General features: G+C 57.1%; 89 protein-coding genes and 4 tRNA genes (2 of these 93 only partly in view). 31 read left to right on the top strand and 62 right to left on the bottom strand.

What is annotated here, in order from left to right; genetic code table 11:
* From mazG to rlmD, 3 genes are all read right to left on the bottom strand, one after another.
* Positions 1-539: the 5' portion of a nucleoside triphosphate pyrophosphohydrolase gene (gene mazG / locus M2422_RS18885; protein ID WP_259141903.1), read on the bottom strand. Its footprint begins 253 nt before the window's first position; 539 of the gene's 792 nt are visible here — the first part of the coding sequence; the start codon lies at positions 537-539; its stop codon lies beyond the left edge, outside the window.
* Between the two features lie 69 nt (positions 540-608).
* The gene (relA, locus tag M2422_RS18880) at positions 609-2,840 is read right to left on the bottom strand and encodes a GTP diphosphokinase (RefSeq protein ID WP_029741552.1); all 2,232 of its coding nucleotides are present in this window, start codon (positions 2,838-2,840) and stop codon (positions 609-611) included.
* A 51-nt stretch (positions 2,841-2,891) separates the two neighbouring features.
* Positions 2,892-4,190, bottom strand: a complete 1,299-nt coding sequence (gene rlmD, locus M2422_RS18875) for a 23S rRNA (uracil(1939)-C(5))-methyltransferase RlmD (RefSeq protein WP_064673512.1) — start codon at positions 4,188-4,190, stop codon at positions 2,892-2,894.
* A gap of 57 nt (positions 4,191-4,247) precedes the next feature.
* Here rlmD and barA point away from each other — a divergent pair, with 57 nt between their 5' ends.
* Entirely contained in the window at positions 4,248-7,007 is a 2,760-nt protein-coding gene (barA, locus tag M2422_RS18870; RefSeq protein ID WP_064673511.1) for a two-component sensor histidine kinase BarA, read from the top strand.
* Between the two features lie 83 nt (positions 7,008-7,090).
* On the opposite strand, the gene M2422_RS18865 is transcribed toward barA, so the two are convergent.
* The 8 genes from M2422_RS18865 to syd all read right to left on the bottom strand — a co-directional run bounded on the left by M2422_RS18865 (position 7,091) and on the right by syd (position 15,444).
* Entirely contained in the window at positions 7,091-8,230 is a 1,140-nt protein-coding gene (locus M2422_RS18865; protein ID WP_064673510.1) for a glycerate kinase, read from the bottom strand.
* Between the two features lie 77 nt (positions 8,231-8,307).
* Positions 8,308-9,645, bottom strand: a complete 1,338-nt coding sequence (gudD, locus tag M2422_RS18860; protein ID WP_064673509.1) for a glucarate dehydratase — start codon at positions 9,643-9,645, stop codon at positions 8,308-8,310.
* A gap of 15 nt (positions 9,646-9,660) precedes the next feature.
* On the bottom strand, positions 9,661-11,001 hold the full coding sequence (locus M2422_RS18855; protein WP_259141897.1) for a glucarate dehydratase family protein: 1,341 nt from the start codon (positions 10,999-11,001) through the stop codon (positions 9,661-9,663).
* Positions 11,001-12,356, bottom strand: coding sequence for a galactarate/glucarate/glycerate transporter GudP (gene gudP / locus M2422_RS18850; protein WP_023309021.1), 1,356 nt, complete (start codon positions 12,354-12,356; stop codon positions 11,001-11,003). The genes M2422_RS18855 and gudP overlap by 1 nt, the downstream gene beginning before the upstream one ends.
* Before the next feature lie 335 nt (positions 12,357-12,691).
* A complete protein-coding gene (locus M2422_RS18845; RefSeq protein WP_023294459.1) occupies positions 12,692-13,141 on the bottom strand; it encodes a flavodoxin in 450 nt (149 codons plus the stop codon).
* A 24-nt stretch (positions 13,142-13,165) separates the two neighbouring features.
* On the bottom strand, positions 13,166-13,942 hold the full coding sequence (gene truC, locus M2422_RS18840) for a tRNA pseudouridine(65) synthase TruC (RefSeq protein ID WP_033146427.1): 777 nt from the start codon (positions 13,940-13,942) through the stop codon (positions 13,166-13,168).
* Positions 13,939-14,268 carry a YqcC family protein gene (locus M2422_RS18835; RefSeq protein ID WP_033146428.1) on the bottom strand — a complete coding sequence of 110 codons (330 nt, stop codon included), beginning with the start codon at positions 14,266-14,268 and terminating at the stop codon, positions 13,939-13,941. Before M2422_RS18835 ends, truC begins: the two co-directional genes overlap by 4 nt.
* A gap of 630 nt (positions 14,269-14,898) precedes the next feature.
* Positions 14,899-15,444 carry a SecY-interacting protein gene (syd, locus tag M2422_RS18830; protein ID WP_064673507.1) on the bottom strand — a complete coding sequence of 182 codons (546 nt, stop codon included), beginning with the start codon at positions 15,442-15,444 and terminating at the stop codon, positions 14,899-14,901.
* A 69-nt stretch (positions 15,445-15,513) separates the two neighbouring features.
* Here syd and queF point away from each other — a divergent pair, with 69 nt between their 5' ends.
* From queF to xni, 5 genes are all read left to right on the top strand, one after another.
* Positions 15,514-16,356, top strand: coding sequence for an NADPH-dependent 7-cyano-7-deazaguanine reductase QueF (gene queF, locus M2422_RS18825; RefSeq protein WP_039263341.1), 843 nt, complete (start codon positions 15,514-15,516; stop codon positions 16,354-16,356).
* Between the two features lie 116 nt (positions 16,357-16,472).
* Positions 16,473-17,837, top strand: coding sequence for a nucleotide 5'-monophosphate nucleosidase PpnN (gene ppnN / locus M2422_RS18820; RefSeq protein WP_047060004.1), 1,365 nt, complete (start codon positions 16,473-16,475; stop codon positions 17,835-17,837).
* A gap of 514 nt (positions 17,838-18,351) precedes the next feature.
* Positions 18,352-19,647 (top strand): HAAAP family serine/threonine permease, encoded by a 1,296-nt coding sequence (locus M2422_RS18815; RefSeq protein WP_029741560.1) that lies wholly within the window; start codon positions 18,352-18,354, stop codon positions 19,645-19,647.
* Positions 19,648-19,712: 65 nt separating this feature from the next.
* Positions 19,713-21,080, top strand: a complete 1,368-nt coding sequence (locus M2422_RS18810) for an L-serine ammonia-lyase (protein WP_064673506.1) — start codon at positions 19,713-19,715, stop codon at positions 21,078-21,080.
* 112 nt (positions 21,081-21,192) lie between these two features.
* Positions 21,193-21,948, top strand: a complete 756-nt coding sequence (xni, locus tag M2422_RS18805; protein ID WP_048979245.1) for a flap endonuclease Xni — start codon at positions 21,193-21,195, stop codon at positions 21,946-21,948.
* A gap of 54 nt (positions 21,949-22,002) precedes the next feature.
* On the opposite strand, the gene rlmM is transcribed toward xni, so the two are convergent.
* The 4 genes from rlmM to M2422_RS18785 form a co-directional block, all read right to left on the bottom strand.
* Positions 22,003-23,103 carry a 23S rRNA (cytidine(2498)-2'-O)-methyltransferase RlmM gene (gene rlmM, locus M2422_RS18800; protein ID WP_023309030.1) on the bottom strand — a complete coding sequence of 367 codons (1,101 nt, stop codon included), beginning with the start codon at positions 23,101-23,103 and terminating at the stop codon, positions 22,003-22,005.
* A complete protein-coding gene (locus tag M2422_RS18795) occupies positions 23,096-23,491 on the bottom strand; it encodes a DUF423 domain-containing protein (RefSeq protein WP_023309031.1) in 396 nt (131 codons plus the stop codon). Before M2422_RS18795 ends, rlmM begins: the two co-directional genes overlap by 8 nt.
* 39 nt (positions 23,492-23,530) lie before the next feature.
* Positions 23,531-24,448, bottom strand: coding sequence for a glycine cleavage system transcriptional regulator GcvA (gene gcvA, locus M2422_RS18790; RefSeq protein ID WP_023309032.1), 918 nt, complete (start codon positions 24,446-24,448; stop codon positions 23,531-23,533).
* Positions 24,449-24,797: 349 nt separating this feature from the next.
* A complete protein-coding gene (locus M2422_RS18785; RefSeq protein WP_008499648.1) occupies positions 24,798-25,025 on the bottom strand; it encodes a YgdI/YgdR family lipoprotein in 228 nt (75 codons plus the stop codon).
* Positions 25,026-25,217: 192 nt separating this feature from the next.
* Between M2422_RS18785 and csdA the strand changes: the two genes are divergently transcribed.
* Together csdA and csdE are read left to right on the top strand one after the other, a co-directional pair.
* Complete coding sequence (gene csdA, locus M2422_RS18780; RefSeq protein ID WP_064673505.1) at positions 25,218-26,423, top strand: cysteine desulfurase CsdA; 1,206 nt, start codon at positions 25,218-25,220, stop codon at positions 26,421-26,423.
* Positions 26,423-26,869: a cysteine desulfurase sulfur acceptor subunit CsdE gene (gene csdE / locus M2422_RS18775; protein WP_023333259.1), complete on the top strand. Its 447-nt coding sequence runs from the start codon at positions 26,423-26,425 to the stop codon at positions 26,867-26,869. The genes csdA and csdE overlap by 1 nt, the downstream gene beginning before the upstream one ends.
* On the opposite strand, the gene tcdA is transcribed toward csdE, so the two are convergent.
* Together tcdA and mltA are read right to left on the bottom strand one after the other, a co-directional pair.
* A complete protein-coding gene (gene tcdA, locus M2422_RS18770) occupies positions 26,860-27,666 on the bottom strand; it encodes a tRNA cyclic N6-threonylcarbamoyladenosine(37) synthase TcdA (RefSeq protein WP_048979243.1) in 807 nt (268 codons plus the stop codon). The two genes, csdE and tcdA, sit on opposite strands and share 10 nt — an antisense overlap.
* A gap of 75 nt (positions 27,667-27,741) precedes the next feature.
* Complete coding sequence (gene mltA / locus M2422_RS18765) at positions 27,742-28,839, bottom strand: murein transglycosylase A (RefSeq protein ID WP_033146436.1); 1,098 nt, start codon at positions 28,837-28,839, stop codon at positions 27,742-27,744.
* A gap of 208 nt (positions 28,840-29,047) precedes the next feature.
* On the opposite strand from mltA, the gene M2422_RS18760 reads away from it, so the two are divergent.
* The 3 genes from M2422_RS18760 (at position 29,048) to M2422_RS18750 (ending at position 29,366) form a co-directional block, all read left to right on the top strand.
* Positions 29,048-29,124: transfer RNA gene (locus tag M2422_RS18760), tRNA-Met, on the top strand.
* A gap of 44 nt (positions 29,125-29,168) precedes the next feature.
* Positions 29,169-29,245, top strand: a tRNA-Met gene (locus M2422_RS18755).
* 44 nt (positions 29,246-29,289) lie between these two features.
* Positions 29,290-29,366, top strand: a tRNA-Met gene (locus M2422_RS18750).
* Positions 29,367-29,454: 88 nt separating this feature from the next.
* Here M2422_RS18750 and amiC read toward each other — a convergent pair.
* Entirely contained in the window at positions 29,455-30,708 is a 1,254-nt protein-coding gene (gene amiC, locus M2422_RS18745; protein WP_029740496.1) for an N-acetylmuramoyl-L-alanine amidase AmiC, read from the bottom strand.
* Positions 30,709-30,935: 227 nt separating this feature from the next.
* Between amiC and argA the strand changes: the two genes are divergently transcribed.
* Complete coding sequence (gene argA, locus M2422_RS18740) at positions 30,936-32,267, top strand: amino-acid N-acetyltransferase (RefSeq protein WP_039263334.1); 1,332 nt, start codon at positions 30,936-30,938, stop codon at positions 32,265-32,267.
* A 54-nt stretch (positions 32,268-32,321) separates the two neighbouring features.
* Here the strand turns inward: argA and recD are convergent, their stop codons facing one another.
* From recD to rppH, 12 genes are all read right to left on the bottom strand, one after another.
* A complete protein-coding gene (gene recD / locus M2422_RS18735) occupies positions 32,322-34,142 on the bottom strand; it encodes an exodeoxyribonuclease V subunit alpha (protein WP_064673504.1) in 1,821 nt (606 codons plus the stop codon).
* Complete coding sequence (recB, locus tag M2422_RS18730) at positions 34,139-37,681, bottom strand: exodeoxyribonuclease V subunit beta (protein ID WP_064673503.1); 3,543 nt, start codon at positions 37,679-37,681, stop codon at positions 34,139-34,141. Before recB ends, recD begins: the two co-directional genes overlap by 4 nt.
* Positions 37,678-40,545 (bottom strand): pitrilysin, encoded by a 2,868-nt coding sequence (ptrA, locus tag M2422_RS18725; protein WP_064673502.1) that lies wholly within the window; start codon positions 40,543-40,545, stop codon positions 37,678-37,680. The genes recB and ptrA overlap by 4 nt, the downstream gene beginning before the upstream one ends.
* Positions 40,546-40,685: 140 nt before the next feature.
* On the bottom strand, positions 40,686-44,060 hold the full coding sequence (gene recC, locus M2422_RS18720; protein WP_248202783.1) for an exodeoxyribonuclease V subunit gamma: 3,375 nt from the start codon (positions 44,058-44,060) through the stop codon (positions 40,686-40,688).
* Positions 44,061-44,072: 12 nt separating this feature from the next.
* Positions 44,073-44,396 (bottom strand): prepilin-type N-terminal cleavage/methylation domain-containing protein, encoded by a 324-nt coding sequence (locus tag M2422_RS18715; protein ID WP_023309042.1) that lies wholly within the window; start codon positions 44,394-44,396, stop codon positions 44,073-44,075.
* Entirely contained in the window at positions 44,381-44,782 is a 402-nt protein-coding gene (locus M2422_RS18710; protein ID WP_039263328.1) for a DUF2509 family protein, read from the bottom strand. The genes M2422_RS18715 and M2422_RS18710 overlap by 16 nt, the downstream gene beginning before the upstream one ends.
* A complete protein-coding gene (locus M2422_RS18705; protein WP_048979865.1) occupies positions 44,779-45,339 on the bottom strand; it encodes a prepilin peptidase-dependent protein in 561 nt (186 codons plus the stop codon). Before M2422_RS18705 ends, M2422_RS18710 begins: the two co-directional genes overlap by 4 nt.
* Positions 45,330-45,794: a prepilin peptidase-dependent protein gene (locus M2422_RS18700; RefSeq protein WP_048979875.1), complete on the bottom strand. Its 465-nt coding sequence runs from the start codon at positions 45,792-45,794 to the stop codon at positions 45,330-45,332. The genes M2422_RS18705 and M2422_RS18700 overlap by 10 nt, the downstream gene beginning before the upstream one ends.
* Before the next feature lie 184 nt (positions 45,795-45,978).
* On the bottom strand, positions 45,979-46,773 hold the full coding sequence (gene thyA, locus M2422_RS18695) for a thymidylate synthase (RefSeq protein WP_014885081.1): 795 nt from the start codon (positions 46,771-46,773) through the stop codon (positions 45,979-45,981).
* A 6-nt stretch (positions 46,774-46,779) separates the two neighbouring features.
* Complete coding sequence (gene lgt, locus M2422_RS18690; protein ID WP_023309046.1) at positions 46,780-47,655, bottom strand: prolipoprotein diacylglyceryl transferase; 876 nt, start codon at positions 47,653-47,655, stop codon at positions 46,780-46,782.
* A 193-nt stretch (positions 47,656-47,848) separates the two neighbouring features.
* On the bottom strand, positions 47,849-50,095 hold the full coding sequence (ptsP, locus tag M2422_RS18685) for a phosphoenolpyruvate--protein phosphotransferase (protein ID WP_023309047.1): 2,247 nt from the start codon (positions 50,093-50,095) through the stop codon (positions 47,849-47,851).
* 12 nt (positions 50,096-50,107) lie between these two features.
* A complete protein-coding gene (rppH, locus tag M2422_RS18680) occupies positions 50,108-50,638 on the bottom strand; it encodes an RNA pyrophosphohydrolase (protein ID WP_013098553.1) in 531 nt (176 codons plus the stop codon).
* 683 nt (positions 50,639-51,321) lie between these two features.
* Between rppH and mutH the strand changes: the two genes are divergently transcribed.
* The 3 genes from mutH to M2422_RS18665 all read left to right on the top strand — a co-directional run bounded on the left by mutH (position 51,322) and on the right by M2422_RS18665 (position 53,533).
* A complete protein-coding gene (gene mutH / locus M2422_RS18675; protein ID WP_033146444.1) occupies positions 51,322-52,014 on the top strand; it encodes a DNA mismatch repair endonuclease MutH in 693 nt (230 codons plus the stop codon).
* A gap of 128 nt (positions 52,015-52,142) precedes the next feature.
* A complete protein-coding gene (locus M2422_RS18670) occupies positions 52,143-52,361 on the top strand; it encodes a YgdI/YgdR family lipoprotein (RefSeq protein ID WP_008499668.1) in 219 nt (72 codons plus the stop codon).
* Positions 52,362-52,492: 131 nt separating this feature from the next.
* The gene (locus M2422_RS18665; RefSeq protein WP_023309049.1) at positions 52,493-53,533 is read left to right on the top strand and encodes an NADP(H)-dependent aldo-keto reductase; all 1,041 of its coding nucleotides are present in this window, start codon (positions 52,493-52,495) and stop codon (positions 53,531-53,533) included.
* A gap of 93 nt (positions 53,534-53,626) precedes the next feature.
* Here the strand turns inward: M2422_RS18665 and lplT are convergent, their stop codons facing one another.
* On the bottom strand, positions 53,627-54,820 hold the full coding sequence (gene lplT / locus M2422_RS18660; protein WP_259141868.1) for a lysophospholipid transporter LplT: 1,194 nt from the start codon (positions 54,818-54,820) through the stop codon (positions 53,627-53,629).
* Positions 54,813-56,972, bottom strand: a complete 2,160-nt coding sequence (gene aas / locus M2422_RS18655) for a bifunctional acyl-ACP--phospholipid O-acyltransferase/long-chain-fatty-acid--ACP ligase (protein WP_048979860.1) — start codon at positions 56,970-56,972, stop codon at positions 54,813-54,815. Before aas ends, lplT begins: the two co-directional genes overlap by 8 nt.
* Positions 56,973-57,595: 623 nt before the next feature.
* Between aas and galR the strand changes: the two genes are divergently transcribed.
* Positions 57,596-58,612 (top strand): HTH-type transcriptional regulator GalR, encoded by a 1,017-nt coding sequence (galR, locus tag M2422_RS18650; protein ID WP_023309052.1) that lies wholly within the window; start codon positions 57,596-57,598, stop codon positions 58,610-58,612.
* Here the strand turns inward: galR and M2422_RS18645 are convergent.
* A complete protein-coding gene (locus tag M2422_RS18645) occupies positions 58,573-59,049 on the bottom strand; it encodes a GNAT family N-acetyltransferase (RefSeq protein ID WP_064673566.1) in 477 nt (158 codons plus the stop codon). The genes galR and M2422_RS18645 overlap by 40 nt on opposite strands.
* A 229-nt stretch (positions 59,050-59,278) precedes the next feature.
* On the opposite strand from M2422_RS18645, the gene M2422_RS18640 reads away from it, so the two are divergent.
* Positions 59,279-60,316 (top strand): LacI family DNA-binding transcriptional regulator, encoded by a 1,038-nt coding sequence (locus M2422_RS18640; protein WP_033146449.1) that lies wholly within the window; start codon positions 59,279-59,281, stop codon positions 60,314-60,316.
* Here the strand turns inward: M2422_RS18640 and lysA are convergent.
* On the bottom strand, positions 60,286-61,548 hold the full coding sequence (lysA, locus tag M2422_RS18635) for a diaminopimelate decarboxylase (RefSeq protein ID WP_063144689.1): 1,263 nt from the start codon (positions 61,546-61,548) through the stop codon (positions 60,286-60,288). The genes M2422_RS18640 and lysA overlap by 31 nt on opposite strands.
* A 121-nt stretch (positions 61,549-61,669) precedes the next feature.
* Between lysA and M2422_RS18630 the strand changes: the two genes are divergently transcribed.
* Positions 61,670-62,596 carry a LysR family transcriptional regulator gene (locus M2422_RS18630; protein ID WP_064673500.1) on the top strand — a complete coding sequence of 309 codons (927 nt, stop codon included), beginning with the start codon at positions 61,670-61,672 and terminating at the stop codon, positions 62,594-62,596.
* Here the strand turns inward: M2422_RS18630 and M2422_RS18625 are convergent.
* The 6 genes from M2422_RS18625 to M2422_RS18600 all read right to left on the bottom strand — a co-directional run bounded on the left by M2422_RS18625 (position 62,591) and on the right by M2422_RS18600 (position 69,178).
* The gene (locus M2422_RS18625) at positions 62,591-63,283 is read right to left on the bottom strand and encodes an aspartate/glutamate racemase (RefSeq protein WP_064673499.1); all 693 of its coding nucleotides are present in this window, start codon (positions 63,281-63,283) and stop codon (positions 62,591-62,593) included. The genes M2422_RS18630 and M2422_RS18625 overlap by 6 nt on opposite strands.
* Before the next feature lie 131 nt (positions 63,284-63,414).
* Positions 63,415-64,830: a sugar porter family MFS transporter gene (locus tag M2422_RS18620; protein ID WP_259141861.1), complete on the bottom strand. Its 1,416-nt coding sequence runs from the start codon at positions 64,828-64,830 to the stop codon at positions 63,415-63,417.
* A 312-nt stretch (positions 64,831-65,142) separates the two neighbouring features.
* Positions 65,143-65,904 (bottom strand): 2-dehydro-3-deoxy-D-gluconate 5-dehydrogenase KduD, encoded by a 762-nt coding sequence (gene kduD, locus M2422_RS18615; protein ID WP_064673498.1) that lies wholly within the window; start codon positions 65,902-65,904, stop codon positions 65,143-65,145.
* Positions 65,905-65,967: 63 nt separating this feature from the next.
* The gene (kduI, locus tag M2422_RS18610) at positions 65,968-66,804 is read right to left on the bottom strand and encodes a 5-dehydro-4-deoxy-D-glucuronate isomerase (RefSeq protein WP_064673497.1); all 837 of its coding nucleotides are present in this window, start codon (positions 66,802-66,804) and stop codon (positions 65,968-65,970) included.
* Positions 66,805-67,039: 235 nt separating this feature from the next.
* Entirely contained in the window at positions 67,040-68,218 is a 1,179-nt protein-coding gene (locus tag M2422_RS18605) for an acetyl-CoA C-acetyltransferase (RefSeq protein WP_038417283.1), read from the bottom strand.
* Between the two features lie 93 nt (positions 68,219-68,311).
* Entirely contained in the window at positions 68,312-69,178 is an 867-nt protein-coding gene (locus tag M2422_RS18600; protein ID WP_047650217.1) for a LysR family transcriptional regulator, read from the bottom strand.
* 105 nt (positions 69,179-69,283) lie between these two features.
* Here M2422_RS18600 and M2422_RS18595 point away from each other — a divergent pair, with 105 nt between their 5' ends.
* Positions 69,284-69,745 carry a multidrug/biocide efflux PACE transporter gene (locus M2422_RS18595; RefSeq protein WP_032660189.1) on the top strand — a complete coding sequence of 154 codons (462 nt, stop codon included), beginning with the start codon at positions 69,284-69,286 and terminating at the stop codon, positions 69,743-69,745.
* 119 nt (positions 69,746-69,864) lie between these two features.
* On the top strand, positions 69,865-71,094 hold the full coding sequence (locus tag M2422_RS18590) for an amino acid permease (RefSeq protein ID WP_064673496.1): 1,230 nt from the start codon (positions 69,865-69,867) through the stop codon (positions 71,092-71,094).
* 37 nt (positions 71,095-71,131) lie between these two features.
* On the opposite strand, the gene M2422_RS18585 is transcribed toward M2422_RS18590, so the two are convergent.
* On the bottom strand, positions 71,132-71,602 hold the full coding sequence (locus tag M2422_RS18585) for an Lrp/AsnC family transcriptional regulator (protein WP_064673495.1): 471 nt from the start codon (positions 71,600-71,602) through the stop codon (positions 71,132-71,134).
* Between the two features lie 115 nt (positions 71,603-71,717).
* On the opposite strand from M2422_RS18585, the gene M2422_RS18580 reads away from it, so the two are divergent.
* Entirely contained in the window at positions 71,718-72,329 is a 612-nt protein-coding gene (locus M2422_RS18580; protein ID WP_064673494.1) for a LysE family translocator, read from the top strand.
* A gap of 27 nt (positions 72,330-72,356) precedes the next feature.
* On the opposite strand, the gene M2422_RS18575 is transcribed toward M2422_RS18580, so the two are convergent.
* Both M2422_RS18575 and yjdI read right to left on the bottom strand, forming a co-directional pair.
* Positions 72,357-72,629, bottom strand: coding sequence for a GNAT family N-acetyltransferase (locus M2422_RS18575; RefSeq protein ID WP_008499687.1), 273 nt, complete (start codon positions 72,627-72,629; stop codon positions 72,357-72,359).
* Positions 72,630-72,639: 10 nt separating this feature from the next.
* Complete coding sequence (gene yjdI / locus M2422_RS18570; RefSeq protein ID WP_008499689.1) at positions 72,640-72,870, bottom strand: 4Fe-4S mono-cluster protein YjdI; 231 nt, start codon at positions 72,868-72,870, stop codon at positions 72,640-72,642.
* Positions 72,871-73,046: 176 nt separating this feature from the next.
* Between yjdI and M2422_RS18565 the strand changes: the two genes are divergently transcribed.
* The 5 genes from M2422_RS18565 to M2422_RS18545 all read left to right on the top strand — a co-directional run bounded on the left by M2422_RS18565 (position 73,047) and on the right by M2422_RS18545 (position 79,536).
* The gene (locus M2422_RS18565; RefSeq protein WP_064673493.1) at positions 73,047-74,687 is read left to right on the top strand and encodes a sensor histidine kinase; all 1,641 of its coding nucleotides are present in this window, start codon (positions 73,047-73,049) and stop codon (positions 74,685-74,687) included.
* Complete coding sequence (locus tag M2422_RS18560) at positions 74,671-75,366, top strand: response regulator (RefSeq protein ID WP_075202213.1); 696 nt, start codon at positions 74,671-74,673, stop codon at positions 75,364-75,366. The genes M2422_RS18565 and M2422_RS18560 overlap by 17 nt, the downstream gene beginning before the upstream one ends.
* Before the next feature lie 168 nt (positions 75,367-75,534).
* Entirely contained in the window at positions 75,535-76,623 is a 1,089-nt protein-coding gene (locus M2422_RS18555; protein WP_023309072.1) for an ABC transporter substrate-binding protein, read from the top strand.
* 80 nt (positions 76,624-76,703) lie between these two features.
* Complete coding sequence (locus M2422_RS18550; protein ID WP_064673492.1) at positions 76,704-78,473, top strand: iron ABC transporter permease; 1,770 nt, start codon at positions 76,704-76,706, stop codon at positions 78,471-78,473.
* Positions 78,466-79,536 (top strand): ABC transporter ATP-binding protein, encoded by a 1,071-nt coding sequence (locus M2422_RS18545; RefSeq protein WP_023333294.1) that lies wholly within the window; start codon positions 78,466-78,468, stop codon positions 79,534-79,536. The genes M2422_RS18550 and M2422_RS18545 overlap by 8 nt, the downstream gene beginning before the upstream one ends.
* A 209-nt stretch (positions 79,537-79,745) precedes the next feature.
* Here M2422_RS18545 and M2422_RS18540 read toward each other — a convergent pair whose 3' ends face one another.
* The 5 genes from M2422_RS18540 to actS form a co-directional block, all read right to left on the bottom strand.
* Positions 79,746-80,198: a hypothetical protein gene (locus M2422_RS18540; protein ID WP_033146464.1), complete on the bottom strand. Its 453-nt coding sequence runs from the start codon at positions 80,196-80,198 to the stop codon at positions 79,746-79,748.
* Positions 80,198-93,595: a hemagglutinin repeat-containing protein gene (locus M2422_RS18535; protein ID WP_310590836.1), complete on the bottom strand. Its 13,398-nt coding sequence runs from the start codon at positions 93,593-93,595 to the stop codon at positions 80,198-80,200. Before M2422_RS18535 ends, M2422_RS18540 begins: the two co-directional genes overlap by 1 nt.
* A 14-nt stretch (positions 93,596-93,609) precedes the next feature.
* Positions 93,610-95,274, bottom strand: coding sequence for a ShlB/FhaC/HecB family hemolysin secretion/activation protein (locus tag M2422_RS18530; RefSeq protein WP_259141843.1), 1,665 nt, complete (start codon positions 95,272-95,274; stop codon positions 93,610-93,612).
* A gap of 423 nt (positions 95,275-95,697) precedes the next feature.
* Positions 95,698-95,771: transfer RNA gene (locus M2422_RS18525), tRNA-Gly, on the bottom strand.
* A gap of 80 nt (positions 95,772-95,851) precedes the next feature.
* Positions 95,852-96,595: an amidase activator ActS gene (gene actS, locus M2422_RS18520; RefSeq protein ID WP_064673270.1), complete on the bottom strand. Its 744-nt coding sequence runs from the start codon at positions 96,593-96,595 to the stop codon at positions 95,852-95,854.
* A gap of 163 nt (positions 96,596-96,758) precedes the next feature.
* Here actS and idi point away from each other — a divergent pair, with 163 nt between their 5' ends.
* The gene (idi, locus tag M2422_RS18515) at positions 96,759-97,301 is read left to right on the top strand and encodes an isopentenyl-diphosphate Delta-isomerase (protein ID WP_033146588.1); all 543 of its coding nucleotides are present in this window, start codon (positions 96,759-96,761) and stop codon (positions 97,299-97,301) included.
* A gap of 38 nt (positions 97,302-97,339) precedes the next feature.
* Here idi and lysS read toward each other — a convergent pair whose 3' ends face one another.
* The 5 genes from lysS to xerD form a co-directional block, all read right to left on the bottom strand.
* On the bottom strand, positions 97,340-98,857 hold the full coding sequence (lysS, locus tag M2422_RS18510) for a lysine--tRNA ligase (RefSeq protein WP_013098608.1): 1,518 nt from the start codon (positions 98,855-98,857) through the stop codon (positions 97,340-97,342).
* Between the two features lie 9 nt (positions 98,858-98,866).
* Positions 98,867-99,965 (bottom strand): peptide chain release factor 2 gene (gene prfB / locus M2422_RS18505; protein WP_096151315.1). Its coding sequence is split into 2 segments (ribosomal slippage): positions 98,867-99,889 and positions 99,891-99,965, totalling 1,098 coding nucleotides; the frame shifts between segments, so codons are not numbered across the junction.
* Between the two features lie 90 nt (positions 99,966-100,055).
* A complete protein-coding gene (gene recJ / locus M2422_RS18500; RefSeq protein WP_064673271.1) occupies positions 100,056-101,789 on the bottom strand; it encodes a single-stranded-DNA-specific exonuclease RecJ in 1,734 nt (577 codons plus the stop codon).
* Between the two features lie 5 nt (positions 101,790-101,794).
* Positions 101,795-102,508: a bifunctional protein-disulfide isomerase/oxidoreductase DsbC gene (gene dsbC / locus M2422_RS18495; protein ID WP_058840910.1), complete on the bottom strand. Its 714-nt coding sequence runs from the start codon at positions 102,506-102,508 to the stop codon at positions 101,795-101,797.
* Between the two features lie 28 nt (positions 102,509-102,536).
* Positions 102,537-103,433 carry a site-specific tyrosine recombinase XerD gene (gene xerD, locus M2422_RS18490; RefSeq protein WP_023309098.1) on the bottom strand — a complete coding sequence of 299 codons (897 nt, stop codon included), beginning with the start codon at positions 103,431-103,433 and terminating at the stop codon, positions 102,537-102,539.
* Between the two features lie 101 nt (positions 103,434-103,534).
* On the opposite strand from xerD, the gene fldB reads away from it, so the two are divergent.
* Positions 103,535-104,056: a flavodoxin FldB gene (fldB, locus tag M2422_RS18485; RefSeq protein WP_064673272.1), complete on the top strand. Its 522-nt coding sequence runs from the start codon at positions 103,535-103,537 to the stop codon at positions 104,054-104,056.
* Between the two features lie 6 nt (positions 104,057-104,062).
* Here fldB and M2422_RS18480 read toward each other — a convergent pair whose 3' ends face one another.
* Together M2422_RS18480 and sdhE are read right to left on the bottom strand one after the other, a co-directional pair.
* The gene (locus M2422_RS18480; RefSeq protein WP_021242050.1) at positions 104,063-104,473 is read right to left on the bottom strand and encodes a protein YgfX; all 411 of its coding nucleotides are present in this window, start codon (positions 104,471-104,473) and stop codon (positions 104,063-104,065) included.
* The gene (gene sdhE, locus M2422_RS18475; protein ID WP_010435322.1) at positions 104,454-104,720 is read right to left on the bottom strand and encodes an FAD assembly factor SdhE; all 267 of its coding nucleotides are present in this window, start codon (positions 104,718-104,720) and stop codon (positions 104,454-104,456) included. The genes M2422_RS18480 and sdhE overlap by 20 nt, the downstream gene beginning before the upstream one ends.
* 294 nt (positions 104,721-105,014) lie before the next feature.
* Between sdhE and ygfZ the strand changes: the two genes are divergently transcribed.
* Positions 105,015-105,995 (top strand): tRNA-modifying protein YgfZ, encoded by a 981-nt coding sequence (gene ygfZ / locus M2422_RS18470; protein WP_029739202.1) that lies wholly within the window; start codon positions 105,015-105,017, stop codon positions 105,993-105,995.
* Between the two features lie 74 nt (positions 105,996-106,069).
* Here ygfZ and M2422_RS18465 read toward each other — a convergent pair whose 3' ends face one another.
* A complete protein-coding gene (locus M2422_RS18465) occupies positions 106,070-106,729 on the bottom strand; it encodes a hemolysin III family protein (protein ID WP_023309101.1) in 660 nt (219 codons plus the stop codon).
* Positions 106,730-106,894: 165 nt separating this feature from the next.
* Positions 106,895-107,206 carry a N(4)-acetylcytidine aminohydrolase gene (gene yqfB / locus M2422_RS18460; RefSeq protein WP_047060448.1) on the bottom strand — a complete coding sequence of 104 codons (312 nt, stop codon included), beginning with the start codon at positions 107,204-107,206 and terminating at the stop codon, positions 106,895-106,897.
* 51 nt (positions 107,207-107,257) lie between these two features.
* Between yqfB and M2422_RS18455 the strand changes: the two genes are divergently transcribed.
* Positions 107,258-107,989, top strand: coding sequence for a MurR/RpiR family transcriptional regulator (locus tag M2422_RS18455; protein WP_032660101.1), 732 nt, complete (start codon positions 107,258-107,260; stop codon positions 107,987-107,989).
* Positions 107,990-108,105: 116 nt separating this feature from the next.
* Positions 108,106-109,539 carry a 6-phospho-beta-glucosidase BglA gene (gene bglA / locus M2422_RS18450; protein WP_033146593.1) on the top strand — a complete coding sequence of 478 codons (1,434 nt, stop codon included), beginning with the start codon at positions 108,106-108,108 and terminating at the stop codon, positions 109,537-109,539.
* A gap of 67 nt (positions 109,540-109,606) precedes the next feature.
* Here bglA and M2422_RS18445 read toward each other — a convergent pair whose 3' ends face one another.
* The 5 genes from M2422_RS18445 to ubiI all read right to left on the bottom strand — a co-directional run.
* Entirely contained in the window at positions 109,607-110,350 is a 744-nt protein-coding gene (locus M2422_RS18445; protein WP_032660097.1) for an SDR family oxidoreductase, read from the bottom strand.
* A 70-nt stretch (positions 110,351-110,420) separates the two neighbouring features.
* Positions 110,421-113,294, bottom strand: coding sequence for an aminomethyl-transferring glycine dehydrogenase (gene gcvP, locus M2422_RS18440; RefSeq protein ID WP_064673273.1), 2,874 nt, complete (start codon positions 113,292-113,294; stop codon positions 110,421-110,423).
* Between the two features lie 124 nt (positions 113,295-113,418).
* Entirely contained in the window at positions 113,419-113,808 is a 390-nt protein-coding gene (gene gcvH, locus M2422_RS18435; RefSeq protein ID WP_008499718.1) for a glycine cleavage system protein GcvH, read from the bottom strand.
* Positions 113,809-113,831: 23 nt separating this feature from the next.
* A complete protein-coding gene (gene gcvT, locus M2422_RS18430) occupies positions 113,832-114,926 on the bottom strand; it encodes a glycine cleavage system aminomethyltransferase GcvT (protein WP_029739208.1) in 1,095 nt (364 codons plus the stop codon).
* Positions 114,927-115,323: 397 nt separating this feature from the next.
* Positions 115,324-115,343 carry the end of an FAD-dependent 2-octaprenylphenol hydroxylase gene (gene ubiI / locus M2422_RS18425; RefSeq protein ID WP_064673274.1) on the bottom strand. The gene runs 1,183 nt beyond the window's last position, so the window shows 20 of its 1,203 coding nt (coding positions 1,184-1,203); its start codon lies off the right edge, out of view; its stop codon occupies positions 115,324-115,326.

Raw genomic sequence — 115,343 nt, 5'->3', positions numbered from 1 at the left:
GCTTCGCGCATGACTTCGTCAATCTCTTCGTGCACTTTATCCAGCACCGGGCCGAGGGAGGTCCAGTCAAAACCGACGGCGGAGCAGCGTTTCTGGATTTTATGCGCGCGCATCAGCGCGGGCAGGCTCAGCGGAATATCATCCAGCGCCGAGTGCTGGGATTTTTCCGCTCGCTCGGCGCTTTTGATCTGCTCCCAGCGGGCCAGCACCTCAGCGCTATTCTCTGCGGTGGCATCGCCGAAGATATGGGGATGACGGCGCTCAAGCTTGTCGCTGATGGCAGCGCAGATATCGTCAAAGTTAAAGCGCCCTTCTTCCTGCGCCATTTGCGCATAGAACACCACCTGGAACAGCAGGTCGCCCAGCTCGCCGCGCAGGTCGTCAAAATCTTCGCGGGAAATGGCGTCCAGCACCTCGTAGGTTTCTTCGAGGGTATAAGGTGCAATGGTGGCGAAAGTCTGCTCTTTGTCCCACGGGCAGCCGTTTTCCGGGTCGCGCAGGCGTTTCATGATGCCAAGCAGGCGGTCGATTTGAGTCATGGTTATGTCCTGATAAAAAAATGCCGGGTGGCGGCTTACGCCTTACCCGGCCTACAAAAGAGGGAAATCTTATCCGCCGTGCAGACGACGCGCGTCAATCACATCCGGCACCTGGTTCAGTTTGCCGAGCACGCGGCCCAGCACCTGCAGGTTGTAGATTTCGATGGTCATATCGATGGTGGCAAGCTGCTCGCGGGTATCGCTGCGGCTGGCGACGCCCAGAACGTTGACCTTCTCGTTGGCGAGAATGGTCGTGATGTCGCGCAGCAGCCCGCTGCGGTCGTTGGCAGTGACGCGCACCACCAGCGAGTAGCCGGCGGAATAGCTCTCACCCCAAACCGCTTCCACGATGCGCTCCGGCGCATGCGACTGCAGCTCGGCAAGCTGGTCACAGTCAGAACGGTGAATCGAAATCCCGCGTCCCTGGGTGATAAAGCCGACGATATCGTCGCCCGGAATAGGCTGGCAGCAGCGGGCAATGTGGTGCATCAGGTTACCTACGCCTTCAACCACCACGCGACCATTGTCTTTGCTGCGCTGCTGCGGGGCGTAGGTTTTCTGCTGCAGCTGCTTCAGCGCCGCCGCGTCCTGCTCTGCCGCGCTTGGCTTATTGAACTGCGCCTGCAGGAAGTTCACCATCTGATTCAGACGGATATCACCGCCGCCAATGGCCGCTAGCAGCTCATCAAGCTCGTTGAAGTTGTAGCGCGGCAGCAGGAATTTCTCCGCCTCTTTCAGGCTTATCCCGATATGCTCCAGCTCGTCGTCAAGGATCTGGCGACCGGCAAGGATGTTCTTGTCACGATCCTGTTTACGGAACCAGGCGTGAATTTTCGAGCGCCCGCGGCTGGTGGTGACGTAGCCCAGGTTCGGGTTAAGCCAGTCACGGCTCGGGTTGGGCTGCTTCTGGGTAATGATTTCAATCTGGTCACCCATCTGCAGTTGATAGGTGAACGGTACGATACGTCCGCCAATTTTCGCCCCAATGCAGCGGTGCCCCACATCGCTGTGGATGTGGTAGGCAAAATCGAGCGGCGTAGAGCCCGCCGGCAGGTCGACAACGTCCCCTTTTGGGGTAAAGACGTACACGCGATCGTCAAAGACCTGGCTGCGCACTTCGTCGAGCATCTCGCCGGAGTCGGCCATCTCTTCCTGCCACGCAATCAGCTTACGCAGCCAGGCAATGCGGTCTTCGTGGCCAGAACGCGCTCCGCCGGACGTGCCTTCTTTGTATTTCCAGTGCGCGGCCACGCCCAGCTCGGCGTCCTCGTGCATCTGTTTGGTGCGAATCTGAATCTCGACCGTTTTGCCGCCAGGGCCAAGCACAACGGTATGGATAGACTGATAGCCGTTCGGTTTGGGGTTGGCGACATAGTCATCGAACTCATCGGGAAGATGACGGAAGTGAGTGTGTACTATCCCCAGCGCGGCGTAGCAGTCCTGCAGACGCTCCGCCACGATACGCACGGCGCGCACGTCAAACAGCTCGTCAAAGGCGAGGTGTTTCTTCTGCATTTTGCGCCAGATGCTGTAGATATGCTTAGGCCGACCGTAGACTTCGGCGCGCACGTTCTCTTCTTTCATCGCCTGGCGCAGCCCGCCGACAAATTCCTCGATATAGTGCTCGCGGTCGATACGGCGCTCGTGCAGGAGTTTGGCAATACGTTTATATTCCGCCGGGTGCAGATAGCGGAAGCAGTAATCTTCCAGCTCCCATTTCAGCTGACCAATCCCTAAGCGGTTCGCCAGCGGCGCATAGATATTTGTACACTCTTTGGCCGCCAGCACGCGCTCGTCTTCCGGCGCATCCTTCACCTCACGCAGATGAGCAATACGCTCGGCAAGCTTGATAACCACGCAGCGGAAATCATCCACCATGGCCAGCAGCATCCGGCGTACGTTATCGACCTGCTCAGAGGAGACGGAATCGGTGTGCGCGGCTTTGAGCTGGCGAATGGCCGCCATATCGCGCACGCCGTGGATCAGCTCGACGACGGATTTCCCGACGCTGTCGCGCAGCACGTCTTCGCTGACCACGTCCGCATCCGCGAGGGGGAAGAGAAGCGCGGCCTGCAGCGTTTCAATATCCATGTTCAGCATGGATAAGATTTCCACCATCTCCACGCCGCGCCACAGGAGAAGATCGGCGTCGGGATGCCCCTGCGTGGTGCGCAGACAATAGGCCCAGGTTTCGGTTAAGCGTTCACACGACTGCTGGCTGGAAATTCCCAGACTTGCGATCCATTTTTGTGGGTCAAATTCCCCAGCTTTATTGAGATGTGCACTTCTTACCGCAACCATTGTCCTCTCCTTTAGGGACCTGGGCCTGTCGAAGTCGACAAGCCAAACAAATTAGATGTGCTCGAACAACACCATCGATTCCAGATGTCCAGTGTGCGGGAACATGTCCAGCATTGCCAGACGCTGAATCTGGTAACCCGCGCTGATTAATGCCTCGCTGTCCCGGGCAAGCGTTGCCGGGTTACAGGAAACATAGACCACACGCTTCGGCGCGAGTTTAATAATATGTGCCATCACACCCGGGGCACCGGCCCGCGCCGGGTCGAGCAAAATTTTATCAAAGCCCTGTTTTGCCCACGGCTGTTGGGTGACATCTTCTTCAAGATTGTGATGAAAGAATGTCACATTTTGCAAGCCGTTCTGCTGCGCGTTCTCCTGCCCTTTAGCCACCAGCGCCTCGACGCCTTCCACGCCGACGACGCTGGCCGCTTTTCGCGCCAGCGGCAGCGTGAAGTTGCCCATTCCGCAGAACAGATCGAGCACCCGATCGCTTTTCTGAACATCCAGCCACGTCAGCGCTTTCTCAACCATCAGTTGGTTAACGCCGTCATTCACCTGAATGAAATCCCGCGGGCTGAACGTTAAGCGTAGCCCGTTTGACGCATACCAGGGCGCCTCACCGGTAACCTGCTCAAGTATCTCGCTTTGTGGGGCAAGGAAAAGCGCCAGGTCGTGGGAATGCGAAAAGCGTTCCAGTTTTTCGCGATCTTTTTTCGACAGCGGCGCGGTATGGCGCAGGACCATCAGCGGTCCATTGTTGGCCATGACCAGTTCGACATGTCCGAGGTGGCGAACGCCGTCCAGTTCAGAGAGACAGGTGCGCACCTCCGGAAGCAATGCTTCAAGATGGTGCACCAAAATAGGGCACTGCTGCACATCGACAATGTCACTGGAACCGGCCTTGCGAAACCCCATCTCAAGACGAGCCGTTTTTGGCTGATAGCTGAGGCTCAGGCGCGCGCGTCGCCGATAGCCCCAGGGCGCATCGGCGAGAATTTCGTTAACGTCATGTTTAAGCTGACGCGCCAGCGCGCGGCTTTTGCTTTTTTGCTGTAATTCTGTGCTCGCATGCTGTTGCTGGCAGCCTCCGCAAACGCCAAAATGTGGGCAGCGGGGCTTCACGCGCTCCGGGCTATCGTTGAGGCGACGCTTAACCTGTCCGCGCGCGAACTGGCGTTTATCTTCCGTCAGCGTAATTTCTGCTCGTTCTGTCGGCAGTAAACCTGTTATAAACAGAGCCTTACCGTTGTGACGTGCCACTCCCTGACCAAACGGATCGAGGTCCGAGGCTTCAACAGTAATGATTTGACGCGTCGTCACGCGTCGCTTTGCAGAGTAGAATTGCGCCATCGCCGAGATTTATCTCACATAAACATAATTATCTTAATTGTCCCATAACGGAACGCCATGACCAACTACAGCCTGCGCGCGCGCATGATGATTTTGATCCTCGCCCCCACCGTTCTCATCGGTTTGCTGCTGAGTATCTTCTTTGTGGTGCACCGCTATAACGATTTGCAGCGGCAGCTTGAAGATGCAGGTGCCAGCATTATCGAACCGCTTGCCGTTTCCAGCGAGTACGGCATGAACCTGCAAAACCGCGAATCCATTGGCCAGTTAATCAGCGTGCTCCACCGCCGTCACTCGGACATCGTACGCGCCATTTCCGTTTACGACGAACATAACCGCCTGTTTGTCACCTCGAATTTTCATCTCGATCCGGCGGCCCTGAAGATCCCGGACGGTACGCCATTCCCGCGCCACCTCACCGTCTTGCGGCGCGGCGATATCATGATCCTGCGCACGCCGATCGTGTCGGAAAGCTATTCACCCGATGAGTCTGCGCAATCCGATGCCAAATCCAGCAACAATATGCTGGGATATGTGGCGCTGGAGCTGGATCTCAAGTCGGTCCGGCTACAGCAGTACAAAGAAATTTTTATCTCTGGCGTGATGATGCTGTTCTGCATTGGCATTGCGCTGATCTTCGGCTGGCGCCTGATGCGCGACGTGACGGGCCCCATCCGCAACATGGTTAATACGGTTGACCGCATCCGCCGGGGACAGCTCGACAGCCGGGTGGAAGGGTTTATGCTGGGCGAGCTGGACATGCTGAAGAACGGCATCAACTCGATGGCCATGTCGCTGGCGGCGTATCACGAAGAGATGCAGCACAACGTTGACCAGGCCACGTCCGACCTGCGCGAAACGCTGGAGCAGATGGAGATCCAGAACGTTGAGCTGGATCTGGCGAAAAAACGCGCCCAGGAAGCGGCACGTATTAAGTCGGAATTCCTGGCCAATATGTCGCACGAGCTGCGTACGCCGCTCAATGGCGTGATCGGCTTTACCCGCCTGACGCTGAAAAGCGAGCTCAACCCGACTCAGCGCGATCACCTGCACACCATTGAACGCTCGGCCAACAACCTGCTGGCGATCATCAACGACGTGCTGGACTTCTCCAAGCTGGAAGCGGGCAAGCTGATCCTGGAAAGCATTCCGTTCCCGCTGCGCAGTACGCTCGATGAGGTGGTGACGCTGCTCGCGCACTCGTCGCACGACAAGGGCCTTGAGCTGACGCTCAACATTAAAAACGACGTGCCGGATAACGTCATTGGCGATCCGCTGCGCCTGCAGCAGGTCATTACCAACCTTGTCGGGAATGCGATTAAATTCACCGAAAGCGGTAACATTGACATTCTGGTAGAAAAACGCTCTATCAGCAGCAATAAGGTGCAGATTGAAGTCCAGATCCGCGATACCGGCATCGGTATTCCTGAGCGGGATCAGTCGCGTCTGTTCCAGGCGTTCCGTCAGGCGGACGCCAGTATCTCCCGCCGTCATGGCGGTACCGGCCTGGGGCTGGTGATCACGCAGCGCCTGGTGAACGAGATGGGCGGCGATATCTCTTTCCACAGCCAGCCGAACCGCGGTTCAACCTTCTGGTTCCACATTAATCTGGACCTCAATCCGAACGTTTTGACCGATGGCCCGGTGACGGACTGCCTGAAAGGCAAGCGCCTGGCCTACGTCGAACCTAACGCGGCGGCAGCGCAGTGTGCGCTCGATATTTTAAGCACCACGCCGCTGGAGGTAGTTTACAGCCCAACCTTCTCAGCGCTTGCCGTTGAGCATTACGATATTCTGCTGATGGGGATCCCGGTCACCTTCACCGGCGAACTGACCATGCAGCAGGAGCGGCTGGCGAAAGCCGCCTCAATGACCGACTATCTGCTGCTGGCGCTACCCTGCCATGCCCAGATTAATGCAGAGGAGTTGAAAAACGACGGAGCCGCCGCGTGTCTGCTTAAGCCGCTCACCTCAACCCGCCTCCTGCCCGCGCTCACGGAGTATTGCCGTCTTAGCCAGCATGCTCTCCCTCTGATTAACGACGAGCAAAAATTGCCGATGAGCGTGATGGCGGTGGATGATAATCAGGCCAACCTGAAGCTGATTGGCGCATTGCTTGAGGACCAGGTTCAGCACGTTGAGCTCTGCACCAGCGGCGCGCAGGCGGTTGAACAGGCGAAGCAGATGCAGTTCGATTTAATCCTGATGGATATTCAGATGCCGGGCATGGATGGCATTCGGGCCTGCGAGCTGATCCACCAACTGCCGCACCAGCAGCAAACCCCGGTCATTGCGGTCACCGCGCACGCGATGGCCGGTCAGAAAGAGAAGCTGCTGAGCGCCGGAATGAATGACTATCTGGCGAAGCCCATCGATGAAGAGAAACTTCATAACCTGCTGTTACGCTATAAGCCGGGTCACATTAGCGGGACGTACACGGTTTCCAGCGAGCCGGTTGAAATCAGCGTCAACCAGAACGCGACCTTTGACTGGCAGCTCGCGCTGCGCCAGGCGGCAGGTAAACCCGATTTAGCCCGCGAAATGCTGCAAATGCTGGTCGCCTTTCTGCCGGAAATTCGCAATAAGGTAGAAGAGCAGCTGGTGGGTGAAAATCCGGAAGCGCTGCTGGAGGCGATCCACAAGCTGCACGGCAGCTGTGGGTACAGCGGCGTACCGCGGCTGAAAAACCTTTGCCAGCTGCTGGAGCAGCAGCTGCGTGCCGGCACGCCGGAATCGGAGCTTGAACCGGAGTTCCTGGAGCTGCTGGATGAGATGGATAACGTAACGCGCGAAGCGATGAAGTTGCTGGGAAGCTGAGATAAAAGCCCGGTGGCGCTACGCTTACCGGGCCTACAATTGCGGGTGCGGCCTGATGCCCTCACCCACAGGGAGAGGGAGAACTACATTCCCTGCCCCACCTTCAGCACCGCCGCGATATTCCTTGCGGCCATCCTGACGTTCTCGCTGGCATTTTCCAGCGCATCCTCCAGCGAGCAGATGGTGTAGATCACGCTAAACACCGCATCAATGCCGTGATCGTGTACCACGCCAACGTCCGCCGTCAGGCTGCCTGCAATGCCGATGACGGGTTTGTTAAAGCGTTTCGCCACTTTCGCCACGCCCACCGGGACTTTGCCGTGGATCGTCTGGCTGTCGATGCGGCCTTCTCCCGTGATCACCAGATCCGCATCGGCCACCTGGTCGGCCAGGTGTAGCGCATCGGTCACGATCTCAATGCCCTGGCGCAGCTCCGCGCCGCAAAAGGCGTACAGCGCGGCCCCCATGCCACCAGCCGCGCCGCCGCCAGCAAGGTTTAGCACGTCGATATCCAGATCCCGGGCAATGACTCTCGCATACTGCGCCAGCGCGTTGTCCAGGGTGACGATCATCTCGGATGTGGCCCCCTTTTGCGGGCCAAATACGGCTGACGCGCCATCCTTTCCGGTGAGCGGATTCGTCACATCACAGGCGACCTCTATCCGGCACTCCGCCAGACGTCTGTCCAGCCCGCTCAGGTCGATACGCGCGAGTTTTCCCAGCTCGCCCCCGCCCTGCCCAAGGGGCTGCCCGCTGTCGCCCAGCAGCTTTGCCCCCAGCGCCTGCACCATCCCTGCTCCGCCGTCATTGGTGGCGCTGCCGCCAATGCCGATGATGATATGCTTAACGCCCGCATCCAGCGCGTGACGAATAAGTTCGCCCGTGCCCCATGAGGTGGTTTTCAGGGGATTACGCTGCGAAGGGACGACCAGCTCCAGGCCGCTTGCCGCCGCCATTTCAATAAAGGCACTTTGCTCGTCACCGGATAAGCCATAAAACCCTTCCACGCGCTCACCCAGCGGGCCGGTCACCGGAACATGCACAATGCGTCCCTGCGTTGCCGCGATCATCGCCTCAACCGTCCCTTCGCCACCGTCCGCAACCGGCAGTTTGACGTAAACCGCCTCGGGAAAGATCTCGCGAAAACCACGTTCTATCGCTGTCGCAACCTCAAGCGCACTCAAACTTTCCTTATACGAGTCCGGTGCGATAACAATTTTCATAAGCCATCCTTACGCATAGTCGTTACGTTAAGCATACACCACGTAAAAGACCGCTTGTGGGAGCGGTCCCAATGCGTTTATCGTACCATGCACGGGCGTTTATTGTCGAATGTCCAGTCAGGGATCAGATACTGCATCGCCATGGCGTCGTCACGCGCGCCCAGACCGTGTTTTTGATACAGCTCATGGGCTTTCATGACCTGGTTCATATCCAGCTCAACCCCCAGACCCGGCGTGGAAGGCACCTGCACCATGCCACCTTTGATCTCAAACGGCTGCTTAGTCAGACGCTGGTTACCCTCCTGCCAGATCCAGTGCGTGTCGATAGCGGTAATCGTGCCCGGCGCGGCGGCGGCAACGTGCGTGAACATCGCCAGCGACACGTCGAAGTGGTTGTTAGAGTGCGAGCCCCAGGTCAGGCCAAACTCGTGGCACATTTGCGCCACGCGCACCGACCCCTGCATCGTCCAGAAGTGCGGGTCCGCCAGCGGAATGTCGACAGACTGCAAGGACAGGGTGTGTCCCATCTGACGCCAGTCGGTGGCAATCATATTGGTCGCGGTCGGCAGCCCCGTTGCGCGGCGAAATTCCGCCATGACTTCACGTCCTGAGAAGCCTTGCTCAGCCCCACACGGATCTTCCGCATACGCCAGAACGCCTTTCAGCTGTTTACCGATCGCAATGGCCTCATTTAGCGACCACGCGCCGTTCGGATCCAGCGTCACGCGCGCCTGCGGGAAACGTTTTGCCAGCGCGGTAACGGCTTCCGCCTCTTCCTCACCGGCAAGCACGCCGCCCTTCAGTTTGAAATCATTAAAGCCATATTTTTCGTACGCGGCTTCCGCCAGGCGCACCACCGCATCCGGGGTCATCGCCTCGTCGTGGCGAAGTCGGTACCAGTCGCATTGTTCACCCGGCTGGCTCTGATAAGGCAATGGCGTCAGCCTGCGGTCGCCGACAAAGAACAGATAGCCCAGCATTTCCACTTCGCTGCGCTGCTGCCCCTCGCCCAACAGCGACGCAACGTTAACGCCCAGATGCTGACCCAGCAGATCCAGCATCGCGGATTCAATCCCGGTCACCACGTGAATGGTGGTGCGCAGGTCGAAAGTCTGCAGGCCACGCCCTCCGGCATCGCGATCGGCAAAGGTATTGCGCACGGTGTTGAGGACATTTTTATACTCACCCAGCGTTTTGCCCACCACCAGCGGAATGGCATCTTCAAGCGTCTGGCGGATCTTCTCCCCGCCCGGAATTTCGCCCACGCCCGTATGCCCGGAATTGTCTTTGATAATGACAATATTGCGGGTGAAGAATGGCGCATGCGCGCCGCTCAGGTTCATCAGCATGCTGTCATGGCCCGCAACCGGAATGATTTGCATGGAAGTGACGACAGGGGTCGTAAAAGTACTCATCGTGTAATCCTTTTATCAGTGACGTCCAAAAACAGGGCGCTTACGGTCAAATGTCCAGCCGGGGATAAGGTACTGCATCGGGCCCGCGTCGTTACGCGCGCCGCCCGGTAGCTTTTTATACGCCTCATGGGCTTTATGGATCTGATCCCAGTCAATCTCCACGCCCAGGCCCGGCGCATCCGGTACGGCAATCTTGCCGTTGATGATTTCCAGCGGATTTTTCGTCAGGCGGGCTTCCCCTTCCTGCCAAATCCAGTGGGTATCGATGGCGGTCGGGTTACCCGGCGCCGCCGCGCCAACGTGGGTAAACATCGCCAGCGAAATATCAAAGTGGTTGTTAGAGTGACAGCCCCAGGTCAGCCCCCAGTCATCGCACAGCTGCGCCACGCGCACTGCACCTGAAAGCGTCCAGAAGTGAGGGTCCGCCAGCGGAATGTCGACGGCGTTCAGCATCACCGCATGACCCATTTCACGCCAGTTGGTGGCGATCATATTGGTCGCGACAGGCAGCCCGGTGGCGCGACGAAACTCGGCCATGACTTCACGGCCCGAGAAGCCTTGCTCCGCACCGCAGGGGTCTTCCGCATAGGTCAGGACATCCTCCAGCCCTTTGCACAGGCTAATCGCTTCCTCCAGCAGCCAGGCGCCGTTGGGATCGACGGTGATCCGCGCATCAGCAAAGCGTTTTTTCAGCGCCCGGGCCGTATCAATCTCCTGCTCGCCGGGCAGCACGCCGCCCTTCAGTTTGAAATCCTTAAAGCCGTAGCGATCCTGCGCCGCCTCGGCCAGATGCACGACCGCGTCGCTGGAGAGCGCTTCCTGGTGGCGCAGGTGATACCAGTCGTGATCGCCCGTGGATCGAGCCAGATAAGGGAGGTCGGTCTTATAGCGATCGCCAACGTAGAACAGATAGCCCAGCACGGTGACCGCATCACGCTGTTTGCCGGGCCCCAGCAGCTCGCAAACCGGAACATTGAGCGCCTTACCCAGTAAATCGAGCAGGGCGGCCTCCAGCGCGGCGACCGCGTTGACGCGCAGTTCAAACGTCCAGGCACCTTTACCGAACGTATCAAAGTCTGCCGACTGATTGCCCTTATGCACCCGCTGAACCACCTTGTTCAGACGGGCGACCTCCTGGCCCACCACCTGCGGAATGGCATCGACCAGCGTCTGGTAAATCACCTCTCCGCCCGGGGCTTCGCCCACGCCGGTATGCCCTGCGCTGTCTTTCAGCACGACGATATTACGGGTAAACCAGGCGCTATGCGCCCCGCCGATATTGAGCAGCATGCTGTCCTGCCCGGCCACCGGGATGACCTTCATCTCCGTAACGGTTGGGCTCGATTGCGTTGTCATTATCCACGCTCCGCAACAGGTTTAAGTTCGACGCGTTTGATATCCCCCACCAGCACCAGGTAACTCAGCACCGCCACCAGCGCATGCACACCTACGTAGATTAGCGCACCGTTGAAAGAGCCGGTGGTACCGACGATGTAGCCGATAGCGATGGGCGTAACAATCCCGGAGATGTTGCCGAACATGTTGAACAGGCCGCCGCTCAGGCCGCTGATCTCTTTCGGCGCCGTATCCGCCATCACCGCCCAGCCCAGCGCGCCAATGCCTTTGCCGAAGAAGGCCATCGCCATAAAGCCGATAATCATCCATTCAGCGTTGACGTAGTTACAGAACACCATGGTCATGGAGAGCAGCATGCCGAGCACAATCGGGGTTTTACGCGCAATGTTCAGCGAGCCGGTACGGCGCATCAGCCAGTCGGAAATCACTCCGCCGAGCACGCCGCCGACGAAGCCGCAGATTGCCGGGACCGACGCGACAAATCCCGCTTTCAGAATCGACATGCCGCGTGCCTGCACCAGGTATACCGGGAACCAGGTGATGAAGAAGTAGGTTAAGGCGTTAATACAGTACTGGCCCAGATAGATGCCGATCATCATGCGCGAGCCGACGAGCTGCTTGATCTGCGCCCATTTCTGGCTGAACGGGACTTTTGCTTTTGCGGATTTCTGATCCATATTGATCAGCGCGCCGCCTTCCGCGATGTACTCCAGCTCTTTTTTGTTCACGCCAGGATGCTGATTGGGTTCGTGGATCACTTTCAGCCAGACGAAGCTGATGACGATCCCAAGCCCGCCCATGAAGAAGAAGACGTGCGACCAGCCCACCTCATGCGTCAGCCAGCCCATGATTGGCGCGAAGATCACCGTCGCGAAGTACTGTGCGGAGTTGAAAATCGCCACCGCCGTTCCCCTCTCCTGCGCCGGGAACCAGGCAGCGACAATACGGCTGTTCCCCGGGAAGGAAGGTGCTTCCGCTAAGCCTACCAGGAAGCGCAGCGTGAAGAGCGCCACGATAATGCCGAAGCCGCTGAAGATATCGACGAAACCCTGCAACAGGGTAAACATCGACCAGATAAAGATGGACCAGAAATAGACGCGTTTAGATCCAAAACGGTCCAGCAGCCAGCCGCCAGGAATTTGCCCGATGACGTAGGCCCATGAGAATGCGGAGAAAACGTAACCCATGCCCACCGGATCAAGGCCGATATCTTTTGCCATTTCCGAACCAGCAATCGACAGCGTGGCGCGGTCACCATAGTTAAAGGATGTGACGATAAACAGCATCACCACTATCCAGTAGCGGGCATTAGTGCGCTTTTCAGCGCTGCTCGCTGCGTGGCTTAATGTACTCATTGTTGCACTCCTGAAACATAGCTTTCGCCTGGTTCATTCTGTACAGCACCGGTAGGGTAATCAGAATGAGATTGGTGTTTTGTCGTTTTGGTACGGCCTGACGCCGTTTTATAGTGACCGGGAAAGTATATGAAGGAGTGGTACGTTCTCTCACCGTGCAAAAACACAGTATTGAAGGGTGCATGAGAGGTTGTTTATGGCATAAGCCCAGGGGAATGGAAGGTGGTTCACGGATTTGGCGTTTGGAGCGGGGTGTATCGCCGGGTGGCGGCTATGCCTTACCCGGCCTGAAAAACCCGCAGGCCCGCGCAAGCGAAGCGCCGCCGGGCAGAGTGTTATTTGAGAAGGGAGGCCCAGTTCTCCACCCACGGGTTCGATTCGCTTTCGGGTTCAGGATGCTCACCGGCATCAATCAGCAGCATCTCGCCGACGCGCTGGGCGCTCTGCTCCTGAAGGAGCGCATCGAACTGCTTGCCGCCGCCGCAGAAGTTGGCGTAAGAGCTGTCGCCCAGGGCAATGATGCCGTAGTGTACGTCCGGCTGATAGCCAAGCTGGTCTTTAATGCCCTGAAACAGCGGCACGATGCTGTCCGGCAGATCGCCCTGCCCGGTGGTGGAGGTCACCACCAGAATGTATTTATCTTTATACTTTTCCCAGTCTGCCAGTTCCGGATCTTCATAGACCGTGGCTTTATGGCCCTGGCTGGCGAGTATTGCCTCAGCCTCTTCCGCTACCAGCAGCGAGTTGCCGTACATTGTGCCGACAAAAATGCCTACTTCAGCCATGATATTTTCCCATAATGAATGCGTTTACCGTTCATCCTGAACGTTGCCCGATACAAACTCAACCCTTTCATTTTCGGGGAGTTGTCCCAGCCAGCCAAACTGTGACAGCGCCTGCATCCAGACGTCGTCCAGCCCCGCACGGATGGTCAGCGGTTCGCCGGTAAACGGGTGCGTCAGGCTCAGCTCGCTGGCGTGCAGCATCAGACGATGGCAGCCAAAGTGTTCGGCCGCACTGCGGTTCTGGCGCAAATCACCGTGTTTGCTGTCACCAATAATCGGGTGGCGCAGGTGCGCAAGATGGCGTCGCAGCTGGTGCTTACGCCCGGTTTTAGGCAAAAGCTCAACCAGGCTGTAGCGTGTGGTCGGGAATTTGCTGGTTGCAACCGGCATTTCGGTCGTCGCCATGCCGCGATAATCCGTTACTGCGGGCTGCGAACCTTTGTCATCGCGGGCAAATTTATCGGCGATTTTGTCCAGTTCCTCCACCAGCGGATAGTCCAGCGTGGCGGCTTCCGTCAGCCAGCCGCGCACGATCGCGTGGTAGCGCTTTTGCATCTGATGCTGTTCAAACTGCTGTGACAGCAGACGCCCCGCCTCGCTGGAAAGCCCCATCAGCAGCACGCCGGAGGTCGGCCTGTCGAGACGATGGGCGGTAAAAACATGCTGACCAATCTGGTCGCGAACGGTCTGCATCACCACCACTTTCTCATCGCGATCGAGCCAGCTACGGTGTACCAGCCAGCCTGACGGTTTATTCACCGCCACCAGCCACTCGTCCTGATAGAGGATCTCAAGCGTCATGCATCTTCACCGGCAAACAGGGCATCCAGTTTTTCCAGTTCGACCAGCATCACGTCGCGCGCAGGGTGGGTCGTCTCGAGCGCCATTTCATAATAGGGAGAGACAGCAAACGCCTGCGGAAGCGGGTGACCGCCCTCAAGCAGGGCGTGCATGCGCGGAATTAACACCCACTGCAGCCATTCAAACGGGGCCAGCGTATCCAGGCAGAAGGGCTGAGTGCTCGCGAACGCTTCTGGCTGCGGCGCGGTCTCCTGCCACAGCTGATGTTGGCGCAAAAGGGCTTCGATGGCGTGCAACTGAGCACGAACGCTATCGTGTTGCGTCATAGTAACCTCAACTGAAAAAGTGAACGGCGCGCAGCATAGCATTGCGGAAGGCAGAAATAAAAAAAGGGAGCACTGTAAAAACAGTGCTCCCGGTTCGTTTCGCAGCATTCCAGCTACAATTCGTGCTCCCTGCTCATCCGTGACAACTTTTCCTGACGCCCGAAGGCCTGGTCATCCGTAAGCCGATGCATCCTGCACACATCTTCCTGACGTGTTTGTCTCATCCTGAAACGTCCCGGCCTTCCTGACCCACCGACCATCCTGACCGGCTCTCGTTCTCCTTCCTGGAGGTGTCCCTTACGCATCCTGCGTTATCCACTTCGCTTCATCCTGAAGCCTTCCTGAAGCGCCATCCTGACGAGTCCTGTGTGAGAAACGCCATCATCCTGATGTTCGTTTCTCGTGTCGGCGTCCTGTCGACAGAAATAGAATCCGCTATTCCGCTTCGTCTTACAACCCACCCTTTCTGGGTTGTAAGCCGTAAGAAATCCCTAAAAACAATACGATGAACAGGTAATTCATTGAAAAACAGAGCGATATTAATCTGAATTAAATGAGGTAATACTGAATCTTCAGCGATCTCTCACAAACGTTGTAAGAGATCTCTCACACGCGCTATAGCATCATGGATTACAGAAGTGGCTCAAGTCGGGTAAGGAAATCCGCAAGAGAGGGGGCGAGAGTCTCGCGATTGCGGGTGCCGATAGTCTCTTTAACCACTTCACCTGACAGGTTACAGACGGATAACACATCCAGTTCGCTGTCCAGCGTGGCAATAAAGAGCGTCGGAGATAGCTTCAGGCGTTTTTGCGTGACCAGGTGACCAATCAGGTTTTCCTGAACACGCTGCAGATCGTCTTCGCTCCAGGTCTGCAACAGCGTCAGCGTGATATCAGCAAAGCGCGCAGGCATATCCCCTGCGAACTGCGTGGTATAAAATGCATGAACCGCTGGTTGTACCACAATGTCCATTGCCCGCTCAACCGCATTTACATTTTGCTCGCCGTCGAAAGGTTTTGGTTGCCAGATAACGTAATCGTCGACTGAAGAGATAATGCACGGCGAAGGTACGCCATACAAATCAGCACTTTGCGGCCATGTCTGGTCCTTTTCATGCCATGCGTCGCAATAGCGGGTCGTGAAGCTAGTGAGGGCATTTGCAGTTTCGATGTCCACCGATTTCTCTCTTCTTGTCAGACAGGATAAACTCAGGCCATAAGTGTACCTGTAAAGTGGCTATGAAACATGTCTTACGAAAATCATCAGGCGTTAACCGGCTTAACGCTGGGTAAATCGACCGATTACCGCGATACCTACGATGCAAGCCTGCTGCAGGGCGTGCCGCGCAGCCTGAACCGCGATCCTCTGGGCCTGCATGCAGACGCATTGCCGTTTGTCGGCGGTGACATCTGGACGCTGTACGAACTCTCGTGGCTTAACGCGCGCGGTCTGCCGCAGGTGGCGGTGGGCCACGTTGAGCTGGATTACGCCAGCGTTAATCTCGTGGAATCCAAAAGCTTTAAGCTCTATCTCAACAGTTTTAACCAGACAAAATTCAGCAGCTGGGACGACGTTCAGCACACCCTGGAACGTGATTTAAGCGCCTGCGCGCAGGGAAAGGTGAGCGTTTCACTGTATCGCCTGCACGAACTGGAAGGGCAACCGGTCGCCCACTTCAACGGGACCTGCATCGACGATCAGGATATCGAGGTGGAGAATTATGAATTCAGCGCCGATTACCTCGAAAACGCGGCGAGCGGAAAGGTGGTCGAAGAGACGCTGGTCAGCCACCTGCTGAAATCCAACTGCCTGATCACCCACCAGCCGGACTGGGGTTCGGTGCAGATCCAGTACCGCGGCCCGAAAATTGACCGGGAAAAGTTGCTGCGCTACCTGGTGTCGTTCCGCCATCACAACGAATTTCACGAGCAGTGCGTGGAGCGTATCTTTAGCGATATTCAGCGTTTTTGCCAGCCAGAAAAACTAAGCGTTTACGCGCGCTACACCCGCCGTGGCGGTCTGGACATCAACCCGTGGCGCACCAACACCGATTTTGTGCCAGCAACGGGGCGGCTGGTGCGTCAGTAATATAAATATTTTCACAATATGCGCGGTATCTTCCGCGCTTTAGGTTGTGAAACGTCACGCGCCAGGGCTATTGTAATCAACAGGGAAAGACGATAATCGTCCCGTAAGGAGCTCACTTGATTACACATATTAGCCCGCTTGGCTCAATGGATATGTTGTCGCAGCTGGAAGTGGACATGCTTAAGCGCACGGCCAGCAGCGATCTTTATCAACTGTTTCGTAACTGTTCACTTGCCGTACTGAACTCCGGAAGCCTGACAGATAACAGTAAAGAACTGCTGTCCCGCTTCGAAAGCTTTGATATCAACGTGCTGCGCCGCGAGCGTGGCGTGAAGCTTGAAGTCATCAACCCGCCGGAAGAGGCCTTTGTCGACGGCCGTATCATTCGTTCACTTCAGGCTAACCTGTTTGCCGTGCTGCGTGACATCCTGTTTGTTAACGGGCAGATCCACAACGCAGGCCGTTTCCAGCATCTCGACCTGGAAAGCTCGGTCCATATCACCAACCTGGTGTTCTCCATTTTGCGTAACGCCCGTGCCCTGCACGTTGGCGAAGCGCCGAACATGGTCGTCTGCTGGGGCGGTCACTCCATTAACGAAACCGAATACCTTTATGCGCGTCGGGTGGGCACACAGCTTGGCCTGCGCGAGCTGAATATCTGTACCGGCTGCGGTCCGGGTGCGATGGAAGCGCCAATGAAAGGTGCCGCAGTGGGACACGCGCAACAGCGTTACAAAGAGGGACGGTTTATCGGCATGACCGAGCCGTCGATCATTGCCGCTGAGCCGCCTAACCCGCTGGTTAACGAGCTGATTATCATGCCGGATATCGAGAAACGTCTTGAAGCGTTTGTCCGTATCGCCCACGGCATTATCATCTTCCCGGGCGGCGTGGGGACAGCGGAAGAGCTGCTCTATCTGCTGGGTATTCTGATGAACCCGGCCAACAAAGATCAGGTTCTGCCGCTGATCCTGACCGGTCCAAAAGAGAGCGCCGACTACTTCCGCGTGCTGGACGAGTTTATCGTGCACACGCTGGGCGAATCCGCGCGTCGTCACTATCGCATCATCATTGACGATGCCGCAGAAGTGGCGCGCCAGATGAAAAAAGCGATGCCGCTGGTAAAAGAAAACCGTCGCGATACCGGCGATGCGTACAGCTTTAACTGGTCAATCCGTATCGCGCCGGATCTGCAGATCCCGTTCGAGCCAACGCACGAAAATATGGCGAACCTGAAACTCTATCCGGACCAGCCGGTGGAAGTCCTGGCTGCCGATCTGCGTCGTGCCTTCTCCGGGATTGTGGCGGGCAACGTCAAAGAGATGGGCATCCGCGCTATTGAACAGTACGGTCCGTACAAGATCCACGGCGACCCGGAGATGATGCGTCGCATGGACGACATGCTGCAGGGCTTTGTCGCTCAGCACCGCATGAAGCTGCCGGGCTCAGCCTATATTCCTTGCTACGAAATCTGCACATAACGCTCAACAGCATCTCATCAAAGCCGGGTCGCCCTGTTGCGCGTCCCGGCTTTTTTTATTACGAGGTAATTCATACGCATCACTTATGTCTTTTACAAACTATGCGCAAACGCAAACGATTACCTTGTTTTTTCAACCGTAAATTATCAGCCTTAATCCAAATTACCTGCCAGAAAATACTAAAAACCCATTTCTTTACAGCTAAAGACACCTATATCACGGGCCAGTCTTTCAGCTCACATGTCGTTGGTGGTAGCCTTCGCGCCCGTAAATTCTCTTTGACGTTTTTTTAACAGATAAATGGTCTAAAGATGCCCACATCATAAGTGGATTATTGCATTTGGGATCAGGATCACTGATAGATTCATAACTAGAATGTATCTTTCCGCCCGCCAATAGTTACGGGCGAAAATTATTAAAAAACCGTCACTGAACGAATTTCATATTACCGTCAGGCACTTTTTCATCGGATTTGACTAAAAACCTGACAATTTGCTTCCTCCAGGAGATACAGATGGAAACCACTCAAACCAGCACCGTTGCTTCGATTGAATCCCGAAGTGGTTGGCGCAAAACGGATACCATGTGGATGCTTGGCCTTTACGGCACAGCAATCGGCGCTGGTGTACTGTTCCTTCCTATCAACGCAGGCGTCGGCGGTCTGATCCCGCTGATCATCATGGCTATCATTGCTTTCCCGATGACCTTCTTCGCACACCGCGGTCTGACCCGCTTCGTGCTGTCCGGTAAAAATCCGGGCGAAGACATCACTGAAGTTGTTGAAGAGCATTTCGGCGTTGGCGCAGGTAAACTGATTACCCTGCTCTACTTCTTCGCGATTTACCCTATTCTGCTGGTCTACAGCGTGGCGATCACCAACACCGTTGAAAGCTTCATGATGCACCAGCTGCACATGACGCCGCCGCCGCGTGCGATTCTGTCGCTGATCCTGATCGTGGGCATGATGACCATCGTTCGCTTCGGTGAGCAGATGATTGTGAAAGCAATGAGCGTACTGGTCTTCCCGTTCGTTATTGCTCTGATGGTACTGGCTTGCTACCTGATCCCACAGTGGAACGGTGCAGCGCTGGAAACCCTGTCCCTGAGCAGCGCATCGGCAACCGGTAACGGCCTGCTGATGACCCTCTGGCTGGCAATTCCGGTGATGGTGTTCTCCTTCAACCACTCTCCAATCATCTCTTCTTTCGCCGTGGCGAAACGTGAAGAGTACGGTAATGGCGCAGAGAAGAAGTGCTCCAGCATCCTGGCGCGCGCTCACATCATGATGGTACTGACCGTAATGTTCTTCGTCTTCAGCTGCGTACTGAGCCTTTCCCCGGTGGATCTGGCGGCAGCGAAAGAGCAGAACATCTCTATTCTGTCTTACCTGGCGAACCACTTTAACGCACCGGTCATTGCGTGGATGGCACCAATCATCGCGATTATCGCCATCACCAAATCCTTCCTGGGCCACTACCTCGGCGCGCGTGAAGGCTTCAACGGTATGGTGATTAAATCTCTGCGCGGTAAAGGCAAGAGCATTGAAATCAACAAGCTGAACAAAATCACTGCGCTGTTCATGCTGCTCACCACCTGGGCGGTAGCGACCCTGAACCCAAGCATCCTGGGCATGATTGAAACCCTGGGCGGCCCGGTCATCGCGATGATTCTGTTCCTGATGCCGATGTACGCGATTCAGAAAGTCCCTGCTATGCGCAAGTACAGCGGTCATGTGAGCAACGTGTTTGTGGTTATCATGGGTCTTATCGCAATCTCTGCGATCTTCTACTCCCTGTACACCATGTTCTGATTATCACCCGCGCCGTCTTCGGACGGCGCACTCCTCCCTCTCTGACTGAAAGCAATGGACGCATCATGATTAGCGTATTCGATATCTTCAAAATCGGTATTGGTCCTTCCAGCTCTCACACCGTCGGACCAATGAAAGCCGGTAAGCAGTTCACGGATGACTTGATTGCACGCGGCATCTTGCATGACATTACCCGCGTGGTTGTCGATGTATACGGCTCGCTTTCCCTGACCGGGAAAGGCCACCATACCGATATCGCCATTATCATGGGCCTGGCGGGAAACCTGCCGGACACCGTTGATATTGATGCGATCCCTGGCTTCATCCAGGATGTGAACACCCACGGTCGCCTGCTGCTGGCGAACGGTGAGCATGAGGTTGAATTCCCGGTTGACCACTGCATGAATTTCCATGCGGACAACCTGTCGCTGCACGAAAACGGCATGCGCATTACCGCGCTGGCCGGCGACAAAGCGGTATACAGCCAGACGTATTACTCTATCGGCGGCGGTTTTATCGTCGACGAAGACCACTTTGGTCAAACCAATACCTCTTCTGTCGAAGTGCCGTATCCGTACAAAACGGCGGCGGATCTTCAGCGTCACTGCCAGGAGACGGGCCTTTCCCTCTCCGGCCTGATGATGAAAAACGAGCTGGCACTTCACAGCAAAGAGGAGCTCGTACAGCACTTCACTAACGTCTGGGAAGTGATGCGCGGCGGTATCGAGCGAGGGATCACCACCGAGGGCGTTCTGCCGGGCAAGCTTCGCGTGCCGCGTCGTGCTGCTGCGCTGCGCCGTATGCTGGTGAGCACCGACAAAACGACGACAGACCCGATGGCCGTCGTAGACTGGATCAACATGTTCGCGCTAGCGGTGAACGAAGAGAACGCTGCCGGGGGCCGTGTGGTCACCGCGCCGACTAACGGCGCCTGCGGTATCGTTCCGGCGGTGCTGGCGTACTACGACAAGTTTATCCGTGAAGTGAACGCGAATTCGCTGGCGCGCTACCTGCTGGTCGCCAGTGCGATTGGTTCGCTGTATAAGATGAACGCGTCTATTTCCGGTGCGGAAGTGGGCTGTCAGGGTGAAGTCGGCGTGGCGTGCTCCATGGCGGCGGCGGGTCTGGCCGAACTGCTGGGTGCAAGCCCGACACAGGTGTGCATTGCTGCGGAAATCGGCATGGAACATAACCTTGGGCTGACCTGTGACCCGGTTGCCGGACAGGTACAGGTACCGTGCATCGAACGTAACGCGATTGCCTCCGTGAAGGCGGTGAACGCGGCACGTATGGCGCTGCGCCGCACCAGCGAGCCGCGCGTCTGTCTCGATAAGGTTATCGAAACCATGTACGAAACCGGTAAAGATATGAACGCCAAATACCGCGAAACCTCTCGTGGCGGCCTGGCGATGAAGATTGTGACCTGCGATTAAGCCTCTCAGGAAGCCTCGTTTTGCGAGGCTTCTTCCTGTTTTCCCCACCATTCATAGTTTCACGCTGCTGACAGTGTTACCCTTTACGCATGAGATAGAAGGGAGATTATCTGTGGCCGTTCATTTACTTATCGTCGATGCTCTTAACCTGATCCGCCGTATCCATGCGGTACAGGGGACGCCTTGTAAAGACACCTGTCTGCACGCGCTGGAACAGCTTATTCGCCACAGTGAACCCACCCACGCGGTCGCGGTATTTGATGACGAAGCCCGCAACACGGGCTGGCGACACCAGCGTCTGCCCGACTACAAAGCCGGACGCGCCCCGATGCCGGACGATCTTCACGCTGAATTGCCCATGCTGCGCGCTGCATTTGAACAGCGGGGCGTTCCCTGCTGGGGTGCACAGGGAAATGAAGCCGACGATCTCGCGGCCACCCTGGCCGTAAAGGTGGCAAGCGCCGGACATCAGGCCACTATCGTTTCAACTGACAAAGGCTACTGCCAGCTGCTCTCGCCGACTATCCGCATTCGCGACTATTTTCAAAAACGCTGGCTGGACGCGCCGTTTATTGCCAGCGAGTTCGGCGTCTCGCCTGAGCAACTGCCGGATTACTGGGGGCTGGCAGGCATCAGCAGCTCTAAGGTTCCGGGTGTCGCCGGTATTGGGCCGAAGAGCGCCGCGCAGCTGCTGAAGGATTTTCAGAGTCTGGAAGGGATTTACGCCCGTCTGGATGAAGTGCCGGAAAAGTGGCGCAAGAAGCTGGAGGCGCATAAAGAGATGGCGTTTATCTGCCGGGAAATCGCAACGCTACAGACGGATTTACAGCTGGACGGGAATTTACAGCAGTTGAGATTAGAGCGTTAACGCTTTTCTGTAGGCCCGGTAAGCGTAGCGCCACCGGGCAAAACAAAGCACGTACTATCGCTCGTCGCGACGTCCGCCAACCGCAGCCCACCAGCGACGAATATGCACCGTCACCTCTTCACGGTCGTGATACAGCTGACGCGCCTGGATCTCCACGTTAATACCGTGCTCGTCCATCTGCTCCTGAATGTAGGCCAGGTTCTGCGATACTTCCTCATAGCGCTTTTTCATCGGCAGCTTGAGGTTGAAAATGGTCTCACGACACCAGCCGTTCACCAGCCAGGAGGCCATCAGCGCGGCGACTTTTGCCGGCTTCTCAACCATATCGCACACCATCCACGAGATGTTGTTACGGTTCGGGCGATAGCGGAAACCGTCTTCACGCAGCCAGGTGACCTGCCCGGTGTCCATCAGGCTTTGCGCCATTGGACCGTTATCAACGGACGATACCCACATATTGCGTTTCACCAGCTGATAGGTCCAGCCGCCCGGGCACGCGCCAAGGTCGACGGCGTACATGCCGTTTGCCAGACGTTCATCCCACTCATCCGCCGGGATAAAGACGTGGAACGCCTCTTCCAGCTTGAGCGTGGAACGGCTTGGCGCATCGGACGGGAAGCGCAAACGCGGAATGCCCATAAAGAAGGGAGAGTTGTTGGTGGTGTACGAATAGCCTGTATAGCAGCAGCCCGGTGCGATAAAGAAGATATGCACCACCGGACGCTTCGGCGTTTCGTAGTTCGTCAGCACGCCCGCATCACGCAGCGCCGCACGCAGTGGCACGGTGAACTTACGGCAGAACTTCATCAGCTCTTTACTTTCGTTGGTATCCGCCACTTCAACGCGCAGATCGCCGCCCTTCTCCACCACGCCCTGCAGCATGCCGACAATTGGCGTGATGCGGTCTTCCGGCGGAAGATCCTTCAGCAGCTCACCCGCGACAAACATCTGGCGAGCAAAGATCAGCGAGCTGAACGGCAGCTCGCGCGCCAGCTTGTCTGCGTCTTCAGGCTGATAGCACTCGAATACCACATAGCCCGCGTTTTCTTTTACGCGGGCAAAGCCGAAGACTTCGCGCTTCGCCGCTTTATCGGTAATTTCCGCGGCGCACTCTTTCTCAAACCCCGGGCGACAATATAAAACAACCTTATTCATGAACAACGCCCTTGCGTTTCAGACGGATAGCTCCGATAAACATTAATACCCAACCCGCCAGGAAGCTGAAGCCGCCGACAGGTGTAACGAACGCCCACAGGCGCAAATGTGAGAGCGCAAGGCAGTACAAGCTACCGCTGAACAACACGGTACCCAGCGCCATAAACACGCTGCTCCAGTAAAACCAGATACTGATACGACGCTGCATCGCCACCGCCAGCCCAAAAATAGCCAGCGTGTGGAACGCCTGATATTCAAGGCCGGTCTGGATCCAGCCCATCTCTACTGCGCCTAAAGACTTGCTTAATACATGTGCGCCAAAGGCGCCCAGTGCAACAAAAATAAAGCCACTCACCGCGGCAAAAATCAGCATGAATCGGCTGGTCATGTTTAAGTCCTGAGTTGATGCGTGCCCGGCACACAAACGTTATTGCTCATACCTGAAGCGGAATTTTTCTTGCTCGGTTGCCGCTTTCGCCAGTATCCACTGCCGGAAGGCGGCTATTTTACCCAGTTCTGCCTGACTGTCATGACAAACCAGATAAAACGCATTCTTGCTGACCAGTACATCATTAAAAGGGCAAACCAGGCGGCCTGCCTCAATTTCGGACTGCGCCATGACGTTGTTCGCCAACGCCACGCCCTGCCCGTGAATGGCAGCCTGTAACACCATCGCACTGTGGCTAAAAATGGGTCCCTGCTGCACGTTAATATGTGTAAGACCTAATTGACGGGTATAAGTTTGCCAGTCGCGGCGAGAGGCATCATGCAAAAGCGTATGCTGAGCCAGGTCAGCGGGTGACTTCAGCGCCTTCTCACCTGTTAACAGCAGGGGAGAACAGACCGGCAGGAGATATTCTGCGTATAATTTTTCAACGCGCAAGCCCGGCCAGTTACCGCGACCATAAAAAATGGCGACATCCACGTCATCGGCCAGCTTGTCCTCCTGACGATCTACCGCCTGGATTCGAACGTCGATCCCCGGATAAGCTGAGTTAAAGCTTGAGAGTCTCGGCACCAGCCAATGAATGGCAAAACTGGGCAATAAACTGACGGTCAGAGCACCTTTTGCACTGCGAGCCTGCAGCTTACGCGTGGCTTCCGTAAGCTGGGAAAAAATCTCTTTAATATCCTGAAAATAGCTCTGCCCCTCTTCGGTCAACAGCAACGAACGGTTGCGTCGACGAAACAGCTTAAGGCCCAGAAAATCCTCAAGAGACTTGATTTGGTGACTTACTGCGGCCTGTGTCACAAAAAGCTCATCTGCCGCGCGGGTGAAGCTCAGGTGACGTGCTGCTGCATCAAAAACACGTAATGCATTAAGGGGTGGCAATCGCTTTGACATGGTTATCTGGCTTAGATGTTAACGGATTTTAACAAACAGGAAACAACGTTTAACCTATTAGTTTTTTTTATCTGAGCCATTATAATTTGTCCGTTGAGGAACTACCAGCAAATACCTATAGTGGCGGCACTTCCTGAGCCGGAACGAAGAGCTTTTTTCGGAATGCGTGTTCTGAAGGGCTTTTGGCTTACGGTTGTGATGTTGTGTTGTTGTGTTTGCAATTGGTCTGCGATTCAGACCACGGTAGCAACGCTACCAATTTTTCACTTCCTGTACATTTACCCTGTCTGTCCATAGTGATTAATGTAGCACCGCCAATTTGCGGTGCTTTTTTTTCGCCTGCGATCTGTTAATGCTCGATCTCTTTCATCTCTTTAACGTCCGTGCGGTTGATCTGCTGCTTGTTCCCGTTAGCATCTTTGTACGAAATCATCCCGGTATCATTATCGGTAGTCGGTTTCCCTTCCGAAACGATAGAACGACCATCGTTGGTGTGCATCACGTAGTTGTTACCAGAACAGGCGCTCAGGGCAAAAGTAAACGCACAGGCAGAAATGATTGCAGCTGTCTTATTCATGATTATTCTCCTTTAGCAATTAATGCTATTCAAACCTCGATTTATAACAGGCTAAAACATCCGCCTAACACTATTTAGCATAACCTGCTTTTTTGAGGTCGTAAGGATAAGCAGACAATTCTGATAGATATCAACCTCCTTGCCCTGCTGCTGAAATTGCGCGACGATCGCTATATTGAAATGAGGAATCCCATGAACGCTTTCAGTCCTGCGCAGTTCCGCGCACAGTTTCCGGCCCTGGCCGATGCCGGTATTTACCTGGATAGCGCCGCCACCGCCCTTAAGCCACAGGCGGTGATTGAGGCCACGCTGCAGTTCTACAGCCTGAGCGCCGGGAACGTGCATCGCAGCCAGTTTGCCGAAGCGCAGCGATTAACCGCGCGCTACGAAGCCGCACGCGATCAGGTCGCGCGCCTGATCAATGCCGAAAGCGGGAAAAACATCGTCTGGACGCGCGGCACGACCGAAGCCATCAATATGGTGGCTCAGTGCTACGCGCGCCCGCTGCTTCAGCCGGGCGACGAGATCGTCGTCAGCGAGGCGGAACATCACGCCAACCTGGTGCCATGGCTGATGGTGGCCGAGCAAACGGGTGCACGCGTGGTGAAGCTTCCACTGGGTGCAGACCTTCTGCCCGACGTAGCCCGTCTCCCCGAGCTGATTACATCCCGTAGCCGCATTATGGCGCTCGGACAGATGTCGAACGTCACGGGAGGTTGCCCGGACCTGGCTCAGGCTATTCGCATAGCCCATGCCAGCGGGATGGTGGTGATGGTCGACGGCGCTCAGGGCGTGGTGCACTATCCCGCTGATGTGCAGGCGCTTGATATCGACTTCTATGCCTTCTCGGGACATAAGCTCTACGGTCCAACCGGTATCGGGGCGCTGTACGGCAAGCCAGAACTGCTGGCAAAAATGACGCCGTGGCTCGGTGGCGGCAAAATGATCGCCGAAGTGTCGTTCGATGGCTTCAAAACGCAGGATGTTCCCTATCGTCTGGAAGCCGGTACGCCGAACGTGGCGGGGGTGATTGGCTTAAGCGCGGCGCTGGAGTGGTTGGCTGAAATCGACATTGTCCAGGCTGAAAGCTGGAGCCGGGGGCTGGCGACGCTGGCAGAGGAAGAGCTCAAAAAGCGCCCGGGATTCCGCTCGTTCCGCGTTCAGGACTCCAGCCTGCTCGCCTTTGATTTTGCGGGCGTTCACCATAGCGACATGGTGACGCTGCTGGCCGGGTACGGCATTGCCCTGCGTGCCGGACAGCACTGCGCCCAGCCGCTGCTGGCGGCGCTCGGCGTTAACGGTACGCTGCGCGCCTCGTTTGCGCCGTATAATACCCAAAGCGACGTCGACGCGCTGGTTGCCGCCGTTGACCGCGCCCTTGAAATACTGGTGGATTAATGACAAGCGCTGCTTTAGCCGGACATCCGTTTGGCACGGTCATCACAGAAGAGACCTTAAAACAGACCTTCGCCCCGCTCCAGCAGTGGGAAGATAAATATCGACAGCTGATCCTGCTGGGTAAACAGCTCCCTGCGCTTTCAGACGATCTCAAGGCGCAGGCGAAAGAGATTGCCGGCTGTGAAAACCGCGTCTGGCTGGGCGTGAGCGTCTCCGGCGAAAAGCTGCACTTCTTTGGCGACAGCGAAGGCCGCATCGTCCGGGGCCTGCTGGCCGTATTGCTGACCGCTGTGGAAGGGAAAAGCGCGGCGGAACTGCTGGCACATTCGCCGCTGGCGTTATTTGATGAGCTGGGGCTGCGCGCGCAGCTCAGCGCCTCGCGCGGTCAGGGGCTGATCGCGCTGAGCGACGCGGTACTGGATGCCGCACGTCAGGCTCAGGCCTGACGTTCCGCCTTCGCCAGCATTTTCTTGAGGGCGTGAGACACAGCCACAAAGCCGAAGGAGGCGGTCACCATGGTGGCCGCACCAAAACCTGAGGCGCAATCCATTCTCTTTGGCCCTTCCGCCGTGCTTTTCATCGCGCAGACTGAGCCATCCGCCTGCGGGTAGACCAGCGCTTCGGTCGAGAACACGCAGTCGACGCCGAGTTTGCCTTTGCTGTTCTTCACCACGTTAAAATCGCTCTTCAGGCGCTCACGCAGCTTGGCCGCCAGCGGATCCTGGATCGTTTTCGCCAGATCGGCCACCTGGATCTGCGTCGGATCGATTTGCCCGCCCGCACCGCCCGTCGTGACCAGCGGCACCTTGTACCGACGGCAGTAAGCGATCAACGCCGCTTTTGGCCGCACGCTGTCGATGGCGTCAATCACATAGCTGTAGCCTTTGCTCATGTACTCCGCGACGTTATCTGCCGTCACAAAGTCGTCGATCACCGTGACCCGACATTCCGGGTTGATCAAACGGATACGCTCCGCCATGACCTCAGACTTCGCCAGTCCGACGTTATCGCGCAGGGCGTGGATTTGACGGTTGGTGTTGGTGACGCAAACGTCATCCATGTCAATCAGCGTGATTGCGCCAATACCGGTTCTCGCCAGCGCTTCTGCCGCCCACGACCCCACACCACCAATGCCCACGACGCAGACGTGCGCATCCGCAAACAGCTGCAGGGCTTTTTCACCATATAAACGTGCCGTCCCGCCAAAACGCTGGCGCCAGGCGTCGCTGATTACCACAGACATAAAACCTCAAATGTAAAAAGGGTGAGGTTTTCCTCACCCTGAACAGTAATCCGTATTGTGCTCAGAATACCACAATCAGCCGCTGAATACGTTTCCAGCTCCCGGAGCTGCCTTCAGTACCCACACGCGTCCGTAGTGGTTATACCAGCCCGCGCGATGGCCTGCGTCAGGGCCAATGCCCTGATAGATGTCAAAGTGCTGGCCTTTAATCGCCCCGCCAACGTCCAGCGCCACCATCAGACGCAGCTCATACTGGCCGTTGAACTTACCGTTATTGTCCAGAAGAGGGACTTCAGCCAGCAGCGTGGTGCCTGCAGGAATAATCGAACGATCCGATGCTACCGACGCGCGGCCAATCAGGGGAACTGCACTCGCTCCTTTCACCGGCGCGAAGTTTTGCGGTTTGAAGAAGACGAACGACGGGTTCTGCTCCAGCAGCTCGCGCACCTCGGCTTCGCTGTGTTTCTCGCCCCACTCGCGGATCGCCTGCATCGACATATCTTCTTTCTTCACTTCGCCGCGGTCGATCAGCACTTTACCGATGCTGCGATAGGCGTGGCCGTTTTTACCGGAATAACTGAAGAAGTTAAGCGGCGACCCGTCGCCAAAATCAATGTAGCCGCTGCCCTGAACGTCCATGATGAAGTTATCCATCAGGGAGTTGCTGTAGGCCAGAACGTAGTTTTCGCTCAGCGCACCGGCGTAGATCTCAGCGCGAGACGGCAGACGACCGCGTTTTGGCGGCATACGATAGATAGGATACTGGAACTCGCCCTGACGCGAGTGTCGTGCCTGGATAACCGGGGTGTAGTAACCGGTAAACTGGACGTTGCCGTAGTTATCGGCCCCTTCCATCTGCCAGGCGTCGATACCAAACTGGCGCATGTTGCGCGTATCGCCGCCTGCTTTAAGCCAGTCCTGGACCGCGTTATACACGCTACTCTGGGCGCCATACAGACGCGGCGACGCGTTGCGGATCTGGTAGACCTGCTCGGAGAAATCACCGGCATTAATCGGTGCGCCGACGGCATCAGGCTGATTAACTAAAGAGAAAGGCTGGGATAACTTCCCGTCTTTATACTGTTGACCGCGATCGGTCGGTTTGGAAGAACAGGCCGCAAGAATCGCTACCATTGCGCCCGCCATCAGATACTTCGCCCAACGTCCTTTCATTATATCTCGTCTTTAAGTTGCCCATTTCCGCGTGATGAAGATAACAAACCGCCAGGGCTAATGAAATGCGATCGCATGCCCTTTGGCAAATTTTGCGCAAAAAATAGTCCGAACAGAGCCATGTCGTTCAATTTGCATACAAAATCATGATTTATGTGAAAAAGGGGTTGCATCACAAACCTATCCGAGTATAGTGCGCATCCACGGACGCGGGGTGGAGCAGCCTGGTAGCTCGTCGGGCTCATAACCCGAAGGTCGTCGGTTCAAATCCGGCCCCCGCAACCAATTAAAATTTGATGAAGTATCTTCTACGACTGTAGAAAGACGGACGCGGGGTGGAGCAGCCTGGTAGCTCGTCGGGCTCATAACCCGAAGGTCGTCGGTTCAAATCCGGCCCCCGCAACCAATCAAATTTGAAGAAGTAAGTTTCTACACGAGTAGAAAGACGGACGCGGGGTGGAGCAGCCTGGTAGCTCGTCGGGCTCATAACCCGAAGGTCGTCGGTTCAAATCCGGCCCCCGCAACCAACACTTCTGAAAACAATAAACACCCTCAAGGGTGTTTTTTTGTATCTGTCGTTTGTGCATTTGCCGGGCGTTTACCCGGCTGAAAGCATTATCCGCGTCGCGCCAGCGTCGCCCCGTCAGAGAAATACGCCCGTATCCCCGCCAGAATCGACTCCGCAACCTCCTGCTGGAATTTTGCCGTCTTGAGCTTACGCTCCTCTTCGACGTTACTGATAAAGGCGGTTTCAACCAGAATGGACGGGATATCCGGTGCCTTGAGTACCGCAAACCCGGCCTGTTCAACGCTGTTTTTATGCAGCTTATTGATGTTCCCCAGCTTGCCCAGCACCGCTTTACCAAACTTCAGGCTGTCGTTAATGGTCAGCGACTGCACCATATCGAACATGGTGTGGTCAACGTAGCGGTCGCCGCTTTTGCTCACGCCACCAATCAGGTCAGAGGCGTTCTGGCTGTCAGCCAGGAATCTTGCTGCGGTACTGGTCGCGCCTTTGGTTGAGAGCGCGAACACCGACGAGCCGCTTGGCTGGCGGCTGGTAAAGGCATCCGCATGGATCGACACGAACAAATCGGCGCGCTGCTTCTGCGCTTTCGCCACCCGGACCTTCAGCGGAATAAAGATATCTTCATTGCGCGTCATATAGGCGCGCATATTGCCTTCTTTATCAATCAACGCCTTCAGGCGGCGGGCAATTTGCAGCACCACGTCTTTTTCACGCGTGCGGTATTTCCCCACCGCGCCGGAGTCTTCGCCGCCGTGGCCGGGATCGAGCATGATCACAATCGGACGATCGCGCCCTGCTTTTCCGGGCTGCGGACCGCTTTGCGCAGGCGGCACCTGACGCTGAAGATCGCCCTTGTTGTAGTCTTCCAGCAGAGCGAGAAGCGGATCCTGGATATCCGTTGCGTTGGCCGGGTAGAGATCCATCACCAGACGCTCTTTAAACGTCGCAACGGGCGCCAGGGCGAACAGCTGCGGCTTAACGTTCTGTTTAAGCTCAAACACCATGCGCACGGTTTGCGGATCAAACTGCCCGACGCGCGCCGATTTAATAAACGGATCGTCGCCGCGGATCTGCGCCGCCATCCCTTTCAGCACGGAGTTGAGGTTAACGCCTTCGAGATCCACCACCACGCGTTCCGGGTTGCTGAGGGCAAATTGCTTATATTTCAGCACGCGATTGGATTCGACCGTCACGCGCGTATAGGTCGACGACGGCCAGACGCGCACCGCCACCACCTGACTCGTGGCGGCAAGACCGACCTGACTGACGCTAAGCAACCACATTGCCCCGGCCCCTTTTAACAAACGGCGGCGGCTTATTGCTGAATTGGATCCCGACATGCTTCTCCCGAGCAAGAACACTGACTGATATACAAAATGTCCAAATTGACCGAAAACTTTAACGAATGACGCATAAACTGTCATCTATAAAAGGGTAAACAATCATACGCTAACGCACGGATTACTTACCAATTTCTGTGGGTCGCGGAAAATTTGCGCTTGCACACGCGGCCACAATCGAATAAAAATACAGAAATTACGAATAAACATTCATTAAGGGTTGTGCCATGGTGAAGGAACGTAGAACCGAACTGGTCCAGGGATTCCGCCATTCTGTTCCCTATATCAACGCCCATCGGGGAAAAACGTTTGTCATCATGCTTGGCGGCGAAGCCATTGAGCATGAAAATTTTTCCAGCATCGTCAATGACATTGGCCTGCTGCACAGCCTCGGGATCCGCCTGGTGGTGGTGTATGGCGCGCGTCCGCAGATCGACGCCAACCTGGCCGCTCACCACCACGAGCCGATTTACCATAAACATACCCGCGTCACCGATGCCAAAACCCTGGAGCTGGTGAAACAGGCGGCGGGTCTGCTGCAGCTGGATATTACCGCGCGTCTCTCCATGAGCCTGAACAATACGCCGCTGCAGGGCGCGCATATCAACGTCGTGAGCGGCAACTTTATCATTGCCCAGCCGCTCGGCGTGGACGATGGCGTGGATTACTGCCACAGCGGCCGTATTCGTCGTATTGATGAAGAAGCTATTCACCGCCAGCTGGACAGCGGTGCCATCGTGCTGATGGGCCCGGTCGCCGTTTCCGTGACCGGCGAAAGCTTTAACCTGACGTCCGAAGAGATCGCCACGCAGCTGGCGATCAAGCTGAAGGCGGAAAAAATGATTGGGTTCTGCTCCTCCCAGGGCGTCGTGGACGGTGAAGGAACAATCGTACCGGAACTCTTCCCGAATGAAGCCCAGGCCCGCGTGGAAGCGCTGGAAGCCGAAGGCGATTACCACTCCGGCACCGTCCGCTTCCTGCGTGGCGCCGTGAAGGCCTGCCGCAGCGGCGTGCGCCGCAGCCACCTGATCAGCTATCAGGAAGACGGGGCCCTGCTGCAGGAGCTGTTCTCCCGCGACGGTATTGGTACGCAGATTGTGATGGAGAGTGCGGAGCAGATCCGCCGCGCCACCATCAATGACATCGGCGGCATTCTGGAGCTGATCCGCCCGCTGGAACAGCAGGGCATTCTGGTACGTCGCTCACGCGAACAGCTGGAGATGGAGATCGATAAATTCACCATTATTCAGCGCGATAACCTGACCATTGCCTGCGCCGCGCTCTATCCGTTCCCGGAAGAGAAGATCGGTGAAATGGCCTGCGTGGCGGTGCATCCTGATTACCGTAGCTCTTCACGCGGCGAAATGCTGCTTGAACGCGTGGCGGCACAGGCGCGCCAGATGGGGCTGAGCAAGCTGTTCGTCCTGACGACGCGCAGCATTCACTGGTTCCAGGAGCGCGGATTCACGCCGGTGGATATCGATTCTCTGCCGGAAACGAAGAAAGAGATGTACAACTATCAGCGTCGTTCAAAGGTGCTGATGGCTGACCTGGGATAATACAACGCTTGCCGGGTCGCGCTGCGCGTACCCGGCCTGCATGTCTGGCGTTGTTCAGAGTGACTCAAATATCGCGCCCAGTCCGCTTCGGCGTTCCGTTCGGGTGGCGATCGCCTGCACCAGCACCCGTTCATCGGCATACAGCGACAGACGCTGACGCGCGCGCGTAATGGCGGTATAGATCAGCTCGCGGGTAACGACGGGTGAAAGCTGCGTGGGCAGGATCAGCGCCGCATGGTTAAACTCGGAGCCCTGGGATTTGTGCACCGTCATCGCCCAGGCGGTTTCATGCTCGGGCAAACGGCTGGGCTGGAAGGACTTCACACTCCCGTCCGGCATCTGGAACCAGACGCGCAGGCCCTGACCGCAGTCGAGCGCAATCCCGATATCCCCATTAAACAATCCCAGCGCGCTGTCGTTGCGGGAGATCATCACCGGTCGCCCTTCATACCAGCGCGAGTGCAGGGTGCGGTTAATTTTGCGTTTTTGCGCCAGCAGTTGTTCCAGCCTGTCGTTCAAACCCCTGACGCCAAAGGGGCTTTCCCTCAGCGCACAGAGCAGCTGGTATTCGCCAAACGCGGCAATGACCTGCTCCGGCGTACTTTGCTGTTGTACGCCCGTCAGAAAGTGCTGGTACCCCTGCAGGGCATCGTCCAGCATCGCCTGATACTCTTCCCCGCTTTGCAGCGATTTTTTCTCAATATCCGTAAAGGTACCGTCAAATACCGCTGTGGTGGTGCGCCGGTCGCCCCGGTTCACCGCCGCCGCAAGCTGGCCGATGCCGGAGTCGCTGCCGAAACGGTAGCTTTTTTGCAGCAGACACAGGCTGTCGCGCAGCGCCCCTGCGAGCGAATGGTTTTCAGACGTGAGCGAACATCCGGTGAGACGGGCCAGCTCCTGCGCGCGTTCCGCGGTATATCCCAGGCTGGCATAGGTACAGATATCCCCCAATACGGCCCCGGCCTCAACGGAGGCAAGCTGGTCGCGATCGCCGAGGAAAATGACGCGCGCGTGAGGCGGGAGCGCATCGATCAAACGCGACATCATCGTCAGGTCAATCATCGACGCTTCATCCACGACCAGCACGTCAAGGTGCAGTGGGTTACCGGCATGATAGCGCAGACGCTGGCTACCCGGCTGTGCGCCAAGCAAACGGTGCAGCGTGCTCGCTTCATTGGGGAAAAGCGCAAGCTGCTCCCCGGTTAGCGGCAGTTTTTGCAGCGCGCCGCCTAACGACTCCGTCAGACGTGCCGCCGCTTTACCGGTGGGGGCGGCCAGGCGAATACGGCACTTTTTCTCACCCGATAGCTGGATCAGCGCGGCAAGCAGTTTTACCACAGTGGTCGTTTTCCCGGTGCCCGGGCCGCCAGAAATCACCGAGATCCGTCGCGTTAAGGCCACGGCTGCCGCCACTTTCTGCCAGTTTGTCTCGTCGTCAGAGGTAAACAGCGTATCCAGCGTTTGCCGGAGCTGCGCTTCATCGCAGGGAAGCGGGGCGTTGGTCTCGCTGAAGAAGCGCGCTACCGTCAGTTCGTTACGCCACAGCCGGTTAAGATACAAACGCTCGCCGACAAGGATCATCGGCGTCCCGGTATCGGCTCCGCTCACGGCAGGCGAGCCGAGTAATATCCCCTGCCAGTCCACTTCGTCACCCAGCAGCGCGAAACACGCCTGTAAAGCCGGAGGCATTTTCTCATCCACCGCCAGACGCGACAGCGGCAGACATACGTGCCCTTCCCCCGCGTCTTTACTCAGAATGGCCGCGGCCAGCATGACGGCAGGCTCCTCGCCTGCCACCATCATGGCGAACTGCACATCCAGGTGACGCAGTAATCGTTGTTCAACCGCGTCCAGCAGTAGCGCCTGCATCGTCATGCTACCTCCTCCGTGCTTGCAGCAAACAGGTTATCCATTTTTTCAATCAGTTCCGCAGCCGGACGCGTGCTAAAGACGCCGGAACGCGGGTCGTTACCATCCACTCCGCGCAGGAACAGGTAAATGACGCCGCCAAAATGCGTTTCGTAGCGGTAATCGGCCATGCGATGACGCAGGTAACGGTGCAGCGCAAGGGTGTAAAGCTGGTACTGCAGATCGTAGCGATGCATTTGCATGGCAGAGGCCATCGCGTCCTGGGTGTAGGCTTCGCTGCTTTCACCCAGCCAGTTCGATTTGTAGTCCAGCAGGTAGTAGCGCCCTTCGTGGCGGAAAACCAGGTCGATAAAGCCTTTGAGCATCCCCTGCACCTGGCGGAAGTTCAGCGGCGGGCATCCGGCGGATAACGGATCGTACTCGCGGATCAGGGCATCAAGCGCCTCGGCCCTGAGCGGGCTGGCGATGGGGAGATAAAACTCCATCTCCACCTGCTTATCTTTGGCAGTCAACTGGTTCAGCGAGATCCCCTGCGTCGTGAGCGGCGCGTGCAGTACCGCGCGGATCCAGTCGGTGAGAACCGGCTGCCACTGCGCGTCGTAGCCGCCACTCTGTAACATTTTCAGCACCCACTCTTCGGAAACCGGCTGGGTAAAATCCAGCTCTTCAAACAGGCTGTGCAAAAACGTGCCCGGCGAGGCGCCGCGCGGGAACTGGTGCGGCGTGAGCACCGGCTCAGCGGGTACGCTACCGGCTCCTGCGGCATCCACGTCCAGTTTTGGCATCAGATCCTGCGCAATACTCTGCCCGTGCTGCTGCAAACCGGAGTAGCTGGTGACGCGCCAGTCGTCGGCAATGGTACGCACAACCTGGCGGGCATGGAGATCTGACTCACGCAGATCCGGCATCTGCCAGCGGCTGTTGTCGGGCTGCGACGGAATATGCAGGGCAACATGCTCCGTGCAAAGCGATTCGATGCACTGGCGCAGGCCCACCGCATCTTTGGGTTCGCCGTGCTGAATAAGCCGCCCCAGCGCGCTCAGATGAAAATCACTCTCCCCGCTCTTTTCGCCACGGCGACGGAACAGCGGCGCAACGCCCAGGCTGCAGTGCCAGACCGAACGGGTCAGCGCCACGTAAAGCAGGCGCAGGTCTTCCGCCAGACGCTCGGCTTCGGCCAGCTCAACGCTGGACTCCGCGTTGCTGAGATCGAGCACCGCCTCAAAAGACTCGCGATCGTGGTAAAAGGCCTGATCCTGCACGCGATAATTGGCGATAAACGGCAGCCAGACCAGCGGATATTCCAGGCCTTTCGACTTGTGAATGGTGACGATCTGCACCAGATGTTTATCACTCTCAAGGCGCATCTGCTGGCTGGACGAATTACTGTTCGGATCGGCAATTTGCTGCGCCAGCCAGCGTACCAGGGCGTGTTCGCTCTCCAGCTGCGTACCGGCTTCCTGCAGCAGTTCGCTGATATGTAAAATATCGGTCAAACGGCGCTCGCCGCCTGCTGTCGCCAGCATATTCTCCGCAATGTGGCGCTGCGCCATGAGCTCACGCACCATCGCCATGACTCCACGCTTCTGCCATTTTTCGCGGTAGCGAACAAACTCTTCTACCACGGCATCCCACGCGGCTTCGTCATTGTTGAGCGCATCAATATCCCGCGCGTTCAGCCCGAGCATCGCGCTCGCTAATGCGCTACGCAGCGTGCTTTCCCGCTCCGGAGCCAGCACGGCCTGCAGCAGCCATAGCATCTCCTGCGCTTCCAGCGTTTCAAAGACGCTGTCGCGGTTTGAGAGATAGACGGAGGGGATATTCAGTAACGTCAGAGCGTCGCGGATGAGCGCGGCCTCCTGACGGCTGCGCACCAGCACCGTGATATCGGATGCCTTTACCGGGGTTGGTTTATCCCCCTTCCACAGCAGCGCTTTACCGTGCGCGCCCGCACTGAGCCAGTCGCGGATTTGTGCGGCACTGTGCTGGGCCATGGCATTTTGATAGTCGGCAACGCCGCAGCCTTCCCCGTCCAGCAGCCAGAAGTTCATGGCAGGCTGCGTCTCGCCGTTGAACTCGAAGCGCAACGAGGCATTTTTCTCGGCGAACTTTACCGGCTGAAACGGGATCTCCCGGAACATAAACGCCGTATCCATGCGGCTGAAGAGCGCGTTGACGCTTTCCACCATGCCGGGAGAGGAGCGCCAGTTAGTATCAAGCGTGTAGTGCGCATCAACTTCGCTACGGGCTTTCATGTAGGTGAAAATATCCGCACCGCGGAAGGCATAAATGGCCTGTTTCGGATCGCCGATTAACAACAGCGCGGTACCGGGCTGCTGGCGCCAGATACGGCGGAAAATGCGGTATTGCTGAGGGTCGGTATCCTGAAATTCGTCAATCATCGCCACCGGGAAGCGGGTGCGGATCGCGGCGGCAAGCGCTTCGCCATTTTCACTGCACAGCGCCGCATCGAGGCGGCTCAGCATATCGTCAAACCCCAGTTCACCCCGGCGGCGTTTCTCACGCGCGACGGCGTCGCGAATTTCCGTCATGGCGCGGGTAATCATCAGATCGTTGAGCGTTAAGGGCTCAGCCAGCAGGGTTTCAATCGCCACAAACAGAGGATGCTCAGGCACAATGCCGTCGGCTTTGGTCCGCTCAGCCAGGAAACGTTGGGAGAATTTCTCCAGCGCATCCGGGAGCTGGTAGCCTCGCGTCTCCTCCTGCGCCCAGGCGCTGATCTTGTCGATCCATTTCCCCTGATTGCCACGGTTAAACTTGCGTCGATCAATCCCGGAATTTTCGATGATGGCGTCAATCTCGCCAACGGACTCAATCCATTTTTGCTTGATATCGGCAATTCTCGCGATGATTTTTTCATGGCGTGAGGCCAGGGTTTCATCTGCAGGCGGCGGGGATTTGATGACCGGTGCTTCACCCTGCAGATAACGATCGATAGCGCGCAGCAGCGCCTCCGGGCCCTTCCACAGCGCATGTACCGCTTCGGCGATATCGCGCTGTAACGGGTAGCAGTGGCGACGCCAGAAATCCGCGCAGGCCTGATAGCGAAGCACGGATTCATCTTCAATAAGCTGCTGTTCAAACAGCATGCCGGATTCAAACGCATTCAGGCTCAGCATACGCTGGCAAAAACCGTGAATGGTGAAGACGGACGCTTCATCCATCTGCCGTTCAGCGAGCAATAGCCACTGGGCTGCCTGTTGCTTATCGGCAATTTCTTCCAGAAGGCTCGCGTAGAGAGGGTTATCCGTGCTCTGACGCAGACAGGCGATGCGCAGCTCGTGGATATTGCTGCGAATACGGCCCCGCAGCTCAGCGGTGGCAGCCTCGGTGAAGGTCACCACCAGCAGTTCCTCCACGCTCAAAGGACGTGGAAAAGCGGCGTTGCCGCCAAGCCCCAGCAGCAGACGCAGGTACAGAGCGGCAATGGTGAAGGTTTTTCCCGTTCCCGCTGAGGCTTCAATCAATCGTTCACCCTGCAGAGGTAAACGTAAGGGATCAAGGGACTCAGCGGTATCGGTCATTCTTTCTTACTCCAGGGCATAGATTGCTGCAGCGCGCTGACGCTCTTCCAGACTTTCCAGCCTTTCGGGTTCACGTACTCCGTTTTCCCGTTCTGGCTACCGGAAACCTGAGACAGGATGGTGATTCCCTGCGGCTTAATGACCGCCTGATGGAAGAAGTCGGCAACCTTCTGCGGCGTCAGCTGTTTTATCTCGGCCACTACTTTATCACGCGAATCAAATTTCAGATTACCGCGATCGAAATCTTTGCTCAGCTGCGAAGCTTCTTCACCCAGCGTCTGCGGCGGCTGCATCACCTGTGCGATGACGGCCTGCTGGATCTGCGCAAACTCTTCCGGCTTCATTGCGCGCAGTTTCGCTTCCACCTGCGGGAAGAAGGCCTGGTAACGCTTCCAGAGATACGCCGGCTGTTTATCGCTGCTTTGCAGCAGGAAACCCAGCCCCCACTGTCGGCCTACGTTCATGGAGAAGGCAAACACCGCGTAGCCAAGCTGCTCCTCTGTGCGTAACTGGTTATAGAACCACGGCTGAATAATTTGCCCCAGTACGGCACTCTGCGCCGAGCTGGCGAATTCATCATAGCCCGTGGGCACAAATACCGCGGCCAGCGCGGAATCCGTGCTGTTACCCGCCTTTTCAAAAATCACATTCTGTTTTTTCTCAACCAGCACGTCCTGGTTGCGGCACCACTCGTCGCCTTTCGAACCGAGCTGAGTGCGCACATTCTCCGCCAGGGTTTTGGCCTGATCCTCACTCATGTTGCCGACGATCAGGAACTCCGGACGCGTGTTGGTTTTCAGCGCGTCACGGTAAGCCAGTACGTCTTTTAAGGTGATCGAAGGCAACAGCGCGCGGCGGTCCTCTCGCTGGAAATAAGGAACTTGCGACAGCATTTGCGCCGGCATAAGCGCCAGATCGTAAGCTTTGCCCTTCTCCGCAGAATCCATCATCTGCGCATACCACGATTTTGCCTGTTCAAGCTGCTCTTCCGTCGGCGTGTAGCTGAAATACCCTTCCAGCAGTGCCTGGAACAGCTGAGGCAAACGCTGGGTATAGCCGTTTGCATTGAGCATCAAACCGTTGTTGGCGTTGGTGGAGAAACTGATGCCGCCCACGGCCGCCTGGTTGCTAAGCTGATCGAGCGCAATCCCGGCGAGATAGTCATTGAGCGCGAACATCACCTGATTTTTAGCGCTGTTCATCGCTTTCGGGTTACGCAGCACCACGCTGACATCGGCCTTTGGCTCGCTTGCGAAGTAGCGGCTGGGGGTGTACACCACGCGCAGCGTCGGTTCATCAACGATGAGCGCCGGGTGCGGGTAATCTTTAGTCGTTTTGGTCAGCGAGAAGTCATCCGGAATATAGGGGTTCAGCTCCGGCAGCTTCAACGCAATCTCCCCGGCCTTCTTCTGCCAGTCGGCGAAGGTCTGCGCGCTGATTTTGTCCACCTGATAAGGAGCATCGACAAAATACGCCGTCTTGTTATGCGGTTCGTTCGGGCTGATGTACCAGATGCGGGCATTCTCCGGCGTCATCATCGCCAGGCGGGCTTTTACCGCATCGGCATCATAGCGGTCGGCAATATTGACCGCATCGAGGGTGTGTTCCACCGGCACGCGGATCATGGTATCCGCCAGCCACTCAACGTAATCCATATCGCGGGTAATGGACGGGTAACGGAAATCGAGATCCAGCACGTGGGCAAGCTCATCAAAGTAGCGCTTATCGACGCCTTTCTCACGCAGTAAAGAGAGGTAGCTGAAGATCGCCGCCACCACTTCGTCACGGTTTGCCAGGCCCTTGTCGGTCAGGGTGGCGGAGATCGCCAGCACGCCGCTATTGCCGTTCACAACCGGATCGGAGTCGGCGCGAATACCTTCCACCAGCCCCTGTTTTTGCAGCCAGTCAGAAAGCGTACCCAGGCTACGGTTACCTATCAGATAGGTCACCAGCTCATCGGTTTTACTGCGAAACTGTGCGGTGTTGTTATCGATGCGGAATTCCACGCGCAGCACTTTGCGCGGCAGCGCAGGCACGTAGTGGATCACGATGCCCTTTTGCGCATCCGTGACCACCGGTACGTCTATCTGCGGCAGGTCGATATTTTTATTCGGCACCCGGCCAAACGTTTTAGCCGCCATGCCTGCCAGTTCTGGCAACGGTTTATTGCTGTAGATGACCGCTTTCATCAGGTTGGCGGAGTAGTATTTATCGCGAAACGCGTGCAGGGCATCAAGCACCGGGCTGTTCGGTTTGTCGCTTAACGTCTCAAGGTTACCGCCGGAGAAGCGCGAACCCGGGTGCGCAGGGTTGATGGTTTCGGCGCTGACCTGGGCCATGCGCATACCGTCTCGCGTGCGGGCAAGGGTCAACTCAGCATTGACGGCATTGCGTTCACGGTCGGCATATTTTTTATCCAGCAGGGGGGCGGCGATGGAATCAGCAAGGCGATCGACCGCGCCTTCCAGCGCATCATTTTCGACTTCAAGATAAAAGGCCGTGCGGTACGGTGCCGTACTGGCATTGTGGCTGCCGCCATGCATTTTCAAAAATTCGGACAGGCTATCCGGCTGCGGGTATTTTTTTGACCCCATCAGCGTCATATGTTCCAGATAGTGTGCAAGCCCAGGATGCGCGTCAGGATCTTCCAGCGATCCAACCGGCACCACTAATGCCGAGAGGGACTTCACCGCCTGCGGATCGGAAACCAGCAGCACGGTCATGCCGTTATCAAGACGAATAGCCTGATATTGACGGGTATCTTTTTCGCTTTTACGAATAGTTTCCTGAACGGGTTGCCAACCGGAGTCTGCCTGAGTGACAGGTACCCAGAGGGCGAAAAACAAAACAAACGCTTTAAACAAGGTGCTACCTCTTTATCACGGCTACATCATTAATACATTGCGTGCTGGACACGCCAACATCTCTTTATTGGGTACATCAGTCCGTGATAAGAAGTGCATCATAATTGAACACCCCACACTGCGCAATTTTTATACAGCGCTCAGGACTGATTAAATTTAAACAACGGCAGCAGGTAGCGCTGCGCCTCTTCCGTGATGGCCTCAAAGTACTCTGGCTCAAGCGTTCGCCATAAGCGCTGATACCAGACATCTTCACCTTCGCCCCGTACCATCATGTTACCTTCGTAGGCCTGCATAAATTTACTGCGCGCTTTCTGCAGTGACGCCTCATCCGTTAACATCGCATCATTCTGTGCGTCATAACAGGCTTTTATCCAGGCCCCGCCACTTTCCGGCAGTACCAGGAGCGGTTTGTTCATTCCCTGACGGTAGCCCTCAATGTACAAAGACAGATACCGTAACGCCTGCTCAGACTCCATCGGCGGGAAGCGCCATTCGCCCTCTTTGCGCACGAAAATCCGACTTTCACCTTTATGACCATCCGCACTGTAGACAAGATGTTCCAGCCAGAGTTGCAAACCCTGTGAAACGCTCAGCATAGAAGGCCGCCAGCGCAGCAGCCCGTCCGGCTGAACCTGGGTTAACCAGCCCGTAAGCTGTACGCCATTGCAGTTGAGATCGATTTCAATGCTTTTCCCTGGCTGTCGGCACGCTCTTACGCGCTCTGCCAGGGCGGTCATCTCCTGACACTGCGCCTCCCAGACAATTTCCCCGAATGCCCCATAGGGCAGCTGTCCTGCAGCACGGTAGCGGCGGTAAAGTTTGTCCGCATCTTCCTCTTCAACCAGCGCATTCAACAGCTGCAGGTTTAACTGGTAGCGCTCCAGCCCTTCCAGCGTAAAGGGCTCTGAATCAGGAATTTCACTCTCTTCAGAACGGAAGTTGACCTGCAATCGCTGCTGGAAGAAGGCGCGCACCGGATGCGCCCAAAACCGCTGAAGCTGTTCGAAGGTCAGGGTGTCGACAGGGCGCGGGTCAAGCTCCTGAATGAAATCGGTATGCGCACTCCCCTCCTTTTTCGCCGCCGGTAGCCACTCCTGCGCATAGCTCTGGCGCTCGCTGGGCGTGTAGTTCACCGGGTCAAACGGCATGCGGCTGTGGAAACAGGTGATATGGGCTTTCACCCTCATCTCGCTTTCATCGCAGTTGCGCTCTTCATCCCCCGTCAGATAGTGACTCTGGCCGATATAGTCCACCAGCTCCTGCACCAGAACGGAGGGAAAACGCTCGCTGTTGTCCTGAATGGAACGGCCGATATAGCTGATATAGAGCTTACTCTGGGCGGAAATGAGCGCCTCAAGGAAGAGGTAGCGGTCATCATCGCGGCGGCTACGGTCGCCCCGCTTTGGATCTGCGCTCATCAAATCGAACCCCAGCGGCGCCAGCGCGCGCGGATAAACGCCGTCGTTCATGCCAAGCAGACAGACCACTTTAAACGGGATAGAACGCATTGGCATCAGGGTGCAGATATTGATGGGGCCTGCCAGGAAACGCTGGCTGATTCGCTCCTGGTCAAGCCGCTGCGTTAGCTCATCCCTCAACAGCGACAGTGGGATTGCATCCTGATAATGGGAATTCACGCCTTCATCGACGATCGCCTGCCACTGCGTTTCAATCAGTGCCATTGCCGCTTCGGTGTCACTGTCTGGCAGGAAGAAATCATTAAGCAATGCCCTGCAAACCGGGAGCCACGCTTCAAGCGGACGCGGCTGCATCAGTTCGTGTCGCCAGCGGTTAAGCTGCATCAGGAGTGACGCTAAATGCCCCACCAGTTCAGCAATTAACCCGCTGGACTCATCGTAAGGCAGCACCTCATTCCACTCGCCCTGGCTGCTCTCCATGGCGTAGCCCAGCAGCATACGCGTCAGGCCAAATCGCCACGTGTGCTGCCCGGTTGGAGGAAGTTCGAACTCCTGAACGTTATCGTCATCGATCCCCCAGCGTACGCCAGATTCATTCACCCACTGGCGAAGGTAGCGCAGCCCCTCTTCATTGATGTTGAAGCGTGCAGCCAGCACGGGAACATCCAGTAACGCCAGGACATCTTCGGAGATAAAGCGGCTATCCGGCAGTGAAAGCAGAGTGATAAAGGCCTGCAATGCCGGATGCGACTGACGGGCACGACGGTCAGAGATAGCGTAAGGCAGATATCGCTCGCCCGTCGCACTGCCAAAAACGGCCTGAATGAAGGGACTGTAGCTGTCGATATCCGCCACCATCACCACGATATCGCGCGGGGTGAGTTCGGGATCGTCCTGCAGCATCGCCAGCAGCTGGTCGTGAAGCACTTCGACCTCACGCTGAGGGCTATGGCAAACATGGATCGTGATGCTGCGATCGTCAGCATCCAGCTTGCGCTTGCTGTCGCTGCGTTCGAATTCTTTCGCCGTCACGCCCATCACGGCACGGTTTTCCAGATCGAGGATATCCAGCTGAATATGATGCAGCAGGCTATCCGGGGCAATATCGACAAAGGCATCTACGTCGCCTTCACCTGATGAGGTGATGTCTGAAAGCATGTGAATGTAGTCACGCCCCAGCTTCCCCCACGAGGCAAGCAGTGGATTGGGCAGGTTCTGGATACCGTCTTCATCAAAAAGCTGCCCGGCAGTCGAGCCGTCTTTAAACAGCGGGACGGAACGTTCTTCAAAAAGGCGCTTTCGTTGGCGAGTCACCAGCCGCGCAAGCCAACGTTCGTCGAGGATATCCCCCCAATACTGTCGGCAAGGGTTGGTGAACAAAATATGAATATCAATATGTTTACCCAGCGCGTTCAACGCCTTCAGATAAACAGGCGGTAATGCGGATATCCCGCAGATAAAAACGCGTGACGGCAGTCGGGCCGGGCGCTCCGACGCATTCTCGAGTATGGAGATAAACCGATCGTACAGGTTGGCACGGTGCCACTGAGGCTGCCCAAGTTTCTCCGTATGCTCTACCAGTGCTTTCCACAGCGGTGCCTGCCATATTTGCGCCTCCGGTAGCCCTTCAACCAACTCGCCCGCTTCCCAACGAATTAACCAGTCAGAACGGTAAACAAGGTATTGGTCGTAGAGATCGGCGGTGCGCGACGCCAGCTGGAACAGCTTGCGCTTATCGGTATCGTCATTGAGGTAGTGGCGCAGCATGGCGAATTCATCGTGCTGCAGCATTTCCGGCAGCAGCGCCATGAGCTTCCAGCTCATGCCTTGCTTGTTGAAGGCGCTCTGCTCCGGGATGTCCGGCAACACGCGCACAAACATCTCCCAGATAAAGCTCGCGGGCAGCGGGAAATCAATATTTGCGGCTATGCCAAATTTACGGGAAAGCGACATTTGCAGCCACTGTGCCATACCGGTGCTCTGCACCAGCACCATTTCAGGCTCAAAAGGATCGTCAAGCCGCTCGCGCTCAACGATAAATTCCATCAGCGCTTCCAGCACATCCAGACGATTTGAGTGGTAGACCCTTAACATAGACGCTCCCGACTACTGGCTAACCGGGCAATGCAGGCGCGTTATCTCACCGCGCCGCCCCAGAGGAGAAATAAGTGTGACCGTGATGCTGACACATCCTGCGTGCGTTGTCTGCCCCCGACTGGCCTGCCAGCCTGCCGGGAGAACATTTGTTGAGAGCTGAGACTGATTCCAGGCATGGTGCCAGAGCTGTCGATACTGGTTAAACAGGGTAAACCGAGCCGCCAACGCCCGATGATAACCGGACAAAGCCGTCACGACGATCACCAGCAGCATCATCGCCAGCAGTACCTCAACCATGCTAAACCCTTTTTCTCTGTTCACGGCAGCTGGCATAACGCGCTCTCCTTAAGGGGACAAAAATCACTCCAGCCGTGAGGCGAAAAGCGAACGTTCCCGTCGACAATCTCTCCTGAGCGCCAGAGCAGCAGGTCGCTGTCTCCGGCAATCAGCAGCACACGCGCCCCACTCAGCTGGCGCAAACACGCTCGCCACGCAGGAGTCTTCTTGCACTGAACCTGTGGCTCTGACGACCAGCTCTGAACTCGTCCCCACTCAAGCGCGGACTGCACCGTCGCCTGCTGCTGAAGCGAACGGCTCTCACCGCCGACGAGCGCGCTAAACGTTGTGAGCTGCTGATTGAGACCGGTGAGGATCAGGGTACCGAGCACCAGTAAAAGCAGAACCATCGCCAGCGAAGACATGCCGCGTTGACGATTCACAGGTTGTACCCCGTGACCGTATACAACGCCTGCCAGGGCTCCCCCTTCTCGCCTTTACGAATCGCCGCCAGTTCGATATTCACCTCTGGCGCAAAACCGGCATGTTCCACTGTCCTCACCACAAAATGCGCGATAGTAAGCCTGTCCGGGTCCGTGAGCTTTTCCCATCCTTTTCCTTCACATGAGGTCGCTCCACGCTGGGTTTCAAGCGCACCAGACTCCAGTCGAAAACCGGTGCTGTCATTTTCTGATGCGCTGTTATCCCAGCTGCCGTTACTGTTGGCATCCCACCGCACAATGACGCAACTTCCTTGCCTGGCTGTCACCAGCGCCTGTCCCTGACAGTTTCCCGCGCAGTACCCCGCACGCTGGAGCTGTTTGCCCAGGGCGAACAGGTGGTGCCAGACCTCTTCCTCCAGTTGTCTCTGGCCGGATTGCGCTAAGACCGCACGCTGCAAGCCGGGTAAAAAACGCGATGCGCTTATCAGCAGGAGGCTGCTAATCGCCGTGGCAATCAGAACTTCAGTCAGTGAGAAACCTCGCTGCTTCATCGACATGAACCTCCCGCAGAGACCTTACACATCCTGATGCGTCCTCCATTTGAGACAATAATCAGCCATTCTCCTGCACGACTTTGAACGCGTATCCGCCCTGCCCATGCCGTATCCTTTAATCCATAGAACGCGAGCGACGGCGTTACCTCGCCGATCGCGACCTCAGGCCAGAGTGGTATCAGCACAAAGGGATTGCCCTTCTCACAGCCTTGCGCGGCAGAGCTCAGCAGACAATCCATGCCTCCCATCCGCTGATGGGTAATTTGATGGTCGCGGTTGTAGCGGTTGGCATGATTGCGCAGAAACAGCAGGTAATCTCGTACCTGACTGGCGGTTTGCCACAGCCGCTGCTGCCGCTGCCAGCTGTCCCAGCCGTAAAGACCTGAGGCGCTGAGGATAACGACAAGCGAAATCGCGACCAGCGTTTCGATAAGCGTAAAACCGTTCTCTTTTTTCATATCGGGAGTGTGGCGAAGCGCGGTGAACATGACGAGCGACGGATCCTCGTTTTACGAGGCGTTATACGGAGAATCAGGAGTGTTGCAGCGCGTTGCACGCTTTCTGGATAGCGCTTCGGGAAACGGGATAAAGGCGAAAAAAAACCGGCGCTAAAGAGCACCGGTTGTGTCACGCTTTATCGCATCAGATAGCGACGGGCGCTTTGATGCCCGGATGCGGGTCATAGCCCTCAATCTCGAAATCATCAAAGCGATAGTCGAAGATTGATGCCGGTTTGCGTTTGATAATCAGCTTCGGCAGCGCACGCGGTTCGCGGGTCAGCTGGAGATGCGTCTGTTCCATATGGTTGCTGTAAAGATGGGTGTCCCCACCGGTCCAGACAAAATCGCCCACTTCCAGGTCGCACTGCTGCGCCATCATGTGGACTAACAGCGCATAGCTGGCAATGTTAAACGGCAGGCCGAGGAACACGTCACAGGAGCGCTGATAGAGCTGGCAGGATAGCTTGCCGTCAGCGACATAGAACTGGAAGAACGCGTGGCACGGTGCCAGCGCCATTTTATCCAGCTCGCCGACGTTCCAGGCGGAAACGATGATTCGGCGCGAGTCCGGATCGTTTTTCAGCTGGTTCATCACGGTGGTGATCTGGTCAATATGGCGGCCATCAGGCGTTGGCCAGGCGCGCCACTGCTTGCCGTAAACCGGGCCCAGGTTGCCATTTTCATCTGCCCATTCGTCCCAGATTGAGACGTTATTTTCGTGCAGATACGCAACGTTGGTATCGCCTTGCAGGAACCAGAGCAGTTCATGAATGATCGAGCGCAGATGGCAGCGCTTTGTCGTCACCAGTGGGAAGCCTTCTTGCAGGTTGAAGCGCATCTGGTGGCCAAAAATAGAGAGCGTACCGGTGCCGGTGCGGTCGTTTTTCGGCGTGCCCTCGTCGAGCACTTTTTTCATCAATTCAAGATACTGTTTCATGGTTCCTCAGGAAATTTGTTGCTGTGGACGACGACGATACGCCCAAATCATCATAATGGCACCCGCGACAATCATCGGAATGGAGAGGATCTGCCCCATGCTGATGTACTGTACCCATTCGCCGGTAAACTGTGCGTCTGGCTGACGGAAGAACTCGACGATAATACGGAATGCGCCGTAGCCAATCAGGAACAGGCCGGAGACAGCGCCCATCGGACGCGGTTTGCGGATAAACAGGTTGAGGATGATAAACAGCACCACGCCTTCCAGCGCCAGCTCGTACAGCTGAGACATATGGCGCGGCAGCACGCCGTAGGTATCGAAAATGGACTGCCACTCCGGGTGTGATGGCAGCAGCGCGATATCTTCTGCGCGGGAGCCCGGGAAGAGCATCGTGTACGGCACGCTCGGGTCGACGCGGCCCCACAGCTCACCGTTGATAAAGTTACCCAGACGGCCAGCGCCCAGCCCAAACGGGATCAGCGGTGCGATAAAATCTGAAACCTGGAAGAAATTGCGTTTGGTGCGTTTGGCAAAAATCACCATCACCAGGATCACCCCAATCAGGCCGCCGTGGAAGGACATGCCGCCGTCCCACACGCGGAACAGATAGAGCGGATCGTTCAGGAATACCGGGAAGTTATAGAACAGCACGTACCCAATGCGGCCACCGAGGAACACGCCGAGGAAGCCCGCATAGAGCAGGTTTTCAACTTCGTTTTTCGTCCAGCCGCTGCCCGGACGACTGGCGCGACGGCCAGCGAGCCACATGGCAAAAATGAAGCCCACCAGGTACATCAGACCGTACCAGTGAAGCGAAACAGGTCCTACTGAGAAAATGACCGGATCAAATTCCGGAAAATGCAGATAACCACTGTTCATCTGTCACCACAAGATGTTGTTATTCCGCTGAAAGTGGACAGCGGTAGAAATGCGATTCTGCCGTAAGCAGAGGCTCCAAAGTTGCGAATCATAGCACAAGGCGGGCGCGGAGGATGCGCCAGAGATGTAAAAGATGTGTATAGGGTTTTATGCGCGCTGGAGCCCTCCCCCACAGGGAGAGGGCGAAAGATGATTAGCGGCCACCGCGGATCAGGCCGCCCATACCGCGCCGTTCCATAAACGCCGCGACCTGATGACGAACCTCAGCGGCCAGCTGCGCGTCAAGGCTGCGTTCAGCCAGCTCGCGGGCATCGTTGATGTCGATATGCCGCAGCAGGTACTTCACGCGAGCGACAGCGCGACCGTTCATCGACAGATGGCGGTATCCCAGACCAATCAGGATCGCAACGCACATTGAATCCCCGGCCATTTCACCGCACAGGCGTAAATCAATGCCGTACTGTTCCGCTTCACGGGCAATCATCGCTAACGCGCGAATGATCGCCGGATGCAGGCTGTCGTAGATACTGGCGACACGGGTATTGTTACGGTCGACGGCCAGAATATATTGCGTCAGGTCGTTCGTGCCGACAGAGATAAAATCAACACGGTTTGCCAGCTGCGGCAGCATAAAGACCATAGACGGCACTTCAAGCATCACCCCGATCCGCGGTTTAGGGATCGCATAGCCGATCATCTCTTCCACTTCACGGCCGGCACGTTCGATCAGTCGCCGGGACTCGTCGATCTCATCAATGCTGGTGACCATCGGGAGTAAGATGCTGAGATTGCCCGTCGCCGCGTTGGCGCGCAGCATTGCACGCACCTGGATCAGGAAGATCTCCGGCTGATCGAGCGTAATGCGGATCCCACGCCAGCCCAGGCACGGGTTTTCTTCGCTGATCGGCATATAGGGCAGCTGTTTATCCGCGCCGACATCCAGGGTTCGCAGGGTGACAGGTTTGTCGTTAAACATCTGCAGCATCCCCTGATACTGCGCCACCTGCTCCTCTTCGGAGGGGAAACCGCTCTGCAGCATGAACGGGATTTCAGTACGGTACAGGCCAATACCGTCGATGCGGCTGCCAAGTTTTTCTTCATGCTCAGGGCTTAAACCGGCGTTGAGCATGACTTTGATCCGCTCACCGCTCTTAAGCTGTGCGGGCAGGTTAACGTCATCTTCCGCCAGCTTGCTTAATTCATTCTCTTCGCTGATAAGACGCTGGTATTCCTGGAGCAGAACCGGCTCAGGATCGACCAGCAGCTCACCGCGATAGCCGTCCACTACCAGCGTACGGCGGTGCAGTACCGACGGCTGGATATCCGCTCCCATAACGGTAGGAATACCCAGCGCACGCACCATAATGGCGGCATGCGAGTTGGCTGCGCCATCGCGCACTACCACACCGGCCAGCCTGTCCTGAGGCAGTTCAGCCAGCGTCGTTGCCGAGAGTTCATCGGCGACCAGCACAAACCGTTTTGGCCAGGCATTCGGTCCCTGAATGGTGTCATCGAGATGGAACAGCAGACGCTGTCCCAGGGCGCGGAGATCGCCAGCCCGTTCTTTCAGGTAACCGTCGGTCAGTGCCGCAAATTGATCGGCAAATTTTTCGATGACCTTCTTAACCGCCCACTCTGCGACCGAGCCTTTATCCACTTCCGCAAACAGCTCACGACGCAGACGTGCGTCGGAGAGCAGGTGCGAATAGAGGTCGAAGATGGCCGCCGTCTCTTTCTGTGCGCCTGCGGCAAAGCGCTTGCTGTAACGACGAAATTCATTCGCCGCCTCTTCAAGCGCGGCGGTAAGACGCTCGCGCTCAAGCGCTTCATCTAGCGTTGAGGCTTCGTAAACCTGCTCCATCAGCGGCAGCGTGGCGTCCATCCAGCCTTCAGCAATTGCTACGCCTGGCGATGCCGGAAGGGCACGAATGCGCGTATGGCGATACTGACCAAAGAGCGCGGCAAGCTGGGACTGGGAGAGGATCGCCGCCATCTGAGTGGCCAGCGTGACGAGGAAAGACTCTTCGCTTTCATCGTACTGACGTAGCTCGCGCTGCTGGACAACCAGCACGCCGAGCAGCTGGCGACGCTGGATAATCGGCACGCCAAGAAAAGCGCGGAAGCGCTCTTCTTTTACGGAAGGGATGTATTTAAAGCTGGGGTGTTTTTGCGCGTCAGCAAGGTTGATGGGTTCAGCCAGCCGCCCAACCAGGCCCACGATACCTTCATCAAATGCGAGCGTGACGGTGCGTCCACGTGGTTTTTTCAAACCACGGGTCGCCATCAGGTAATAGCAGCGCCGATCGTGGTCGGCCAGATACACCGAACAGACCTCGGTCTCCATCGCAAGACAGATGTCAGTGACCAGAATATTCAGCGCCTCGTTCAGACGCGGAGCACTGGCCACCTTCTCGACTATTTCTCGCAAGCGGGTGAGCATGATTTGCGTAGCTTAACCTCTTTTACGTCGCCAGGCAGGTGCGCTCTGCGGCTTAGGCGGGATCTCCTGAAGCTGCATTACCACACTTGCAAACTCTTTCATCACCCTACGGTAAACATCGCGTTTAAATGACACGACCTGACGAACAGGATACCAATAGCTCACCCAGCGCCAGCCATCGAACTCCGGCGTACTGCTGGTTTGCATATTGATGTCTGAATCGTTGCCCACCAACTGCAACAGAAACCACTTCTGTTTCTGGCCGATACAAACCGGCTTTGTGTCCCAACGCACCAAACGTTTCGGTAACTTGTAACGCAACCAGTTGCGGGTCGAAGCCAGGATGCGAACATCTTTTCGGCTTAAACCGACCTCTTCAAAAAGCTCCCGGTACATCGCTTGTTCTGGGGACTCTCCCGGATTGATCCCGCCTTGCGGGAACTGCCAGGAGTGCTGACCATATCGCCGGGCCCACATTACCTGGCCCTGACGATTACAAATTACTATTCCTACGTTCGGGCGGTAGCCATCGTCATCAATCACCGGACTACCCCAAACTAAACCTTATATATGAATGATTGTTTCACACTACAGGGAGGCGGTAAACCACTCTCTTACAGGGCTGCAACCTAATAACATTTGAATAACTCACAAATAAGTGCTGAGTTATAAACAGATGAGCGGTGGTGAAGGGAATTTTATTCACCTTTTCTGTGGATATAGTTGTGAAGAAGTGTCTGATTACCGATGAACAACCTCAAACGATGCAGTCTCCCCTTTTTCACATTAATTAGATAATGCAATTATTTTCAAATAGTTAAATGTATTTCCATGAACACAAAACAGAATATCGTGACGATCGTCACATCAGGGATCGTCGTGCTGATGAAAGATCGAACAGCGTCGGTTTTATCCACAGATTGTGCCAATAAGTTAGTCACAATTTGTTTGAAAATTCGATTTTCATCGCACGTCAAGGCTGTAAATTGAAACAGTAGTCAGGGTTATGCCCAGTTATCCCATTTTTCTGTGGATAACATGGTGTAAGATCCTGTTCATTGTCAGTGACCAGATTTGAACAACCGGTTTTCTGAGTCTGGCAAAACGATTTTAAACCAATAAAAAAACCTATAAATCATAGACATGGAATATTGGTACAGAAATAGTTAAACTCTATCCATAGGGGACAATTTCTTAGTTTATTTTTTAATCAAAAGGTTACCTTTATGCATCCGCTTACACCCTTGCTCTCACCGCCATCCAGCGAAGGTCAGTTGCTACAGCAGGCACGGCGTCTTGCAGGCTTTTCGCTTGGCGAGCTGGCGGCAATGGCAGGGCTTCAGATCCCGAAGGATCTGAAACGGGATAAAGGCTGGATCGGCATGCTGCTTGAGCTGTGGCTGGGTGCCAGCGCAGGAAGCAAACCCGAGCAGGATTTTGCAGCGCTTGGCGTGGAGTTAAAAACCATCCCTATAGACAGCCAGGGCAAGCCCCTTGAGACCACCTTCGTCTGCGTTGCGCCATTAACCGGCAACACCGGCGTAACGTGGGAAACCAGCCACGTTCGCCACAAGCTGAAGCGCGTGTTGTGGGTACCGGTCGAAGGTGAACGTCAGATCCCCCTGGCTGACCGTCGCGTTGGCGCGCCGCTGCTCTGGAGCCCGAACGACGATGAGGAGCAACAGCTGCGTCTGGACTGGGAGGAGCTGATGGACATGATTGTGCTTGGCCAGGTAGAGCGCATCACCGCCCGACACGGAGAAGTTTTACAATTGCGCCCGAAAGCGGCCAACAGCAAAGCACTTACCGAGGCAATCGGCGCGAAAGGTGAGCCGATACTGACGTTACCGCGCGGTTTTTATCTCAAAAAGAATTTCACCGGCGCACTCCTTGCCCGTCATTTCCTGTTAAAAACATAGTTTTTTACTTATTTTGCGAGCTCTCAAACATAATCGACTGCTTTTTAAGATTTTACCGCTTCCTCAAGTCGCCATATCGGGTTAATACTAGATTATGATTTGATACGCGCCAGATGAGGACGATAACGATGAAAAAATGGGCAGTGTTAGTTTCAGCAGTCGGTTTAGCGTTTGCCGTATCGGGCTGTAGCAGCGATTACGTCATGGCGACAAAAGATGGTCGAATGATCCTGACCGACGGTAAACCCGAAGTCGACGATGATACCGGTCTGGTCAGCTACCGTGACCAGGAAGGCAATAAAATGCAGATCAATCGCGACGAAGTATCGCAAATTATCGAGCGATAAACAGATAAAGGTCAGTAGCTTGCTGGCCTTTTTGATTTTTTTCTTCCCCTTTTGCTTCCCCTCTGCCATGTTTATATTCCTTTGTCGGGCACGCCCTGACGCGGTCTATAAGTCTACTGAGGAAGCCGGCTATGCATTATCACCGTATCCCCCACAGCGCTCTGGAAATAAGCCAACTGGGGTTGGGCACGATGACATTTGGTGAACAAAACAGCGAAGCCGATGCCCATGCACAACTCGATTACGCCGTCAGCCAGGGGATTAACCTGATTGATGTTGCAGAGATGTACCCTGTTCCGCCACGTCCGGAAACGCAGGGACTTACCGAAACCTACGTCGGTAACTGGCTGGCAAAACGCGGCAACCGTGAAAAGCTGGTGATTGCATCAAAAGTCAGTGGTCCCGCGCGCAACAACGATACCGGGATCCGCCCGAATCAGATCCTCGATCGCAAAAATATCCGCGCCGCACTGGACGCCAGCCTGAAGCGCCTGCAAACCGACTATCTCGACCTGTATCAGGTGCACTGGCCGCAGCGGCCAACCAACTGCTTTGGTAAGCTCGGCTACAGCTGGAATGAGAGCGCCCCCGCCGTAACGCTGCTGGAAACGCTGGAAGCGCTGACCGAGTGCCAGCGCGCGGGAAAAATCCGCTACATTGGCGTCTCTAACGAAACGGCCTTTGGCGTAATGCGCTATCTGCATCTGGCGGATAAACACGATCTGCCGCGTATCGTCACCATCCAGAACCCGTACAGTCTGCTTAACCGTAGCTATGAAGTGGGTCTGGCCGAAGTGACGCAATATGAAGAAGTGGAACTGCTCGCCTATTCCTGTCTCGGCTTTGGCACGCTGACGGGGAAATACCTGAACGGCGCGAAACCGGCCGGGGCGAGAAATACCCTCTTTAGCCGCTTTACCCGCTACAGCGGCGAGCAGACGCAGAAAGCCGTTGCAGCCTATGTGGATATCGCAAAGCGTCACGGTCTTGACCCTGCACAGATGGCGCTGGCCTTCGTGCGTCGTCAGCCGTTTGTTGCCAGTACCCTGCTGGGCGCGACAACGATGGAACAGTTGAAAACCAATATTGAGAGTTTCCATCTGAACCTGAGTGAAGAGGTGTTAGCGGAGATTGAAGCGGTGCATCAGGTTTATACGTATCCTGCGCCGTAATAAAAGCAAAACGGCAACGCAGGTTGCCGTTTTTAGGGTTTGCTCCCTCTCCCTGTGTGAGAGGGCCGGGGTGAGGGCATCAGGCCGCACTTATCAACGCCGACGCTGCCAGATCCACAAACCCGCAATCGCCAGCGCAAACAGCCCGCCAAACCCGACGCCAATCCCCACCACCGGCACACCCACTTTTACCGCCAGCGAGTAGAGCCCCAGCATTAACAGCATCGCCAGGTTTTCACCCAGGTTTTGTACCGCAATGGCGTTCCCCGCCCCGACGGTCTGCTTACCACGTTCCTGCAGTAACGCGTTCAGCGGCACCACGAAGAAACCGCCCAGAATACCAATCAGGTTCAGGAGGACATACGCAGGCAATAATGCATGCTGCAGCGAGAAAATAAGCACTACGACGCCAATCAGGATCCCTGCAGGCATGCAGCGTGCTACCGTCTCGAGCGTCACCAGCTTCGCCGCCGCGCCGGCCCCCACCACAATGCCGATGGCCACCATCGCGTTAAGATAGGTCGGCGTCGCGTTGTCGGTAATCCCCAGCGCCACCGGCACCCACAGCACCAGCAGGAAGCGCAGCGTGACGCCCGCGCCCCAGAACATGCTGGTCCCCATCAGTGAGAAACGCGTTTCACCGTTACGCCACAGCACGCGACAGGCGGTAAAGAAACTGCCGGTCATCGGTTTAAAGCGCCAGGATTGCCCCGGGCGAGCCACCGGCAGTTTGGGAATAAACAGGTTCGCCACAACCGCCCCGCCATACACCACCGCGCAGATGCCCAGTGCCGCCAGGACATGCCAGTCGGCCAGTACGCCGCCCGCGACGGATCCGAGCAGGATTGCGGCAATGGTTGACGACTCCATCAGGCCGTTGGCTTTCACCAGCTTATCGCCCGTGGTCAGCTCTCCGAGAATGCCATACTTCGCCGGGGAGTAGGCGGCAGCGCCGATGCCCACCAGCGTGTAGCCAATAAACGGGTTGAAGCCAAAGCAAATGCTGGCGGCACCCAGCAGCTTGAGGCCGTTGGCAAACATCATCACCCGGCCTTTCGGGAAACTGTCCGCCACCTGCCCGACGAACGGAGCAAAGATAATGTAAGCGCCCACAAACACCATCTGCAGGATCGGCTGGCTCCAGTCGGGGTAAAACTCGGCCTTCAGCAGCGCCAGCGTGGCAAACAGCAGCGCGTTATCACCGAACGCAGAGAGAAACTGTGCGGCGATAACGGCCATCATGCCTTTCGACCTGAGTGATGTGTTAGTGTGTACTGACTCACGCATTTTGCTGTTCCGCCTCTTCAACCATGCCTTTCAGGGTCACGAAATCGGGCTTCCCGCTACCCAGCACCGGGAGCTGCTTCAGGTAGCGAATATCGCGCGGCACCGCCAGTTCAGGAATACCGTGTTCACGCGCATAGCTTAGTAACCTGTCGCGCTTAAGCTCAGCGTCGGTCGTAAACAGCACCAGCGCCTCGCCTTTGCTGGCATCGCTCTTCACTACCGTCGCATGCATCTTATCCGCGGAGACGGCCGTCGCCAGTTGCTCAACCATTTCCAGCGAGACCATTTCACCGGCGATTTTGGCGAAGCGCTTCGCGCGTCCCTGAATCTGTACAAAGCCTTGTTCATCAAAACGGACAATATCACCGGTGTCGTACCAGCCGGTTTCAACCTCGCCGTTGACGTTTTCAGCCGTCGGCACCTCAAGCACGCCTGGGTTTTCCACGCGCAGATAACCGTTCATCACGTTTGGCCCTTTCAGCTGCAGACGGCCACCGTCTTCAATGCCCGGCACGGCCAGCAGACGCGCGTCCATCCCCGGCAGAATTCGGCCCACCGTGCCCGGTTTCGCCGCCATCGGTACGTTAATCGAGACCACGGGAGCACACTCGGTAACGCCATAGCCTTCGAGAATGCGCAGGCCAAACTTGTCCTGCCAGATCTGACGCGTGCTCTCCTGCAGTTTTTCCGCACCGGCCACCACATACCGCACGCGATAGAAATCGTACGGATTAGCAAAACGCGCATAGTTGCCCAGGAACGTTGATGTGCCGAACAGGACGGTACAGTTACGGTCATACACCAGCTCCGGCACAATGCGATAATGCAGCGGACTTGGGTAGAGGAACACTTCTGCGCCGGTCAGCAGCGGCGTAAACAGCCCCACCGTCAGGCCAAAGGAGTGGAACAGCGGCAGCGCCGACATAAAACGGTCATTCGCGGTAAAGTCGGCAATGCTTTTGATCTGCTCAACGTTCGCCAGAATGCTCTTGTGGCTGTGGACGACGCCTTTCGGGTTGCCCTCCGAACCCGACGTGAAGAGGATAATCGCGTCATCTTCCGGCTGCTGTTTGACCTGCGCCAGACGCGGCATCATCAGGTGAGCAAAAATCCACAGCTTGTCGCCGGTGGTTACGTCCGCTTTCAGATCCTCCAGGAAGACCCAGCGCACCTGGGTGAGCTGCTCGGGAAGATGCCAGAGCTTGCCTTTGTCCAGGAACTGACGGGAAGTAAAGACGGTATTAATCTGGGCAGCGGTGATGGCGCTGGTCAGTCCTTTCACCCCCGCCGTGTAGTTCATCATTGCCGGGATGCGCCCCCGGGAAACCGCACCAAAAATCACCGCCGCGCTGATGCCCGCGTTAGGCAGCATCAGGCCAATCTTTTCGCCCTTCTTGCTGTACTTCTCCAGAATACGGCCCACAAACAGGGTCTTGGTCAGCAGCTTGCGATAGGTATCCGGGGTAAAGTTGATATCTTCGATGCAGTTTTTCTTCGCGCCATAGCGGTGCTGCGCGGAAAGCAGAGATTCGTACAGCGTTTCGCGCGGGCGCACGGCCATGCGCGCTTCCATCATAATCTGATGCAGCATTTCCCCGGCGATTTTACGGCGATCGCGGGCACGCGGCGCGTCCGGCATCGGTAACGACGTGGGCGGCAGAATATGCAGCGTGATTTTTGGGAACAGACGCTGCTTCACCAGCCCCTTCAGGCGGCTGAAATGGGTCAGTTCTGCGCCTTCAATGCGCAGCGGCACCACGGTCGCTTTTGATTTCGCGGCAACAAACCCCGCGCCGTCGTAAATTTTCATCAGCGAACCGGTCACTGAAATACGCCCTTCCGGAAAAATAACCACCGGACGCCCCTGCTCAACCAGACGCACCAGATGCTTAATCATCATCGGCTTTGTCGGGTCGAGCGGCACAAAATCAATCAGCGGCGTGAGCCAGCGCATGTACCACTGCTGGCTGATAGAGGTATAGACCGCAAACACCGGGCGCACGGGTAAAAATAGCGCCAGCAGAATGCCGTCTATAAAGGAAACATGATTTGGTGTGATAAGAACGCGTTCACCGCGAAGCGCCTGGGCATCGCCAGTGACGCGGATGCGAAAAAGAATACGGAACAGTGTACGGAAGAACCCAAATAGCATCTCAACTCCCTTTGCCAGCCAGTGTGGAGGGTTGATAGTAAATGGTGGCAGATTACACGAGAAGTGATACGGGAGCGACAGCAAAAGTGGAGGCGAAAAAAAACCTGCGCATCCGCGCAGGTTGGTGCAAGAGATGAGTACGAAACCGTACTAAGAATTCTCACCAATCAATACCTCTGGGATCTTGATTGTGGCCGTTCGTCCTGCGCTTCGCCAGCAGGAAAACGCAAGGGAATGAGCCTAAGTGCAACCAGGTGTGAATATTCTCTGTTGCTGTTACAGATTGAACTATCAGGCAAAAAAAACCTGCGTAAAAACGCAGGTTGGTGTAAAGCGTGTTAATCAACCGGAGTTGATTGCACCTATCAATACCTCTGGGACTTTGACTGTATCAATCTCTTTAACGCCCTCGCCATCGGCCAATCGCAACAGCCTGACGCAAAGTGTAACCAAAGGTTCAGATTGACATTCTTCAGACATGAATGCGCGTGTAACGATTACACTACCAGGGTTGTCCTGCGTCACGTTTGTGGAGCGCGGAAATCCGCTCCCCTTGAATGCGCGCCGCTTTTCCGCAACACTATTTGGTGTGTAAACGCTTACCCCCAATAAGAAGGTAATGAATGGCGACAATAAAGGATGTGGCCCGTCTGGCAGGTGTGTCGGTGGCAACCGTCTCTCGTGTGATTAACGACTCCCCAAAAGCCAGTGACGCATCGCGCCAGGCGGTACAAACCGCCATGGAATCCTTGAATTATCATCCCAATGCCAATGCCCGCGCGCTCGCCCAGCAGTCCACCGAAACCATTGGGCTGGTAGTGGGTGATGTTTCCGACCCCTTTTTCGGTGCCATGGTGAAAGCGGTTGAACAGGTCTCTTATCAGACGGGCAATTTTTTGCTGATCGGCAACGGCTATCATAATGAGCAAAAAGAACGCCAGGCCATCGAGCAGCTGATCCGCCACCGCTGCGCCGCGCTGGTGGTTCACGCCAAAATGATCCCGGATGCCGAGCTGATTCACCTGATGAAGCAGATGCCCGGAATGGTGATCATCAACCGCATTATTCCCGGGTTTGAAAAACGCTGTGTGGCCCTAGACGACCGCTACGGCGCCTGGCTTGCGACCCGTCATCTGATTCAACAGGGCCATACCCGGATTGGCTATCTCTGTTCCAATCACCCGATTTCTGATGCGGAAGACCGCCTGCAGGGCTACTACGACGCCCTGCGCGAAAACGGCCTGCCGTGTAATGACCGTCTGGTGGCCTACGGTGAACCAGATGAGAGCGGTGGTGAACAGGCCATGACCGAACTGCTCGGTCGCGGGCGGAATTTCACGGCGGTTGCCAGCTATAACGACTCGATGGCCGCAGGGGCAATGGGGGTGCTGAATGACAACGGGATTGAGGTACCGGCAGAAATTTCGCTGATTGGCTTCGATGACGTGCTGGTCTCTCGCTACGTGCGCCCGCGTCTGACCACCGTGCGCTACCCGATAATCACCATGGCAACGCAGGCCGCCGAGCTGGCGCTAGCGCTGGCTGAACAGCGCCAGCCGCCGGATATCACGCATCTGTTTAGCCCGACGCTGGTTCGCCGTCACTCCGTTGCTTCACCTGCGGAAGCGCAGAGCGAATAGCGATAGAGGTGAACCCGCGTGTTGGGGTATTCCAGCCCATCACCGATATACTGCCAGCCGTAACGTTCGTAGAAGTCGCGGCAGGCAGACCAGAGGTGCAGTTCTTCATATCCCGCTTGCGCGGCCCAGGTAATAACGTGCTGCTGTAGCTTTCCTGCCAGCCCCTTGCCTCGCGCCGCGTCGTCAACGTAGAGCGCCGCCAGCCACGGAAAGAGATCCTGACGGGTGATCAAATCGCAGCGCCAGAGCCCTACCGTACCAACAAGCTGTTCGTCTTCTACGGCGATAAAGGTCAGCGGTAATGCTCCCGGCGTCTGGCTGTGCTCAATAATGCTGTGGAAAAATTCCCGAGAAAGCCCTTCGCCAAAGGCCTGCCAGAGCCAGTCGGTGACCTGCTCCGCATAGTGCGGTGCCTGGTAAAGCGGGAGGATGGCTATGTTTTTCACGTTTCACCTGCGTTTTCTCATGTATTTGCTGGCCTGTCGCCCCAGTTCGGTTCGGCGATTATTTTACCAGAGTCAGACTATTTAGTTTTACTTCACGCAGGCCAGACGAATCGTGACCAAAAAGCGTGATCGTGGCAGAAGTTTTGCGCTTCCCGCATCGCTTATACGCCGTGAGGTCTGTGTTAAACTGCAAATCATTACGTGGAAGCAGGAATGTAGAATGGCAACAATGCTGGATGTCTCACTGCGTGCGGGCGTGTCGAAGGCTACCGTCTCGCGCGTGCTGAACGGCACAGGTCAGGTTAAAGAGAGTACGCGTCAGCAGGTCTTTGCTGCGATGGAAGAGCTGGGATATCGCCCGAACTTCCTCGCGCGTTCGCTGGCTAACCAGACCAGCAACAGCATTGGCCTGGTCGTCTCGACCTTCGACGGCTTTTACTTTGGTCGTCTTCTCCAGCAGGCGTCGCGGCAGACGGAAACTCACGGGAAACAGCTGATCGTCACCGACGGTCACGACGCGCCGGAACAGGAAGAACAGGCGGTGCAGATGCTGGCCGATCGCCAGTGCGATGCCATCGTGCTTTACACGCGCTACATGAGCGAAAAAGCGATCGTCAAACTGATGAACACCGTGAAAACGCCGCTGGTGGTCATTAACCGTGAAGTGAGCCAGGCGCCGGATCGCTGCGTGTTTTTCGAACAGCAGGATGCCGCATTTAAGGCCGTGGATTACCTGATCGCCCAGGGCCATCGGGAGATCGCCTGTATCACCGTTCCGATCCATACCCCAACCGGGAAAGCGCGGCTGATGGGCTACCGTAAAGCGCTGGAAAAGCACGGCATTCGTCTGGACGAGCGTCGGATAAAGTACGGCGATGCGGGAATGACGCGGGGATACGAGCTGTGCAAGGAGTTGATTGCCGACGGAGTGCCGTTTAGCGCCCTGTTTGCCTGTAACGACGATATGGCCCTGGGGGCGTCCAAAGCGTTACACCAGGCGGGGCTTAAAATTCCGCAGGATATTTCACTGTTCGGCTTTGACGATGCCCCAAGCGCGAAATGGCTGGAGCCTGCGCTCTCATCGGTTTATCTGCCCATCGACAATATGATTGTCACGGCCATCGATCAGGCAATCCGGCTGGCAAAAAACCAGCCGGTCGATGCTATCCCGCCGTTTACCGGCACGCTGGTGTTACGCGATTCGGTTACAACGGGGCCGTACTTTCATCAGATGAGTTCTAAAGCCAGCAGTTCCTGAATGGTCTGGCGACGACGGATCAGCCGAGCTTTGCCGTTATCAAACAGCACTTCCGGCAGCAGCGGGCGGCTGTTGTAGTTAGATGACATCGACGCCCCGTAGGCACCGGTATCATGCAGCACAAGATAATCACCCGGTTTTACCTCTGGCAGCGCGCGAGTCTCCACTTTGCCACCTTCCTGCTGGGTAAACACGTCACCCGATTCGCACAGCGGGCCCGCAACGACCGTCTCAACGCGCGGCGCCTGCGTTAAATCACGGCCGTCGGCAGCCAGGGCGGTAATGTGGTGATAGCTGCCGTACATGGACGGACGCATCAGATCGTTAAAGCCTGCGTCAATCAAGACGAAGTGGCGAGACCCCATCTCTTTGACGCTGCGCACCTGCGAAACCAGCACGCCGGCTTCCGCCACCAGGAAACGACCCGGCTCAATTTCCAGCTTCACCGCGTGACCAAGATGCGCGGCGATTTGGTCACGCGCGGCGCTCCACAGACCGTAATAGTGATCGGTATCGATCGCCTCTTCGCCTTCGCGATAAGGAATGGAGAGGCCGCCACCGGCTGAGATCGCCTCCAGATCCTGACCGAAGTCGACAACCTGGCGCACCATCGCGCCGCACACCTGCTCCAGGTGGCCATAATCCACGCCAGAGCCAATGTGCATATGAATCCCCACCAGCTTCAGGCCGTAGCGCTGTAATACCTCCAGCGCGGCAGGCATATCGGCATACCAGATCCCGTGCTTGCTGTTTTCACCGCCGGTATTGGTTTTTTGGCTGTGACCATGACCAAAGCCTGGATTCACGCGCAGCCAGACGCGATGGCCGGGAGAAACCTGGCCCAGCTGCTCCAGCATATCTACAGAACCGGCATTCACCGGGATCTGCAGTTCGTGGACGCGCGCAAGCGTCGCATCGTCGATCACATCGGCGGTGAAGACGATCGCGTCGCCGTCGGCTTTCGGATCGAATCCGGCCGCCAGCGCGCGCTCGATTTCGCCAAGCGAGACGGAGTCGACCTTCACGCCCTGCTCACGCATCAGGCGCAGAATATGAATATTGGAGCACGCCTTCTGGGCAAAACGCACCACGTCAAACTGATGCAGGGCGGCGATCTTCTCGCGAACGATCTGCGCGTCGTAGACCCACACCGGGCAGCCAAACTCGGCAGGCAGGCGCAGCAGGTTGTCGGCGTTCAAATCGGTATCAGTCTGGTTCAGCGGGCGTGGCATGGTCTTCTCCGGGTAAATGCGTTTTGATGATTACGCCACAGCGCAAAGAGAATAAAAAATATCGTTTTATCGCGAGTCTATGCAAAAATGATATGGACAGTTATCTGCTTTCAGGTGCCCTATGCCCGCCGTCAATTTACGCCACATCGAGATTTTTCACGCCGTGATGACCACCGGCAATCTCACCGAAGCCGCACAGATGCTGCATACCTCGCAGCCGACGGTGAGCCGCGAGCTGGCCCGCTTCGAGAAAGTGCTGGGGCTGAAGCTGTTCGAGCGTACCCGGGGCAGGCTTCACCCTACGGTGCAGGGGTTACGCCTGTTCGAGGAAGTTCAGCGCTCCTGGTACGGACTGGACAGAATAGTGAGTGCTGCGGAAAGCCTGCGCGAGTTTCGCCAGGGCGAGCTGTCGATCGTCTGCCTGCCCGTCTTTTCACAATCGTTTTTGCCGATGCTGCTGCAGCCCTTTCTGGCCCGATACCCGGAGGTCAGCCTCACTATCGTTCCTCAGGAATCCCCCCTGCTTGAAGAGTGGCTTTCGGCCCAGCGCCATGATTTAGGCTTAACCGAAACCCTTTCCACGCCAGCGGGAACGGCACGCACGGAGCTGATCTCGTTAGATGAAGTGTGCGTTCTGCCCGCCGGACATCGGCTTGCCGGTAAGGCGGTGCTCACACCGGAGGATTTCCACGGGGAAAACTACATTAGCCTTTCGCAGACAGACAGTTACAGACAGCTGCTGGATACGCTGTTTGCCGAGCATCAGGTCAAACGGCGAATGGTGGTGGAAACGCACAGCGCGGCTTCGATTTGCGCGATGGTGCGGGCGGGCGTCGGCGTCGCGGTGGTGAATCCGCTCACGGCGCTGGACTATGCCGGAAGCGGGATCGTCATCCGCCGCTTTAGCGTGTCCGTCCCGTTCACCGTGAGCCTGATCCGCCCGCTGCACCGTCCGGCTTCCGCGCTGGTGGACGCTTTCACCGAACACTTAATGGAGCACGCGCGTCAGGTGGCGCTTCGTTTACCTGACCTGCAAAACCCCTCATGACAGCATAAACGCCACGGCATCTGCCGCGTGAATGGCGGTGGTATCAAATACCGGGACGGGGCTTCGCTCGGCCGGCACCAGCAGGCCAATCTCGGTGCAGCCGAAGATCACCCCTTCTGCCCCCTGCTGCGCCAGCTTTTCAATCACGCTGACGTAATACGCCCGGGAAGATTCGCTGAAGGTGCCAAGGCAGAGCTCGTCAAAGATAATCTGATTGATGCGCGCCCGATCGTCTTCATCCGGGATAAGGCTCTCGATCCCAAATTCACTGTGCAAACGCCCGCGATAAAAATCCTGTTCCATGGTGTAGCGTGTGCCCAAAAGCGCTACGCGGCGCATAACGGATGCGGCAATCGCACGACCGGTCGCATCCGCGATATGCAGAAACGGCAGCGAGCAGCGGTCCTCAATATGCGACGCCACTTTGTGCATGGTATTGGTACAAAGCACGATACCCTCGGCGCCGGCACGCTCCAGTCCCAGCGCCGCCTGGGCCAGGATCTCTCCGGCTTTATCCCACTCCCCGCTCGACTGGCAGGCTTCAATTTCATGGAAATCAACACTGTGCAGCAGCAGGCTTGCGGAGTGCAGACCACCCAGACGCTGCTTTACCCCTTCATTAATCAGGCGGTAATAAGGGATTGTCGATTCCCAGCTCATTCCACCTAACAGGCCGATCGTTTTCATCATCCCTCCTTTTCTTTGTTTCTTTTTTAACACAACCGAAGTACATAAAAAAAGGCGCTGTATTCAGCGCCTTTTAAAACAAATATTGGTTAGCTCCTGCATACGTTGGGATACGTAAACATGCAAAACAATCACACGCCGATGTTTCGCAGTTTCTCTCCTGCCATCAGCTTGCGCTCGATATGTTCCAGCGTCACGCCTTTGGTTTCCGGGATCAGCCAGAACGTAACGCCAATAAACGCTACGTTCAGCACCGTGTAGAGCCAGAACGTTCCCGCTGCGCCAATCGCGTCCAGCAGCGTCAGGAACGTCGCGCCGATGATCATGTTCGACACCCAGTTGGTGGTCGTGGAACAGGTGATTCCAAAGTCACGGCATTTGAGCGGCTGAATTTCGGAGCACAGGATCCACACCACCGGCGCGGCGCTCATCGCGTAACCTGCGATACACATCATGGTCATACCGACAGAAAGCCAGGAAAGCCCGCTTGAGGCCGTGCCGTTATCAAACTGCATCAGGCAGTAGCCCAGAATCAGCGTACCGAGCGCCATCACGCTGAAGCCAATTTTCAGCGCCGGTTTACGCCCGGCTTTGTCCACGGTGAATACCGCAATAAAGGTGGCGAACATGAAGGTCAGCCCGACCACCAGGGTTGCAATCATCTGCTGTTCCGTGGTGGTGAATCCGGCCATTTTGAAAATGCGCGGCGCGTAATACATGATGATGTTCATGCCGGTGAACTGCTGCATTGCCTGCAGCAACATGCCGAGGAAGACCGCGCGGCGCACGTTGCGGTTGATCTTAAACAGCGCCCAGCCGCCCTGCTTTAGCTTCAGGCTTTCGCGGATTTCATTCAGCTCTTCGCGCGCTTTTTCCGAGGTATCGCGCAGCATGCGCAGAACCTCTTCTGCCTCCACGTGACGCCCTTTTTGCGCCAGCCAGCGCGGGCTGTTTGGCAGGAAAATCACCAGGACGATCAGCACCAGCGCCGGTAAGGCCAGCACGCCCAGCATCGCGCGCCAGTTGCCGCTGTAGCTGAAGTAGGTGTCAGACAGGAACGCCAGCACAATACCCAGCGTGACCATCAGCTGATACATGCTGATCATCTTGCCGCGCACGTTTTCGCTTGCCATTTCGGAGAGATAAAGCGGCGCGGTGTAGGAGGCAATCCCCACCGCCACGCCCAGCAGCACGCGGGAGAGCAGGAGGATTTCAACATTTGCGGCAAACGCCGAGCCAATGGAGCCGGCAACGAACAGAATCGCCCCGACCATCAGGCTGTATTTGCGCCCCAGGCGGAACGACAGCCAGCCGTTGAACAGCGCGCCGATGGCCGCGCCGAGCATCATGCTGCTCACCACCCACTCCTGCAGGCGACTGCTGAGGGTAAAGTGATCGGTAATAAACGGTAGTGCGCCGGCAATGACGCCGATATCCAGTCCAAATAACAGGCCCGCCACGGCGGCGGCAATGGAGACAAACTGGTTCATGCGGCGAGTATCACGCAGCGCAGCGGGCATTAGGATAGAGTCATTTATCGATGTCATATTTTTCCTGCCTCAACAGCAAAATTCGTTAACTGAAATTACGAGAAAGCGAGGAAAAGTGTCAGGCAGGAAATCGCGAAGTTATGGATTATTCCGCTACGGCATACGGTTCTGTGATGGACATTACAATTTCAACTGGTGGCGAATAATCACGTATTTTTACTAATCAGTTAATATTTAAGCAATAAAAGTGTGATTGCCGTCATTTTCGATTTTTTAGTATGGATTTTTCATCTTTATCGATATGGACTAAGCCAATTATTGCTCAAAAAAACCTCCGCCCACAGGCAGAGGTTCTTAGTACAGGTGGAATTAACGCGCCAGCCAGCCGCCGTCTACAGCCACGGTGTAACCGTTGATGTAATCCGATGCGGAGGAGGCCAGGAAGACAATCGGCCCCATCAGATCGCTCGGCAGACCCCAGCGTCCCGCAGGGATACGCTCCAGGATCGCCGCGCTGCGCTCTTCGTCAGCACGCAGCTGCTGCGTGTTGTTGGTCGCCATGTAGCCCGGCGCAATCGCATTCACGTTGATGTTATGTTTCGCCCATTCGTTTGCCAGCAGGCGGGTCACGCCCATTACGGCGCTTTTGGACGCGGTGTAAGACGGCACGCGGATGCCGCCCTGGAACGAGAGCATAGAGGCAATGTTAATGATCTTGCCGCCTTTCCCCTGGGCAATAAAATGCTTCGCCGCCGCCTGGGACATGAAAAATACGCTCTTGATGTTCAAATCCATCACGTCATCCCAGTCGCGCTCGCTGAAGCCGATCGCGTCTTCGCGGCGGATCAGCCCGGCGTTGTTCACCAGAATGTCGATATGACCGAATTCAGCCACCGCGCGGTCCAGCAGTTCAGGAATGGCATCGATTTTACGCAGGTCAGCGGTCAGGCTCAGGAAACGGCGGCCCAGGGCCGTCACGCGTTCGATGGTCTCAGTCGGTTCAACGATATTAATTCCGACGATATCGCAGCCCGCTTCCGCCAGGCCTAACGCCATTCCCTGACCCAGCCCGGTGTCACACCCGGAAACCACAGCCACTTTCCCCTGCAGAGAGAATGCATCCAGAATCATGTTTATTCCTTACTCTTTCAGAGCCTGTCACTCACAGGCAGGTTTATGCTTCACCGCCCGCGACTAGCGCAGATCGCTGACCGCAACGTGGTCCATATCATCAAAGACCTGGTTTTCCCCCACCATTCCCCAGATAAAGGTGTAGGCTTTCGTCCCTACGCCGGAGTGAATGGACCAGCTCGGTGAAATCACCGCCTGCTCGTTATGCATCACGATATGGCGCGTTTCCTGCGGCTGTCCCATCATGTGGAATACGCAGGCGTCCTCATCCATGTTGAAGTAGAAGTAGACTTCCATGCGGCGCTCGTGGGTATGGCACGGCATGGTGTTCCACAGGTTGCCCGGTGCCAGCTCGGTCAATCCCATGCTGAGCTGGCAGGTCTCCAGCACGTCCGGCACGAAGTATTTATTGATGGTGCGGCGGTTGCTGGTGAGGTTGTCACCCAGCGTCACGGGTGCGACGTCTGCGGTGGTCACTTTTTTGGTTGGGTAGGTGGAGTGAGCCGGCGCGCAGTTGTAGTAAAACTTCGCAGGCCTGCTGCCGTCGATGCTGGCAAAGACCACGTCTTTCGCCCCTTTACCCACATACAATGCCTCGCGATGGCCAATCTCATAGCATTTTCCGTCTACGGTGATGGTGCCCGGCCCGCCGATGTTAATCACCCCCAGCTCGCGACGCTCGAGGAAGTAGCTCACGCCCAGCAGTTTACCGACCTCACCGCCCACGGAGACGCTTTTCGTGACGGGCAGAATCCCGCCCACAATGATGCGGTCGATATGGCTGTAAACCATGGTGTACCTGTCGGCCTCGAATACCTGCTCGACTAAAAATGCATTGCGCAGCCCGTGAGTATCCAGCGTTTTGGCGTGCGCACTGTGGATGCTTTCTCTGACGTCCACGGTAACCTCCAGATGTGATCATGCCCGAAGGCGGAAATAAACGAAACAGCGTTCCGTTTTTCATAATGAGCACATACTATCGGCATAAAGCGGGCTTTTCAATTATATTTAAAACAACGTTTCATTTTTATTTTTGCTTATAGCGAAAATGATGTTCGGATCACAATTCAACCGCCGGGAGAAAAAAAACGCGAAAAAAAACCTCCCGGAGGAGGTCATTTTTAATGAGAAGAGGTTAGCGTTCGATGGCCAGCGCCACCCCTTGCCCGCCGCCTATACAGAGTGTGGCAATCCCTTTGCGGGCATTGCGCTTTTTCATTTCGTGGACCAGCGAAACCAGGATCCGGCAGCCGGACGCACCGATAGGATGGCCCAGCGCGATCGCGCCACCGTTAACGTTGACCCGCAGGGGATCCCACTCCAGCATTTTTCCGACGGAGATAGCCTGCGCGGCATAGGCTTCGTTCACCTCGATCAGATCCACATCCGAAAGCTGCCACCCCGCGCGCTCCAGGCAGCGGCGGGTCGCGTAGACCGGAGCGATCCCCATCAACGCAGGATCAACCCCTACGCTGGCGAACGCCTTGATGCGGGCCAGGACCGGAAGATCGAGTTCAAGGGCTTTGCTTTCGCTCATCATCATAACGGCGGCAGCGCCGTCGTTAATGGAAGAGGCATTTCCCGCCGTCACCGAGCCCTGCATTTCAAACGCGGGATTCAGCCTCGCCAGGCCTTCTGCGCTGGCGTCAGTGCGCGGCTGTTCATCGGTATCCACGAGGATACGCTCGCCGCTCTGACGCTGCGTGCTGACCGGGACAATCTCGTCGCGAAAGCGACCGGAATCAATTGCCGCACGCGCTTTTTGCTGCGAGCTTAGCGCATAGGCATCCTGCACCTCACGGCTGATGCCGTACTCGCGCGCCAGGTTTTCCGCCGTCACGCCCATATGATAGTCATTGAACGCATCCCAAAGCCCGTCATGCACCAGGCTGTCGAGCAGCTGACTGTTGCCAAGCTGTGCGCCGGTCCGGCTGTCGGTCAACACGTGCGGCGCGCGGCTCATATTCTCCTGCCCGCCCGCTATGATCACGTCCGCTTCACCACACTGAATGGCTTGCGTCGCGAGATGCAGCGCTTTTAATCCTGAACCACAGACGTCGTTGATGGTGATGGCCGAAACGGTATTGGGCAGCCCGCCCTTCAGCGCCGCCTGACGCGCAGGGTTTTGCCCGGCACCGGCCGTGAGAACCTGTCCCAGGATCACCTCATCAACTTCATGTGCTGCGATCCCGCTGCGTTCCACCAGCGCTTTTACCACCACGCTGCCCAGGTCAACCGCCGAGTGACGCGCGAGCGCTCCCTGAAAACAGCCGATAGCTGTACGCAACGCACCCACTATTACGACATCTTTCATCACGACCTCTGTGTTAAATGACATGACGATAGTAGAGGATTGTTACTGGCAATTATCTTAATTGTTTAAAAATAGTGAGTTTAATCACAAGGATCAGCGCGCATCCTGCAGATACTGCCGCAGCCAGCTGCCGGCAACGCCGGGAGGGGATCGTTTATTCCACAGCAGATCGATGCCGATCGCCCGCGGCCAGCCGGGAACATTGAGCTGTACCAGGGATTTCGCGGCGGCAAATTCATCCACCAGCGCGCACGGCAGCACGCACCAGCCAAATCCCTGTACCGCCATACTCAAGAGTAACAGGTAATTCGGGGCTGACCAGACGGGCCCGCGCGCGATCTCAGCCTCGCGCTCAAGATAGGTGCTGAGCCGCAGCTCTCGCCAGCCGTGCAGCTCGTCATGCTGAACGTCATGTTGTCCGGCCAGCGGATGCGTGGTCGCGACATAGATCGCCATGCGGGTCTGCATCGGCAGGCGGGTGACGCCAATATCCGTAGGGTAACTGTCGCGCGCTTCCGTCAGGCCAATCTGCGCTCGCTCCTTTTGCAGCAGATCGATCACGTCTTCTTCCTCGCCAATCAGACATTCGAATTCCGTATGGGGAAAACGCGCGTCAAACTGCTTCATCATCTCTTCCAGCACGTCCGGGTTGAGGGTATCGGAAAGGACAAACGTCAGACGCGCCTCCGTTTGCGCCGTTAGCGACACCGCCAGCTCATCCAGCCGCGTGCTGGCGGCCAGGATCGCCTGCACGTAACCCAGCACCTGTTCTCCCTGGACCGTTAACACCGGCTGGCGCGCCGAGCGGTCAAACAGCTCGAAACCGAGATCGGCTTCAAGATTGGCAATCGACGTGCTGATCGTCGACTGGCTTTTACGCAGCCGGCGTGCGGCAGCAGAAAAAGAGCCCGCCGCAACGGTCTCGACAAACGCCTTAAGGGCTTCGGGTGAATAGCGCATAACCTATCTACTTTAGCGATGGATACCATCTTTAATATATCAGCTTTAGCGATAAAAATAGGCTGCATCAACGCCCATACCGGCGAATTAATGAGGTCTATGACTATGCAACATCAGGATGCACTCCAACGTAAGCTGCCGGAGCGGATCTTTCATGCTGTCTGTTTCGAAGGGATTGCTACGGCGATCCTCGCCCCTACGGCGGCGTGGCTGATGCAGCGTTCCGTGGTGGAGATGGGGGGGTTGACCATTATCCTGGCCACTACCGCCATGCTCTGGAACATTCTTTATAACTTCGGCTTCGACCGTTTCTGGCCCGTTCAGCGCGTCAAACGTACCGCAAAAGTACGTGCGCTGCATGCGCTGGGGTTCGAATGCGGGTTTATTGTGATTGGTGTGTCGATTGTCGCCGCCGTGCTGGGCGTTACCCTGCTTCAGGCATTCACGCTGGAAATAGGTTTCTTCCTGTTCTTCCTGCCCTACACCATGTTCTATAACTGGGCATACGATTGCCTGCGCGAGAAATTTCTTAAGCGTCGCCAGCAACGGCGAGCCCTGGCAGGCTAAACCGCCTCTGGCCGGACGCCCGTTCCGGCCAAACTCCGTCGAAGCAACTGCGCTCTTCAGGCATAACTATGGTAAATTGCACGCCATTCCGATGGTTTGATAGTTGATACGTTGCTCTAATGTCGAAAATTTGGTCAAAAGATGAGACTCTATGGAGTTTCGCTCTCTATGGCACGGCCGTGGGCGCAGGAACGCTGTTCTTGCCCATTCAGCTGGGCTCCGCAGGCGCTATCGTCCTGTTTATTACCGCCCTCGTGGCCTATCCCTTAACCTACTGGCCGCACCGGGCGCTGGCGCAATTTATCCTGTCGTCGAAAACAAAAGGCAACGAAGGGATCACCGGCGCCGTCTCGCACTATTACGGCAGGAAGATTGGCAACCTGATCACCACGCTCTATTTCATCGCCTTCTTTGTGGTGGTGCAGATTTATGCGGTGGCCATCACCAACTCGCTCACGGAGCAGCTGGCGAAACACCTGACGGTGGATACCGCCGTTCGCGTTCTGGTCAGCCTGGGCGTGGTGCTGGTTCTGAATCTGATCTTCCTGATGGGGCGCCATATCACGATAAAAGTGATGGGCTTCCTGGTGTTTCCGCTGATTGCCTATTTCCTGTTTGTCTCGCTCTATCTGACCGGAAGCTGGCAACCCTCGCTGTTGACCAGCCAGATGGCCGTCGATCGCCATACGCTGCATCAGGTATGGATTTCGATTCCGGTGATGGTGTTTGCTTTCAGCCATACCCCGATTATCTCAACGTTTGCCGTTGACCGTCGCGAGAAGTTTGCCGACGGCGCCATGGATAAATGTAAGAAAATCATGAAGGTGGCGTACCTGATCATCTGCCTGAGCGTGCTGTTTTTTGTCTTCAGCTGCCTGCTCTCAATTCCGCCGTCGTACATTGTGGCCGCCAAAGAGCAAGGGGTAACGATCCTGTCCGCGCTGTCGATGATGCCTTCTTCTCCGGCGTGGCTGGGCATTTCCGGGATTATCGTGGCGATTATTGCGATGTCGAAATCGTTCCTCGGCACCTATTTTGGGGTGATTGAAGGGGCGACGGAGATCGTGAAGTCGTCGCTCAATCAGGTGGGCGTGAAAAAGAGCCGCGCCTTTAACCGCGCGATTTCCATTATGGGGGTGTCGTTAATCACCTTTGCCGTCTGCTGCATTAACCCGAACGCCATTTCGATGATTTACGCCATCAGCGGCCCGCTTATCGCCATGATCCTGTTTATCATGCCGACGCTGTCGACGTTTCTGATCCCGTCACTGAAACAGTACCGCTCCATTGGCAACCTGCTGACGCTGATCGTCGGCGTGCTGTGCGTGTCGGTGATGTTTGTCGGCTAAACGCCCTGCATGCCCGGCGTTCTGCCGGGCATGCCTCTCAGGCTCGCCCTGCTGATTCCAGCGGAAAAGGTCTGTCCTGCACGACCGTTTTCATGACAAGCGTAGAGCGAAGGTGCTGCACGCCGGGCATGGCGGAGAGCTTCTCGTCGTAGAGTTTCTGGAAAGCGGACAGGTCGCGGGTCACGACGTGCATCAGATAATCGGGATCGCCAAACAGACGCTGTGCCAGCACGATCTGCGGGATTTCCTCAACCGCCGCTTCAAACGCGCTAACCGCCTTTCTGTCACCCTCCTTCAGCGTCGCAAACACTATCGCCAGGAAGTTGAACCCCATTTTGGCGGGGTCGAGGCTGGCACGGTATCCCGTTATGGCCCCGCTTTGCTCCAGCGCCCGCACGCGACGATGGCACGGCGAGAGGCTCAGATTCACTCTTTCTGCCAGCTCGGTCAGGGATAAACGGCCATCAGACTGTAGCTCAGCAAGAATTTTTCGATCGATGCTATCCATGTGGAAGATTTTCTCATTTTCACGGTGTTATGAGCATAACATTGAAAGCCTATTTCGCAGGGTTAGCGATATTCTTTTTCTCAACGTTTGACGCACTGCGGGAGTTTTCAGAACGATGGAAATGAGTATTGTGGCCGGCTTTTGGGTGGTTTCTTTTCTGCTCATCATGACGCCGGGCGCCGACTGGGCCTACGCCATTAGCGCCGGGATTAACGGGCGACGCGTGGTACCGGCGGTGATGGGGTTAATGTCCGGGCATCTGTTAGCTACGCTGATTGTGGTGGCTGGCGTGGGCGTAGTGATTGCTCAGCATCCGCTGGCGTTAACCGGGCTGACCGTTGCGGGGGCCGTGTATCTCCTCTGGCTTGGCATCGGGCTGTTGCGTCACCCGGCCGCACCGGAAAAGGCCACCCACCATGCGGGAAACTGGAGACAGTGGGCGGTGAAAGGGCTCTGCATTAGCGGCCTTAACCCGAAAGTCTTTTTGCTTTTCCTGGCGCTGCTTCCGCAGTTTACCGACCCGACCGGAAGCTGGTCGCTAGCGATGCAAATGTCCGCGCTTGGCGTGATGCACCTTATCACCTGTACGCTGGTCTATCTGCTGGTGGGGTATGGTTCGAAAGCGGTACTGGCGACCCGGCCTCAGGCGGCGCGTATGGTGAGCATGGCGTCAGGAGGGATAATGGTGCTGATCGCAATGGTATTGCTGTTTGAGCAGGTAAGATAAAAAAACACCGGCCATCGCCGGTGTTAATTACGCCCGAATATCGTCATATTCCCGCGTTTTATCAAACTCATGCTTCGCGAACGGGCACAGCGGGATAATTTTACGGTTCTCACCGCGCATCTTCTCCACCACTTTCGCCACCAGCTGTTTACCGACGCCCTGCCCTTTCAGGCTCTCATCCACGTCGGTGTGCTCGATAATGCTCAGGTGCTCGCCGGTCGGTACAAAGACGATCTCCGCGACCTGGTTGCCGTTCGCATCATTGACGTAAAACTTGTTATGGCCTTCCAGAATATCCATGGTTCCTCGCTTATTTTTGGCGATACTTCAGCGCACCGCTCGGGCAGGTATCAATCACGCGTACAACCGTTTCAACGTCCACTTCATCGGGAATGATCCACGGCTTACGTTTCAGATTAAACAGCTTTGCGCTCCCACGCACGCAGTTACCTGAGTGTTTGCAGATCCCGGTATTGAAGTAAACGTCAATTTTCTCGCCGGTATAGGCCCGGTAACCCGCATCCAGTAGTTCTTTATCCATGACATTGCCTCTGTAATTATTATCGTGCTGAATGAAGCATAGCCTTACGGGATCCTGATGGCTATAACGCCGAAAACGAAAAGCCAGGTCACAACTCTTTTCTCGCCAGATTGCGTCCGCTATTGGCCCATGTCAGGCTCGGCAAATGTCACTTTTACATAACTTCCGCAGGTTGAATGAAACGCAGACTCTCTTTTCAGGTAAAGCTGTTTTTAGCGCTGGTGTGCTTCTCCTGCCTGCTGTTAGTTCTGCTGGGAACAATCCTGTTCCATTTTATTGACCGACAGCTCCATCACGATCTCGGCCAGCGCGCCCGGGTTCAGGCCAGCCAGATCGCGCTGATGCCGGGTCTGGCGACAATGGTAGCGGCCAGAGATATTCCGGGAATAGCCCGGTTAATTCAGCCGCTGCGCGCCGAAAGCGATGCCAGCTACATTGTGATTGGCGATACCGAGGAGCAGCACCTTTATCATTCGGAATCGCCGGAGCGTATTAATTTACCGATGATCGGCGGCGATAATGCGGAGGTGTTAAAGGGCAAAACCATTATTTCCGTGCGTCAGGGCGGAATTGGCGTGTCGCTACGCAGCAAAGCGCCCATCTTCAACGCGCAGCATCAGGTAATTGGTATTGTCTCGGTCGGCTATCTGACCTCGTATATTGCCAATATTAACGCCCGCATTCTCTGGCAGTCCGGGCTATACGGCGCTGCGCTTCTGCTCCTGCTGTTTATTTTCTCCTGGCTGTTTACCCGCAATTTAAAAAAACAGATGTTCCGGCTGGAGCCGAAAGATATCGCTCAGCTGGTTTTGCAGCAGCGCGCGCTATTAGAAGCCATGTACGAAGGGGTATTTGCCGTTAATGGCGAGAAGCAGCTGATTTTAATTAACCGCGCGGCACGCGAAATGCTGGATATTCGGCAAAGTGAGAAAGAACTTATCGGGAAACCGCTGGAAGACATTCTGCAGACGGCGCCGGGCTTTTTATCCCAGCGCTACGCCTCGGTGAGCGCTGGCAGCCACGACCAGATTGCGGTGCTGAACCAGCGCGAGGTGATCGTCAACCGGGTAGCCATTGAGGTCGAACCGGGCGTTGAAAGCGGTTGGGTATACAGCTTTCGCGACAAAAATGACATCAACACGCTCAGCAGCCAGCTCAGTCAGATCAAACGCTATGCGGATAACCTGCGCATTATGCGCCACGAACAGCTGAACTGGACCGCCACTCTCGTCGGGCTACTACAGATGAAACACTATGACGAGGCGATCCGTTACATTCAGGTGCAGTCAGAAGGCGCGCAGCGCGTGCTGGACTTTGTCTCAGCCCATTTTGTCTCCCCGGCGCTGTGCGGGCTGCTGCTCGGAAAATACGTCAGCGCGCGCGAAAAAGGCATCGAGCTGCTGTTTGACCCCGCCTGCCAGCTCACCCGGATGCCTGCAGCGCTGAGTGAAACGGAGCTGATGTCCATTATTGGTAACCTGCTGGACAACGCCGTGGAGGCGACACTCAACGCGCCGGTCCACGCGCCGGTAGAACTCTACATTTCTGACCGTAACCAGGAGCTGCTGATCGAGGTGGCTGACCGGGGCTGCGGGGTGGACGATGCGTTGAAGCCGCACATTTTCCGCCAGGGATTCAGCAGCAAGCCGGACAGCGAAAACGACATTGTGGGTACCGAGCACGGTATTGGCCTGTTCCTGGTGACAGGATATATCGACAAGGCCGGCGGCAGCATTGAGATTGCCGACAACACGCCGCAGGGCACTATTTTTTCTGTGTTTATTCCGAATGGGCAACAGCATGACCCGACCACTTGACGTTGTGATAGTTGAAGATGAGCCGCACCTGGCGGAGCTGCATCGCGAGTATATCGAGCAGAATTTCCATCTGCGCGTGGTGGGCATCGCCGCGTCGATTGAGCAGGCATGCAGCCTGATTCGTCAGCACCAGCCGCGGCTGATCCTGCTGGACAACTATCTCCCGGACGGTAAAGGCGTGGAGTTAATTGATAATCCCCTTCTGAAAAGCTACGAATGCTCGGTGATTTTCATCACCGCCGCCAGCGATATGCAGACCTGCAGCCACGCCATGCGCAGCGGCGCGTTTGACTACCTGATTAAGCCTGTCTTTTTCCAGCGCCTGCACGCCTCGCTGGAACGGTTTATGCGTTTCATCCACACCGTGCAGCAGGTGAAGGTGGTCGACCAGCATGCGCTGGATCGCCTGTTTAATCTTCCCGCCGCGGAAGCCTCCATTACGCCGTCGACGAAGGGCATTGAACCCCAGACGCTGGAACGGATTAAAAACCTGTTCGCCGAGCATCCCGATACCGCGATGTCGGTTGAAGAGGTGGTGGAAAACGTGGGGATCAGCAAAACCACGGGGCGTCGCTACCTTGAATACTGCGTGGAGAGCGGGTTAATCAGCGTCGAAATGCTGTATGGCAATATAGGTCATCCGCGAAGGTTATACCGCAAAGCGCCCGATAAACCGTAATCCAGAATCGTTCACAGGCTAACGTTCGCGGATTTTATGGTGTTAATTGCTGAAACGACGGCGACAATCACACTTCGGAATCATTGCCCGCTTCACCCTCTTGTGGGTGGAGCCCGATACGCTATGTTGACAATTAGTTCCTCAAATGTAACTAAAAGGTTAACTATAATGTCGAACACGTTCCGAATTTCTCTGCTTACCGCTACTGTACTGTTCTCTGCTTCTGCACTCTCTGCCCTGCCGCAGGGCTATCCTGCTGAATATCAAAAAGTTGTTGATGCCGCAACGAAAGAGGGCAAGGTTGTTATTTACTCCACCACCGACATCAAGGCCGCCGGACCGCTGATCCAGGGCTTCGAAAAAACCTACCCGGGCATTAAAGTCGAATACAACGACATGAACAGCACCGAGCTGTACAACCGCTTCATCAGCGAACAGGCCTCCGGTGGCGTGAGCGGCGACGTGGTCTGGAGCTCCTCTATGGACACCGGCCTGAAGCTCGCCACCGACTACGCCATGGAGTATAAATCGCCGGAGCAAAGCCAGCTGCCGAAATGGGCGGTCTGGAAGGATAAGGCTTATGGCACTACCTATGAGCCGGTGGTCTTTATCTACAACAAGCGCCTGATCCCGGCTGGCGACGTGCCGGATTCTCACGCCGCGCTGGCGAAGCTGATTGCCAGCCAGACGGACAAATTCAAGGGCAAAGTCACCACCTACGACATCGAAAAATCGGGTCTGGGCTTTATGCTCTCGGTTCAGGATCACAACGCCGATCCTAATTACTTCAAAACCCTGGCCGACGTCGCCAAAGGTGGCTTATCGGTGCAGTCGTCTACCGGCACCATGATGGAGCGGGTCTCCTCCGGTGAAAACCTGATCGGCTTCAACATCCTCGGGTCCTACGCGGAAGCGCGCGCGAAGAACGATCCTTCGCTCGGCATTTCCTATCCAAAAGATTACACCCTGGTGCTGTCGCGCGTGTCGTTCATCAGCCAGCAATCGCAAAACAGCAACGCCGCTAAGCTGTGGCTGGACTATGTGCTGTCTGAACAAGGGCAAAACATTCTGGCCAATCAGGCGGATATTCCCTCCATTCGTAACGATATCGAAGGGAAAAATGATATCGACGGCCTGACCAAAATCCTCGGTAACGCGCTGAAGCCAATTCCGGTTGATGAAACGCTGCTGGAATACCTGCAGCCGAAAAAACGCCTGGAGTACATCAAAGAGTGGCGTACCGCCGCCGGTAAATAAGCGTCTGAGCGCGGCGCAGGCCGCCGCGCTCCCTTATCGACTGAGTTCGTTTTTCTGGGCTGCAACACCAGGGATACCCCATGAATACATTACGCAGAAAGTGGCAAAGCCTGCCGCGAGGCATCGTCGTGCTGATAACCGCCCTGGTTATCTATACGCCGCTGTCGTTTATCGTGATACAGAGCTTCCTGTCCGCCCCGTTCTTTTCGCCGTCAAAAGAGTGGAGCTTTGAATCATTTGAATTTATTTTCACCGACCCTGATTTTTATAAGGCCCTGAAAAGCGGCTTTATTCTTGCTTTCGGGCTGGTCTTTATCTCCATTCCGCTGGGCGGCGTGCTGGCGTTTCTGATGGTGCGTACCGACCTGCCCGGCCGCCGGCTGATTGAGCCGCTGATCCTGGTCCCGATCTTCGTTTCACCGATGGTGCTGGGCTTTGGCTACGTGGTGGCCGCCGGTCCGGTGGGCTTTCTCTCCCAGTGGGCTCAGGCGCTGATTGGTTTTGTGCCGTGGAATATCTACGACATGTCGAGCATTGTGGTCATCGCCGGCCTGACGCACGTCCCGCACGCCTATCTGTATATCTCGTCTGCGCTGCGCAGCGTGGGCTCCGATGTGGAAGAAGCCGCACGCACCGCGGGCGCGTCGCCCTGGCAGGTCATGACCTCCGTCAGCCTGCCGATGGTGCGCCCGTCCATTCTGTACGCCACCGTGCTGCTGTTCTTCCTCGGGCTGGAAGTGTTCGGCCTGATGCTGGTCCTCGGCGACCCGGAAGGCAACATGGTGCTGGCGACCTATCTCTATAAGCTGACGAACAAGATGGGCACCCCATCCTATAACCTGATGGCGGCGGTTGCCGTGGTGCTGATCTGCATCACCATCCCGCTGGTGATGCTCCAGCGTCGCCTGATGCGCACCGCCAACCGCTTCGTCACCATGAAGGGCAAGGCTTCGCAGGCCCGCGCGCTGCCGCTGGGTAAATGGCGCTGGGTGGCTGGCGGAGTGATTGCCTTCTGGCTCACCGTCACCATCGGCGTTCCGCTGCTCGGCGTGGTATTGCGCGCGTTTATCTCCAACTGGGGCGTGGGCGTTTCGCTGTGGGACGAGCTTTCTCTGAACACCTTCCGCACCATCTGGGCGCAGCCCAACCTGCTGCGCGCCATCGTCAACTCCATGGCGATTGGCGTGATTGGCGGCGCGCTGGCCGTGGCGTGCTACCTGTTTGTCGGCATTGCCATGCACCGTAAACCGGACAACACCACGCGTTTTCTGGACTACAGCGTGCTGGTGCCGCGCGCCGTGCCTGGCCTGCTGGCGGGTCTGGCGTTCCTGTGGGTGTTCCTGTTCCTGCCGATGTGGCTGGATAACTCGCTGAAATCCGGCTGGCTTTCCGGGTTCGCCTGGACCGACTGGATGCGTGAAAACGTCATCGTCTGGCTGCGTTCGCTGCGCAGCACCATTTTCAGCGTCTGGCTGGCCTATACCGTGGTGTGGATGGCTTACGGGCTGAGGCTGATCTCTTCCACGCTGCTGCAGGTAGGGCCAGAGCTTGAGGAAGCGGCGCGCAGCACCGGGGCGACGCGCGGGCAGATCACCCGCCACGTCACCATCCCGCTCTCCCGCTACGGTCTTATCGGTTCGTGGCTGCTGATGTTCCTGATCTTTGAGCGCGAATATTCAACGGGTGTGTACCTGCTTTCACCCGGCACGGAAACCATCGGCTCGATGCTGGTTTCCCTCTGGGCCGCGGGTGCCATCGATATCGTGGCGGCGCTCTCTTTCATTAACATCCTGCTGGTCGTGGTAGGTCTGGGCATTGCCCTTCGTTTCGGAGTGAAAATACATGATTGAATTAGCGGTTGACGATCTGCACTTAACCTACGGCGACAATCCTGTTTTAAAAGGTGTCTCCATGAACCTGAAGCGCGGCGAAGTGGTCTCACTGTTAGGCCCCTCCGGCAGCGGTAAAACCACCCTCCTGCGCGCCGTTGCGGGTCTGGAAAAACCGACGCAGGGGTCCATTGTCATTGGCAATAATAAAGTTTACGACGGCACGCCGCGCAGCGAGGTCCCGGCGGAAGAGCGTAACCTTGGGCTGGTGTTCCAGTCCTATGCCCTGTGGCCGCACAAGACCGTGTTTGAGAACGTGGCCTATCCGCTCAAGCTTCGCAAAGTCCCGGCCAAAGAGATCCAGCAGCGCGTGCAGGACGTGCTGGACCAGCTTGGTCTGGGCCATCTTGGCAAACGTCACCCGCACCAGCTCTCCGGCGGGCAGCAGCAGCGCGTGGCGATTGGCCGGGCGCTGGTGTACAACCCGCCGGTAATTTTGCTGGACGAGCCGCTTTCCAACCTCGACGCCAAGCTGCGCGAAGAGGCCCGCGTGTTCCTGCGCGAGCTGATTATCAAGCTCGGGTTATCCGCGCTGATGGTGACGCACGACCAGAACGAAGCGATGTCGATTTCCGACCGCATCCTGCTGCTTAACAACGGCAAAATTGAGCAACAGGGCACGCCGCAGGAGATGTACGGCTCGCCGAAAACGCTTTTTACCGCCGAGTTTATGGGCAGCAACAACCGCCTGCACGGCAAAGTCACCGAAGTGCGCGACGGCAAAGCGCGTATCGAAGGAAAAGGTTGGGTGCTGTGGGGCCAGGCCGGTGAAGGGGTGCAGAGCGGTGAAGAAGCGACGGCTGTGATCCGCGTCGAGCGCGTGGCGGTGGTCGAGGGACCAGGGGAAAATCAGCTTGAGCTGCCGCTGCTCACCAGCATGTATCTCGGCGACCGCTGGGAGTACCTGTTCCGCACGGTGGGAGATGATTTTGTGATCCGCGCGTATGGACATGAGGTTCGGGATCCGCAGCACTGCCATCTTTCGTTGCCTGAGAAGCATGTTTGGGTGTTCCCGAAAGGGTGATGAGTCAATATTAATCTGCCATGGCCCGGTGGCGCTTCGCTTACCGGGTCTACAAAACAAAGAAATGCACAGATGCCAGGATTGGTGGCGCCAGTTATTATTGTTAATGCATTCCGACTTAAATATTCACCTGACCCTTCTTTCCATTCCTACGCATAACGGGTTAAGGCTCCATATCAAAATGTTATTACAGAGCATATAAAGAAAATTTATGCATCATATCCAGCATTTTTGAAAACTGATTGAACATGCTCCGTCAGTCCAACAAGATCTTCATAGGCGATTGGGCCAAAATCAGGATAATGGTTTTCAATATACTCGTTAACATCTTCCATACCTTCACTGACTCTGAGATTCTTAACAAATGTAGGCAAAATACGATGATTAACACCAGTACCATATTCTTTCGGATGATGGGTCATACACCACTCAACTTTACCTTTATATGATTGAATCGCATCTTCCAGTAAGGTAATAACTTCTGGAACCTCTTTTTCAAATCGAAAACTGGTATAAGGAGGGTACTTAGAGCGATCAATTTTTTCAAAATGGTCATTTATCCATTCATCTTCGATACGGCTCTGATAATGTAACCACTCCAGTTTTCCAAGAGAACCAATGAAGTCCAACAAGATAGTTTCTTTCTTACCTATCGGAAACATTATTTTAACCCCTGTAATTTATCAGAGATCGTAACACTTCCCTGATTTATAGATTTGATATGTTTTTCCCAATCTCCTTTAGGAATCGGTTTTAAGGACACTCTTGGATCGTAAACATACTGACCATCGGTATAAACCTGATGGAAAGCTTGTTCATGTACAATTTTTCCATTTTCATACACATTTAAATTGTACGGAGTCGTCGGCCTTGCTTCAATAATTTTCCCGTGCCCGCCAGCTGCATCGAGAAGCTTAGGTGCGATATCTGAGCAATCCGTACAATCTGTATTGCCTATCCAGGCAATAAACTTAGGTTCGTTCATTTTTTCAATAACACTCTGATTGGCTGGATAACCGGGATTTTCAGGGCGAACATTTTCAAGGCCGGGGATCTTCTCGTTCTGATAGAAAAGATCATCCATTGAAGGAGAATCCGGAACCGGCGTAGTTGTCGTCCAGCCATTATTGTTTGACGCTCCATCACCGTTGGTATTACCAGTATGATTTATCCCTCCGGTTGCTACACTATCATTCCCTGTGTTGGAGGGCGTATTTCCGGTTACAGTCTGGTCTCCACCAGTGTTTGATGGTCCCGGGTTGATGACCTGCGTACCACCAGTACTGGTGATCGTCTTACCTGTCAGGGACTCATAGGCCGCTTTCTGAGCATCATTTAACTGACTGAGCTGGGAAGGATCATTGAGCGAGGCCACATAGATCAGATGCAACTGCTCATCTTGTGACAATGTATCCATTGCTGATGTGGATGCACCAATCCCCAGTAAAGCACCCAGACCACTGGCAACCAGGCGATCACGGCAAGCAGAAATTTTCAGACATCCCTGTGCAGCCAGTTTACCGCCCTGTATAACGACACTCAGCGAGTTATTCTCAACCTCCACCTTCGCCGTTTCCGACGCCATCGCCGCCATGGAGACGCTACCATCCGTCACCGCAGCGCCCGCCAGACCACCCGCGATACTCACGAGACTACTGACCAGCCGTTTCTCCTCTGGCGTCAGGTCACTGGATTTTTTATCTCCATACAGCGCACTGACCAGATGGTCGGTCATCGCCGAGGCCGTGATGGCCCCTATAGCACCGGCCTTCAGGCCATCCGTACTGCTCCCGCCACTCAGCTGCGTCAGCGCCGCCGCCACAATACCGTGCAGCGCGGCACGGGCTGTCGGGTCTTTCTGCTCCTTGACCAGGGTCGCCAGCAGAGGGGCCGCCCCTGCTGCCGCGCCTGCCTTCAGGTTACCGCCAAGCGCACCTGCCAGTAATCCTGCCGCTGCGCTGCCCTTCGTCCAGAAGGCACTCCCCGGGCCGTACTCGGTATTCTGATATCCGGGCTGCGTCTTCAGGAACGCTTCCTGCTCCTGCGGCGTATCGCCCCGCAGTTTTCCTTCAGATGCCAGCTTCGCGCCCAGCGCCGCATTGGATTCCCGCGCTTTCTGCTCCGCATACTTGCCGTAAGCATCCAGCGCAGAGGTAGCCAGGGCCGCGCCTTCGCTCTGGACCGCCAGGTTATCCCTGACCTTCTGCACATCACCGTTCACGTCCACGCCGTGGTGGGCGTCAGCCGTATCACGGCTCAGGTCAGCAATAACCTGTTTCTGTCCCGCCGGGTTGCGAATGACAATGCTACCGCCACTCACCGCTGATGAGGTCGTGCCGGTGTGGCTCTCTTCTGCCTGGCCCGTACCGATGGCCGGTGCCAGGTTGCGGTTTTCACCGTTTCCGCTGCCGCCCGCGCTGCCGGAAAGCGCCACCGTATAGCCGTTGCCGCTGGTCTGGCTCTCGTTGTGGAGATTACTGAAACCCAGCGTACCCGTGTCGAGGCTATTTTTATCTGCAGACGCCGTGGATGCAATCACCGCGCCGTCAAGCTGGGTATGATTTCCGGTGGTGACAGCAAAGCCGCCCTTGCCTGCGAATATCCCGCTCTGTTCAGCGACGCTCTTACCATTCTGGGTGATATTCTCACCCGATGCACTGACGCTACCGGAAGACGCACCATAACACAGCGGCGGTATGCACAGGCTGAGGGACGCGCCTGACGAAGACTGCTTGCTGTCATAACTGGCCGTATCCTGCACGCTGCTGATGGTGAGATCGCGCCCGGTGTTGACCACCACACGGTTACCTTCCAGCTCCGCACCTTTCAGGGTGGTGTCGCGTCCGCTGTTCACCGTAAGCTGTTCATCAGCATGGACAACGCTGTTCGTATTGCGCTGCGACTGGCTGTTTTCCTTGCCCTTATGCTGTGACGCTCCCAGCTCCACCGAGATGCCGTTTTGCGCACCAATCAGGCTCACACCGACACCGACGCTGAACTGGCTGCCGCTGTTTTTACTCTCAGAGTGGGTTGTGTTCTGGGAGGCAGACAGCAGAATATCCCGCCCCGCATCCAGCGCCACGTGTTTACCCGCGATCTGTACCCCCATACCGGCAATGTCATTTCCGGCACGAACAGAGACATTCTCGCCGGCATTAATGGTGGTGCCCTGCGTGTCGGTACTGTGGTAACGACTGTCCTGAGATGACGTCCCCGCCGTTAAAGACACTTTAGCCTTGATGAGCGACGAGTCCGACATAGCGCCCTGCGCCGCGGTTGCCGCCGACTGGCCTGTTCTGATGGCGGTCAGCCGTGGATCATCGCCGTTTTCTGCGCTGCGGGCAGCCGTCTCAGCGGCTTTAGCAGCCTCAACAGCCCAGCCCCCAGCAGATGCCGTCACACCATACTGGGCGCTGCTGCTGTGGTTTTCACCGTCACGGGTATCCCGGCTCACCCCCATGAGGACATTTTCGCCACTGAGTGAGACCGATTTACCAGCACGGATATCCGTACCTGACAGGGAGAGATCGTTACCGGCCTGCGCGACAACGCTACCGTTTTTGCTGCTTAGCTGGCTGCGCAATCCGTTTTCGAGGCTGCTATCTTCCCGACTGCTGTTTTTTTCATAGCGGTAGCCTGCCGTGGCGCTGTAACCATCGCCTCCCAGAGTCCCCAGCAATTTGCTGCTGCCGCTGCTCTCACTGCGCGATGTATCGCGTCCGGCAGAAACGGAGATATCTCCATTTGTGGCTGACAGCAGAAGATCGTCCGTGGCGGTCATCAGGCTGCCGCTGATATTCACGCTGCCGTCACGACTGTTAACGTAAATATCTGAGCCCTGAATGACCGACGCGTTTTGTGTGGTCCGGGTGCCGCTACTGTTGCTCTCCGCCTTGCTCATCCCACCCGGCAGGAGTTGATTGCCGTGGGAACCCCCACCCGAGATGGCGCGAACAGCACTTCCGGCGCTCAGGTCGCTCGAAAGATTCCAGCCGCTATTTTTAGTGCTGCTGCCGTATTTCTCGCTGTCTGTGGAGGTGGTGATATCAACGTCGCGTTTCGCATCGAGGATCACCGTTTCACCGGCCTTAGCCTGGCTCCCGGCAATCAGGATATTGCCGCTGTTGCTGCCTCCCTGTTTACCGGTGGCAGTCATCTGGATATTGCCTGCGGCGGCAAGATGGCTGCCGCTGTTAAACTCGCCCTCGTAGTGCGACTCAGAGGAAGAGCGGGTGCTTCCTGCGGAAATGGCCATCATCTGGCCTGGTCCGTCAAGCGCGAGCGCACCGCCTTCCGCCCCCAGCCCCTTCACTTTATCGACGGTGCTGTTGCCACTGTTGCCCTTACCACGAACGATATCGCGCACGTTACGCACAGTGTCTTCAAATGGCGCTTTCACACTGACCGTGACGCCAGACGATTTGGACTCCTGCTTCATGGACTCAGTGGTCGTATCCCGTCCAGGAAGGATGGCAATGCTGTCGCCAGTGATATCGATATGGCCGGTTTTGCGGGAGGAATCATCCTTCGCTCTTCCGGCAACCACATCTGCCGCGCTCAACTGGACGTCATTTCCGGCGCTGATGATGACATTACCGCCAGCAGTGCCCACCGTGCTGCGGGCATCGCTCTGCGTTGTATTTGCCCCCTGTCGGGTGCTTTTTGAAGACTGCGACCCGATGGTGATACCCAATCCCGACCCGCTGGAGAAAACGCCGGATTTCTTCGTCTTCTTCATGTCGTAGTACGTGTCGGTGTTGGTTGCTGCCTCCACGGTCAGATCATTTCCAGCCTTCAGGGCCACATCGCGCTCAGCGGCAACTGATGAGCCCTGCACCGTCAGGTTGTTACCAGCCCGGAGAGCAACGTTGTCGCCGGAAAGCTGCGTACCTTTCTCACGCGTATGCGTCTCTTCGTGGATGGTGTGAGTGGTTTTCTTGCTGAGGAACCCACCGGACGTCTTTTTCTCCTCCCGGTACGCATAGTCACTTTCCGTCGCAGTGGAAAGGGTGATATCCCGCCCGGCGGCCACGGCTGTATCGCCTGCGGCATAGACATCTGCAGCCTGTGCCGTTACATCCCGTCCGGCGATAACAGTCACATTCCCGCCCGCAGTGATGTCGGTTCCCGACTGGCGAACCGACTCGTTAATCACTTTTTTACGGCCTGATTTATAACTGTCGCCCTGCGTGGTCTCTTCCGCAGCCAGATTCACGTCGCGACCCGCCTGCAGCCCGACGCTTTTCTCCGCCGCCAGCGCGGCGGCCCGGGCGTTGATATCCTGCCCGGCCTTCAGGACCAGGTTATCGCCTGCGGAAATCGTGGTGCGGTCGAGCCCGGTGCTGTGGGACTCGCTTTTCCCTTTCCGGCTGCTTTCGCTTGTCTGTGCCGCGTTCAGGTTCAGATCGTTGCCCGCGCTCAGCCCCGCGCTGCCGCCCGCCTTCAGGTCGCTGGCGGTCACGTCAAGGTTGTGCCCGGCATTCACCAGCAGGTTGCCGCCCGCGGTGACGTTACTGCCCTGATACGTGACGGAGGAACGGCTGGTTTTCTCCCGGCTGGAGCTGAATGCGTCGTTGATCTGATTCGCGTTGACGGCAATATCGCCCCACGCGTTCAGCAGCATATCGCCGCCGGAGGCCAGGTTCGCCCCGGTGACGGTGATGTTTTTACCCGCCTCAAGCGACAGGCCATCCTGCGCGGTAATCGACGCCGTGTTGCCCAGCAGCGTGTCTTTCAGGCCGATGTTGCCGTACTTCCCTCCGGCGTTGATATCAATCTGCTCAACCTGCGTCAGGTTGTTGATGCTGCCGTCCAGGCTCTCCAGCGCGACCGTTTTGCCGCTGATGGTGGAGCTGATGTTATTGATATCGCCGATGGCGCTCAGGTTCAGGTCGCCGCCCGCTTTCATCAGGCCGTTGCTGAGGTTGCTGATGCTGTTCTGGCTGTCGAGCGTCAGGCTGTTTTTCGCCAGCAGCGAGCTGCCGCCGTTGGTGATGCTGCCGCCCTTCAGGGTGACGTTGTTGCCCGCGATCACGCTGCCGTTGTTGACGGTGACGTCCTTCGGCGACAGGTAGAGTTTCGGCACCATCACCGTTTCGCCGTTGACGGTGGCTTTCTCCCACCACAGCAGGCTGTGGTCGAGCGCGGCAATCTGATCGGCGGTCAGCGAGACGCCAAACTGCAGGCCCAGCGACTGCTGCGCCGCCGCGGCGTTGTCCATCAGATAGCGCATCTGATCCAGATCGGAGCCGATGCCGTTCAGGTAGCGGTTACCGGTCTGGTTGAGCACCACGTTGGAGACATAGCGGGTATCGAACGCCGCATCGCCGAGGAAGCGGTAATCGTAGTCCGGGTTCAGGTTGAGGCGGCCGAGCATATAGGACGAGCCGAGGAACTGCTTCTCGTCGGTAAACGCCAGCCGCGTCTCCTGCGGCGCCGTGGACGACGGTTTGATCCCGAGCATCGCGTTCAGATCGGCAAACAGGGCGGGATCAAGCTGTCCGAGACCATTCAGTTTCGGGTTGATGCCGATCAGGTACGGGCTTTTCGGGTTGTCGGAGAAGACAAAATAGCCGTTGTTGCCCGACGGCAGCGGGTAAGCGCTGGTGTCGACGCGCTGGCCCTGATAATGCCCGACGGCGCCACCCTGAGCGGTTCTGAGATCGGCGGTGGTGACCCCGGCGTTTGCCAGTGCGCCCAGCTGGCCGAGGTTCGCGTTGCCTTTCTGCGTGGTGGCAACGTTGCTGAGAGGCGTGCCGGACGCGCCGCCGTTTTCCAGCGAGCCGCCGCCGTTAAGCTGCTGCAGCGCCCCCTGGAGCCGATCGTTCCACTGCGGCGAGTTAACCGCCACGGTGCCGGTCGTGTTCAGCCCCTGTTTTTGCACGCCGCTGCCGACACTCTGGTTGCTGAGGGTGTTCAGCGACGGCGCAGGTATCGAATGACTTATTCCACCGCCATTCGAGGTCGTCGCCGTATTGCTGATATTACTGGTAAAATTCGCCGTGACCTGACCGCCAGCCTGAATCACCGCGCGGAGGGCTTGTTCGGTGGTATGGGTTTCGTACTGAGGCGCGCCATCCAGCGTATAAGTCACACGACGGTTGTTATCGTTGCCGGAGGCAGGGCTTCCTTTCAGGCTGGATACCTTGCCTGTTTTCCCACTATAACGATAGACCTTATATTCATCCTCTGAATAACCAAACCAGGACTGGTTATTCAGGCTGTTGCCGGAAAGGTTCATCCCATTCCCGGCCAGTAAATAACCGGCACGGTTATTCAGCGTAGCGGCATTGATAGTCAGATCGTGGTTAGCGGCGATGCGCGCAACGCCACCTGTTGCGGTCACATCGACCACGGTCGATCCGACCAGATAACGTTGTACTGCTCCACTTGGCATCGGCGCGACAATTGAGAAGATATTACCGCCACCCGCACCACTGTAAATTGTATAAATATACCCCCACTCATCAGGGGGTAGGTCTGTGACTTTTACACGAATGGAGGTCGCGCCGCTTGCAGCAGGGCTGCCCGTCGCGGCCTGATAGCTGCGTGTTTCACTGATCCCCTCGCGCTCATTCAACAGGCTTCCTGTCCTGATGGTGATATCCCCATTCTGCGTCTCAATATTCCCCGACGTGTTCACCACCTGGCTGTTCGCATTCCCCGCCGCATCACGCTGCATCCACAGGTTGTTCCCCGCCATGATGTCGCCGCGCCGGTTGGTGATGCTGTCAGCAAACAGCGCCAGATTATTCGCCGCGTACAGCAGCGCGGTGTTGACGATGGCGCCCGGCGCGCTCAGGGTCAGCGAGCCGCGCGTGCCGGTGAAGCCGTCGACGGTAATGTTGCTCCGGCTGGCGACGGTGATGTCGCCCCCGCCCTGCACCGCGCCCGCGGCATTGAGCGCCACGCTGCTGCCGGAGAGCGTGCTGGTGCCGCCGCCGGTGGTGATTTGTCCGTTGTTGCTGAGCTGCCCGCCCGCGCTGAGGTTGACCGCCTGCCCCTGCAGCACGCTGCGGTTATCGATGTCGCCGCCGCTGCTGATGGTCAGGGTTCGGCCTGCCGCCACGGCGGTCCGGCTGGTAAACGCGTTCGTCAGCTGCAGCGTTAAGTCCCCCAGGGAGACCAGCTGGCCGGTCAGGTCCAGCCCCCGGCTCTGCAGCCACAGGTTGCCGCCGCTCAGCAGCCTGCCGCCCGCGCTCTGGGTCACCTGGTCCGCGCCAATATTCAGCTGCGCGTTGCCGAGCAGCGTGCCGCTGTTGTTCAGCTGGCCGTAGTTAACCGTCAGCTGTCCCGCCTGGGTGGTACCCTGGCTGGCAAAGGTGGTGCCGGTCAGCGTGGCCCGGTCGGCCACCCACGTGCCGCCGTTAGTGGCGTTTGCCGCATTGAGTATCAGGTCGGTGGCCTGCAGCCAGCCGGTGCCGGTGAACTGCGGCGTGCCGAGCGTCAGGCGCGCGCCGGAAAGCAGCCTGCCGTCGTTACGCGCCTGCGAGGAGGCGGTCACGCGCGTCTCGCCGCCGCCCTGAATCAGGCCGTAGTTAAACAGCGCGGGCGTGGTCAGCGTCAGGCCATCGCGGCTGACGATTTCGCCCCCGCTGCTGTTGGTCAGCGTGCCGCTGAGGGCCAGCGTCGCGCCGTTATCGCCCTGCAGACGTCCGCCGTTGGTGAGCGCCCCGGTGGTGATGCCGAGCGTGCTCCCCTGCATTTTGCCGTCGCTGGTGACGGAGGCCGCCGTGACGTTCAGCGCCCCGCCGGAGAGCAGGGTGCCGGTCGACTGCTGGCTGACCGCGCCGGTCTGGCTGAGGGTCAGGCCATTCACCCCGCTGATGGCGCCGCTGTTGCTGAGCGTGCCGCCGGTCAGCGTCAGGTTTTTCGCCGCCCACTGCCCCTGGTTCACCAGCGTCGCGGCCTGCAGCGTTGCCGCACCCAGCGCGGTAATCTTACTGCCCGTGGTTCCGGTGAGCGTGTCGGCCAGCGTCATCTGCAGCCCGTCGGCGCTCTGCACCGTGCCGCTGTTGCTGAGCGACTGCGCGTTAAGCAGAATGTTCTGCGCCTGCCAGCTGCCGGCGTTGGTCACCGCCCCGGAGGCAATGGTCAGCGCGCCCTGAGTGAGCAGCCTGCCGCCTGCGCCGTTAATCAGCGCCTGCTGCGGCGCGGCCATCGCCATGCGCGCCATCAGCCGCTGCTGCCCCTGAACGGTCAGGCTCTGCAGGCCGGTCAGGGTGCCCTGGTTGTTAATGCTGTCCTGGCGCAGCGCGAGGGTGTTCCCCTGCACGGTGCCGCTGTTTTTAAGGGTGCTGCCGCCGAGCGTCACGTCCCCTTCGCTGAGGAGCTGCCCGCGGTTATCCAGCGTCTGCGCGGTGATATCCGCCCGCCCCTGGCTCATCAGCGAGCCGGACGAGGTCAGCGTGCCGCCGGTCGTGGCCGTCAGCGCCCCCTGGCTGAGCAGGGACCCGCCGTGCGTCCAGTCGCCGGTGGCGCGGACGTCCGCGCCGTTCCCCTGCAGCGTGCCCTGCGTGGTCAGCTGGCCTGCGTCCAGCGTCAGCATGCCGCCGGAGAGGGTGCGCGAGGCCGCGCCCGTGGTCAGCGCGGTGCCGGTAAGCGCCAGGCCGTTCGTTCCCTGCATCAGCCCGTCGTTGTTCATCTCGCGGGCGGTCAGGGAGAGCGTGCCGCCGGTGATGCGCCCCGGGTTCGCCAGGGTGTCCGCGGTGAAGGTGGTTGCGCCGCCGCTCTGCAGCAGCCCGGTATTGGTTAACGCCCCGCCGAGCGTGCCGCTGAGCCCCGTCAGCCCGTTCACCGTGCCGCTGCTGGTCAGGGTGGTGCCGGTCATGTCCAGCGTCGCGCCCTGCAGCGTACCGGCGTTCGTCAGCTGCCCGCCCGTCAGCGTGAAGCCGCCGCCGGAGAGCCATTTGCCGTTCAGCGCGTTGATAAAGCGGTCAGCGGCGGCGTTAACCGCGCTGCTGCCCTGCATCAGGCCGCTGTTGCGCAGCTCCGTCGCGCCTGCGGTCAGCGTTCTGCCCGCCACCGTGCCGCTGCTGGTCAGCGTCGTCGCGTGAAGCGCGGCATCGCCGGTGGCCACGATGTTCCCGGTATTGCTCAGGGCGTTGCCCAGCCCCAAATCCAGGTCCTGCGCCTGAATATCGCCCTGGTTGGTCAGGTCGCTGCCCCGGAGGGTGAGCCCGCCGTTCACCAGCAGCAGACCGGCGTTATCGAGCGTGTCCAGGGACAGATTCAGGCCGCTTCCGCTCACCAGCTGCCCGGTGGCGCCGTTGCTCAGCGCGCGGGTGGTCAGCGCCAGCGTGTCGTTGCCCTGCAGCATGCCGGTGTTGGTCAGCTGCGCGGCGTTCACCGTCAGCGCTTTCCCCGCCAGCCGGCCGTCGTTAAACAGCTGCGCCGCCGTCAGCGTGAACAGGTTCTGGCTGAGCAGGGCGCCCGTGTTGTCCAGCCTGCCGGTCGCGGCAAGCGTCAGGGCGTCCAGCGCCTGAACGCTGCCCTGGTTATTCAGGCCTGCGGCGTCCAGCGTGGCGCTGCGCCCCTGCAGGCTGCCCGCGTTGCTGAGCGTGTGTCCGCTCAGGGTGAGGGTCTCACCGCCCGTCACCTGCCCCTGAGTCTGGTTCGCGAAGGTGTTGCCGGACCAGGCCAGCGTGCTGCCGCCCTGAAGCAGGCCGCTGTTCTGCAGGTCGCCCCGCAGGGTCAGCACTTTCGCCAGCAGCTGGCCCCGGTTATCGGTATTGCCGGCCTGAACGTCCAGCGCCTGCTGGCTGAGCACCTTACCGCCGTTGGTCAGCGCGCCGGTCACCGTCGCCGTCACGCCCGCTTCCCCCAGCGCGTTACCGGTGTTCATCCACTCGCCGGTGGCCAGGTTCAGGGTGCTGCCCTGCATGAGCCCGGCGTTGTTCAGGGTGGTGTGGTGCAGGCCGAGCGCGCCACCGGAGAGCAGCATGCCCGCCTGCAGGTTGCTGAGCTGTGCCCCGGCCGCCGTCAGGGAATGAGTCCCCTGCAGCGTGCCGCCGTTGGTCACCGACGCGCTGTTGAACTGCGCGTCGGCACCGGCCATCAGCCCGCTGTTGGTCAGGCTGGCGGCGGTCAGCGTCAGGCCGTCCCGGGCAATCACCCGGCCGCCCGCCTCGTTGCTGACCTGACGGGTCAGGTTCAGCAGCAGCGCGGTGGCGCTGAGCTCGCCGCTGCTGGTAAGGGTGTCGCCGTTAAGCGTCAGCGTTCCGCCGCTGCGCAGCGCGCCGCGGTTAGTGAGGTCTGCCACGCCGAGCGTCAGGGCCGCGTCCCCCTCGACGGTGCCCTGGTTCTCCAGGCTGTCCGCCGTGATGTGCAGGTCGCCGGCGGCAATACTGCCCGCGTTAACCAGAGTAGTGCCGTTCAGGGTGAGCCGGTCGTCCGCCAGCAGGCGTCCGCTGCTGGTCAGGCTGAGGTAGTCGCTGCTCAGGCTGACGCCGTTGATTTCACCCTGGTTGGTCAGCGTGTCGCCTTTAATGCGCAGCGTGCCGTCGGTGGTGATAAGCCCGCCGTTGGTCAGCACCGGAACGTTCAGCGTTAAATCCTGCGCGCTGTAAACCGACCCGCCCGCGAGGTTCGCGAGTGACCCGGTCTTCAGGCCGAGCAGGGTGGTCCCCTGCAGCAGCCCGCCGTTCTCCACCGAGGCTGCGTCCAGCGAGAGGGTACCGGCAATCAGCGAGCCGCTGCTGGTGATGCGCCCGGGGGCCGTCAGGGTCATGCGGTCCGCTTTTGCGGCGCCGGACTGGAGGATGTTCTGTCCGCTGAGAGTAATGGCGCTGGCGGTGAGCTCCCCGCCGCTGGTCAGGTCGCCGGTCGCGTTAAAGCTCAGCGCGTCACCGGTGGATTTCCCGGCGTGCGCAATCGTGCCCGCCGTTACCGACAGGGCGCCTTTCGCCGCCTGGGTGCCGTTCAGCGCGGCGTTCTGCGCCTGCAGGGTGAGCCCCTGCCCGCTCTGCAGGTGCGCGTCCGGGCCGGTGGTCAGGTCGCCGGCGCTGACGGTGACCGCCCCCGCCGCGTCCGTCTGCCCGTTCAGGCTGGCGCTGCGGGTCGCGGTAATCTGTATATTGCCCTGGCTGGTCGTGCGGGACGCCTGACCGCTGGTCAGGGTGCCGGCCTGTGCCGTCAGCGCCGTCGCGCCGGACAGGGTGCCGTTCTGCTCAAGCGCGCCTGCGGTCACGTTCATCGCGCCGTCAGCCAGCAGGCTGCCGTCGTTACGCAGGGTCTGCTGCGCCGTGACGTCCGCATTGCCTTTCGCGCTCAGCGTGCCCCGCTGCGCCAGGGTTCCGGCGCTTAACGCCAGGTTGCCGGCGCTCTGCAGGGTGCCGCTGTTGGTCACCGTCTGCCCCTTCAGGGTGACGTCGCTGCCCTGCGCCGTGCCGCCGTTCGTCAGCTCTCCGGCGTTCACGTCCAGACGGCCTTTCGCCGCCAGCAGGCCGCTGCTGGACACCCTGTCGCCGGAGAGCGCAATGTCGCGCCCCGCATTCACCTGCCCCTGGTTACTGACGGTGCTGCCCGTCAGGCGGATATCGGCCGCGGCATCGGCCCGGCTCTGGCCGTCCAGCACCAGCTGCCCGCCGCTCAGCGCCAGGCTCTCCCCTGCCGAGACCGCACTGCCCGTGGATGACAGCGTGCCGCCGCTGCTGAGCGTCGCGCGGGTATCGCTTCCGCTGCGGGTATTCGTCAGGGTGATATCCTTCCCGGCCGCCACGCTGAGCTCGCCCCTGCCGGTGACGCTGCCGCCGCGCTGCGTCAGGCTGCCGCCGGTGGACAGCGTGGTGTCGCCCTGGCCCGTCAGCGTGGCATCCGAAAGTGCCACTCCCTGCCCGCCCGCGACGGTCAGCGCCCCGCCCTGTGCCGACACGCCGCCACCGTTGACGGTCAGGGTGTCCTGACTGTTCAGCGTCGCCGCGCCGCGGGAGATAAGGGAGGTATTGCTGAGCGTCATCGCCTGCCCGCTGCTGACCGCCAGCGCGCCCGCGCTGTTTGTCCCGCCGCCCGTCATCTGCACTTTCCCCGCCGCGGAAAGGCGCATGTCGCCCTGGCTGGCGAGCGTGCTGTTACTGAGCTCCACATCCTGCGAGCTGGCCACGTTCAGCGCGCCCCCGGCCTGATGGCTGCCGCTGAGGGCCACCCCCGCGCCCTTCGCGCTAATCGAGCCGCTGGCGAGGCTGTTCCTGACCGTCAGTTTCCCGCCCGCATCCAGCTGAATGTCGCCCTGGCGCGCGGTGAGGTTGCCGAGGTTCACCCCGACGCCCGCCTCGCTGGAGACCAGGCGGATACGGTTCGCATACATCCCGCCGAGCGCGCCGGTATCCACCGCCACCACGGGCGCGGCGCCCTCGCCGGCAACCGGCCTGACGCTGCCGTCGGCACCCACGCGGTTCGCCCCTGCGGTCACCGTCAGGTCGTTCGCGTGTATCGCGGCGTTCACCTCCGTTGCGCGCGCAATCAGCGACAGCGCGTCGCTTTTACTGGCGTCCAGCCCCTGGCCTTCAACCGTGATGGCGCCTTTTGTCACCTCCAGCGCCAGCAGGTTACCGCTGGCGTCGAACTGCGGTTTCCCCGTGGTCAGGGTGACGTTCGGGGTGTTGATAAATCCGCACCCGTTACAGGTAATGCCGTACGGGTTGGCCACCATGACGTTTGCCGCCTTACCGGCGACTTCCGTGTAGCCCTGCAGCTGCGAGCGGCTGGCGCCCGTGACTTCGTTGATGATGCCTTTCGCTTCCCGCCCGGCCTGCAGGTTGGGGTTGTTCTGGATAAGCCCGCCCAGCTGGGTCCGGGTTAAACGGTCCGTGCCGTTGTTGAGGATAAGCCCCTCGCTGCCGACGTTATACTCGCCGAACTGGTTATGCGAGATACCCGCCCCGTTCGGGGTGGCAATGTTGACGACCGGCACCCCGTTCCCCGCCCGGTCGACCGTGGTCTGCCCGGCCGGCGTGAGCGCCGCCGCGACGGCGGGTGCCACCGGCTGCCAGACCATCAGGCCGCAGACAATCCAGCTGATCAGACGCTGCGAGAAACGAACGGGTGGGTGACGGGTATCCATAGTCGTAGAGTCTCTTAAAGCATGAAGGCAATGCGCCAGTTAACGCTCACATGATCCGGGCCGAGCCAGTCGGGGTAGCGCAGGGGCGTGCCGACCGAAATCTGGCTGCTGTACCCGCGCCCAGCGCTGCTCAGCCCCACCGAACCGCCCCACAGCGTGCCGGAGGCAAAGCGGTCCTGACGGTCTTTTTCCAGCCAGCCGCCGTCAACGGCGACCGTTGCGCTTACCGCGCCAATTACCGGGAGGGTGAAGAGGGAATACCCCAGCTCGTTACGCCAGTAGCCGCCGTTATCCCCGGACAGGTACTGTTCTTTAAAACCGCGCACGGAGCTTTCGCCGCCGAGCGTCAGGCGCTCGGCGCCGTACAGCCGGTCGGGCGACCACTGGCCGTAGGCGCTGGTCAGCCACCACGCGTTACGGGCAACAGGACGCTGGAAGCTGGCGTTCAGGCTCCATTTGCGGAATTCCGCCCGCGGCATATCCCCGGATTTATTTTCATCGGTTTCGGCATTGAACCACGGCATGCCGTGGCTCCAGGTCGGGTTGAAGGTCGCCACGCCGCCCAGCATTTTTTGCGTGTGGGTAATTCCCAGGACCAGGCTGGAGAGGTTGCGCGTGCTGCTCTTAAGCGGCGCGTCGTTCAGCCAGTTGCGGCTGGAGCGCTGAACCACGCCCGCCGCAATGCCGGTTTTGACATCCCCGTTGCGGAAAACCACCCAGGACGCGTTAAGGCGGTGGGTTTTGGTATCGCCCGTGGAGAGCCAGTTGAACCCCTGGTTACTGATGGTGGTCCGGTAGTTACTCCAGGCATAGCTGTAGTCCAGCAGGCCGTAGCCAGACGGCACGCTGACGCCCGCCTGGAAATTCTGCGCATCGAACGCGCTGGCAAAATCGCTGCTGCGCCCGCCGCTGACAAACCATTTATCCGCCAGCCCCAGCATATTATTGGCGGTGAGCACGCCGTTCAGCTGGTTTTCACCGGTGCTCTTCTGCCCGCTATTATCCAGGCTCACGGATGCACTTAACGGAAATTCCGGCTTGCCCGTGAGATTAACGATGGAATATCCGGCCTGCGTTCCCGGCAGAATTTCAATCTGCACCGGTTCGGCGCGCAAACGGTTAATTTGCTCCATCCCCTGTTCGATATCGCGTAAATTAAGGATGCCGCCTGTCCGTCCCGGAAACGCCATTTTCAGCATGCGGGGCGTTTCACCTTCCAGACGGATCGCTTCCAGCCGCCCTTCCAGCACCACAATATTCAGCTGACCGCCGGAGAGATCCTGCTCGGTAAGAAAGGCGCGGCTGGTGATATATCCCCGGCTGATATACCAGTCAGAAATACGGGCGAGAAGCTCCGTTATTTTCGCCATATCCAGACACCGGCCCTGCCACGGCGCAACCAGGGCCTGCTGCGTTTTCGGGGAAATGAGGGTCGTGCCGGAAAGGGTAATGGTATCAATGGTGAAGCAGGGCCCGGCGCCGGCTGCAGGCAGAGGTCTGGCAGGCGCGGGGCGAGGAATACTCCGCTCCAGCTCTTCACGCTGTTGCTGGTTCTTTAATAACAGTTCCTCCTGCTGCTGACGCACGGTGTCCCGGTCAGCAGGAGTAAGGGGGGCTGCATGGCTCAGAGAGCAAAAAAATAACGAGCAAAAAAAGACGGCTTTGCTGTAATAGCGCATATAAAGGATAATATTTTTTTGGTTTTCTTAATTATGCCAGCTCTGACGCAATAGAGAATAGTCTCAAAAAGAGGGCTACTATAATTGGTAGTAGTATTTGCGTTAAGTCTAAAAAAAATAAAAAGCCGTGATAAAGAAGAGTGTAATTTCTGAAAGTTTTATTATTCGATCATGGTTCCTTCTTTCACAAAATATTAACTAACCTTCCCAATAATGAGATGTAAACGTCAGCGAGTAGTGCTGATTAAATTACCCGTTACACTCATCGTGCTGCGAACTCTGATGGAGTCTGATATTTCAGTGCTGAATATGGGGCTCGCGCGATAACGTCTTTGAAGTTATCAATCAACAGCATGACGATATCTGTATGGGAAAGCGTGGACAGGATAAAAACAGGCAAAGGAAGATAACATCAGGAAAAGCTGGAGCGGGCGAAGGGAATCGAACCCTCGTATAGAGCTTGGGAAGCTCTCGTTCTACCATTGAACTACGCCCGCTTTGAGGTGCGTATGGCATTATAGACCTTACGCACCTTCATACAAGCCTCTTAACAACTAACCGGCGATAAAATAATCACTTAGCACTTCGGTTTGCTGCCGGGCACAGGCAGATAACGCTGCGGATCGATGGCCGTCGCCTTATAGCGAATCTGGAAATGCAGCTTCACCGCGTCCGTACCGGTGCTGCCCATGGTGGCAATTTTCTGCCCGGCTTTTACGTTCTGCCCGTTGTTGACCAGCATCGTGTCGTTGTGCGCATAGGCCGTGATGTAGTCTTCGCCATGCTTAATCATGATCAGGTTACCGTAGCCGCGCAGCTGGTTACCCACGTAAACCACCTTCCCGGCCCCGGAGGCATAAACCGGCGTACCGCGTGCAGCGGCGATATCAATACCCTTGTTGCCACCTTCAGAAAGTGAGTAAGGGGCGACCACTTTACCGCTGGCAGGCCAAATCCAGCAGCGCTGTCCAACCGGCGGCCATGATGATTGCGGCACCTGATAGGACGGCGTCACTTTGGCGGTTTTGCCTTTCGAAGAGGATTTTTTGCCCGAGGACGATCCGCCGCTAACCTTCAGCTGCTGCCCCACCTCGATGGTGTAGGGCGGAGAGAGGTTATTCAGCCGCGCCAGATCCTTCACGCTGGTCCCCGTTGCGCGCGAAATCCGGTACAGCGTATCCCCGCGCTTAACGGTATAGACCGAACCGGAATAGCTGCCCATATCCGAAGATTTGCTCCCTGAACAGCCCGCCAGCAATAGCGTCAGCGTCAGGCAAAAAATGGCGGTGATGGGGTTTCTCGTCAGGCTTCCTGCAAACAAAACAGATCCTCGGTCAGCGTGAATGGCGCACTATGATAACAGCCAAAACGAATATGGGTCATGCCCTTTTCCGCTCTACGCGCCAAACCGTTCGTATAAGAATGCAGTATAATGTCCCGGCTGATGGTGCTGAACCACTCGGCATTTTGGCACTGGAGCATCAATGAGTATTCAAGAACACGTTATTTTGGTAAACGACCAGGGAATGGTGATTGGCACTCAGGAAAAATATGCCGCGCACACCTTACATACCCCGCTGCATCTGGCTTTCTCCTCCTGGCTTTTTAACGCAAACGGCGAATGTCTGATCACCCGGCGCGCCTTAACCAAAAAAGCCTGGCCCGGCGTCTGGACCAACTCCGTCTGCGGCCACCCGCAGTCCGGCGAAGAGACGATACAGGCGATAATCCGCCGCTGCCGCTTTGAAGTGGGCGCTGAGCTAACCGATATCACCGCCGTCGCCCCTGAATTTCGCTATCGGGAAACCGACCCGTCCGGGATCGTGGAAAACGAAATTTGCCCTGTATTCGCGGCCCGCATCACCAATGACGTGACGATAAACGAAGATGAAGTGATGGACTATCAGTGGGTTGAGCTGGACGCGTTATTCCGCGCGCTGGACGCGACGCCCTGGGCCTTTAGTCCGTGGATGGTTATGGAAGCGACGACCGCCCGCGAAAAACTCAAAGCCTTCGCGGCGCAATAAAAAAGCCCCTTTCGGGGCTTTTTTTACATCTTAACGCCTTATTTCACCGGGCGCATCGCCGGGAACAGGATCACGTCGCGGATGGTGTGGCTGTTGGTGAACAGCATGACCATACGGTCGATACCAATCCCCAGGCCCGCCGTTGGTGGCAGACCGTGCTCCAGCGCGGTCACGTAGTCTTCGTCGAAGAACATCGCTTCGTCGTCGCCTGCCGCTTTCGCGTCAACCTGATCCTGGAAGCGCTGAGCCTGGTCTTCCGCATCGTTCAGCTCGCTAAAGCCGTTGCCGATTTCGCGGCCGCCGATGAAGAATTCGAAGCGATCGGTGATTTCCGGGTTCTCGTCATTACGACGCGCCAGCGGAGAGACTTCAGCCGGGTATTCGGTGATGAAGGTCGGCTGAATCAGGTGCGCTTCGGCCACTTCTTCGAAGATCTCGGTCACGATACGGCCCAGACCCCAGCTCTTCTCAACCTTGATACCGATGCTTTCCGCGATCGCTTTCGCAGAATCGAAGTTATCCAGGTCCGCCATATTGGTTTCCGGACGGTATTTCTTGATCGCTTCGCGCATGGTCAGTTTTTCGAACGGCTTGCCGAAGTCGAAGACTTCTTCACCGTAAGGAACCTGCGTGGTGCCCAGAATGTCCTGCGCCAGGGTGCGGAACAGGGATTCGGTCAGCTCGATCAGATCTTTGTAATCCGCATACGCCATATAGAGTTCCATCATGGTGAACTCTGGGTTATGACGAACGGAGATACCTTCGTTACGGAAGTTACGGTTGATTTCGAACACACGGTCGAAACCACCGACCACCAGACGCTTCAGGTACAATTCCGGCGCGATACGCAGGTACATGTCCAGGTCCAGGGCGTTGTGATGGGTGATGAACGGACGCGCAGACGCGCCGCCAGGGATCACCTGCATCATTGGGGTTTCCACTTCCATAAAGTCGCGGTTGACCATGAACTGGCGGATACCGGCCATGATCTGAGAGCGAATTTTGAAGGTCTTACGGGATTCATCGTTAGAGATGAGATCCAGGTAGCGCTGACGATAGCGCGCTTCCTGATCCTGCAGGCCGTGGAATTTGTCCGGCAGCGGGCGCAGGGCTTTGGTCAGCAGACGCAGCTCGGTGCAGTGGATAGACAGTTCACCGGTTTTGGTTTTGAACAGTTTACCTTTCGCGCCCAGGATATCGCCCAGGTCCCACTTCTTGAACTGCTCGTTGTAGATGCCTTCCGGCAGGTCGTCACGGGAAACGTACAGCTGAATACGGCCACCAACGTCCTGCAAGGTCACGAAGGAGGCTTTACCCATGATACGACGGGTCATCATGCGGCCTGCAACGGCCACTTCGATGTTCAGCGCTTCCAGCTCTTCGTTCTCTTTAGCGTCGAAGTCAGCGTGCAGTTGGTCTGAGGTATGGTCACGACGAAAATCGTTCGGGAACGGCACGCCCTGCTCGCGCAGCGCTGCCAGCTTCTCGCGGCGGGTTTTCAGTTCGTTGTTAAGATCGACTACCGCGTCAGCGCCCTGTGCTTGTTGTTCAGACATGTTGGTTCCTCATAACCCTGCTTTCAAACTTGCTTCGATAAATTGGTCCAGGCTGCCGTCCAGCACCGCCTGCGTGTTGCGGGTTTCAACCCCGGTACGCAGGTCTTTGATGCGGGAGTCATCAAGGACGTAAGAACGGATCTGGCTGCCCCAACCGATGTCGGACTTGTTGTCTTCCATCGCCTGTTTCTCAGCATTTTTCTTCTGCATCTCCAGCTCATAAAGCTTCGCTTTCATCTGCTTCATGGCCTGGTCTTTGTTCTTATGCTGGGAACGGTCGTTCTGGCACTGTGTTACCAACCCGGTAGGAATGTGGGTAATACGCACCGCTGATTCCGTACGGTTAACGTGCTGACCACCCGCGCCGGATGCGCGATAAACGTCGATACGCAGGTCCGCCGGGTTAATTTCGATATCAATATCTTCATCAACTTCCGGATAAACAAACGCGGAGCTGAAGGAGGTATGACGACGGCCACCGGAGTCGAACGGGCTCTTACGCACCAGGCGGTGAACGCCGGTTTCGGTACGCAGCCAGCCGTAGGCGTAATCGCCAATGATTTTGATGGTGACGGATTTCAGACCCGCAACTTCACCTTCAGACTCTTCGATAATCTCGGTTTTAAAGCCGCGCGCTTCCGCCCAACGCAGGTACATACGCGTCAGCATGCTGGCCCAGTCCTGCGCTTCGGTGCCGCCAGAACCTGCCTGAATATCGAGATAGCAGTCAGCGCTGTCGTATTCGCCGGAGAACATACGACGGAACTCAAGCTGCGCCAGCTTCTCTTCCAGCACATCGAGTTCTGCCACGGCTTCGTTAAAGGTTTCTTCGTCGTCGGCTTCGACGGCCAGCTCCAGCAAACCGGAAACATCTTCCAGCCCCTGGGCCATTTGATCCAGCGTATCTACGATAGCTTCGAGAGAGGAACGCTCTTTACCCAGCGCCTGTGCGCGTTCAGGTTCGTTCCAGACGTCCGGCTGTTCCAGCTCGGCGTTTACTTCTTCAAGACGCTCTTTCTTGGCATCGTAGTCAAAGATACCCCCTAAGAACGTCAGAGCGCTCCGTGAGGTCCTGAATACGGTTTTTTACCGGATTAATTTCAAACATGGTCTGTTTTCTTTTATGGACTTGTCAAAATGCGGTGATAAGAGCGGGATTGTACCGAATCCACGCCCTTTTTTATAGAGATTACTGCCGCTAAATTGGCCAGATATTGTCGATGATGATCTGCAGGGTGCGGTTACCGCGAAACTCGTTGATGTCCAGTTTGTACGCCAGCTCGACCTCGCGCACGCCGTTGTCCGGCCATACCGCCGTGTCAACGTTGAAGGCAATGCCGTCCAGCAGCGGTCCACCGCCCACGGGCTCGACCATCACTTTCAGATGGCGTTCGCCGACGATGCGCTGCTGCAGCAGACGGAAACGACCGTCAAACAGCGGTTCCGGGAACATCTGCCCCCACGGACCGGCATCGCGGAGCATTTGCGCCACGTCCATCGTCATCTCAAGCGGTGAAAGCTCGCCATCGGAAACCACTTCCCCCTGCAGCAGGGCCGGGTCAATCCAGTCGGTGACAAGCTCACCAAAAAGACGCTGAAACTCGTCGAACTTCGCCTCTTCCAGAGACAGGCCCGCCGCCATCGCATGGCCGCCGAACTTGATCATCAGACCCGGATACAGCGTATCGAGACGTTCCAGCGCATCGCGCATGTGCAGCCCCTGAATTGAGCGACCAGAGCCTTTCAGCGTGCCGTCACCCGCGGGGGCGAACGCGATCACCGGCCGATGGAAACGTTCTTTAATACGCGACGCCAGAATGCCCACCACGCCCTGATGCCACTCGGGATGGTACATCGCCAGGCCGCCCGGCAGCGTATCGCCGCTGCGTTCAAGCTTTTCGCACAGGGTCAGCGCTTCGGCCTGCATCCCCTGCTCAATCTCTTTGCGTGTCTGGTTCAGCGCGTCCAGCTCGTTGGCCAGCACGCGCGCTTCACCGATGTTGTCGCACAGCAGCAGCGCCACGCCGACGGACATATCGTCCAGCCTTCCGGCTGCGTTAAGACGCGGCCCGAGAGCAAAGCCCAGGTCGCTGGCCGCCAGCTTGAGCGGATCGCGGTTGGCGATCTCCAGCAGCGCCTTGATCCCCGGACGGCACTTGCCCGCCCGAATGCGGCTTAGGCCCTGCCAGGTCAAAATGCGGTTATTGGTATCGAGGGGCACCACATCCGCGACGGTGCCCAGCGCCACCAGATCGAGATATTCGGCCAGGTTCGGTACGGCAATGCCGCGAGAGTCGAACCAGCCCTTATCGCGCAGCAGGGTCCGTAACGCCAGCATCAGATAAAACGCTACGCCCACGCCTGCGAGGGATTTCGATGGGAAATCGCAGTCGCGCAGGTTGGGGTTAATAATCGCTTCCGCAGCCGGCAGCGTTTCACCCGGCAGGTGGTGATCGGTGACCAGCACCGGGATCCCCAGCGCGTGAGCATGATCGACGCCCGCATGGGAGGAGATCCCGTTATCGACGGTCATGATCATCTGTGCGCCACGGGCGTGGGCCTGATCGACCACTTCCGGGCTTAGGCCATAGCCGTCTTCAAAACGGTTCGGCACCAGATACGTGACGTTATCGCAGCCCAGCGCGCGCAGGCTGAGCACGCTCAGCGCGGTGCTGGTTGCGCCGTCGGCGTCGAAATCGCCTACCACCACAATCCGCGTTCCCTCTCGAAGCGCGTTGTAGAGCATTTCGGTAGCTTTTTCGATACCGCTCAGCTGCTGCCAGGGCAGCATCCCTTTCACGCTGCGTTCAAGATCCTCAGCGCGACGCACGCCGCGGCTGGCGTAGAGGCGCTTAAGCAGCGGCGGGAGATCGTCCGGTAAATCAACGGGTTCAACCGCCTCGCGGCGGCGCAATTTTATCGGGGCTTTCACGCGGATTATTTACCACCAAACTGTTTCTGGTGCGCGTCGAGGAACTCTTTCATCTCTTTTGGTCCCTGATAGCCCGGAACAACATAGCCGTTGCTCAGGACAATCGCTGGCGTACCGCTCACGCCAAACTGCACGCCGAGCGCATAGTGGTTAGCGATATCAATGTCGCAGGAGGCCGGCTTAACGTCTTTGCCGTTCATCGCGTCGTCAAACGCTTTGTTGCGGTCTTTCGCACACCAGATAGCCTTCATGTCCTGCTCTGGCTGGCTCTGCACGCCCGCGCGCGGGAAGGCCAGGTAACGCACGGTAATGCCCAGCGCGTTATAGTCTTTCATCTCTTCATGCAGCTTGTGGCAGTAGCCGCAGGTGATGTCGGTGAAGACGGTAATGACGTGTTTTTCCTGCGCCGCTTTATAGACGATCATTTCTTTTTCGAGCGCGTTCAGGTTTTTCATCAGCAGCTGGTTGGTGACGTTTACCGGCTGCGCGCCGCTCACGTCGTACATTGGCCCCTGAATAATGTGTTTGCCGTCTTCGGTGACGTACAGCACGCCGCTGTTGGTGAGTACCGTTTTCATGCCGGCAACCGGTGCAGGCTGAATATCGCTACCGGTGACGCCAAGCTTAGCCAGCGACTGTTTGATGGCGGCGTCGTCCGCATGGGCGAAACCGGTAAATGAAGCTGCCAGCAGGGTGAACAGCGCGAAAGTCTTTTTCATATGTGATCCTGTTACAATTCGTCGGCACTCACGCACGAGGGTGGTGCTGTTGGTGTAGCTGCCGCAGGCGTTCCGTCGCGACATGGGTGTAAATTTGCGTCGTGGAAAGATCGCTGTGGCCCAGCAGCATCTGCACCACGCGTAAATCAGCGCCGTGGTTTAACAGATGCGTCGCGAAGGCGTGACGCAATACGTGCGGCGAAAGCTTTTCACTATCGATACCCGCCAGTGTGGCGTAATGCTTGATGCGATGCCAGAACGTTTGCCGCGTCATCTGCTGGGCGCGCTGGCTCGGAAACAGGACGTCGATAGACGTACCATTGAGCAGCCACGGACGACCATGCTCCAGGTAAGTTTCCAGCCAGTAAACCGCCTCTTCACCCAGCGGAACCAGCCTTTCCTTGTTGCCTTTACCAATGACGCGCACCACGCCCTGACGCAGGCTGATGTCGCTCATCGTCAGGCCAACCAGTTCCGAAACGCGCAAGCCGGTAGCATACAATAGCTCAAGCATGGCTTTATCGCGTAACTCCAGCGGCAGGTCAACAGCCGGTGACTGTAATAATCTCTCAACTTGTGCTTCGCTGAGATCTTTTGGCAGCCGCTGCGGAAGCTTAGGGGAAGCCAGCAGCGCGCTGGGATCGTCTTCGCGAATCTTCTCACGGTAGAGATGCTGGAACAGCCGACGCATGGCGCTAAGCAAACGCGCGGAACTGGTGGCTTTGTAGCCCCCTGCGATACGTTCCCCAAGCAGCGCCTGCAGGTCGTCACGCTGCGCGCTCGCAAGGGATAACCCCCGGTGCGCAAGCCACTCCACCAGCATGGTGAGATCGCGACGGTAGGCGCTGAGGGTATTCTCGGCAAGATTTTTCTCCAGCCACAGCGCGTCGAGAAACTGTTCGATCAGTGCGAGATCCTTTTCCACATCAGCCCCTTTGATTTTGCAGTCAGGCCATTATGCCTGATTGCGACCGGTTTCTGGTACACTACGCGCAAAGTCAAAGCAAGTATTGAGATAGTTACGCGATGAATATTGGTCTGTTCTATGGTTCCAGCACCTGCTACACCGAAATGGCGGCAGAGAAAATTCGCGACATCATTGGCCCGGAACTGGTGACGTTGCATAACCTGAAAGATGACGCGGTCGCGCTGATGGAACAGTACGATGTCCTGATCCTTGGCATCCCAACCTGGGATTTTGGTGAGATACAGGAAGACTGGGAAGCCATCTGGGATCAACTCGATTCACTCAATCTCGACGGCAAAATCATTGCCATGTACGGCATGGGGGATCAGCTGGGCTACGGGGAATGGTTCCTGGACGCGCTCGGCATGCTGCATGACAAGTTGGCGCCGAAAGGAGTGTCGTTTATCGGCTACTGGCCAACCGAAGGTTACGAGTTCACCAGTAAAAAACCGATTATTGCCGACGGCGAACTGTTTGTTGGACTCGCGCTGGATGAAACCAACCAGTACGATCTCAGCGATGAGCGCCTGCAAAGCTGGTGCGAGCAGATTCTGGGCGAAATGGCTGAAAAGTTTAGCTAACGCGCATTACCCCTGCGTCGTCTGTTGCAACAGCATCCGGCGCAGGTCTCGCCACTCGGCAGCATCCATACTGTCAGCCGCCAGCCACAGATGCTGGCAACGCCCGCCGTCCACCTTGCGTAACCGTAACATCATGCCGCAGTTGAGCATCCAGGGCATACCGAGAATATCCCACTCTTTACCCTGCCAGCGCAGGCGGGAATCCATCAGTAATTTAATCTCTCCCTGACGGGCATTAATGCGACGCTGGCTGCGTACGCTGTCAAAAACGACAAACGACAGTAACAGCAGCCACAGCGGCGTATAGCTCAGCGGCCACGGCATCAGTAAAACAAAGGCCGCGACCAGGCCGTGGAGCAATAAAGACATCCACTGCGAGCGCCACGAGACGCGAAGATCAGATTGCCACAGGACCACGTTCCCGATTCCGTGTTTGAATTAATTGCACCATCCGTTGCAACTCGGTGTCGGCGGGTTTGCCGTGGTTCATCAGCCAGTTGAATAAATCCGGATCGTCAGACTCAAGCAGGCGAACAAACAGACGCTTATCATCATCGCTTAAGCTGTCATACTCATATTCGAAGAAAGGCATGATGGAAATATCAAGTTCACGCATGCCGCGACGGCACGCCCAGTGAATACGGGCCTTGTTGTTAATATCCATGTTCAGTTTCCTGCATTACGTTTGGCACAGTCGGGACCCCGTTCAGTGTTCTTTATTTCTCTACGGGGACACCAGCTAGTGTAACGTGTTTTTGACCGTTTCATTACTGGAATATTGCGATCGCCGAGCAGGCTTCCAGAATAATCCCTACAAAGACAGCGGATTACATTATTTTGCGTAGCGCTACGCATAACTGGTTTAGGGCACAAATGGTCTGTTGAAAGCGCTTGCATTGCCTGCAGGCTCTTTTACCATTAGGCATTATCAAAGCGTTAAGCAATTCAGGATATCGTTATGGCATTTACACCATTTTCTCCTCGCCAGCCCGCCGCCTCTGCGCGTCTGCCGCTGACGCTTATTTCTCTTGATGACTGGGCGCTGGCAACGCTCACCGGTGCCGACGCCGAAAAATATCTGCAGGGCCAGGTGACCGCCGACGTCAGCCAGATGACCGAACACCAGCACCTGCTGGCAGCGCATTGCGATCCAAAAGGCAAAATGTGGAGCAACCTGCGACTCTTCCGCCGTCAGGACGGCTTTGCCTTTATTGAGCGCCGCAGCCTGCAAGAGGCCCAGCTCAAAGAGCTGAAGAAGTACGCGGTCTTCTCCAAAGTCACTATCGCCCCGGACGACGAACATGTCCTGCTGGGAGTGGCCGGTTTTCAGGCGCGTGCGGCGCTGAAAAATCTCTTCAGCGAACTGCCGGATGCAGAAAAGCAGGTGGTCAGCGAAGGCGCGACCTCCATCCTGTGGTTTGAACACCCTGCGGAGCGTTTCCTGTTAGTCACGGATGCGGCAACGGCCGAACGCGTGACAGAAGCGCTGCGCGGCGAAGCGCAGCTCAACAACAGTCAGCAGTGGCTGGCGCTGAATATCGAAGCGGGTCTGCCGGTGATTGACGCCGCAAACAGCGCGCAGTTCATTCCTCAGGCAACGAACCTGCAGGCGCTGGGGGGTATCAGCTTTAAAAAGGGCTGTTATACCGGCCAGGAGATGGTGGCGCGTGCAAAATTCCGCGGAGCTAACAAACGAGCGCTGTGGACGCTGGCGGGCCATGCCAGCCGTGTACCTGAAGCGGGTGAAGACTTAGAGCTGAAGATGGGTGATAACTGGCGCCGCACCGGCACCGTGTTAGCCGCCGTACAGCTCGATGATGGACGTCTTTTGGTACAGGCCGTCATGAACAACGACATGGAAGCCGACAGCGTGTTCCGCGTGCGTGACGATGCGAACACGCTGAGCATCGAGCCGTTGCCATATTCGTTAGAAGAGTAATCGTATCCAGGTGCCATCCCTCTCCCTGTGGGAGAGGGCCGGGGTGAGGGCAACCGCCCGCACGATGGAAAAAACTACACCTGCCCCACGTACAAATAGATCGCCAAAAAGTGGCATACGCTGCCGCCCAGCACAAAGCCGTGCCAGATGGCATGGTTGTACGGGATGCGCTTGCAGACGTAGAAAATCACGCCGAGCGAGTACACCACGCCGCCTAAGGCCAGAAGCGTTACGCCTCCTACCGACAGTTTGACCGCCAGTTGATACACCACAATCAGCGACAGCCAGCCCATTGTCAGATAGGTGACCAGTGACAGCACCTTAAACCGGTGCGCGATGGTCAGCTTAAACAGGATCCCCAGCAGTGCCAGGCTCCAGATAACAATCATCAGGCCACGCGACAGCGGTGAGTTAAGCCCCACCAGCAAAAACGGTGTGTAAGTGCCTGCAATCAGAAGATAGATAGCACAGTGGTCAAATTTCTTGAGCCACATCTTGGCCCGCTGATGCGGGATCGCGTGATACAGCGTCGACGCCAGGAACAGCAGGATCATACTCCCGCCATACAGGCTGTAGCTGGTAATGGCCATCGCGCTGGCATTGGCGTCCACCGCCTGCACCAGCAATAACACTAAACCGACAATCCCAAACACCAGGCCAATGCCGTGGCTGATGCTGTTGGCTACTTCCTCAGCCAGCGAATATCCCTGTGCGATTAATGGTCTGCTCACCATACAAAACTCCGGGAAAACAAAAGATGATTATTCATCGCATAACTATGCTAACTGAGAATGATTCCAGTGAACACCTGTTAGCTAAAATAAAGTTAAACATAACGTTTCTAAATTACAATCAGACAGTTACACTTTAATTTCAGCGAACGTGCGTTTCGATTTCAATTATAAACATTTAAAATCAATTACATAAAACTGGTTCTGCCTGGGGTAGATCTCTGCGATCACGCTTTTCAATTCATCCAGGGTCATGTTCTCCTGTTCAGCATGTTTTTGCGTCAATGTGTCGAACGTAACGGTTGACGTTCCTGTTACTTCAATGGTGCAAAAATAACCATCATCCTCATAACGCCCCACCCGCAGGATATCGCCGGTTTTGAAATGGGATTCACTTTTATCCCGGATAGTGATGGTTTTACGCCCGGCCAGGATGTCGTCCTGAAAGCGCTGAAAAAAAGTGATGTCGTTTGGCTGCATGTTATTATTCCCTGAAGAAAAGTCTGATGAGTGAGTGTAGCCATTGTGAGCATGTTCTCCCATTCCGCCATTGCCAGTCTCAATAACCTGGAGATGATGGTCTACAACTATGTCATAAAAAATCGTGACAAAGTGATGTACATGACCATCCGCGAGCTGGCGGATGCGGCAGACGTCTCAACCACGACTATCCTGCGCTTTTGCCGCAAGCTTAACTGCGAAGGGTATTCTGAATTTCGGGTGCGCTTTAAGCTTTATCTTGAACAGAACGAGCCCCAGCAGGCGAATTTCGGTGCCAGCGAAATTATCAGCTTTTTTAAAAGCGTGAATAATGAAGAGTTCGATGCGTTATTAGATAAGGCGGTTGATATTATTTTATCGTCAGAGCGAATTATATTTGTCGGTGCCGGAACATCGGGTTCGCTGGCAAAATATGGCGCACGCTTCTTTTCTAATATCGGGAAATTCAGTAACCATATTGATGACCCTTATTTCCCGGTCACCAATGATATGGCGAAAAATGCTCTGGCGATTGTGCTCTCCGTCTCGGGCGAGACCGAGGAGATCCTGCGCTTCGCCAGCCAGTTCAGCCTGCATCACTGCAAGGTGCTCTCTATTACCAGCCACGAGCACTCGCGTCTCGCAAAACTGGCGGACTTTAATCTATCCTGGCATGTTCCTCAGACGCGTATTGCAGGCGTCTATGACATCACCACGCAAATTCCCGTCATTTATATTCTGGAATCTCTCGGACGTAAACTGGCGAAGAAACTCACAGAATAAAACACCCTGTTTTTTTGGTGTAACAAATCACATTTACTGGGAATTGTTATATCGTGACATTCAATTTCGCTTTGCTAGACTCGATGCCAATAAGCCATTTATTGAGAAGAGCAGCGATGAAAAAATTGACCTTACCAAAAGATTTTTTATGGGGCGGCGCGGTTGCCGCTCACCAGGTTGAAGGCGGCTGGAACAAAGGCGGCAAAGGGCCAAGCATTTGTGACGTATTGACCGGCGGCGCGCACGGCGTGCCGCGCGAAATCACGCAGGAAGTAGTGCCGGGTAAATACTACCCAAACCACGAGGCCATCGACTTCCACGGCCACTATAAAGAAGACATCAAGCTGTTTGCCGAGATGGGTTTCAAGTGCTTCCGCACCTCTATCGCCTGGACGCGCATCTTCCCGAAAGGTGACGAAACGCAGCCAAACGAAGAGGGGCTGAAGTTCTACGACGACATGTTCGACGAGCTGCTGAAATACAACATCGAACCGGTGATCACCCTCTCCCACTTCGAAATGCCGCTGCACCTGGTACAGGAGTACGGCAGCTGGACCAACCGTAAAGTGGTCGATTTCTTCGTGCGCTTCGCGGAAGTGGTTTTTGAGCGCTACAAAAACAAGGTCAAATACTGGATGACCTTCAACGAAATCAATAACCAGCGTAACTGGCGCGCGCCGCTGTTCGGTTACTGCTGCTCGGGCGTGGTCTATACCGAACATGACAATCCGGAAGAGACCATGTACCAGGTCCTGCACCACCAGTTTGTGGCCAGCGCCCTGGCTGTGAAAGCCGCGCGCCGCATCAACCCTGAGATGAAAGTCGGCTGCATGCTGGCCATGGTGGCGCTCTATCCGTTCTCCTGCAAACCGGAAGACGTGATGTTCGCCCAGGAATCCATGCGCGAGCGCTATGTCTTTACCGACGTCCAGCTGCGTGGTTACTACCCGTCCTACGTGCTGAACGAGTGGGAGCGCCGCGGCTTCTCCATCAAAATGGAGGCAGGCGACGAGCAGATCCTGCGTGAAGGTACCTGCGACTACTTAGGTTTCAGCTACTACATGACCAACGCGGTGAAAGCGGAAGGCGGTACCGGCGATGCGATTTCCGGCTTCGAAGGCAGCGTGCCAAACCCGCACGTGAAGGCATCCGACTGGGGCTGGCAGATCGATCCGGTAGGCCTGCGCTATTCCCTGTGCGAACTGTATGAACGTTATCAGAAACCGCTGTTTATCGTGGAAAACGGGTTCGGCGCCTACGATAAGGTGGAAGAAGACGGCAGCATCAACGACGACTATCGCATCGACTACCTGCGTGCCCACGTGGAAGAGATGATCAAAGCCGTGACGCACGACGGCGTGGATCTGATGGGCTATACGCCATGGGGCTGCATCGACTGCGTGTCGTTCACCACCGGCCAGTACAGCAAGCGCTACGGCTTTATCTACGTGAACAAGCACGACGACGGCACGGGCGACATGTCGCGTTCACGCAAGAAGAGCTTTAACTGGTATAAGGAAGTGATTGCCAGCAACGGCGAGAAACTTTAACGCCGTAACGCCGGGCGGCGCTACGCTTGATCCCCTCTCCCTTTGGGAGAGGGTTAGGGTGAGGGGTTTACTTCCCGCCCGCCAACTCAATAAAACTGCCCGTTACGTACGACGCCTTCTCGCTCAGCAGCCAGACAATCGCCTGCGCCACCTCTTCCGGCTGGCCGCCGCGCTGCATCGGCAGCAACGATTTCACGCGATCCACTCGCCCCGGCTCTCCGCCGGACGCATGAATATCGGTATAAATTAGACCCGGACGCACGCAGTTGACGCGAATGCCCTGCGCCGCCACTTCCAGCGATAGCCCGGTTGTCAGCGAATCGACCGCCCCCTTGGACGCGGCATAATCCACATATTCACCCGGCGCGCCCAGGCGCGACGCGGCGGAAGAGACGTTCACTATCGCCCCACCCTTGCCGCCATGCCTGAAGGACATGCGTTTTACCGCTTCCCGGCAGCAGAGAAAGTAGCCCGTGACGTTGGTCGCCAGGACGCGGTTAATGCGCTCAGCGGAAAGGTTCTCGATAGTGGATTGCTCAAACAGAATGCCCGCATTATTGACCAGCGCACGAAGCGGCTCGCCTTCACGATCGAGGCTGTCAAACATCGCCAGCACCTGGGCTTCATCACTGATATCCGCGCGGACGGCAAAGGCTTTACCGCCCGCTTCAACGATCTGGTTGATCACGTCCGTCGCGGCTTTAATGTTGTGGTGATAGTTCACCGCCACGGTGTAGCCTTCGCGCGCCAGCTGCAGCGCGGTGGCTTTCCCAATGCCCCGGCTGGCGCCGGTGACCAGTGCTATTGCCATTTTCTTCTCCCAATAAAAAAGCCGGGTGGCGGCTTCGCCTTACCCGGCCTTTATGACTACACCAATAATATTACTGGTATTCGCTCATCGGCACGCAGGAGCAGAACAGGTTACGGTCGCCGTACACGTCATCAAGACGCTTCACGGTCGGCCAGTATTTGTTTGCCACGCCTGCAGGGAAGACGGCCAGCTCGCGGGAATAACCGTGGTTCCACTCTGCCACCATTTCGTGCTGGGTGTGCGGGGCGTTAACCAGCGGGTTATCTTCCAGCGTCCACTCGCCGTCCTGCACGCGATCGATCTCCATGCGGATGGCCAGCATCGCGTCGATAAAGCGGTCCAGCTCGGCTTTGCTTTCAGATTCCGTTGGCTCCACCATCAGCGTACCCGCAACCGGGAACGACATGGTTGGCGCGTGGAAGCCGTAGTCAATCAAGCGCTTGGCGATATCCAGCTCGCTGATGCCCGTCGCTTCTTTCAGAGGACGAATATCGAGGATGCACTCGTGCGCCACGCGACCGTCGCGGCCGGTATAGAGCACCGGGAAGGCAGACTTCAGACGAGTCGCAATATAGTTGGCGTTCAGGATCGCCACCTGGCTCGCCTGCTTCAGCCCTTCCGCGCCCATCATGCGGATGTACATCCAGCTGATTGGCAGGATAGAGGCGCTACCGAACGGTGCCGCAGAGACCGCGCCCTGACGGGTCAGCATGCCTTCAATCTGCACTACGCTGTGGCCCGGTACAAACGGTGCCAGGTGCGCTTTCACGCCGATTGGGCCCATGCCCGGGCCGCCACCGCCGTGCGGGATGCAGAAGGTTTTGTGCAGGTTCAGGTGCGACACGTCCGCGCCGATAAAGCCCGGAGAGGTAATGCCCACCTGAGCGTTCATGTTCGCGCCGTCGAGGTAAACCTGACCGCCGAACTGGTGCACCACTTCGCACACTTCACGGATGGTCTCTTCGTACACGCCGTGGGTAGACGGGTAGGTCACCATGATGCAGGAGAGCTTGTCGCCCGCCTGCTCGGCTTTCGCACGCAGGTCGACCAGATCGATGTTGCCGTTCTTATCGCACGCCACCACCACCACTTCCATGCCCGCCATCTGGGCAGAGGCCGGGTTGGTACCGTGGGCGGAGCTTGGGATCAGGCAGATATCGCGGTGACCTTCGTTGCGGCTTTCGTGATAGTGACGGATCGCCAGCAGACCCGCGTATTCGCCCTGCGCGCCGGAGTTCGGCTGCATGCAGAGCGCGTCATAACCGGTCAATTTCACCAGCCAGTCGGAAAGCTGGTTGATCATCATATGATAACCTTCCGCCTGCTCTGGCGGGCAGAACGGGTGCAGCTCGGAGAATTCAGGCCAGGTGATCGGGATCATCTCCGCCGCGGCGTTCAGCTTCATGGTGCAGGAGCCCAGCGGGATCATCGCCTGGTTCAGCGCCAGATCCTTGCGCTCCAGAGAGTGCATATAGCGCATCATCTCGGTTTCGCTGTGGTAGCGGTTAAACACCGGATGCGTCAGGATCGCATCGTTACGCAGCATGCTTTCCTGAATGGAGCGGCTGTCGAGCGCGACCTCTTTGTCGAGCGCATCAATGTCCAGACCGTGCGCGTCACCCAGCAACACGCTGAACAGGTTCAGGATATCGTCGCGGGTGGTGCTTTCATCCAGCGTAATGCCGACGGCGTTGTGGATGTCGCTGCGCAGGTTGATCTCTGCTGCATTCGCGCGCGCCAGCACGGCCGCTTTGTCCGCCACTTCCACACACAGGGTGTCGAAGTAGTGAGCGTGGCGCAGCTTAAGGCCTTTCTGCTGCAGACCGCAGGCCAGAATATCAGCCAGACGGTGAATGCGGCTGGCAATGCATTTCAGACCAGCCGGGCCGTGGAACACGGCGTACAGGCTGGCGATGTTTGCCAGCAGCACCTGGGAGGTACAGATGTTGGAGTTCGCTTTCTCGCGGCGGATGTGCTGCTCGCGGGTTTGCATCGCCATGCGCAGCGCGGTGTTACCGGCAGCGTCTTTTGAGACGCCGATGATGCGGCCTGGCATAGAGCGTTTGAATTCATCTTTCGCGCCGAAGAACGCCGCGTGCGGGCCGCCGTAGCCCATCGGCACGCCGAAGCGTTGCGCTGAACCGAATACGATATCCGCGCCCTGTTTACCCGGCGCCGTCAGCAGCACCAGCGCCATAAAATCGGCGGCAACGCTGACAACCACTTTGCGGGTTTTCAGCTCGGCAATCAGCGCGCCGTAGTCGTGTACTTCGCCCGTTGTCCCCACCTGCTGCAGCAGCACGCCGAAGACGTCCTGGTGATCCAGCACTTTGTCAGCGTCGTCGACAATCACGTCAAAGCCGAAGGTTTCCGCACGGGTGCGCACCACGTCCAGCGTCTGAGGATGCACGTCCGCCGCCACGAAGAAGCGGTTGGCATTTTTCAGCTTGCTCACGCGTTTTGCCATCGCCATTGCTTCGGCGGCGGCGGTCGCTTCATCCAGCAGCGAGGCGGAGGCGATATCCATACCGGTCAGATCCAGCGTCACCTGCTGGAAGTTCAGCAGCGCTTCCAGACGGCCCTGAGAGACTTCCGGCTGATACGGGGTGTAAGCGGTGTACCAGCCCGGGTTTTCCAGCATGTTGCGCAGGATAACCGGCGGTAACTGCACGTTGGTGTAGCCCATGCCAATGTAAGACTTATAGCGCTTGTTCAGGCCTGCGATAGCCTTCAGCTCCGCCAGCGCGGCGAATTCCGTGGTGGCTTCCCCCACCTGAGGCGGCGTGGCAAGCTGGATGTCTTTTGGCACAATCTGGCCGATAAGTGCGTTTAATGAATCCGCGCCAACTGTCTTCAGCATCTCCTGCTGTTGCTGAGCATCCGGCCCAATGTGACGTTCAATGAAGGCGCCACGGTTTTCAAGCTGGCTTAAAGTCTGTGTCATGAGCGATGGTTCCTGAAACGTGCAGTGAATTTAAGTTCCCTCTCCCTCTGGGAGAGGGTTAGGGTGAGGGGAAGATGGGCACCCTCGCCCCTGCCCTCTCCCGAAAGGAGAGGGGGATAAACGATTACTCGTCTTCTAACAGTGCTTCGTACGCGGTCGCATCCAGCAGCGCGGCAACCTGAGATTCGTCGCTGGCTTTGATCTTGAAGATCCAGCCGCCTTCATAAGGCTCGCTGTTCACCAGCTCTGGCGAATCGCTCAGCGCGTCGTTGACGGCAACGATTTCGCCGCTCACAGGAGCATAGATGTCAGATGCCGCTTTTACGGACTCCGCCACGGCGCAGTCGTCGCCCGCGCTAACGGTCGTGCCCACGTCAGGCAGGTCAACAAACACCATGTCGCCCAGCAGCTCTTGCGCGTGCTCGGTGATCCCTACGGTGTAAGTGCCGTCCGCCTCTTTGCGCAGCCACTCGTGTTCTTTGCTGTATTTCAGTTCTGCTGGCACATTGCTCATTGAAGTTCTCCTGATAAAAATGATTAGGCGACCGGCTTACCGGCGCGAACAAAAATCGGTTTGGTCACGTTGACCGGCATTTCGCGGTTGCGGATTTGCACCACCGCCGTTTCGCCAATGCCCGCCGGCACGCGTGCCAGTGCAATACTGTAGCCCAGCGTCGGGGAGAAGGTACCGCTGGTGATCACGCCTTCGCGAGGATTGCCGTCAGCATCGGTAAAGCGCACCGGCAGTTCACCGCGCAGCACGCCCTTCTCGGTCATCACCAGACCCACCAGCTGTTCAGTACCCTTCTCGCGCTGCATCTCCAGCGCTTCGCGGCCAATAAAGTCACGGTCAGCCGGTTCCCATGCGATGGTCCAGCCCATGTTGGCGGCCAGCGGAGAGACGCCTTCATCCATCTCCTGACCGTAGAGGTTCATCCCCGCTTCCAGACGCAGAGTATCGCGCGCGCCCAGACCCGCAGGCTTCACGCCCGCTTCCACCAGCGCGCGCCAGAAATCAGCGGCCTTCTCGTTCGGCATCGCAATTTCGTAGCCCGCTTCACCGGTGTAGCCGGTGGTGGCGATAAACAGATCGCCCGCCTGCACGCCGAAGAACGGCTTCATGCCTTCGGTTGCTTTGCGCTGCTCGTCGTTAAACAGAGACGCGGCTTTCGCCTGCGCGTTCGGCCCCTGCACGGCGATCAGCGACAGATCGTCACGGACGGTGATGTCGATGGCATAAGGTTCGGCGTGTTGGGTGATCCAGGAGAGGTCTTTTTCGCGGGTGGCGGAGTTGACAACGAGGCGGAAGAAATCTTCAGTGAAGTAGTAGACGATAAGGTCATCAATCACGCCGCCCGAGGCGTTCAGCATGCCGGTATAGAGCGCTTTACCCGGCGTTTTCAGTTTGGCGACGTCGTTTGCCAGCAGATAACGCAAAAACTCCCGGGTGCGGCTACCGCGCAGATCGACAATCGTCATGTGGGACACGTCGAACATACCGGCATCGGTGCGCACCGCGTGGTGCTCATCAATCTGCGAGCCGTAGTGCAGCGGCATCATCCAGCCATGGAAGTCCACCATGCGGGCGCCGCATAACACGTGTTGTTCGTACAAAGGAGTCTGTTGAGCCATCTTGTCCTCGTTGAAAAATTCACCGTGAAACCCGGTATCGGCCCCGTCACCTGGCGCCGACGCAAACGTTCTCTTTTACCCGAACTTACCACCGAAACCGGCGGTTAACCATAAGGTAAAACGGGTCATCACATTAGCTTATGACCAAAAAACGCTAAAAAGCCTACAGAGTTATTCACTGGAAAAATGCGATTAACCCCGCACAAAATTAACAATGATCTAACAGGATTTAGCACATGGTGATATTTCATGCGGAAAAACGGGCCGAATTTCCGTAACATAAAATCCCGTAGATTAGATTTTCTAATGCGAAAAATGACGTGAAATTAGAATATTTCAAACGAGGGAATTTCCCCGGCGCAGAGGCCGGGAAAATAAAGTGTGACAGGGGTCTAAATTAACGTAGCCAGTCCGGCA

The organism is Enterobacter sp. SLBN-59, assembly GCF_024807915.1.
GTDB classification, from domain to species: Bacteria; Pseudomonadota; Gammaproteobacteria; order Enterobacterales; family Enterobacteriaceae; genus Enterobacter; species Enterobacter asburiae_B.
This window is presented reverse-complemented; position numbering and strand designations above follow the sequence as displayed.

Coding starts and splice junctions, on each gene's coding strand:
- M2422_RS18785 (WP_008499648.1), bottom strand. CDS start 25,025: ATGAATAAGACAGCTGCAATCATTTCTGCCTGTGCGTTTACTTTTGCC.
- M2422_RS18465 (WP_023309101.1), bottom strand. CDS start 106,729: ATGGTGAGCAGACCATTAATCGCACAGGGATATTCGCTGGCTGAGGAA.
- M2422_RS18670 (WP_008499668.1), top strand. CDS start 52,143: ATGAAAAAATGGGCAGTGTTAGTTTCAGCAGTCGGTTTAGCGTTTGCC.
- M2422_RS18550 (WP_064673492.1), top strand. CDS start 76,704: ATGAATACATTACGCAGAAAGTGGCAAAGCCTGCCGCGAGGCATCGTC.
- argA (WP_039263334.1), top strand. CDS start 30,936: ATGGTGAAGGAACGTAGAACCGAACTGGTCCAGGGATTCCGCCATTCT.
- M2422_RS18445 (WP_032660097.1), bottom strand. CDS start 110,350: ATGGCAATAGCACTGGTCACCGGCGCCAGCCGGGGCATTGGGAAAGCC.
- gcvH (WP_008499718.1), bottom strand. CDS start 113,808: ATGAGCAATGTGCCAGCAGAACTGAAATACAGCAAAGAACACGAGTGG.
- M2422_RS18855 (WP_259141897.1), bottom strand. CDS start 11,001: ATGACAACGCAATCGAGCCCAACCGTTACGGAGATGAAGGTCATCCCG.
- thyA (WP_014885081.1), bottom strand. CDS start 46,773: ATGAAACAGTATCTTGAATTGATGAAAAAAGTGCTCGACGAGGGCACG.
- recD (WP_064673504.1), bottom strand. CDS start 34,142: ATGACGATGCAGGCGCTACTGCTGGACGCGGTTGAACAACGATTACTG.
- M2422_RS18585 (WP_064673495.1), bottom strand. CDS start 71,602: ATGGATAGCATCGATCGAAAAATTCTTGCTGAGCTACAGTCTGATGGC.
- relA (WP_029741552.1), bottom strand. CDS start 2,840: ATGGTTGCGGTAAGAAGTGCACATCTCAATAAAGCTGGGGAATTTGAC.
- M2422_RS18705 (WP_048979865.1), bottom strand. CDS start 45,339: ATGTCGATGAAGCAGCGAGGTTTCTCACTGACTGAAGTTCTGATTGCC.
- sdhE (WP_010435322.1), bottom strand. CDS start 104,720: ATGGATATTAACAACAAGGCCCGTATTCACTGGGCGTGCCGTCGCGGC.
- M2422_RS18620 (WP_259141861.1), bottom strand. CDS start 64,830: ATGACATCGATAAATGACTCTATCCTAATGCCCGCTGCGCTGCGTGAT.
- M2422_RS18600 (WP_047650217.1), bottom strand. CDS start 69,178: ATGCGCTATTCACCCGAAGCCCTTAAGGCGTTTGTCGAGACCGTTGCG.
- M2422_RS18605 (WP_038417283.1), bottom strand. CDS start 68,218: ATGAAAGATGTCGTAATAGTGGGTGCGTTGCGTACAGCTATCGGCTGT.
- gudD (WP_064673509.1), bottom strand. CDS start 9,645: ATGAGTACTTTTACGACCCCTGTCGTCACTTCCATGCAAATCATTCCG.
- lysA (WP_063144689.1), bottom strand. CDS start 61,548: ATGCCACGCCCGCTGAACCAGACTGATACCGATTTGAACGCCGACAAC.
- queF (WP_039263341.1), top strand. CDS start 15,514: ATGTCTTACGAAAATCATCAGGCGTTAACCGGCTTAACGCTGGGTAAA.
- M2422_RS18590 (WP_064673496.1), top strand. CDS start 69,865: ATGTCGAAAATTTGGTCAAAAGATGAGACTCTATGGAGTTTCGCTCTC.
- aas (WP_048979860.1), bottom strand. CDS start 56,972: ATGCTATTTGGGTTCTTCCGTACACTGTTCCGTATTCTTTTTCGCATC.
- recB (WP_064673503.1), bottom strand. CDS start 37,681: ATGACCGATACCGCTGAGTCCCTTGATCCCTTACGTTTACCTCTGCAG.
- M2422_RS18700 (WP_048979875.1), bottom strand. CDS start 45,794: ATGAAAAAAGAGAACGGTTTTACGCTTATCGAAACGCTGGTCGCGATT.
- M2422_RS18810 (WP_064673506.1), top strand. CDS start 19,713: ATGATTAGCGTATTCGATATCTTCAAAATCGGTATTGGTCCTTCCAGC.
- M2422_RS18665 (WP_023309049.1), top strand. CDS start 52,493: ATGCATTATCACCGTATCCCCCACAGCGCTCTGGAAATAAGCCAACTG.
- csdA (WP_064673505.1), top strand. CDS start 25,218: ATGAACGCTTTCAGTCCTGCGCAGTTCCGCGCACAGTTTCCGGCCCTG.
- mutH (WP_033146444.1), top strand. CDS start 51,322: ATGCATCCGCTTACACCCTTGCTCTCACCGCCATCCAGCGAAGGTCAG.
- M2422_RS18545 (WP_023333294.1), top strand. CDS start 78,466: ATGATTGAATTAGCGGTTGACGATCTGCACTTAACCTACGGCGACAAT.
- gcvT (WP_029739208.1), bottom strand. CDS start 114,926: ATGGCTCAACAGACTCCTTTGTACGAACAACACGTGTTATGCGGCGCC.
- amiC (WP_029740496.1), bottom strand. CDS start 30,708: ATGTCGGGATCCAATTCAGCAATAAGCCGCCGCCGTTTGTTAAAAGGG.
- lplT (WP_259141868.1), bottom strand. CDS start 54,820: ATGCGTGAGTCAGTACACACTAACACATCACTCAGGTCGAAAGGCATG.
- M2422_RS18535 (WP_310590836.1), bottom strand. CDS start 93,595: ATGGATACCCGTCACCCACCCGTTCGTTTCTCGCAGCGTCTGATCAGC.
- truC (WP_033146427.1), bottom strand. CDS start 13,942: ATGACGCTTGAGATCCTCTATCAGGACGAGTGGCTGGTGGCGGTGAAT.
- recC (WP_248202783.1), bottom strand. CDS start 44,060: ATGTTAAGGGTCTACCACTCAAATCGTCTGGATGTGCTGGAAGCGCTG.
- M2422_RS18540 (WP_033146464.1), bottom strand. CDS start 80,198: ATGTTTCCGATAGGTAAGAAAGAAACTATCTTGTTGGACTTCATTGGT.
- idi (WP_033146588.1), top strand. CDS start 96,759: ATGAGTATTCAAGAACACGTTATTTTGGTAAACGACCAGGGAATGGTG.
- M2422_RS18555 (WP_023309072.1), top strand. CDS start 75,535: ATGTCGAACACGTTCCGAATTTCTCTGCTTACCGCTACTGTACTGTTC.
- mltA (WP_033146436.1), bottom strand. CDS start 28,839: ATGAAAGGACGTTGGGCGAAGTATCTGATGGCGGGCGCAATGGTAGCG.
- M2422_RS18565 (WP_064673493.1), top strand. CDS start 73,047: ATGAAACGCAGACTCTCTTTTCAGGTAAAGCTGTTTTTAGCGCTGGTG.
- M2422_RS18595 (WP_032660189.1), top strand. CDS start 69,284: ATGCAACATCAGGATGCACTCCAACGTAAGCTGCCGGAGCGGATCTTT.
- M2422_RS18530 (WP_259141843.1), bottom strand. CDS start 95,274: ATGCGCTATTACAGCAAAGCCGTCTTTTTTTGCTCGTTATTTTTTTGC.
- ygfZ (WP_029739202.1), top strand. CDS start 105,015: ATGGCATTTACACCATTTTCTCCTCGCCAGCCCGCCGCCTCTGCGCGT.
- M2422_RS18715 (WP_023309042.1), bottom strand. CDS start 44,396: ATGCCAGCTGCCGTGAACAGAGAAAAAGGGTTTAGCATGGTTGAGGTA.
- M2422_RS18575 (WP_008499687.1), bottom strand. CDS start 72,629: ATGGATATTCTGGAAGGCCATAACAAGTTTTACGTCAATGATGCGAAC.
- yjdI (WP_008499689.1), bottom strand. CDS start 72,870: ATGGATAAAGAACTACTGGATGCGGGTTACCGGGCCTATACCGGCGAG.
- M2422_RS18640 (WP_033146449.1), top strand. CDS start 59,279: ATGGCAACAATGCTGGATGTCTCACTGCGTGCGGGCGTGTCGAAGGCT.
- gudP (WP_023309021.1), bottom strand. CDS start 12,356: ATGAGTACATTAAGCCACGCAGCGAGCAGCGCTGAAAAGCGCACTAAT.
- M2422_RS18815 (WP_029741560.1), top strand. CDS start 18,352: ATGGAAACCACTCAAACCAGCACCGTTGCTTCGATTGAATCCCGAAGT.
- M2422_RS18630 (WP_064673500.1), top strand. CDS start 61,670: ATGCCCGCCGTCAATTTACGCCACATCGAGATTTTTCACGCCGTGATG.
- M2422_RS18845 (WP_023294459.1), bottom strand. CDS start 13,141: ATGGCTGAAGTAGGCATTTTTGTCGGCACAATGTACGGCAACTCGCTG.
- bglA (WP_033146593.1), top strand. CDS start 108,106: ATGAAAAAATTGACCTTACCAAAAGATTTTTTATGGGGCGGCGCGGTT.
- gcvA (WP_023309032.1), bottom strand. CDS start 24,448: ATGTCAAAGCGATTGCCACCCCTTAATGCATTACGTGTTTTTGATGCA.
- M2422_RS18795 (WP_023309031.1), bottom strand. CDS start 23,491: ATGACCAGCCGATTCATGCTGATTTTTGCCGCGGTGAGTGGCTTTATT.
- kduD (WP_064673498.1), bottom strand. CDS start 65,904: ATGATTCTGGATGCATTCTCTCTGCAGGGGAAAGTGGCTGTGGTTTCC.
- csdE (WP_023333259.1), top strand. CDS start 26,423: ATGACAAGCGCTGCTTTAGCCGGACATCCGTTTGGCACGGTCATCACA.
- M2422_RS18580 (WP_064673494.1), top strand. CDS start 71,718: ATGGAAATGAGTATTGTGGCCGGCTTTTGGGTGGTTTCTTTTCTGCTC.
- dsbC (WP_058840910.1), bottom strand. CDS start 102,508: ATGAAAAAGACTTTCGCGCTGTTCACCCTGCTGGCAGCTTCATTTACC.
- lgt (WP_023309046.1), bottom strand. CDS start 47,655: ATGAACAGTGGTTATCTGCATTTTCCGGAATTTGATCCGGTCATTTTC.
- barA (WP_064673511.1), top strand. CDS start 4,248: ATGACCAACTACAGCCTGCGCGCGCGCATGATGATTTTGATCCTCGCC.
- M2422_RS18560 (WP_075202213.1), top strand. CDS start 74,671: ATGACCCGACCACTTGACGTTGTGATAGTTGAAGATGAGCCGCACCTG.
- galR (WP_023309052.1), top strand. CDS start 57,596: ATGGCGACAATAAAGGATGTGGCCCGTCTGGCAGGTGTGTCGGTGGCA.
- lysS (WP_013098608.1), bottom strand. CDS start 98,857: ATGTCTGAACAACAAGCACAGGGCGCTGACGCGGTAGTCGATCTTAAC.
- yqfB (WP_047060448.1), bottom strand. CDS start 107,206: ATGCAGCCAAACGACATCACTTTTTTTCAGCGCTTTCAGGACGACATC.
- ptsP (WP_023309047.1), bottom strand. CDS start 50,095: ATGCTCACCCGCTTGCGAGAAATAGTCGAGAAGGTGGCCAGTGCTCCG.
- rlmM (WP_023309030.1), bottom strand. CDS start 23,103: ATGAATAAGGTTGTTTTATATTGTCGCCCGGGGTTTGAGAAAGAGTGC.
- M2422_RS18865 (WP_064673510.1), bottom strand. CDS start 8,230: ATGAAAATTGTTATCGCACCGGACTCGTATAAGGAAAGTTTGAGTGCG.
- tcdA (WP_048979243.1), bottom strand. CDS start 27,666: ATGTCTGTGGTAATCAGCGACGCCTGGCGCCAGCGTTTTGGCGGGACG.
- fldB (WP_064673272.1), top strand. CDS start 103,535: ATGAATATTGGTCTGTTCTATGGTTCCAGCACCTGCTACACCGAAATG.
- M2422_RS18625 (WP_064673499.1), bottom strand. CDS start 63,283: ATGAAAACGATCGGCCTGTTAGGTGGAATGAGCTGGGAATCGACAATC.
- gcvP (WP_064673273.1), bottom strand. CDS start 113,294: ATGACACAGACTTTAAGCCAGCTTGAAAACCGTGGCGCCTTCATTGAA.
- M2422_RS18455 (WP_032660101.1), top strand. CDS start 107,258: ATGTTCTCCCATTCCGCCATTGCCAGTCTCAATAACCTGGAGATGATG.
- M2422_RS18835 (WP_033146428.1), bottom strand. CDS start 14,268: ATGACGCAACACGATAGCGTTCGTGCTCAGTTGCACGCCATCGAAGCC.
- rlmD (WP_064673512.1), bottom strand. CDS start 4,190: ATGGCGCAATTCTACTCTGCAAAGCGACGCGTGACGACGCGTCAAATC.